This is a genomic window from Burkholderia sp. 10_S31 (assembly GCF_056930375.1).
Map to the genome: position 1 here is coordinate 3,052,099 of NZ_JBXOWK010000003.1, position 110,476 is coordinate 3,162,574.

At 67.4% G+C, this 110,476-nt stretch carries 108 protein-coding genes, 1 tRNA gene and 1 pseudogene (2 of these 110 running past the window's edge); 44 read left to right on the forward strand and 66 right to left on the reverse strand.

What is annotated here, in order from left to right; genetic code table 11:
* The 11 genes from kdsD to AC1Z3W_RS34415 all read left to right on the forward strand — a co-directional run.
* On the forward strand, positions 1-595 hold the 3' portion of the coding sequence (kdsD, locus tag AC1Z3W_RS34365) for an arabinose 5-phosphate isomerase KdsD (protein ID WP_057926532.1). 389 nt of this gene lie to the left of the window's left edge; the window shows 595 of its 984 coding nt (coding positions 390-984); its start codon lies beyond the left edge, outside the window; the stop codon is at positions 593-595.
* Positions 595-1,131 (forward strand): KdsC family phosphatase, encoded by a 537-nt coding sequence (locus tag AC1Z3W_RS34370; RefSeq protein WP_483509404.1) that lies wholly within the window; start codon positions 595-597, stop codon positions 1,129-1,131. Before kdsD ends, AC1Z3W_RS34370 begins: the two co-directional genes overlap by 1 nt.
* A 3-nt stretch (positions 1,132-1,134) precedes the next feature.
* The gene (gene lptC, locus AC1Z3W_RS34375; RefSeq protein ID WP_057926530.1) at positions 1,135-1,749 is read left to right on the forward strand and encodes an LPS export ABC transporter periplasmic protein LptC; all 615 of its coding nucleotides are present in this window, start codon (positions 1,135-1,137) and stop codon (positions 1,747-1,749) included.
* Positions 1,750-1,769: 20 nt separating this feature from the next.
* Positions 1,770-2,435: a lipopolysaccharide transport periplasmic protein LptA gene (lptA, locus tag AC1Z3W_RS34380; RefSeq protein WP_057926529.1), complete on the forward strand. Its 666-nt coding sequence runs from the start codon at positions 1,770-1,772 to the stop codon at positions 2,433-2,435.
* On the forward strand, positions 2,432-3,208 hold the full coding sequence (lptB, locus tag AC1Z3W_RS34385) for an LPS export ABC transporter ATP-binding protein (protein WP_039321689.1): 777 nt from the start codon (positions 2,432-2,434) through the stop codon (positions 3,206-3,208). Before lptA ends, lptB begins: the two co-directional genes overlap by 4 nt.
* A 171-nt stretch (positions 3,209-3,379) precedes the next feature.
* Positions 3,380-4,885, forward strand: coding sequence for an RNA polymerase factor sigma-54 (locus AC1Z3W_RS34390; RefSeq protein WP_483509405.1), 1,506 nt, complete (start codon positions 3,380-3,382; stop codon positions 4,883-4,885).
* Between the two features lie 159 nt (positions 4,886-5,044).
* A complete protein-coding gene (gene hpf, locus AC1Z3W_RS34395; RefSeq protein ID WP_006477786.1) occupies positions 5,045-5,404 on the forward strand; it encodes a ribosome hibernation-promoting factor, HPF/YfiA family in 360 nt (119 codons plus the stop codon).
* 169 nt (positions 5,405-5,573) lie between these two features.
* On the forward strand, positions 5,574-6,113 hold the full coding sequence (locus AC1Z3W_RS34400) for a PTS sugar transporter subunit IIA (RefSeq protein ID WP_082664695.1): 540 nt from the start codon (positions 5,574-5,576) through the stop codon (positions 6,111-6,113).
* A 129-nt stretch (positions 6,114-6,242) separates the two neighbouring features.
* Positions 6,243-7,211, forward strand: coding sequence for an HPr(Ser) kinase/phosphatase (gene hprK, locus AC1Z3W_RS34405; RefSeq protein WP_006483133.1), 969 nt, complete (start codon positions 6,243-6,245; stop codon positions 7,209-7,211).
* A gap of 75 nt (positions 7,212-7,286) precedes the next feature.
* Positions 7,287-8,195 carry an RNase adapter RapZ gene (gene rapZ / locus AC1Z3W_RS34410; RefSeq protein WP_057926527.1) on the forward strand — a complete coding sequence of 303 codons (909 nt, stop codon included), beginning with the start codon at positions 7,287-7,289 and terminating at the stop codon, positions 8,193-8,195.
* A 26-nt stretch (positions 8,196-8,221) separates the two neighbouring features.
* The gene (locus AC1Z3W_RS34415) at positions 8,222-8,857 is read left to right on the forward strand and encodes an LON peptidase substrate-binding domain-containing protein (protein WP_057926526.1); all 636 of its coding nucleotides are present in this window, start codon (positions 8,222-8,224) and stop codon (positions 8,855-8,857) included.
* A gap of 120 nt (positions 8,858-8,977) precedes the next feature.
* On the opposite strand, the gene mutY is transcribed toward AC1Z3W_RS34415, so the two are convergent.
* Both mutY and mutM read right to left on the reverse strand, forming a co-directional pair.
* Positions 8,978-10,084 carry an A/G-specific adenine glycosylase gene (gene mutY, locus AC1Z3W_RS34420; RefSeq protein WP_483509406.1) on the reverse strand — a complete coding sequence of 369 codons (1,107 nt, stop codon included), beginning with the start codon at positions 10,082-10,084 and terminating at the stop codon, positions 8,978-8,980.
* A 37-nt stretch (positions 10,085-10,121) separates the two neighbouring features.
* Positions 10,122-10,949, reverse strand: a complete 828-nt coding sequence (gene mutM, locus AC1Z3W_RS34425) for a bifunctional DNA-formamidopyrimidine glycosylase/DNA-(apurinic or apyrimidinic site) lyase (RefSeq protein WP_041491280.1) — start codon at positions 10,947-10,949, stop codon at positions 10,122-10,124.
* Between the two features lie 86 nt (positions 10,950-11,035).
* Here mutM and AC1Z3W_RS34430 point away from each other — a divergent pair, with 86 nt between their 5' ends.
* From AC1Z3W_RS34430 to hisC, 8 genes are all read left to right on the forward strand, one after another.
* Positions 11,036-12,859: a tetratricopeptide repeat protein gene (locus AC1Z3W_RS34430; protein ID WP_057926524.1), complete on the forward strand. Its 1,824-nt coding sequence runs from the start codon at positions 11,036-11,038 to the stop codon at positions 12,857-12,859.
* On the forward strand, positions 12,859-13,479 hold the full coding sequence (gene lolB, locus AC1Z3W_RS34435) for a lipoprotein insertase outer membrane protein LolB (RefSeq protein ID WP_057926523.1): 621 nt from the start codon (positions 12,859-12,861) through the stop codon (positions 13,477-13,479). The genes AC1Z3W_RS34430 and lolB overlap by 1 nt, the downstream gene beginning before the upstream one ends.
* 27 nt (positions 13,480-13,506) lie before the next feature.
* Positions 13,507-14,388 carry a 4-(cytidine 5'-diphospho)-2-C-methyl-D-erythritol kinase gene (gene ispE / locus AC1Z3W_RS34440; protein ID WP_483509407.1) on the forward strand — a complete coding sequence of 294 codons (882 nt, stop codon included), beginning with the start codon at positions 13,507-13,509 and terminating at the stop codon, positions 14,386-14,388.
* Positions 14,389-14,441: 53 nt separating this feature from the next.
* Positions 14,442-14,518: transfer RNA gene (locus AC1Z3W_RS34445), tRNA-Gln, on the forward strand.
* A gap of 44 nt (positions 14,519-14,562) precedes the next feature.
* On the forward strand, positions 14,563-15,525 hold the full coding sequence (locus AC1Z3W_RS34450; RefSeq protein ID WP_011886066.1) for a ribose-phosphate pyrophosphokinase: 963 nt from the start codon (positions 14,563-14,565) through the stop codon (positions 15,523-15,525).
* 163 nt (positions 15,526-15,688) lie between these two features.
* Positions 15,689-16,297, forward strand: a complete 609-nt coding sequence (locus AC1Z3W_RS34455) for a 50S ribosomal protein L25/general stress protein Ctc (protein WP_124834248.1) — start codon at positions 15,689-15,691, stop codon at positions 16,295-16,297.
* 119 nt (positions 16,298-16,416) lie between these two features.
* On the forward strand, positions 16,417-17,016 hold the full coding sequence (gene pth, locus AC1Z3W_RS34460; RefSeq protein WP_057926521.1) for an aminoacyl-tRNA hydrolase: 600 nt from the start codon (positions 16,417-16,419) through the stop codon (positions 17,014-17,016).
* Between the two features lie 124 nt (positions 17,017-17,140).
* Positions 17,141-18,208, forward strand: coding sequence for a histidinol-phosphate transaminase (gene hisC / locus AC1Z3W_RS34465; protein ID WP_124834249.1), 1,068 nt, complete (start codon positions 17,141-17,143; stop codon positions 18,206-18,208).
* An 86-nt stretch (positions 18,209-18,294) separates the two neighbouring features.
* Here the strand turns inward: hisC and AC1Z3W_RS34470 are convergent, their stop codons facing one another.
* From AC1Z3W_RS34470 to rsmD, 3 genes are all read right to left on the reverse strand, one after another.
* The gene (locus AC1Z3W_RS34470; RefSeq protein ID WP_057926519.1) at positions 18,295-18,561 is read right to left on the reverse strand and encodes a YfhL family 4Fe-4S dicluster ferredoxin; all 267 of its coding nucleotides are present in this window, start codon (positions 18,559-18,561) and stop codon (positions 18,295-18,297) included.
* Positions 18,562-18,620: 59 nt separating this feature from the next.
* The gene (coaD, locus tag AC1Z3W_RS34475) at positions 18,621-19,118 is read right to left on the reverse strand and encodes a pantetheine-phosphate adenylyltransferase (protein WP_006398238.1); all 498 of its coding nucleotides are present in this window, start codon (positions 19,116-19,118) and stop codon (positions 18,621-18,623) included.
* 111 nt (positions 19,119-19,229) lie between these two features.
* Positions 19,230-19,844 (reverse strand): 16S rRNA (guanine(966)-N(2))-methyltransferase RsmD, encoded by a 615-nt coding sequence (gene rsmD / locus AC1Z3W_RS34480; RefSeq protein WP_124834251.1) that lies wholly within the window; start codon positions 19,842-19,844, stop codon positions 19,230-19,232.
* 186 nt (positions 19,845-20,030) lie between these two features.
* Between rsmD and ftsY the strand changes: the two genes are divergently transcribed.
* Positions 20,031-21,185, forward strand: a complete 1,155-nt coding sequence (gene ftsY, locus AC1Z3W_RS34485) for a signal recognition particle-docking protein FtsY (protein ID WP_057926517.1) — start codon at positions 20,031-20,033, stop codon at positions 21,183-21,185.
* A 104-nt stretch (positions 21,186-21,289) separates the two neighbouring features.
* Here ftsY and maiA read toward each other — a convergent pair whose 3' ends face one another.
* Positions 21,290-21,934 carry a maleylacetoacetate isomerase gene (gene maiA, locus AC1Z3W_RS34490; protein ID WP_057926516.1) on the reverse strand — a complete coding sequence of 215 codons (645 nt, stop codon included), beginning with the start codon at positions 21,932-21,934 and terminating at the stop codon, positions 21,290-21,292.
* A 197-nt stretch (positions 21,935-22,131) separates the two neighbouring features.
* Between maiA and ybiB the strand changes: the two genes are divergently transcribed.
* Both ybiB and leuA read left to right on the forward strand, forming a co-directional pair.
* Positions 22,132-23,106, forward strand: coding sequence for a DNA-binding protein YbiB (gene ybiB / locus AC1Z3W_RS34495; protein ID WP_124834252.1), 975 nt, complete (start codon positions 22,132-22,134; stop codon positions 23,104-23,106).
* Positions 23,107-23,500: 394 nt separating this feature from the next.
* Positions 23,501-25,147, forward strand: coding sequence for a 2-isopropylmalate synthase (gene leuA / locus AC1Z3W_RS34500; protein WP_483509408.1), 1,647 nt, complete (start codon positions 23,501-23,503; stop codon positions 25,145-25,147).
* A gap of 143 nt (positions 25,148-25,290) precedes the next feature.
* On the opposite strand, the gene AC1Z3W_RS34505 is transcribed toward leuA, so the two are convergent.
* Both AC1Z3W_RS34505 and AC1Z3W_RS34510 read right to left on the reverse strand, forming a co-directional pair.
* Positions 25,291-25,674: a nuclear transport factor 2 family protein gene (locus AC1Z3W_RS34505; RefSeq protein ID WP_057926513.1), complete on the reverse strand. Its 384-nt coding sequence runs from the start codon at positions 25,672-25,674 to the stop codon at positions 25,291-25,293.
* A gap of 45 nt (positions 25,675-25,719) precedes the next feature.
* Positions 25,720-26,289: an acyloxyacyl hydrolase gene (locus tag AC1Z3W_RS34510; protein ID WP_057926512.1), complete on the reverse strand. Its 570-nt coding sequence runs from the start codon at positions 26,287-26,289 to the stop codon at positions 25,720-25,722.
* Between the two features lie 361 nt (positions 26,290-26,650).
* Between AC1Z3W_RS34510 and rpoH the strand changes: the two genes are divergently transcribed.
* The 5 genes from rpoH (at position 26,651) to cydX (ending at position 31,107) form a co-directional block, all read left to right on the forward strand.
* On the forward strand, positions 26,651-27,586 hold the full coding sequence (rpoH, locus tag AC1Z3W_RS34515; protein ID WP_044847484.1) for an RNA polymerase sigma factor RpoH: 936 nt from the start codon (positions 26,651-26,653) through the stop codon (positions 27,584-27,586).
* A gap of 327 nt (positions 27,587-27,913) precedes the next feature.
* Positions 27,914-28,192 carry a cytochrome oxidase putative small subunit CydP gene (cydP, locus tag AC1Z3W_RS34520; protein ID WP_057926511.1) on the forward strand — a complete coding sequence of 93 codons (279 nt, stop codon included), beginning with the start codon at positions 27,914-27,916 and terminating at the stop codon, positions 28,190-28,192.
* A complete protein-coding gene (locus AC1Z3W_RS34525) occupies positions 28,182-29,762 on the forward strand; it encodes a cytochrome ubiquinol oxidase subunit I (protein ID WP_057926510.1) in 1,581 nt (526 codons plus the stop codon). Before cydP ends, AC1Z3W_RS34525 begins: the two co-directional genes overlap by 11 nt.
* A 31-nt stretch (positions 29,763-29,793) precedes the next feature.
* A complete protein-coding gene (cydB, locus tag AC1Z3W_RS34530; RefSeq protein WP_057926509.1) occupies positions 29,794-30,930 on the forward strand; it encodes a cytochrome d ubiquinol oxidase subunit II in 1,137 nt (378 codons plus the stop codon).
* 54 nt (positions 30,931-30,984) lie between these two features.
* Entirely contained in the window at positions 30,985-31,107 is a 123-nt protein-coding gene (gene cydX / locus AC1Z3W_RS34535; protein WP_057926508.1) for a cytochrome bd-I oxidase subunit CydX, read from the forward strand.
* Between the two features lie 134 nt (positions 31,108-31,241).
* Here cydX and nagE read toward each other — a convergent pair whose 3' ends face one another.
* The 8 genes from nagE to imuA form a co-directional block, all read right to left on the reverse strand.
* Complete coding sequence (gene nagE / locus AC1Z3W_RS34540; RefSeq protein ID WP_057926507.1) at positions 31,242-33,005, reverse strand: N-acetylglucosamine-specific PTS transporter subunit IIBC; 1,764 nt, start codon at positions 33,003-33,005, stop codon at positions 31,242-31,244.
* 87 nt (positions 33,006-33,092) lie between these two features.
* Positions 33,093-35,675, reverse strand: coding sequence for a phosphoenolpyruvate--protein phosphotransferase (gene ptsP / locus AC1Z3W_RS34545; protein ID WP_124834256.1), 2,583 nt, complete (start codon positions 35,673-35,675; stop codon positions 33,093-33,095).
* Between the two features lie 15 nt (positions 35,676-35,690).
* Positions 35,691-36,698 (reverse strand): SIS domain-containing protein, encoded by a 1,008-nt coding sequence (locus AC1Z3W_RS34550; RefSeq protein ID WP_057926505.1) that lies wholly within the window; start codon positions 36,696-36,698, stop codon positions 35,691-35,693.
* Complete coding sequence (gene nagA / locus AC1Z3W_RS34555; RefSeq protein ID WP_057926504.1) at positions 36,691-37,794, reverse strand: N-acetylglucosamine-6-phosphate deacetylase; 1,104 nt, start codon at positions 37,792-37,794, stop codon at positions 36,691-36,693. The genes AC1Z3W_RS34550 and nagA overlap by 8 nt, the downstream gene beginning before the upstream one ends.
* A gap of 107 nt (positions 37,795-37,901) precedes the next feature.
* Positions 37,902-38,636, reverse strand: coding sequence for a GntR family transcriptional regulator (locus AC1Z3W_RS34560; RefSeq protein WP_124834257.1), 735 nt, complete (start codon positions 38,634-38,636; stop codon positions 37,902-37,904).
* Positions 38,637-38,956: 320 nt separating this feature from the next.
* The gene (locus tag AC1Z3W_RS34565; RefSeq protein ID WP_483509409.1) at positions 38,957-42,172 is read right to left on the reverse strand and encodes an error-prone DNA polymerase; all 3,216 of its coding nucleotides are present in this window, start codon (positions 42,170-42,172) and stop codon (positions 38,957-38,959) included.
* Positions 42,173-42,178: 6 nt separating this feature from the next.
* Positions 42,179-43,666 carry a Y-family DNA polymerase gene (locus AC1Z3W_RS34570; protein WP_483509410.1) on the reverse strand — a complete coding sequence of 496 codons (1,488 nt, stop codon included), beginning with the start codon at positions 43,664-43,666 and terminating at the stop codon, positions 42,179-42,181.
* Positions 43,599-44,306 (reverse strand): translesion DNA synthesis-associated protein ImuA, encoded by a 708-nt coding sequence (gene imuA / locus AC1Z3W_RS34575; protein ID WP_057926500.1) that lies wholly within the window; start codon positions 44,304-44,306, stop codon positions 43,599-43,601. The genes AC1Z3W_RS34570 and imuA overlap by 68 nt, the downstream gene beginning before the upstream one ends.
* A 250-nt stretch (positions 44,307-44,556) precedes the next feature.
* Here imuA and AC1Z3W_RS34580 point away from each other — a divergent pair, with 250 nt between their 5' ends.
* Positions 44,557-44,865: a VF_A0006 family four-cysteine protein gene (locus AC1Z3W_RS34580; protein WP_124834260.1), complete on the forward strand. Its 309-nt coding sequence runs from the start codon at positions 44,557-44,559 to the stop codon at positions 44,863-44,865.
* Positions 44,866-44,975: 110 nt separating this feature from the next.
* On the opposite strand, the gene AC1Z3W_RS34585 is transcribed toward AC1Z3W_RS34580, so the two are convergent.
* Complete coding sequence (locus AC1Z3W_RS34585) at positions 44,976-45,791, reverse strand: MetQ/NlpA family ABC transporter substrate-binding protein (RefSeq protein WP_057926498.1); 816 nt, start codon at positions 45,789-45,791, stop codon at positions 44,976-44,978.
* A gap of 246 nt (positions 45,792-46,037) precedes the next feature.
* Here AC1Z3W_RS34585 and AC1Z3W_RS34590 point away from each other — a divergent pair, with 246 nt between their 5' ends.
* Positions 46,038-46,328, forward strand: a complete 291-nt coding sequence (locus AC1Z3W_RS34590; RefSeq protein WP_057926670.1) for a YciI family protein — start codon at positions 46,038-46,040, stop codon at positions 46,326-46,328.
* Positions 46,329-46,481: 153 nt separating this feature from the next.
* Here the strand turns inward: AC1Z3W_RS34590 and AC1Z3W_RS34595 are convergent, their stop codons facing one another.
* The 5 genes from AC1Z3W_RS34595 to AC1Z3W_RS34615 are packed head-to-tail and all read right to left on the reverse strand — an operon-like array spanning position 46,482 to position 50,564.
* Positions 46,482-47,099: an SCO family protein gene (locus AC1Z3W_RS34595; RefSeq protein WP_057926497.1), complete on the reverse strand. Its 618-nt coding sequence runs from the start codon at positions 47,097-47,099 to the stop codon at positions 46,482-46,484.
* 18 nt (positions 47,100-47,117) lie between these two features.
* Complete coding sequence (gene cyoE, locus AC1Z3W_RS34600; protein WP_057926496.1) at positions 47,118-48,020, reverse strand: heme o synthase; 903 nt, start codon at positions 48,018-48,020, stop codon at positions 47,118-47,120.
* A gap of 8 nt (positions 48,021-48,028) precedes the next feature.
* Entirely contained in the window at positions 48,029-49,141 is a 1,113-nt protein-coding gene (locus AC1Z3W_RS34605; RefSeq protein ID WP_057926495.1) for a COX15/CtaA family protein, read from the reverse strand.
* Between the two features lie 25 nt (positions 49,142-49,166).
* Entirely contained in the window at positions 49,167-49,793 is a 627-nt protein-coding gene (locus AC1Z3W_RS34610) for an SCO family protein (RefSeq protein ID WP_057926494.1), read from the reverse strand.
* Positions 49,794-49,853: 60 nt separating this feature from the next.
* Positions 49,854-50,564, reverse strand: a complete 711-nt coding sequence (locus AC1Z3W_RS34615) for an SURF1 family protein (RefSeq protein WP_057926669.1) — start codon at positions 50,562-50,564, stop codon at positions 49,854-49,856.
* Positions 50,565-50,648: 84 nt separating this feature from the next.
* Here AC1Z3W_RS34615 and AC1Z3W_RS34620 point away from each other — a divergent pair, with 84 nt between their 5' ends.
* On the forward strand, positions 50,649-50,858 hold the full coding sequence (locus tag AC1Z3W_RS34620) for a twin transmembrane helix small protein (RefSeq protein WP_034179103.1): 210 nt from the start codon (positions 50,649-50,651) through the stop codon (positions 50,856-50,858).
* Positions 50,859-51,035: 177 nt separating this feature from the next.
* On the opposite strand, the gene AC1Z3W_RS34625 is transcribed toward AC1Z3W_RS34620, so the two are convergent.
* The 8 genes from AC1Z3W_RS34625 to AC1Z3W_RS34660 all read right to left on the reverse strand — a co-directional run bounded on the left by AC1Z3W_RS34625 (position 51,036) and on the right by AC1Z3W_RS34660 (position 58,102).
* Positions 51,036-51,893 (reverse strand): cytochrome c oxidase subunit 3, encoded by an 858-nt coding sequence (locus AC1Z3W_RS34625; protein ID WP_057926493.1) that lies wholly within the window; start codon positions 51,891-51,893, stop codon positions 51,036-51,038.
* Between the two features lie 138 nt (positions 51,894-52,031).
* Entirely contained in the window at positions 52,032-52,232 is a 201-nt protein-coding gene (locus AC1Z3W_RS34630) for a DUF2970 domain-containing protein (protein ID WP_057926492.1), read from the reverse strand.
* Positions 52,233-52,248: 16 nt separating this feature from the next.
* Positions 52,249-52,857: a cytochrome c oxidase assembly protein gene (locus tag AC1Z3W_RS34635; protein WP_057926491.1), complete on the reverse strand. Its 609-nt coding sequence runs from the start codon at positions 52,855-52,857 to the stop codon at positions 52,249-52,251.
* Positions 52,858-52,892: 35 nt separating this feature from the next.
* Positions 52,893-53,033, reverse strand: coding sequence for a cytochrome oxidase small assembly protein (locus AC1Z3W_RS34640; RefSeq protein WP_006760728.1), 141 nt, complete (start codon positions 53,031-53,033; stop codon positions 52,893-52,895).
* 80 nt (positions 53,034-53,113) lie between these two features.
* On the reverse strand, positions 53,114-54,721 hold the full coding sequence (gene ctaD / locus AC1Z3W_RS34645; protein WP_057926490.1) for a cytochrome c oxidase subunit I: 1,608 nt from the start codon (positions 54,719-54,721) through the stop codon (positions 53,114-53,116).
* 43 nt (positions 54,722-54,764) lie between these two features.
* Positions 54,765-56,360, reverse strand: coding sequence for a cytochrome c oxidase subunit II (gene coxB / locus AC1Z3W_RS34650; RefSeq protein WP_483509411.1), 1,596 nt, complete (start codon positions 56,358-56,360; stop codon positions 54,765-54,767).
* Positions 56,361-56,416: 56 nt separating this feature from the next.
* Positions 56,417-56,941, reverse strand: coding sequence for a DUF2244 domain-containing protein (locus AC1Z3W_RS34655; protein ID WP_057926488.1), 525 nt, complete (start codon positions 56,939-56,941; stop codon positions 56,417-56,419).
* A gap of 195 nt (positions 56,942-57,136) precedes the next feature.
* Positions 57,137-58,102: a methyltransferase domain-containing protein gene (locus AC1Z3W_RS34660; protein ID WP_057926487.1), complete on the reverse strand. Its 966-nt coding sequence runs from the start codon at positions 58,100-58,102 to the stop codon at positions 57,137-57,139.
* 83 nt (positions 58,103-58,185) lie between these two features.
* On the opposite strand from AC1Z3W_RS34660, the gene AC1Z3W_RS34665 reads away from it, so the two are divergent.
* Both AC1Z3W_RS34665 and trmL read left to right on the forward strand, forming a co-directional pair.
* Positions 58,186-58,998: a ComF family protein gene (locus tag AC1Z3W_RS34665; protein ID WP_057926486.1), complete on the forward strand. Its 813-nt coding sequence runs from the start codon at positions 58,186-58,188 to the stop codon at positions 58,996-58,998.
* 103 nt (positions 58,999-59,101) lie between these two features.
* Complete coding sequence (gene trmL, locus AC1Z3W_RS34670; RefSeq protein WP_057926485.1) at positions 59,102-59,572, forward strand: tRNA (uridine(34)/cytosine(34)/5-carboxymethylaminomethyluridine(34)-2'-O)-methyltransferase TrmL; 471 nt, start codon at positions 59,102-59,104, stop codon at positions 59,570-59,572.
* Positions 59,573-59,616: 44 nt separating this feature from the next.
* Here the strand turns inward: trmL and AC1Z3W_RS34675 are convergent, their stop codons facing one another.
* The 5 genes from AC1Z3W_RS34675 to AC1Z3W_RS34695 all read right to left on the reverse strand — a co-directional run bounded on the left by AC1Z3W_RS34675 (position 59,617) and on the right by AC1Z3W_RS34695 (position 62,551).
* Positions 59,617-60,141 carry an O-acetyl-ADP-ribose deacetylase gene (locus AC1Z3W_RS34675; RefSeq protein WP_057926484.1) on the reverse strand — a complete coding sequence of 175 codons (525 nt, stop codon included), beginning with the start codon at positions 60,139-60,141 and terminating at the stop codon, positions 59,617-59,619.
* 115 nt (positions 60,142-60,256) lie between these two features.
* Complete coding sequence (locus AC1Z3W_RS34680; protein ID WP_057926483.1) at positions 60,257-61,255, reverse strand: NAD(P)H-dependent glycerol-3-phosphate dehydrogenase; 999 nt, start codon at positions 61,253-61,255, stop codon at positions 60,257-60,259.
* Between the two features lie 26 nt (positions 61,256-61,281).
* Positions 61,282-61,764 (reverse strand): protein-export chaperone SecB, encoded by a 483-nt coding sequence (gene secB / locus AC1Z3W_RS34685; protein WP_014895954.1) that lies wholly within the window; start codon positions 61,762-61,764, stop codon positions 61,282-61,284.
* A 107-nt stretch (positions 61,765-61,871) separates the two neighbouring features.
* On the reverse strand, positions 61,872-62,132 hold the full coding sequence (grxC, locus tag AC1Z3W_RS34690) for a glutaredoxin 3 (protein WP_057926482.1): 261 nt from the start codon (positions 62,130-62,132) through the stop codon (positions 61,872-61,874).
* On the reverse strand, positions 62,129-62,551 hold the full coding sequence (locus AC1Z3W_RS34695; RefSeq protein WP_057926481.1) for a rhodanese-like domain-containing protein: 423 nt from the start codon (positions 62,549-62,551) through the stop codon (positions 62,129-62,131). Before AC1Z3W_RS34695 ends, grxC begins: the two co-directional genes overlap by 4 nt.
* Positions 62,552-62,685: 134 nt before the next feature.
* Here AC1Z3W_RS34695 and gpmA point away from each other — a divergent pair, with 134 nt between their 5' ends.
* The 3 genes from gpmA (at position 62,686) to AC1Z3W_RS34710 (ending at position 66,083) form a co-directional block, all read left to right on the forward strand.
* On the forward strand, positions 62,686-63,432 hold the full coding sequence (gene gpmA / locus AC1Z3W_RS34700; protein ID WP_057926480.1) for a 2,3-diphosphoglycerate-dependent phosphoglycerate mutase: 747 nt from the start codon (positions 62,686-62,688) through the stop codon (positions 63,430-63,432).
* 251 nt (positions 63,433-63,683) lie between these two features.
* Positions 63,684-65,225 (forward strand): S41 family peptidase, encoded by a 1,542-nt coding sequence (locus AC1Z3W_RS34705; RefSeq protein ID WP_057926479.1) that lies wholly within the window; start codon positions 63,684-63,686, stop codon positions 65,223-65,225.
* A gap of 105 nt (positions 65,226-65,330) precedes the next feature.
* Positions 65,331-66,083, forward strand: coding sequence for a HesA/MoeB/ThiF family protein (locus tag AC1Z3W_RS34710; RefSeq protein ID WP_057926478.1), 753 nt, complete (start codon positions 65,331-65,333; stop codon positions 66,081-66,083).
* Positions 66,084-66,185: 102 nt separating this feature from the next.
* On the opposite strand, the gene ptsP (AC1Z3W_RS34715) is transcribed toward AC1Z3W_RS34710, so the two are convergent.
* The 7 genes from ptsP (AC1Z3W_RS34715) to AC1Z3W_RS34745 all read right to left on the reverse strand — a co-directional run bounded on the left by ptsP (AC1Z3W_RS34715) (position 66,186) and on the right by AC1Z3W_RS34745 (position 73,613).
* Entirely contained in the window at positions 66,186-67,958 is a 1,773-nt protein-coding gene (gene ptsP, locus AC1Z3W_RS34715) for a phosphoenolpyruvate--protein phosphotransferase (RefSeq protein ID WP_057926668.1), read from the reverse strand.
* Between the two features lie 208 nt (positions 67,959-68,166).
* The gene (locus AC1Z3W_RS34720; RefSeq protein WP_057926477.1) at positions 68,167-68,436 is read right to left on the reverse strand and encodes an HPr family phosphocarrier protein; all 270 of its coding nucleotides are present in this window, start codon (positions 68,434-68,436) and stop codon (positions 68,167-68,169) included.
* Between the two features lie 74 nt (positions 68,437-68,510).
* Positions 68,511-68,981, reverse strand: coding sequence for a PTS sugar transporter subunit IIA (locus AC1Z3W_RS34725; RefSeq protein WP_057926476.1), 471 nt, complete (start codon positions 68,979-68,981; stop codon positions 68,511-68,513).
* Between the two features lie 231 nt (positions 68,982-69,212).
* Positions 69,213-70,169, reverse strand: coding sequence for a glutathione synthase (gshB, locus tag AC1Z3W_RS34730; RefSeq protein WP_483509412.1), 957 nt, complete (start codon positions 70,167-70,169; stop codon positions 69,213-69,215).
* A gap of 25 nt (positions 70,170-70,194) precedes the next feature.
* Positions 70,195-71,484: a glutamate--cysteine ligase gene (gene gshA / locus AC1Z3W_RS34735; protein ID WP_011353295.1), complete on the reverse strand. Its 1,290-nt coding sequence runs from the start codon at positions 71,482-71,484 to the stop codon at positions 70,195-70,197.
* Between the two features lie 242 nt (positions 71,485-71,726).
* The gene (locus tag AC1Z3W_RS34740; protein WP_057926474.1) at positions 71,727-73,241 is read right to left on the reverse strand and encodes an ammonium transporter; all 1,515 of its coding nucleotides are present in this window, start codon (positions 73,239-73,241) and stop codon (positions 71,727-71,729) included.
* Positions 73,242-73,274: 33 nt separating this feature from the next.
* Positions 73,275-73,613 (reverse strand): P-II family nitrogen regulator, encoded by a 339-nt coding sequence (locus AC1Z3W_RS34745; RefSeq protein ID WP_006398175.1) that lies wholly within the window; start codon positions 73,611-73,613, stop codon positions 73,275-73,277.
* Between the two features lie 356 nt (positions 73,614-73,969).
* Here AC1Z3W_RS34745 and AC1Z3W_RS34750 point away from each other — a divergent pair, with 356 nt between their 5' ends.
* Both AC1Z3W_RS34750 and AC1Z3W_RS34755 read left to right on the forward strand, forming a co-directional pair.
* The gene (locus AC1Z3W_RS34750; RefSeq protein ID WP_006489451.1) at positions 73,970-74,221 is read left to right on the forward strand and encodes an accessory factor UbiK family protein; all 252 of its coding nucleotides are present in this window, start codon (positions 73,970-73,972) and stop codon (positions 74,219-74,221) included.
* Positions 74,222-74,506: 285 nt separating this feature from the next.
* On the forward strand, positions 74,507-76,105 hold the full coding sequence (locus AC1Z3W_RS34755; RefSeq protein WP_175826153.1) for a YifB family Mg chelatase-like AAA ATPase: 1,599 nt from the start codon (positions 74,507-74,509) through the stop codon (positions 76,103-76,105).
* A gap of 333 nt (positions 76,106-76,438) precedes the next feature.
* On the opposite strand, the gene AC1Z3W_RS34760 is transcribed toward AC1Z3W_RS34755, so the two are convergent.
* Entirely contained in the window at positions 76,439-77,011 is a 573-nt protein-coding gene (locus tag AC1Z3W_RS34760) for a hypothetical protein (RefSeq protein WP_057926472.1), read from the reverse strand.
* A gap of 163 nt (positions 77,012-77,174) precedes the next feature.
* On the opposite strand from AC1Z3W_RS34760, the gene AC1Z3W_RS34765 reads away from it, so the two are divergent.
* Positions 77,175-77,711 (forward strand): TlpA disulfide reductase family protein, encoded by a 537-nt coding sequence (locus AC1Z3W_RS34765; RefSeq protein WP_057926471.1) that lies wholly within the window; start codon positions 77,175-77,177, stop codon positions 77,709-77,711.
* A 109-nt stretch (positions 77,712-77,820) separates the two neighbouring features.
* Here the strand turns inward: AC1Z3W_RS34765 and AC1Z3W_RS34770 are convergent, their stop codons facing one another.
* The 9 genes from AC1Z3W_RS34770 to AC1Z3W_RS34810 all read right to left on the reverse strand — a co-directional run bounded on the left by AC1Z3W_RS34770 (position 77,821) and on the right by AC1Z3W_RS34810 (position 90,868).
* The gene (locus tag AC1Z3W_RS34770) at positions 77,821-79,176 is read right to left on the reverse strand and encodes a sigma-54-dependent transcriptional regulator (RefSeq protein WP_124834290.1); all 1,356 of its coding nucleotides are present in this window, start codon (positions 79,174-79,176) and stop codon (positions 77,821-77,823) included.
* Between the two features lie 75 nt (positions 79,177-79,251).
* Positions 79,252-81,270 (reverse strand): sensor histidine kinase, encoded by a 2,019-nt coding sequence (locus AC1Z3W_RS34775; protein WP_483509413.1) that lies wholly within the window; start codon positions 81,268-81,270, stop codon positions 79,252-79,254.
* Positions 81,271-81,274: 4 nt separating this feature from the next.
* Positions 81,275-82,564 (reverse strand): dicarboxylate/amino acid:cation symporter, encoded by a 1,290-nt coding sequence (locus AC1Z3W_RS34780; RefSeq protein WP_057926468.1) that lies wholly within the window; start codon positions 82,562-82,564, stop codon positions 81,275-81,277.
* Positions 82,565-82,918: 354 nt separating this feature from the next.
* Positions 82,919-84,604 carry a cation acetate symporter gene (locus AC1Z3W_RS34785; RefSeq protein WP_483509414.1) on the reverse strand — a complete coding sequence of 562 codons (1,686 nt, stop codon included), beginning with the start codon at positions 84,602-84,604 and terminating at the stop codon, positions 82,919-82,921.
* An 11-nt stretch (positions 84,605-84,615) separates the two neighbouring features.
* Positions 84,616-84,921: a DUF485 domain-containing protein gene (locus AC1Z3W_RS34790; protein ID WP_057926467.1), complete on the reverse strand. Its 306-nt coding sequence runs from the start codon at positions 84,919-84,921 to the stop codon at positions 84,616-84,618.
* Positions 84,922-85,110: 189 nt separating this feature from the next.
* Entirely contained in the window at positions 85,111-86,316 is a 1,206-nt protein-coding gene (locus AC1Z3W_RS34795; protein ID WP_483509415.1) for a CaiB/BaiF CoA transferase family protein, read from the reverse strand.
* A gap of 30 nt (positions 86,317-86,346) precedes the next feature.
* Positions 86,347-87,483, reverse strand: a complete 1,137-nt coding sequence (locus AC1Z3W_RS34800; protein ID WP_483509416.1) for an acyl-CoA dehydrogenase family protein — start codon at positions 87,481-87,483, stop codon at positions 86,347-86,349.
* A 14-nt stretch (positions 87,484-87,497) separates the two neighbouring features.
* Positions 87,498-88,706, reverse strand: a complete 1,209-nt coding sequence (locus AC1Z3W_RS34805) for an acyl-CoA dehydrogenase family protein (RefSeq protein ID WP_057926465.1) — start codon at positions 88,704-88,706, stop codon at positions 87,498-87,500.
* A 29-nt stretch (positions 88,707-88,735) separates the two neighbouring features.
* Positions 88,736-90,868, reverse strand: coding sequence for a 3-hydroxyacyl-CoA dehydrogenase NAD-binding domain-containing protein (locus AC1Z3W_RS34810; RefSeq protein WP_483509417.1), 2,133 nt, complete (start codon positions 90,866-90,868; stop codon positions 88,736-88,738).
* Between the two features lie 261 nt (positions 90,869-91,129).
* On the opposite strand from AC1Z3W_RS34810, the gene AC1Z3W_RS34815 reads away from it, so the two are divergent.
* Together AC1Z3W_RS34815 and ggt are read left to right on the forward strand one after the other, a co-directional pair.
* The gene (locus AC1Z3W_RS34815; protein ID WP_057926463.1) at positions 91,130-92,092 is read left to right on the forward strand and encodes a LysR family transcriptional regulator; all 963 of its coding nucleotides are present in this window, start codon (positions 91,130-91,132) and stop codon (positions 92,090-92,092) included.
* A gap of 60 nt (positions 92,093-92,152) precedes the next feature.
* Positions 92,153-94,036 carry a gamma-glutamyltransferase gene (gene ggt, locus AC1Z3W_RS34820; protein WP_483509418.1) on the forward strand — a complete coding sequence of 628 codons (1,884 nt, stop codon included), beginning with the start codon at positions 92,153-92,155 and terminating at the stop codon, positions 94,034-94,036.
* Positions 94,037-94,079: 43 nt separating this feature from the next.
* On the opposite strand, the pseudogene AC1Z3W_RS34825 reads toward ggt, so the two are convergent.
* The 4 genes and pseudogenes from AC1Z3W_RS34825 to AC1Z3W_RS34840 form a co-directional block, all read right to left on the reverse strand.
* Positions 94,080-94,187, reverse strand: a pseudogene (locus AC1Z3W_RS34825) (ABC transporter permease subunit); the annotation flags it as partial.
* 153 nt (positions 94,188-94,340) lie between these two features.
* On the reverse strand, positions 94,341-95,333 hold the full coding sequence (gene lipA / locus AC1Z3W_RS34830; RefSeq protein ID WP_057928546.1) for a lipoyl synthase: 993 nt from the start codon (positions 95,331-95,333) through the stop codon (positions 94,341-94,343).
* On the reverse strand, positions 95,326-96,081 hold the full coding sequence (gene lipB / locus AC1Z3W_RS34835) for a lipoyl(octanoyl) transferase LipB (RefSeq protein WP_057928547.1): 756 nt from the start codon (positions 96,079-96,081) through the stop codon (positions 95,326-95,328). The genes lipA and lipB overlap by 8 nt, the downstream gene beginning before the upstream one ends.
* 84 nt (positions 96,082-96,165) lie before the next feature.
* Positions 96,166-96,492 carry a DUF2917 domain-containing protein gene (locus AC1Z3W_RS34840; RefSeq protein ID WP_105787201.1) on the reverse strand — a complete coding sequence of 109 codons (327 nt, stop codon included), beginning with the start codon at positions 96,490-96,492 and terminating at the stop codon, positions 96,166-96,168.
* A 102-nt stretch (positions 96,493-96,594) separates the two neighbouring features.
* On the opposite strand from AC1Z3W_RS34840, the gene AC1Z3W_RS34845 reads away from it, so the two are divergent.
* Complete coding sequence (locus AC1Z3W_RS34845; protein ID WP_057928548.1) at positions 96,595-97,587, forward strand: transcriptional regulator GcvA; 993 nt, start codon at positions 96,595-96,597, stop codon at positions 97,585-97,587.
* Here the strand turns inward: AC1Z3W_RS34845 and AC1Z3W_RS34850 are convergent.
* The 10 genes from AC1Z3W_RS34850 to AC1Z3W_RS34895 all read right to left on the reverse strand — a co-directional run bounded on the left by AC1Z3W_RS34850 (position 97,571) and on the right by AC1Z3W_RS34895 (position 106,907).
* Positions 97,571-97,879, reverse strand: a complete 309-nt coding sequence (locus tag AC1Z3W_RS34850; RefSeq protein WP_057928637.1) for an HP0495 family protein — start codon at positions 97,877-97,879, stop codon at positions 97,571-97,573. The two genes, AC1Z3W_RS34845 and AC1Z3W_RS34850, sit on opposite strands and share 17 nt — an antisense overlap.
* Entirely contained in the window at positions 97,879-98,805 is a 927-nt protein-coding gene (locus AC1Z3W_RS34855; protein WP_057928549.1) for a D-amino acid aminotransferase, read from the reverse strand. Before AC1Z3W_RS34855 ends, AC1Z3W_RS34850 begins: the two co-directional genes overlap by 1 nt.
* A gap of 48 nt (positions 98,806-98,853) precedes the next feature.
* Complete coding sequence (locus AC1Z3W_RS34860; protein ID WP_057928550.1) at positions 98,854-100,164, reverse strand: D-alanyl-D-alanine carboxypeptidase family protein; 1,311 nt, start codon at positions 100,162-100,164, stop codon at positions 98,854-98,856.
* A gap of 498 nt (positions 100,165-100,662) precedes the next feature.
* Complete coding sequence (locus AC1Z3W_RS34865; RefSeq protein WP_483509419.1) at positions 100,663-101,307, reverse strand: alpha/beta hydrolase; 645 nt, start codon at positions 101,305-101,307, stop codon at positions 100,663-100,665.
* Between the two features lie 13 nt (positions 101,308-101,320).
* A complete protein-coding gene (locus AC1Z3W_RS34870; RefSeq protein ID WP_057928552.1) occupies positions 101,321-101,638 on the reverse strand; it encodes a (2Fe-2S) ferredoxin domain-containing protein in 318 nt (105 codons plus the stop codon).
* A 146-nt stretch (positions 101,639-101,784) separates the two neighbouring features.
* Positions 101,785-102,936, reverse strand: a complete 1,152-nt coding sequence (locus AC1Z3W_RS34875; RefSeq protein ID WP_057928553.1) for a VanZ family protein — start codon at positions 102,934-102,936, stop codon at positions 101,785-101,787.
* A 19-nt stretch (positions 102,937-102,955) separates the two neighbouring features.
* Positions 102,956-103,582 carry an ABC-type transport auxiliary lipoprotein family protein gene (locus tag AC1Z3W_RS34880; RefSeq protein ID WP_124834275.1) on the reverse strand — a complete coding sequence of 209 codons (627 nt, stop codon included), beginning with the start codon at positions 103,580-103,582 and terminating at the stop codon, positions 102,956-102,958.
* A gap of 90 nt (positions 103,583-103,672) precedes the next feature.
* Positions 103,673-104,608, reverse strand: coding sequence for an MlaD family protein (locus AC1Z3W_RS34885; protein WP_057928554.1), 936 nt, complete (start codon positions 104,606-104,608; stop codon positions 103,673-103,675).
* Between the two features lie 248 nt (positions 104,609-104,856).
* Positions 104,857-105,786: an ABC transporter ATP-binding protein gene (locus AC1Z3W_RS34890; RefSeq protein ID WP_057928555.1), complete on the reverse strand. Its 930-nt coding sequence runs from the start codon at positions 105,784-105,786 to the stop codon at positions 104,857-104,859.
* Positions 105,783-106,907, reverse strand: coding sequence for an MlaE family ABC transporter permease (locus tag AC1Z3W_RS34895; RefSeq protein ID WP_057928556.1), 1,125 nt, complete (start codon positions 106,905-106,907; stop codon positions 105,783-105,785). The genes AC1Z3W_RS34890 and AC1Z3W_RS34895 overlap by 4 nt, the downstream gene beginning before the upstream one ends.
* 309 nt (positions 106,908-107,216) lie before the next feature.
* On the opposite strand from AC1Z3W_RS34895, the gene AC1Z3W_RS34900 reads away from it, so the two are divergent.
* The 3 genes from AC1Z3W_RS34900 to AC1Z3W_RS34910 all read left to right on the forward strand — a co-directional run.
* Positions 107,217-109,283, forward strand: coding sequence for a bifunctional 2',3'-cyclic-nucleotide 2'-phosphodiesterase/3'-nucleotidase (locus AC1Z3W_RS34900; protein WP_175826158.1), 2,067 nt, complete (start codon positions 107,217-107,219; stop codon positions 109,281-109,283).
* 14 nt (positions 109,284-109,297) lie between these two features.
* Positions 109,298-110,137: a tetratricopeptide repeat protein gene (locus AC1Z3W_RS34905; protein WP_483509420.1), complete on the forward strand. Its 840-nt coding sequence runs from the start codon at positions 109,298-109,300 to the stop codon at positions 110,135-110,137.
* A 226-nt stretch (positions 110,138-110,363) separates the two neighbouring features.
* On the forward strand, positions 110,364-110,476 hold the start of the coding sequence (locus AC1Z3W_RS34910) for a biotin--[acetyl-CoA-carboxylase] ligase (RefSeq protein WP_057928559.1). 808 nt of this gene lie beyond the right edge of the window; 113 of the gene's 921 nt are visible here — the first part of the coding sequence; its start codon is at positions 110,364-110,366; the stop codon falls past the right edge of the window.

A 110,476-nucleotide genomic window follows, 5' to 3' on the forward strand; every position in this document is an offset into this window, starting at 1 on the left:
TGCCGAATCGAGCCTCGGCACGCTCGCCGACGTGAACCTGAACGCCGCGGTGTCGAAGGAAGCGTGCCCCCTGAACCTCGCGCCCACCGCGAGCACGACCGCCGCGCTCGCGCTCGGCGACGCGCTTGCGATCGCCGTGCTCGACGCTCGCGGCTTCGGTTCGGAAGATTTCGCGCGCTCGCACCCGGGCGGTGCACTCGGCCGACGCCTGCTCACCTACGTGCGCGACGTGATGCGCTCGGGCGACGACGTCCCGTCCGTCGGGCTCGACGCAACGCTGTCTGACGCGCTGTTTCAGATCACCGCGAAGCGCCTCGGCATGACCGCCGTGGTCGACGCCGACGGCAAGGTCGTCGGCATCTTCACGGACGGCGACCTGCGCCGCGTGCTCGCACGCGACGGCGACTTCCGCACCTTGTCGATCACCGAAGTGATGACGCGCGACCCACGCACAATCGCACCGGATCACCTGGCGGTCGAGGCCGTGGAACTGATGGAGCGCCACCGGATCAACCAGATGCTGGTCGTCGATGCCGACGGCGCGCTGATCGGCGCGCTGAACATGCACGACCTGTTTTCGAAGAAGGTGATCTGATGAGTGCAGCGCTGACTGCGGCCGAACGCGCAAGCCGCGTGAAGCTGATGATTTTCGACGTCGACGGCGTACTGACCGACGGCGGCCTGCTGTTTACCGCGGCCGGCGACGCGATGAAGTCGTTCAATTCGCTCGACGGCCATGGCGTGAAGCTGCTCGGCGAAGCCGGCATCGCGACCGCGATCATCACCGGCCGCCGCTCGGAGATCGTCGCGGCGCGCGCGAAGGAAATGAAGATCGCGCACCTGTTCCAGGGCGTCGAGAACAAGCTCACGGTGTTCGCCGACCTGATCGCGTCGCTCGGCATCGGCGCCGACGCCTGCGGCTACATGGGTGACGACTGGCCCGACCTGCCGGTGATGCTGTGCTGCGGCTTCGCGACTGCGCCGGCCAACGCGCACCCCGAAGTGATCGCCCGCGCGCACTGGGTGGCCGAGGCCCGCGGCGGCCAGGGCGCCGTGCGCGAAGTCTGCGACGCGATCCTGCGCGCGCAGCGCCGCTACGATACGCTGCTCGCGGCTGCCTGCGGAGCCTGACGGATGAACACGCATTTCCGCTGGACCCAGCTGCTGCCGCTCATCGCGGTCGCCGCGCTCGCGGGCATCACGTGGTGGCTGCTGCAGGCGACGCTGCCGCCGCCCGGCGAAGGCACCGTGCAGCCGAAACGCCATACGCCCGACTATTTCGCGGACAACTTCTCGGTCACCGAGCTCGACCAGTCGGGCACGACCCAGTACCGGCTGACGGCCGCGAAACTGGTCCACTACGAAGACACGGAAAACAGCGACCTGACCGATCCGGCCATGCGCGCATTCCAGCCCGGCAAACCGGTCGTCACGACCACCGCGAAGCGCGGCACCGTCAACGGCGACGTGTCGATCGTCGATTTGTACGACGACGCGCGCATCCTGCGCGTGGCCGGCGGCGGCGATCCGCAGATGCAGGCCGATTCCCAGCATTTCCGGATCTTCGTCAATGACGATGTGATCCAGACCGAAAAGCCGGTTAAACTTCAGCGCGGCCTGTCGCTCGTCAACGCGACCGACGGCATGAAGTACAACAACGTCACCCGGGTCATCGAGCTTTACGGCAACGTGCGCGGCACGATCGCCGCGGCGGACACGTCCGGCGGCTCGAAAGGTCAATCCAGGTGACGCATCCCTCACGTGACTGCATGAACGAACCGTTCCCTCGACAGAATTCCGGCGGCGCTGCGCGCGCCGTCCGCGCCGCGCTCGCCGCGACGCTCGTGGCGCTCCCGCTCGTCGGGCTGGCGCCGCTCGCCCATGCCGAGAAGGCCGACCAGAACAAGCCGATCAACGTCGAGGCGGACAACCTGACCTATGACGACCTGAAGCAGGTGACGGTCGCGACCGGCAACGTCGTGATCACGAAGGGCACGATCATCATCAAGGGCGATCGCGTCGAAGTGCGCCAGGATCCGGAAGGCTACCAGTACGCAACGTCGTTCGGCAGCGGCAAGAAGCACGCGACGTTCCGCCAGAAGCGCGAAGGTCTCGACGAATACATCGACGGCGACGCCGAGCGCATCGACTACGACGGCAAGCAGGACCTGACGACGCTGACCACCGCCGCGACCGTGCGCCGCCTGCAGGGCACGTCGACCGTCGCCGACACCGTGCACGGCAGCGTGATCACGTACGACGGCCAGCGCGACTTCTACACCGCGAAGGGCGGCAAGGACGTCGCGGCGCCGGGCAACCCGAACGGCCGCGTGCGCGCGATGCTCTCGCCGAAGAACGGCGGCCCCGGGCAGTTGAACGGCGCGCCGGCGAAGCTGTCGCCGTCGACCACGATCCAGGGAGCGCCGGGCCAATGAACGCGCTACCGAACCGCCAGCCGGCCGGCACGACGAGCTCGCTCGTCGTCCGCAACCTGAAGAAACGCTATGGCTCGCGCACGGTCGTCAAGGACGTGTCGCTCGACGTGAAGAGCGGCGAAGTCGTCGGCCTGCTCGGCCCGAACGGCGCCGGCAAGACGACGTCGTTCTACATGATCGTCGGCCTCGTGCCGCTCGACGCGGGCGAGATCTCGCTGAACGGCAGCTCGATCAGCCTGCTGCCGATCCACAAGCGTGCATCGCTCGGCCTGTCGTACCTGCCGCAGGAAGCGTCAGTGTTCCGCAAGCTGACCGTCGAGGAAAACATCCGCGCGGTGCTCGAACTGCAGCACGGCGAAGACGGCAAGCGGCTGTCGAAGGACGCGATCGCGTCGCGCACCGAGGCGTTGCTCGACGAGCTGCAGATCGGCCATCTGCGCGAGAACCCGGCGCTGTCGCTGTCGGGCGGCGAACGCCGTCGCGTCGAGATCGCGCGTGCGCTCGCGACCAACCCGAACTTCATCCTGCTCGATGAACCGTTCGCCGGCGTCGACCCGATCGCAGTGCTCGAGATCCAGAAGATCGTCAAGTTCCTGAAGCAGCGCAACATCGGCGTGTTGATAACCGATCACAACGTCCGCGAAACGCTCGGCATCTGCGACCACGCATACATCATCAGCGACGGCTCGGTGCTTGCCGCCGGCGCGCCGAGCGACATCATCGAAAACGAAAGCGTGCGCCGCGTGTACCTCGGCGAACACTTCCGCATGTAACGTCCCCCTGTGGCTGGCTGCACCCCGCCCGGCATCGCCGCGCGGGGTCGCGCCCGCGTGCTCCGCCGCACGGCGGCTCCTGTCCGCGGCCAAGCGCCGCGCCGCGCGTAATCGCGGATGGCTCAATACGCCTGGGTCGTGGCAAACTGCCGGTATGACTCCCTCCTCGCCATGAAAGCCAGCCTTCAACTCCGCCTGTCGCAGCACCTGGCGCTGACACCGCAACTGCAGCAGTCGATCCGGCTCCTGCAGCTGTCGACGCTCGAACTGCAGCAGGAAGTCGCGATGGCCGTCGCGCAGAATCCGCTGCTCGAGAACGATGACGAATGGATCGCGAGCCCGCTGCGTGTCGCGGCGGACGGATCGCTGATCGCGCAGACGCCTCCCGGCCAAAACACCGAACCGGGCGCCGTCAACGGCGGCAGCCAGTCGAGCGATCGCGCCGAGCGCGACGAGCCGGCCGGCGCCGACGAATACGACGGCTACGCGTCGGGTGACGCCGGCGACGGCCCGCAGTGGAATCTCGACGAGTTCGGCCGCTCGAGCGGTGCCTCGGATGACGACGACCTCCCGCCGCTGCAGGTACAGGAAGCCGCGACGTCGCTGCGCGACCACCTGTCCGCGCAATTGCGCGTCACGCAGGCCAGCCCGCGCGATCGCGCGCTCGTGATGTTCCTGATCGAATCGCTCGACGACGACGGCTACCTGACCGCCTCGCTCGACGAAGTGCTCGCCGACCTGCCGCCGGAACTGGAAATCGACTGCGACGAACTGAATGCGGCGCTCGCGCTGCTGCACAGTTTCGACCCGGCCGGGGTCGGGGCCCGTTCGGCCTCCGAATGCCTGAAGCTGCAGTTGCTGCGCCTCGATCCGTCCCCCACCCGCACGCTCGCGCTCGAGATCGTGTCGCAGCACCTCGAGCTGCTCGCCGCGCGCGACTTCACGCGGCTGCGCAAGCAGCTGAAGGCGACGGACGACGCACTGCGCGACGCGCACGCGCTGATCCGCTCGCTGGAGCCGTTCCCCGGCGCCGCCTACGGCAAGGCCGAGGCCGACTACGTCGTGCCCGACATCATCGTGAAGAAGGCCGGCCAGGGCTGGCTCACGGAACTCAATCCGGAAGTGATGCCGCGTCTGCGGATCAACAATCTGTACGCGAACATTCTGCGCAACAGCCGCGGCGATCCGTCGGCCGGATCGCTGAAACAACAGCTCCAGGAAGCGCGCTGGCTGATCAAGAACATCCAGCAGCGATTCGACACGATCCTGCGTGTCGCGCAGGCTATTGTCGAACGTCAGAAGAATTTCTTTGCGCACGGTGAAATTGCCATGCGCCCCTTGGTTTTGCGGGAAATAGCTGATACGCTGGGCCTACACGAGTCGACTGTCAGCCGTGTGACAACAGGCAAGTACATGCTGACCCCGTTCGGGACGCTTGAATTTAAGTACTTCTTCGGATCACACGTTTCGACCGACACCGGAGGCGCCGCATCGTCGACCGCCATCCGAGCCCTGATCAAGCAACTGATAGGAGCTGAAGACCCAAAATCGCCACTTTCGGACAGCCGCATTGCCGAGCTGCTGGCAGAACAGGGATTCGTGGTTGCGCGCCGCACGGTTGCCAAGTATCGCGAAGCCCTCAAAATCCCGGCAGTGAATCTGCGCAAGTCTCTTTAAGCCTGCTGCCTGCCCGGCGGCAGGCGTGTTCCGGCCACCGCGCATACGGGGAACAGGCCGGGCGACCTGTCCGCGAATTTGCCGCCATGTGCGGCAGGGGCAAGTCGACCGGAGCGCCGCCTCGATGCGGCCGCGTGGTCACTCGCTTGGAGAAGCACTATGAACCTGAAGATCAGTGGACATCATCTCGAAGTCACGCCTGCAATTCGCGAATACGTGATCACCAAGCTGGACCGGGTGCTACGGCATAGCGATCAGGTGATCGATGGCACTGTGATCCTCTCGGTCGACAATCACAAGGAAAAGGACAAGCAGCAGCGCGCGGAAATCAACCTGCACCTGAAGGGCAAGGACATCTTCGTCGAAAGCGCAAACGGTAACCTGTACGCTGCGATCGATCTGCTGATCGACAAGCTGGATCGCCAGGTCGTCAAGCACATGGAGCGTCTGCAGACCCATGCGCATGACCCGATCAAGCTGCAGCCGTCGATCGACCAGATCGAACTGCCGCCGCAATAACGTTCACCGCAACATACACGCCGCCCGGTTCGCCGGGCGTTTTTTTTGTGTCCGAGCGGCAGTGGTGCGACCGGTCCGTCCATGCTGCGCCACGCACGCGGCTGTGCTCTATAATGTTCCGGTTATCGCCGGGGGGCGTTGGGTGCGGTAGCTGCCTTGCAGGTTGCCGATGCCGAACGCCTTGATATCGCCGAACATGGAAAATCAGTCTGCCGCCGCAAGGAGACCCCAGGCCGCCCAATCGCCTGCCAACATGAATCGCCTAGCCAAAATCCTGCCCATCGAGAACGTCGTCATCGACCTCTCCGTTACCAGCAAGAAACGCGTCTTCGAACAAGCCGGGCTGATCTTCGAGAATCAGAACGGCATCGCCCGCAGCACCGTCACGGACAACCTGTTCGCGCGCGAGCGCCTCGGCTCGACCGGGCTCGGCGAAGGCGTCGCGATTCCGCACGGGCGCATCAAGGGGCTCAAGCACCCGCTCGCCGCGTTCGTGCGGCTCGCCGACGCGATCCCATTCGAAGCCCCCGACGGCCAGCCGGTCGGTCTCCTGATTTTCCTGCTCGTCCCCGAGCAAGCCACCCAGCAGCACCTCGAGATCCTGTCGGAAATCGCGCAACTGCTGTCCGATCGCGACGCGCGCGAGCGTCTGCACAACGAAACAGATCTCGCCGAGTTGCATCGCCTGCTCACTCAGTGGCAACCTTGAGTTGATCCGGACGGAATATTTTCCCGAACGAGGCGGCACGCGCCGCCGTCCAGGGCCGCCCGGCGCCGGTCCGGCATGGCGACGCCCGTCGCCAAGCGCATGCACCGGCTCATTGGAGTGACGAGAGTCATGGATACGTCCAGCATCAACGCCCAGAGCATCTTCGACGACAACGCGGCCACGCTGAAACTGAGCTGGCTGACGGGGCATGAAGGCTGGGAGCGCGGTTTTTCGGCCGACACCGTCGGCAACGCGACGTCGAGCGCCGACCTCGTCGGCCACCTGAACCTGATCCACCCGAACCGGATCCAGGTGCTCGGCGAAGCCGAAATCGACTACTACCAGCGGCAGACCGACGAAGACCGTTCGCGCCACATGGCCGAGCTGATCGCGCTCGAACCGCCGTTCCTCGTCGTCGCCGGCGGCGCCGCCGCGCCACCCGAACTCGTGCTGCGCTGCACGCGCTCGTCCACGCCGCTGTTCACGACGCCGATGTCGGCCGCCGCGGTGATCGACAGCCTGCGGCTCTACATGTCACGCATCCTCGCGCCGCGCGCGACGCTGCACGGCGTGTTCCTCGACATCCTCGGGATGGGCGTGCTGCTCACCGGCGACTCCGGGCTCGGCAAGAGCGAGCTCGGCCTCGAACTCATCAGCCGCGGCCACGGCCTCGTCGCCGACGACGCCGTCGACTTCGTCCGACTTGGCCCCGATTTCGTCGAAGGCCGCTGCCCGCCGCTGCTGCAGAACCTGCTCGAAGTGCGCGGCCTCGGCCTGCTCGACATCAAGACGATCTTCGGTGAAACCGCCGTGCGCCGGAAAATGAAGCTGAAGCTGATCGTCCAGCTCGTGCGCCGCCCGGACGGCGAATTCCAGCGGCTGCCGCTGGAAAGCCAGACGGTCGACGTGCTCGGCCTGCCGATCAGCAAGGTCACGATCCAGGTTGCGGCCGGCCGCAACCTCGCGGTGCTGGTCGAGGCGGCCGTGCGGAACACGATCCTGCAGTTGCGCGGCATCGATACGTTGCGCGATTTCATGGATCGGCAACGACTCGCGATGCAAGATCCCGACAGTCAGTTCCCCGGCAAGCTCGTGTAACTTCTCCGCGCCGGCCTCGCAGCGCCGACACGTCGAGCCGGTGCTATGATGAAACGTCAGGATTCTCTGCTTCCCATGCGCATCGTCCTCATCACCGGCATCTCCGGCTCAGGCAAGTCTGTCGCGCTGAACGCGCTAGAAGACGCAGGCTATTACTGCGTCGACAACCTGCCGCCGCACGTGCTCCCCGAACTCGCCCGCTACCTTGCCGATGGCGGTCAGCACCGGCTCGCGGTCGCGATCGATGCGCGTTCGAGCGCGTCGCTGGACGAATTGCCCGGCCTGATCCGCGCGCTGTCGCTCGAGCACGATGTCCGCGTGCTGTTCCTCAATGCGAGCACGCAGGCGCTGATCCAGCGCTTCTCCGAAACACGCCGGCGCCACCCGCTGTCCGGCTCGCCGTCGCACGACGCGAACGTCGGGCTGCTGTCGTCGCTCGAGGAAGCGATCGAGCGCGAGCGCGACCTGGTCGCGCCGCTCGCCGAATTCGGTCACCAGATCGATACCAGTACGCTGCGCGCGAACGTGCTGCGCACGTGGGTCAAGCGATTCATCGAGCAGAAGAGCAACGACCTGATGGTGATGTTCGAGTCATTCGGCTTCAAGCGCGGCGTGCCGCTCGATGCCGACCTGATGTTCGACGTGCGCGCACTGCCGAATCCGTACTACGACCATGAGCTGCGCCCGCTCACTGGGCTGGACCAGCCGGTCATCGCCTTTCTCGACGCACTGCCGATCGTCCACCAGATGATCGACGACATCCATGCGTTCCTGATGAAATGGCTGCCGCACTTTCGCGAAGACAACCGCAGCTACCTGACCGTCGCCATCGGCTGCACGGGCGGTCAGCATCGCTCGGTGTTCATCGCGGAAACGCTCGCCGCGCGCCTCGCGCACGATGCGAACGTGATCGTGCGGCATCGTGACGCGCCCGTGGATGTCGACGCGTCGTCGCGGCTCGTCACCGAGGTCGCCCGACCTTAGCGACACCGCCCTCTCGCCGGCGCACCATGTCCACCCTATCGACCACCCTGATCGACCTGCCGCTGTTTCCGTTGCACACGGTGCTGTTCCCCGGTGGCTGGCTGCCGCTCAAGGTGTTCGAGGCACGCTATCTCGACATGTGCCGCGCCTGCCTGCGCGACGACGCGCCATTCGGCGTATGCCTGTTGAAGAGCGGCCCCGAAGTCGCGCAGGACGGGGCCGTGTCCGTGCCCGAGACCATCGGCTGCATGGCGCGCATCACCGAGTGCGACACCGGCGAATTCGGGATGCTGTACCTGCAGGCAATCGGCACGCAGCGTTTCGAGCTGCTGTCGCATCGCGTCGAAGGCAACGGGCTGCTGGTCGGCATCGCGGAGCCGCTGCCCGACGACATCCCGCTCGAAGGCGAGCAGGCGCTCGCGCAATTCGGCTCGTGCGCCGAGGTGCTCGAGCGAATCATCGAAGCGCTGAAGAAATCCGAACCCGGCAAGCTGCCGTTCGGCGAACCGTTCCGCCTCGACGACCCGAGCTGGGTGTCGAACCGCCTCGCGGAACTGCTGCCGCTCGACCTGCGCGCGCGACAGAAGCTGATGGAGTTTCCGGATGTCGGTGCGCGGATCGATGCCGTGCACCATGTGCTCGACCGGCACGGATGGCTGTAGGCGCCGACCGACCTGTCGCGTCGCACCGGCATCGCCGCGCGCATCATCGTGACGGACGAAACACTCGCGGCGGCCCGGCGCTTCCGTAAGCGCGGCCCGCGCGGTGCCTTCCCCCTTTCGTTACAGCAGCGGTCCGCTCAGCGCATCGAGCAGCTTGCGCACTGGCGCCGGCACGCCGTACGCATCGAGCCCGGCGAGCGGCACCCACGCCGTCTCGGCATCCTGCGCGTGCGCAGCCGGCAGCCCGCCGTTCGTCATGTCGCTCAGCCGCGGTTCGATCTCGAGCCGGAAATGCGTGAACGTGTGCGTAAACGGCGCGAGCGGCACCGGGCCGCTGCCGCCGAAGCCGCGTGCGAGTTCCGCGAGTGCGGCGTCGCCGTCCGCCTGCGGCAGGCACCACAGGCCGCCCCAGATGCCGGCCGGCGGACGCCGCTCGAGCAGCACGGCGTCGCCGTCGCGCAGCACGAGCATCCAGGTCTTGCGCGTCGGCACGGCCTTCTTCGGCCGCGCGGCCGGCAGTTCGCGCTGCCGGCCCGTCGACTGCGCAACGCAGTCGCCCGCGAACGGACAGCGCGCGCAATCCGGCTTGCCGCGCACGCACAGCGTCGCGCCGAGATCCATCAGCCCCTGCGTATAGGCGCTCACGTCGGCCGCGTTCGCGGCATCCGGCAGCAGCGATTCGGCCAGCGCCCACATGTCGTTCTCGACCCGCTTCTCGCCCGGAAAACCTTCGACGCCAAACACCCGCGCCAGCACGCGCTTCACGTTGCCGTCGAGGATCGTCGCACGCGCACCGTACGCGAACGACGCGATCGCCGCGGCCGTCGAGCGGCCAATGCCCGGCAGTTCGGCGAGCGCGTCGGGCGTCGACGGGAATGCACCGCCATGCTCGGCGACGACGACCTGCGCACAGCGGTGCAGGTTGCGTGCGCGCGAGTAGTAGCCGAGGCCGGCCCACAGCGCCATCACGTCGTCTGCCGGCGCGGCCGCGAGCGCGGCGACGTCGGGAAAGCGCTCGAGAAAGCGCATGTAATACGGGACGACCGTCGAGACCTGCGTCTGCTGCAGCATGATTTCCGACAGCCAGATCCGGTACGGATCGCGGGTGTTCTGCCACGGCAGGTCGTGGCGGCCGTGCACGCGCTGCCATGCGATCAGGCGCGTGGCGAACGTACGGTGCAGCGGCGTGACGGGGAACGGAGCGGGAGCGATGCGGGGCGGCTTCAAGTGTTCGAATCTTTGGAAAAGGGTTTTAACGCGGGGCTCAACGCTGGCAGGTCGGGCAGAAATAGGTCGAGCGCTGACCCTGCACGATCTGGCGGATCGGCGTGCCGCATACGCGGCAAGGCAGCCCCGCACGGTCGTAGACGAAGCAGTCGAGCTGGAAATAGCCGCTTTCGCCGTTGCTGCCGACAAAATCGCGCAGCGTGCTGCCGCCGCGCTCGATCGCGTCGGCGAGCGTCGCGCGCACCGCGTCGGCCAGTCGCTCGTAGCGTGGCAGCGAGACCTTGCCGGCGGCGGTCGTCGGCCGGATGCCGGCGCGAAACAGGCTCTCCGACGCATAGATGTTGCCGACGCCGACGACCATGTCGCCCGCGAGCAGCGCCTGCTTGACCGACACCGTTCGGCCGCGCGTGCGCGCGTGCAGCAGCGCGCCGGTGAACGCCGGCGAGAACGGCTCGACGCCGAGGCTCGCGAGCAACGGATGCGCATGCACGTCGCCCGCTTCGCGCGGGTGCCACAACACGGCGCCGAAGCGGCGCGGATCGCGGAACCGCAGCACGAATTCGTCGAAGATCCAGTCGATGTGGTCGTGTTTCGCGGCGACCGGCACGCCGGCCGCGGGCAGCACGCGCAGCGTGCCCGTCATCCCGAGATGAACGATGAACCAGCCCGCGTCGACCTCGAACAGCAGGTACTTGCCGCGACGCTCGACGGCGAGCACTTCGCGCGCGCGCAATTGCTCCGCGAGCCCGGCCGGCACGGGCCAGCGCAGCATCGCGGTACGGACGTCGACACGCTCGACGCGACGGCCCGCGACAAAGGGCTCGATGCCCCGGCGCGTGACTTCGACTTCTGGCAACTCTGGCATGTTTTGCGGGTCTGAGACGGGATTCACGATCGTGCGTGTATTGTAGCGAGCGCGTTACAATCGGTTGAAACATCGAACGGATTTCCATGACCCTGCCCTCGAAGCTGCTTCTGAAGCGCCCCGCCGCCGAGCGCGGCGCGCGCGCCTTCCCGGTCCGCCGTGCGCTCGGCGCCGCGCTGTTCGCCGCCTGGACCCTCACCGCCTTCCCGGCTCACGCGCAGGCTCCGGCATCGGATGACGCGGAGCCGCAGGGCGCGTTCGAGCACGTGATGCCGGACGAGAAAAAGGATCTCCCGGGCGTCCCGCTGACGAGTCAGATCGTCTACCAGGTGCTGGCCGCCGAAGTCGCGCTCCAGCGCAACCAGCCGGCGCCGGCCTACCAGACCTACCTCGCCCTCGCCCGCGACACGCGCGATCCGCGTATGGCGCAGCGTGCGACCGAGATCGCACTCGGCGCACAAAGCCCGGCCGACGCGCTGTCCGCGGCCAATCTGTGGCGCCAGTACGCGCCCGATTCGAACCGCGCGTCACAAGTCGACGCCGCACTGCTCGTGCTCGCCGGCAAGCCGGCCGACGCGCAGCCGATGCTCGCGCGCGAGCTGGCCCGCGCGACCGGCGAAACGCGCGGCCCCGCGATCCTCGCGCTGCAGGCGCTGCTCGTGCGCGGCTCCGACCGCGTCGGCGGCCTCGCGGTGCTGAAGGACATGCTGAAGAACGACATGAACCGCCCGGAGGCGCAGCTCGCGATCGCGCGGCAGCAACTCGCGGTTGACGACAAGGAAGGCGCCGCGCAGTCGCTGAAGCACGCGCTGCAGATCCGCCCCGACTACCTGCCGGCAGCGCTGATGCTGTCGCAGATGGGGCCCGCTGAGCGGGCGGCCGGCATCGCGTCGTTCGAGAAATATGTTCAGCAGAATCCGAAGTCGCGCGATGCGCGGCTCGCGCTGTCGCAGCTCTATCTCGCCGACGACCGCCTCGACGACGCGCAGAAGCAGTTCGAGACGATGCGCAAGCTCGACTCGAAGGACCCGACGCCGCTGATGGCGCTCGCGCTGATCAAGATCCAGCAGAAGAAGCTCGACGACGCGAGCGCGTACCTGAAACAGTACGTGCAGCTCGGCGACAAGCAGCCGAACCTCGACGTCGGCCAGGGCTACATCTATCTCGCGCAGATCGCGATCGAGCAGGGCAACGACGCGCAGGCGTCGCAATGGCTCGACAAGGTCGACCAGACGAGCCAGCACTACCTGCCCGCGCAGATCACGCGCGCGCAGCTGCTGCAGAAACAGGGCAAGACCGACGAGGCGCGCAAGGTGCTCGACGACCTGCCGATCAGCGATCCGCGCGATGCGGCCGTGGTCGCACGCACCGATGCGTCGATCCTGTTCACTGCGAAGCGCTATCCGGAAGCCGAGGCGCGACTCGCGCAGGCGGTCCAGGACTTCCCGGACGATCCCGACCTGCGCTACGACTATGCGATGGCGGCCGAGAAAACCGGCCACTACGCGGCGATGGAGAAGGAGCTGCGCGAGTTGATCCGCACGCAGCCCGACAACCCGCAGGCGTACAACGCGCTCGGCTATTCGCTGGCCGATCGAAACCAGCGCCTGCCCGAAGCCAGCAAGCTGATCGACAAGGCAACGTCGCTCGCACCGAACGACGCATACATCATGGACAGCCTCGGCTGGGTGAAGTATCGGATGGGCGACACGACCGGCGCGGCAAAGGTGCTGCGGCGCGCATACGAGCTGCAGCCGAACGCCGAGATCGGCGCGCACCTCGGCGAAGTGCTGTGGAAGAGCGGCGCGCAGGACGACGCGCGTACCGCGTGGCGTGCCGCGCAGAAGCTCGAGCCCGACAACGACACGCTCGTGCAGACGCTGAAGCGCCTCCAGATCAACGGCCTCTGATGCGGATGTTCCCGATGCTTTCCTTGTCTTCCCGCGCGCTGCGCACGCTGGCCGCAGCCGGCGCGGCGCTCGCGCTCGCCGGCTGCGCGAGCACGCCACCGTCGGCGAATGCGCCGGCCGGCGCCGTGCTGCAAACGACCGCGACGCATGCGTACCACGGCCGCTTCGCGGTGCAATACAACGACCGCCTCGGCCGACAGCAGAACGTGTACGGCAACTTTGACTGGCAGGAGCACGGCGACGACGTGTCGCTGGAACTGCGCAGCCCGCTCGGCCAGACGCTCGCGGTCGTGAAATCGACGCCGCAGGCCGCGTCGCTCGAACTGCCGAACCGCCAGCCGCAGTACGCGACCGATGTCGGCGAACTGATGCAGAACACGCTCGGCTTCTCGCTGCCGCTGGCTGGCCTGCGTTACTGGCTGCTGCCGACACCGGCGCCCGCGACGCCCGCCCAGACGGTGCGCGACCCGGCCGACACGACGCACGTCAAGCAGATCCGCCAGGACGGCTGGACGATCGACTATCTTGCCTACGCGGACGCACCGGCCACCGGCGTCAAACGCGTCAACCTCGTGCGCGCAACACCGCCGCTCGACATCAAGCTCGTGCTCGACCAGTAAGCACGTGAACCTAGCCCCGACATACGCATGACCGATTCGACCCGCTCGCTGCGCAACTGCCTTGCGCCCGCGAAACTCAACCTGTTCCTGCACATCACCGGCCGTCGCCCGAACGGCTATCACGATCTGCAGAGCGTGTTCCAGTTGTTGAACTGGGGCGACACGCTGCACTTCACGCTGCGCGACGACGGTCGCGTCGCACGCGTCACCGACGTGCCGGGCGTGCCCGAGCAAAGCGATCTCGTCGTGCGCGCGGCCAACCTGCTGAAGGCGCACACGGGCACCGCGGCCGGCGTCGACATCGAGATCGACAAGTGTCTGCCGATGGGCGCGGGCCTTGGTGGCGGCAGCTCCGACGCGGCGACGACGCTGCTTGCGCTGAATCGACTGTGGCAGCTCGACCTGCCGCGCGCGGAACTGCAGTCGCTCGCGGTAAAACTCGGCGCCGACGTCCCATTTTTCGTTTTTGGAAAAAATGCGTTCGCAGAGGGTATCGGAGAAGAATTAGCTGAGGTAGAATTGCCGACTCGCTGGTTCTTGGTTGTGACGCCGCGAGTTCATGTCCCCACCGCTGAAATTTTTTCAGATGAGTTGTTGACAAGAGATACGAAGCCAGTCACAATTACGGACTTTCTTGCACAGCAAAACAGCGATGCGGGATGGCCAGACAGCTTCGGCCGGAACGACATGCAGAAAGTTGTGGCAAGTAAGTACGCGGAAGTTGCGCAGGTGGTCAAATGGTTGTATAATGTGACCCCCGCGAGGATGACCGGCTCCGGAGCAAGCGTGTTTGCAGCGTTTCATAGCAGGCACGAGGCAGAAGCGGCAAAAGCCAAGCTGCCCACCAGTTGGAACGGTGCAGTTGCCGAGAGCTTGAACGAGCATCCGCTCTTCGCTTTCGCGTCATGAAGTTTTGCTTTGCCGGATGGCCTACAAGTCCGGTGAAGTTATCAGTTGAGTGTAGGGGAGTCGCCAAGTTGGTCAAGGCACCGGATTTTGATTCCGGCATGCGAGGGTTCGAGTCCTTCCTCCCCTGCCAAAAATTTTCCCGCATTTCCCGCCTAAGCCTGAAGCAGGTGCACGATGAGCAGCCACAGCCATGATGGCTTGATGGTCTTTACTGGCAACGCGAATCCCGCGCTCGCCCAGGAAGTCGTCAATATCCTTGGAATCCCCCTCGGCAAAGCAATGGTCAGCCGTTTCTCCGACGGCGAGATCCAGGTCGAGATCCAGGAAAACGTGCGCGGCAAGGACGTCTTCGTCCTGCAATCCACGTGCGCGCCGGCGAACGACAATCTGATGGAACTGATGATCATGGTCGACGCGCTCAAGCGTGCGTCCGCCGGCCGGATCACTGCCGCCATCCCCTACTTCGGCTATGCCCGCCAAGACCGTCGCCCGCGTTCGGCGCGCGTCGCGATCTCGGCGAAGATCGTCGCGAACATGCTGGAAATCGCCGGCGTCGAGCGGATCATCACGATGGATCTGCACGCCGACCAGATTCAGGGCTTCTTCGACATCCCGGTCGACAACATCTACGCAACGCCGATCCTGCTGGGCGACCTGCGCAAGCAGAACTACTCGGATCTGCTGGTCGTGTCGCCGGACGTCGGCGGTGTGGTGCGTGCCCGGGCACTCGCGAAGCAGCTCAACTGCGATCTCGCGATCATCGACAAGCGTCGTCCGAAGGCGAACGTCGCCGAAGTGATGAACATCATCGGTGAAGTCGAAGGCCGCACCTGCGTGATCATGGACGACATGGTCGATACGGCCGGCACGCTCTGCAAGGCCGCGCAAGTGCTGAAGGATCGCGGTGCGAAGCAGGTGTTCGCGTACGCGACGCACCCGGTTCTGTCGGGTGGCGCCGCCGAGCGTATCGCCGCATCGGCACTCGACGAGCTGGTCGTCACCGATACGATTCCGCTGTCGGCCGAATCGCTGGCCTGCTCGAAGATCCGCTCGCTGACGAGCGCGAGCCTGCTGGCCGAAACGTTCTCGCGGATTCGCCGCGGCGACTCGGTGATGTCGCTGTTCGCGGAATCCTGATCGCGGAACGACACGACAAAGCATGCGCAGAAAGCGAAGCGGCAACGCTTCGCTTTTTGCACAATCGGGCGGGATAGACGAAACCCCGCCCGTTTTCATCGGGGGCCGCCATTTCACCGGCCCCGTTTTACTGCCTGGTCGCGGGCAGCTAATGGAGAATCACATGAAAGTCGTCGCTTTCGAGCGCCAACAGCAAGGTACGGGTGCGAGCCGCCGCCTGCGCAACGCCGGTAAGACCACGGGTATCGTCTACGGTGGCGAAGCAGCCCCGCAAAAGATCGAACTCGATCACAACGCGCTGTGGCACGCACTGAAGAAGGAAGCCTTCCACTCGTCGATCCTCGACCTCGAAGTGGCTGGCCAGTCGCAACAGGTTCTGCTGCGCGACGTGCAATACCACCCGTTCAAGCAACTCGTGCTGCACGTGGACTTCCAGCGCGTCGACGCGAAGAAGAAGCTGCACACGAAGGTGCCGCTGCACTTCCTGAACGCTGAAATCAGCCCGGCAGTGAAGCTGTCGAGCGCAATCGTCTCGCACGTCGCGACGGAAATCGAAGTCGAGTGCCTGCCGTCGGCTCTGCCGGAATTCCTCGAAGTCGACCTGTCGAAGATCGAAGCAGGTCAGTCGCTGCACGCGAAGGACATCGCACTGCCGAACGGCGTGACGCTGGTCGCGCACGTCGACGCGGAAAACCCGGTTGTCGCATCGGCGACGGTCCCGGCTGGTGCCGTGTCGGACGCAGCAGGCGAAGGCGAAACGCCGGCTGCCTAAGGGCTGCCCACGCGCCCGTTCGACCCGTTTCACGAAACGGTCGACACAACCCGCCGCGGCTTGCCCGGCGGGTTTTTCTTTTTCTGCGCCCAGGCGGGCGCTGCCGCCTACGAAACGTCATGATCAAACTGATCGTCGGCCTCGGCAATCCCGGGGCGGAATACACTGCGACGCGCCACAACGCCGGCTTCTGGCTGATCGACCAGCTCGCCCGCGACGCCGGCACGACGCTGCGCGACGAGCGCCGCTTCCACGGCTTCTACGCGAAAGCGCGTCTGCACGGCGAGGAAGTCCACCTGCTCGAGCCGCAAACCTATATGAACCGCTCTGGCCAGTCGGTCGTCGCGCTCGCGAGTTTCTTCAAGATCCTGCCCGACCAGATCCTCGTCGCGCACGACGAGCTCGATCTGCCGCCCGGCACCGTCAAGCTGAAGCTCGGCGGCGGCAGCGGCGGCCACAACGGCCTGAAGGACATCTCCGCACACCTGTCGTCGCAACAGTACTGGCGCCTGCGCATCGGCATCGGCCATCCGCGCGACCTGATCCCGGAAGGCGCGCGCGCCGGGGCGAAACCCGACGTCGCGAACTTCGTGCTGAAGCCGCCGCGCCGCGAAGAGCAGGACGTGATCGACGCATCGATCGAGCGCGCGCTCGCCGTGATGCCGATGGTCGTCAAGGGCGAACTCGATCGCGCAACGATGCAGCTGCATCGCAACTGACCCGCACCGGCAGGGTGCGACGTGCCGTCCGGCAGCGCCAGGCGGCATCTCCGTCTCGCGCAATTGCGCACCGCGGCGCCCACATGCGGTAATCTGGTCGTTTTTGCCTGTCAGGAGCCAAGCGGTGAGCCGTTACTGGAGCGACGTCGTTCAGCAACTCGTGCCTTACGTGCCGGGCGAACAGCCCGCGCTCGCACACCCCGTCAAGCTGAACACCAACGAGAATCCCTATCCGCCTTCGCCGCGCGTCGTCGCGGCGATCGCACGCGAACTGGGCGACACCGGCGACACGCTGCGCCGCTACCCCGACCCGCTCGCGCGCGCACTGCGCGAGACGGTCGCGGCTCATCACCGCATCAAGCCCGAGCAGGTCTTCGTCGGCAACGGCTCCGACGAGGTCCTCGCGCACGCATTCCAGGCATTGCTCAAGCATGACCGGCCGCTGCGCTTTCCGGACATCTCGTACAGCTTCTACCCCACCTACGCACGCCTGTACGGCGTCGAGACCACGATCGTGCCGCTTGCGGACGACTTCTCGATCCGCGTCGAAGACTATCTCGACGATGCCGGCGGCGTGCTGTTCCCGAATCCGAATGCGCCGACCGGGCGCGCGCTGCCGCTCGCGGACGTCGAACGGATCGCGGCCGCGAACCCGTCGTCGGTCGTGCTGATCGACGAAGCGTATGTCGATTTCGGCGCGCAATCCGCGATCACGCTGATCGATCGCCATCCGAACCTGCTCGTCGTGCACACGACGTCGAAGGCTCGCTCGCTCGCGGGCATGCGCGTCGGCTTCGCGTTCGGCGATGCGGCGCTGATCGACGCGCTGAATCGCGTGAAGGACAGCTTCAATTCCTATCCGCTCGACCGGCTCGCGCAGGTCGCCGCGCAGGCGGCATACGAAGACACCGACTATTTCGACGCGACCTGCCGGCGCGTGATCGACAGCCGTGCGCGGCTCACGCACGCGCTCGAGGCGCTCGACTTCGACGTCGTGCCGTCGGCCGCGAATTTCGTGTTCGCGCGCCATCCCGCGCACGATGCGGGCACGATCGCGGCAAAGCTGAAGGATCGGGAAATTTTCGTGCGGCACTTCCGCGCGCCGCGCATCGACCAGCACCTACGCATCACCGTCGGCACCGATGCCGAATGTGATGCGCTCGTCGCGGCGTTGCGCGACCTGATCGGCTGAACCGCAAGCGGGAAGCGAAACCGGCGCCGAACGGCGCCGGCCGAGGAAATCGTGACGCGTGGTGACGCACGCGCGTCACCGCAAGGTCACTGCGCGTCGTCGCCCTTCGCGGCGGTCAACGCGTGATACTTCTCCATCAACTGCACGTGCGATTCTTCATGCTGCGGATCGCGCGGAATGCACTCGACCGGACATACCTGCTGGCACTGCGGCTCGTCGAAATGGCCGACGCACTCGGTGCACTTGTTCGGGTCGATCACGTAGATATCCGGGCCCATCGAAATCGCGCCGTTCGGGCACTCGGGCTCGCACACGTCGCAATTGATGCACTCGTCGGTAATCATCAAAGACATACTGATCTCACTTCTTCAGGCCGGCGGCCGGCTTCGCAACGAAACCGGCCGGCGCCGCGTCACGCGGCCGGGCCTCCCATCGCAGCGACTTTCTCGGTCAGCCACTTCTCGACGGACGGGAACACGAACTTGCTGACATCGCCGCCCAACTGTGCGATTTCGCGCACGATCGTCCCCGAGATGAACTGGTACTGATCGGACGGCGTCATGAACATCGTCTCGACGTCGGGCAGCAGATAGCGGTTCATCCCCGCCATCTGGAACTCATATTCGAAATCGGACACGGCACGCAGGCCGCGCACGATCACGCGTGCATTGTTGGTGCGGACAAAGTCCTTCAACAGGCCCTTGAACCCCATCACCTTCACGTTCGGATAATGGCCGAGCACCTCGTTCGCAATCTTCAGACGTTCTTCCAGCGAGAAGAACGGCTTCTTCGCGCGGCTGTCGGCCACACCGACCACCAGCGTATCAAAAATGCTCGACGCACGCCGCACGAGGTCTTCGTGCCCGCGCGTCAGCGGATCGAACGTACCGGGATACACGGCGACTACCATGTCGCTCCTCCTGTCATTACGCAAACGGGGTAGCAGCCGTGCAACGCGCACGCCACTGCCGAGATGGGCATGCGTCGCCTTTGCAGCGCGCCGCCTCGTATGGAACGCGCATTATTCATCATTTTCGCGCCGCAGCAAATGATAGTGAACCGCACCGGCCTTGCCGTGCTTCACCACCTGCCAGCCGGCGAGCGCTTCGTGCGCGTCGGGGTCGAGCTCCGCCCCCGTCTCGACGTACAGCGCGCCATCGGGCGCGACGAGCGGCGCGGCCAGCGCGATCGCGCGATCGAGCACGGCCGGCTCGCCGAACGGCGGATCGAGGAACACGACGTCGAACGCGCCCGGGGTCAGCCCGGCCGCCAGCCGCAGCGCATCGGCTTCCGCGACCTCGACCGAGCGCGCGCCGAGCTTGTCCTTGATCGCACGCAGTTGTTGCGCCGCGCGCGGGTGGCGCTCGACCATCACGACACTCGCCGCGCCGCGCGACGCGGCCTCGAACCCGAGCGCGCCGGTGCCCGCGAACAGGTCGAGGCAGCGCCGGCCTTCGAGATCCTGGCCGAGCCAGTTGAACAGCGTCTCGCGCACGCGATCGGGCGTCGGCCGCAGGCCGTCGAGATCGAGCACGGCGAGCGGCGTGCGTTTCCAGTCACCGCCGATGATGCGGATCGTGTGCGGCTTGCCGCGGGCGGAGGGGGCCGCGGGGCGGCCGGAAGCGGAACGGGACATACGGAATATCGACAACGGAGGGACCGGGTGCGCACGAGGGCGCACCGCCAAACAGGCGCACGTTACCACAGCGGCGGCACCGGCTGACGCGAGTGCCTCGCCGCACTGATAAAATGCACGGTTTCGGCCGCCGTGCGCACGCCCGACGGCCCCTGCGGCGCTCCGCCCTCTTCCCGACGTCAGACCATGTTCAGCTTCTTCAAACGATTCAAGAAAACGCAGGAGCCCGACTCCGCGGAATCGCAATCGGCCGACGTGCCGCAACCGGACGAGCCGTCCGACGCGCCCGCCCCAGATGCCCGCCAGGCGGTCGAAGCACCGCGAGCACCCACCCCATCCGCCGCGCCGGCCGTCGTGGTGACGGTCACGCCGACCAACGACGGCAGCAACGAAGTCGTCGAAGCGGTCGAGATCGTGCCGCCGCCGACGCAGGATGCCTCCGCGAAGAAGTCGTGGCTCGCGCGCCTGAAGTCGGGGCTCGCGAAGACGGGTTCGAGCATCACCGGCGTATTCGTCAACACGAAGATCGACGAGGATCTGTACGAGGAACTCGAAACCGCGCTGCTGATGTCGGACGCCGGCGTCGACGCGACCGAATACCTGCTCGGCGCGCTGCGCGAGAAGGTGCGCGCGGGCCGGCTGACCGATCCGCAGCAGGTGAAGGGCGCGCTGCACGATCTGCTCGTCGAGCTGCTGCAGCCGCTCGAAAAATCGCTGATGCTCGGCCGCGCGCAGCCGCTCGTGATGATGATCACGGGCGTGAACGGCGCAGGCAAGACCACCAGCATCGGCAAGCTCGCGAAGCATTTGCAGAGCTTCGACCAGTCGGTGCTCCTGGCCGCGGGCGACACGTTCCGCGCGGCCGCGCGCGAACAGCTTGCGGTCTGGGGCGAGCGCAACAACGTGACGGTCGTCCAGCAGGAAAGCGGCGACCCGGCCGCGGTGATCTTCGATGCGGTCAGTGCCGCGCGCGCGCGCAAGATCGACGTGATGATGGCCGACACGGCCGGCCGCCTGCCGACGCAACTGCACCTGATGGAAGAGCTGAAGAAGGTGAAGCGCGTGATCTCGAAGGCGCACGACGGCGCACCGCACGAGGTGCTGCTCGTGATCGACGCGAACACGGGCCAGAACGCGCTCACGCAAGTGAAGGCCTTCGACGATGCGCTCGGCCTCACAGGCCTGATCGTCACGAAGCTCGATGGCACTGCCAAGGGCGGGATTCTCGCCGCAATCGCGCGGCAGCGTCCGGTGCCCGTCTACTTCATCGGCGTCGGCGAGAAGGTCGAGGACCTGCAGCCGTTCAGCGCCGTGGAATTCGCGGACGCGCTGCTCGGCTGAACACCGCCGGGCCGCATCGCACAGGGCGCCTTCGGGCGCCCTTTTTCATGCGCGGCCGCAAGCCACCAGCCGGCGGCCGCGGCGGCGCTCGGCATCACTCGACATCACTCGGCGTCGGGCTGCACGCCGGGCTCCGCGGCCTTGAACGCATCGAGCGTCGACGCATGATCGGCGATCCGCTGGATCGTCGGGAAGCGCGTCGTGTCGACCGAGAAGCGGTTCGCGTTGAACACCTGCGGCACGATGCAGATGTCGGCGAGCGTCGGCGTGTCGCCGAAGCACAGCTTGCCGGTGCGCGGATCGTTCGCGAGGCGCGTCTCGAGCGACGCGAAACCCGCCTCGATCCAGTGCCGGTACCACTCGTTCTTCGCATCCTCGGGCACCTTCAGCGTGTGCTTCAGGTACTTCAGCACGCGCAGGTTGTTCAGCGGATGGATCTCGCACGCGACCTGCAGCGCAATCGCCCGCACATACGCGCGGTCGACCGGCTGCTTCGGCAGCAACGCGGGTTCGGGATGCGTTTCCTCGAGATATTCGATGATCGCGAGCGATTGCTGCAACGTGGCATCGCCGTCGATCAGCGTCGGCACGACCGCATCGGGGTTCACCGCGCGGTACGCGTCCTTCAGTTGCTCGCCGCCGTCGCGCAGCATATGCACGGGGACCGTGTCGTACGGCAGCTGCTTCAGGTTCAGGGCGATCCGCACGCGGTACGACGCGGAACTGCGGAAATAGCTGTAGAGCTTCATGGGATGTCTCTCTTGATCGTATTCGGCCGGCGGCGGCGTCCGCAGCGCACATGCGGCACCGCCGGGAACCCGAGTTTAGCGCGCCGCGCCGCGTCGGCGCGCGCGACCGTGCTTGGGCGAGCCGCGCCCGTGCGATACTCGGGGCATTCCTTACCGCTCACCGCGCGGCCCGATGCCGGCCGACGCCCCACGCCCCGATGACCGCTCCTCACGACTCCGCCGCCTCGCCGTTCCCTTGCGCCCGCTTCATCAAGGAAATCGGCCGCGGCCCGCACGGCGCACGCGCGCTGTCCGCCGAAGACACGTTCGAGCTCTATCGCGCGATGCTCGATGCGCGCGTGTCGGACGTCGAACTCGGCGCGATCCTGATCGCCTATCGCCTGAAGGGTGAAAGCGCCGACGAACTGGCGGCGATGCTCGCCGCCGCGCAGGCATCGTTCGAACCCGTGCACGTGCAGGATGCCGCGTTCCGCCCGGTGTCGATCCCGAGCTACAACGGCGCGCGCAAGCAGCCGAATCTCGTGCCGCTGCTCGCGCTGCTGCTCGCGCGCGAAGGGGTGCCAGTGCTCGTGCACGGCGTCGAGCGCGATCCGGGCCGCGTGACGAGCGCGGAGATCTTCACGGCGCTGTCGATCGCGCCGTCGACCTCACACGATGCGATCGAGGACACGCTCGCCGAGCGCCGCGTCGCGTTTGCGCCGATCGATGCGCTGGCGCCGCGCATCGCGCACCTGCTGTCGCTGCGCGGCGTGCTCGGCGTGCGCAACTCCACGCACACGCTCGTGAAGATCCTGCAGCCGTTCGCGCCGGCCGGGCTGCGGCTCGTCAACTACACGCATCCGCCGTACCGCGACAGCCTCGCACAACTGTTCCGCGATCATCCGAATGCCGCGCTCGGCGGCGCGCTGCTCGCGCGCGGCACCGAAGGCGAAGCGGTGGCCGACACGCGGCGCCAGGTGCAGGTCGACTGGCTGCACGACGGCGTGTGCGACACGCTGATCGATGCCGAGCGCTCGTCGAGCGACGCGCCGCCCGTCGCGCTGCCCGAATCGCGCGACGCGGCGACGACGGCCGCGTGGACGGACGCCGTGCTGCGCGGCGAAATGCCGGTGCCCGACACGCTTGCACGGCAAGTCGCGACGATCGTGCAGATCGCCCGGATTGCACCGTGACCGATATCCCGGGTCGGCCCCCTTTCGGGCCGACCTTTGAACCGACCATTTGACACGCACACGCATCCTGGCATAGAGTTGTCGCCATGCGTTCCTTTCCGAACACCCTCCGAATTACCTCCGGCCGCCTAGCGCGGTCGCTATCGCTACGACTAGCCTAAGGCTGTCTTAGCGCCGTGTGCTGTCCGCACGGTCCCTCCCTGCAGTTCCTCGCAGCACCCTTCTCGCAGTTTTTACAACCCGAAGTCGTCAGCATTCGTCCGTCTATCCGTCGGTCGATTCGCGAAGATCATCCGCATCCGCGGCGCGTTTCCAGCGCCACGGCGCGAGGCAGCGCCAACCGTCGCCCATGCCGCCCGTCTTCGCTCGCGACTTGAGACCCGAGGTCCCGAAGATGAAGCGCAACCCGCAAGACAAGTACCGTCCGTTCGAACCCGTCCGCCTCAATGGCCGCCGCTGGCCGACCCGCACCATCGAGCGTGCGCCGGTCTGGATGAGTACCGACCTGCGCGACGGCAACCAGTCGCTGATCGAGCCGATGAGCATCGAACAGAAACTGGAATTCTTCGACATGCTGGTCGCGATCGGTTTCAAGGAGATCGAAGTCGGTTTTCCGTCGGCGTCGCAAACCGACTTCGATTTCGTCCGCAAGCTGATCGACGAGAAGCGCATTCCCGACGGCGTGACGATCGAAGTGCTCGTGCAGTCGCGCGAAGACCTGATCGCGCGCACCTTCGACGCGCTCGAAGGCGTGCCGCGCGCGATCGTGCACCTGTACAACGCGATCTGCCCGTCGTTCCGGCGCATCGTGTTCGGGATGTCGAAGGACGACGTGAAGGCGCTCGCGGTCGAGGGCACGCGCATGATCAAGGAACACGCGGCGGCCCGCCCGGACACGCACTGGACCTACCAGTACTCGCCGGAAACCTTCAGCATGACCGAGCTGACGTTCGCGCGCGAAGTGTGCGACGCGGTCGCGCAAGCCTGGCGGCCGACCCGCGATCACAAGATGATCGTCAACCTCCCGGCGACCGTCGAAGCCGCGGGCCCGAACGTGTTCGCCGACCAGATCGAGTGGATGGACCGCAATCTCGCGTATCGCGACAGCATCGTGCTGTCCGTGCATCCGCACAACGATCGCGGCACCGCTGTGGCAGCCGCCGAACTCGCGCTGCTCGCAGGCGCCGACCGCATCGAAGGCTGCCTGTTCGGCAACGGCGAGCGCACCGGCAACGTCGATCTCGTCACGCTGGCGCTGAACCTCTACACGCAGGGCATCGACCCGGGCCTCGACTTCTCCGACATCGACGCGGTGCGCCGCGTGGTCGAGCGCTGCAACCAGATTCCGGTGCATCCGCGCCATCCGTACGCGGGCGACCTCGTATTCACCGCGTTCTCCGGCTCGCACCAGGATGCGATCCGCAAGGGCTTCGCGCAACAGCGTCCCGACGCGGTGTGGGAAGTGCCGTACCTGCCGATCGACCCGGCCGACCTCGGCCGCAGCTATGACGCGGTGATCCGCGTGAACAGCCAGTCCGGCAAGGGCGGCGCGACGTTCCTGCTCGAACGCGGGATGGGTTTCACGCCGACGCGCCGCGTGCAGATCGAATTCAGCCACGCGGTGCAGACGCTCGCCGACGCATCCGGCGAGGAAGTGACCGGCGACGCGATCTGCGCGCTGTTCGCCCGCGAATTCTTCGAGACCGACGGCCCGGCCGCGCGCCACGGCGACAGCGCGCACTGGCAGAACCGCGATATCGCGGGTGTGCCGCCAGCCGGCGCAACGCCCGAAGACGTCGTGCAACGCGTGGCCACGGCCTTCGCGACGGCGGCCGGCACGACGATCGACGTCGCCTCGTGCGAACACGCGCGCACGGCGGACGGCCGGATCGCGGTATCGGTCGGCTGCCGGGTCGGCGATGCGCCGCCGCGGCACGGTGTCGGCGTGCATGTCGATGCGGCGAGCGCCGCGCTCGATGCGGTCGTGAGCGCGGTCAACCGCTCGGCCTGGCATTGCGCCGACCGCCGTGCGGCGGCCTGACCGGCAGGTTTCGCTTCAGGGTTTGAACGTCAGCGAGCGGTGCGTGACCGCCCGTGCGCCGCGCGATCCGCGCCGCACGGGCCAATGAAAAGCGGCCCAGAAGGCCGCTTCGGTCGGGACATGAAAACGAGCGCCACGCGCGCTCATGTCTCGGTCGCGCACCGCGTCGCCTGCCACGCCAGCAGGCGCCAATGGCCCTGCTCGTGGGTATGGACGGCGGTATAGGCGATCGGAAACACCAGCCCGCCGTTGTTGGTCTCCATCTCGATCAGCGCGCGCCCGGTGACGACGCAGGTTGCGTCGCCGACGGGCAGCAGGTCCTGCGACTGGATTTCGATCTGACGATAGCGGCGGCGGCCGGCAACGATCGCGTCAATGAACTGCTGCTTGGTTTCGCGTTTGCCGTTGGTGTGCACGAAGAACACCTTGTCCGACAATTGCGCATCGAGCGCCTCGCCGTCCCCGTCGACCATCGCCCGGAACCGATCGCGCTCGAGTGCGCGAATCGCATCGACCACCTTCGCCATCGCCTGACTCCTCGGCAACGCGCCCGCCGTGCGCGGGCGTGCGGATCAGAAGTTGTATTGCACGTAGAACTGGTGGAAATTTATACCAGGATTCGGCTCTTTGATACCCGCGTTAGACACATGTTCAAAACGGTAGCCGACCTGATACTGTTGCCGTTGGCCGAACTGCACGCCGACACCCGCAGTCGGCGCGAACTGGAATGCGGTCGACAGCGAGAAATTGTCCGAGATCGTCGGGTGCGTCAGAAGCCGGACGCCGCCGCCGGCCTCAATGAACGGGCGAACCTGCCCCGCGCTCTTGATGAAGCGGAACATTGGCGTCACCCCGAATTCGCCGATACTGCTATGGACGTTGCCGCCCGTGTGCCAGTAGCCGACGTGCCCCTCCACCACGAACGCGAAGTGCCAGCCGCCGATTTCCCACCAGTTCCAGCCCGGATCCCACACCACGCCGAGATCACCCTTGTCGATCCCGTGGCGGTCGGAAAACCCGCCGCCCGCCTGGATCCCCCACCGGTCCGCGAACGCGGCCCCCGATCCGCCCAGCAGCGACGCCGCGAGCAACGCATGCAGCGCAAGCCGGCTACGGGTCCGGCGATTCTTCTTATTGTTCATCTGACACTCCAACTTTGTGGGTTGAATGGAGCCCAGCCGCAACGGCTGGGCCCGAGCGAACTGAATGGTATGGTAAAGGACTTTTCGGATCGGCATCACGAAGCGAAATTGTTTGCTTCCAAAACTACAAAAATCGAAATCGTCTACTGATTACCATCAGAAACAACGGCTTACGGAACTTCCTCCGACCAACCCGGTCGCAAATTAGACTATCGACTCGAGTAGTTCGATAGAAAACCGGGAACTTGGATGCCCACGTGCCCTCTAAGGAATTAGCACTCGGATTGTGGGAGTGCTAAGATGACCCCCGGAATCTCATCCGAGACCAAGGGTTTGTCCCTGATTCCAAAGGAGTTTTTTAGTGAGCCACGCCCTGACCCTTCCGAACACCCTGAGCCCGACGCCGGCCAAGGCCGAATCGGCAGGCTCGCTGGCGCTCGCAACTCAATCGATGTTGCCGGGCCAGCTTGGCAACATCGATGCGTACATCCAGGCCGTCAACCGGATCCCGCTGTTGAGCGCCGAAGAGGAACGCCAGTACGCGACCGAATTCCGCGAAGACAACAACCTCGACTCGGCACGCCGCCTCGTGCTGTCGCACCTGCGGCTCGTCGTGTCGATCGCGCGCAACTATCTCGGCTACGGCCTGCCGCACGGCGACCTGATCCAGGAAGGCAACATCGGCCTGATGAAGGCGGTGAAGCGTTTCGACCCGGCGCAGAACGTGCGCCTGGTGTCGTACGCGATCCACTGGATCAAGGCCGAGATCCACGAGTACATCCTGCGCAACTGGCGGATGGTGAAGGTCGCGACGACGAAGGCGCAGCGCAAGCTGTTCTTCAACCTGCGCAGCCACAAGAAGAGCATGCAGGCGATGACGCCCGAGGAAATCGACGGCCTCGCGCAGGAGCTCAACGTCAAGCGCGAAGACGTGACCGAAATGGAAACGCGCCTGTCGGGCGGCGACATCGCGCTCGAAGGGCAAGTGGAAGACGGCGAGGAGTCGTACGCACCGATCGCCTACCTGGCCGACTCGCACAACGAACCGACCGCCGTGCTCGCCGCGCGTCAGCGCGACATGCTGCAGACGGACGGCATCGCGCAGGCGCTCGAGGCGCTCGACGCGCGCAGCCGCCGGATCATCGAGGCGCGCTGGCTGAACGTCGACGACGACGGCTCGGGCGGCTCGACGCTGCACGATCTCGCGGCCGAATTCGGCGTGTCGGCGGAACGCATCCGCCAGATCGAAGCGAGCGCCATGAAGAAGATGCGCACTGCGCTGGCCGAATACGCATAAATCCCGGCAATTCAGAGCGCTTCATCCAAAACCGCTGCCTACTGGCAGCGGTTTTTTTTCGCCCATCCTTTCTCCCGTTTTTTTCGTATTAATCGACCTTATTGATCGGATATCGGGCGGTTTCGGGCCCCTTCCGCATAACCTTGATCTACCTCAAGTTTCAACCCTCGGTTCGCGACGGTCTGCCGCAGCGCAGCACTCGGCATCGGAATGCCGGCATTTTAAAATTGGCATGTCGGCTTAAAAGGATTAAAACAGCTTAAGTGCCGTCATAAATCCGACGTAAAGTCGCCCCAAAACCATGTAAATCGATTCAGGATAATCGCCTTGATCTCGATCAATAAAGAGCCTGCGCCGCCTCCCCCGCAGGCCGCCGGCACGCCCGGCTGGCGCGCGCGCATCGGCACGTGGGCACGCGGGCCAACCCTCGCCCGCGACATCACGCTGGTACTGATCGTCAAGCTGGTTCTCTTGATGTCGCTCAAATACGCATTCTTCAATCATCCGCAGGCTGAGCACATGTCGCTGCCGCCTGCCGCCGTCGCCGAGAAGCTGCTCTCGGTGCCGGTGCCTGCATCTACCGAGGGAGACCACCATGATAAGTAGCGAAGTCGTCGATCTGTCGCGTCTGCAGTTCGGCATCACGGCGCTCTACCACTTCCTGTTCGTGCCGCTGACGCTCGGCCTGTCCTGGCTGCTCGTCATCATGGAAGCCGTCTACGTGATGACCGGCAAGCAGGTCTACAAGGACATGACCCAGTTCTGGGGCAAGCTGTTCGGGATCAACTTCGCGATGGGCGTGACGACCGGCATCACGCTCGAATTCCAGTTCGGTACGAACTGGTCGTACTACTCGCACTACGTCGGCGACATCTTCGGCGTGCCGCTCGCGGTCGAAGGCCTGATGGCGTTCTTCCTCGAATCGACGTTCGTCGGCCTGTTCTTCTTCGGCTGGAACCGCCTGTCGAAGGTCAAGCACCTGATGGTCACGTTCCTCGTCGCGCTCGGCTCGAACCTGTCCGCGCTGTGGATCCTCGTCGCGAACGGCTGGATGAACAACCCGGTCGGCGCCGAGTTCAATTACCAGACGATGCGCATGGAGATGACGAGCCTGTTCGACGTGCTGTTCAACCCGGTCGCGCAGGTGAAGTTCGTGCACACCGTGTCGGCCGGCTACGTGTCGGCGGCGATGTTCGTGCTCGGCGTGTCGTCGTGGTACCTGCTGAAGAAGCGCGACGTCGACTTCGCGCTGCGCTCGTTCGCGGTCGCAGCCGGATTCGGCCTCGCGGCGACGCTCTGCGTGATCGTGCTCGGCGACGAATCGGGCTATACGACGGGCGAAGTGCAGAAGATGAAGCTCGCCGCGATCGAGTCGGAATGGGAAACGCAACCGGCGCCCGCATCGTTCACGCTGATCGGCATCCCGAACCAGGAAGCGCAGCGCACCGACTACGCGATCAGGATCCCGTACGCGCTCGGCCTGATCGCGACGCGCTCGATCGACGAACCAGTGATCGGCCTGCGCGAGCTCGCGAAGCACAGCGAGGAGCACATCCAGAGCGGGATGGTCGCGTACGGCGCGCTGCAGAAGATCAAGCAGGGCGACACGAGCGAGGCAACCCGCGCGTTGTTCGACCAGCACAAGCAGTATCTCGGCTACGGGCTGATGCTCAAGCAGTTCACGCCGAACGTGGTCGATGCGACGCCCGAGCAGATCAAGGCCGCCGCGAAGAAGACGATCCCGCCTGTTGCGCCCGTGTTCTTCTCGTTCCGGATCATGGTGGCCCTCGGCTTCCTGTTCGTCGCGACGTTCGTCGCCGCGTTCTGGTTCTGCGCGCGCCGCGAGCTGCTGCATGACAACCGCCGCTGGTTCCTCCGCTACGCGGTGTGGGCGATCCCGCTGCCGTGGATCGCGATCGAATTCGGCTGGATCGTCGCCGAGCTCGGCCGCCAGCCGTGGACGATCGCGGGCGTGCTGCCGACGCACCTGTCCGCGTCGAGCCTGCAGCCGAGCGACCTGTACCTGAGTCTCGCCGGCTTCATCCTGTTCTACACCGCGCTGTTCGTCATCGAGATCAAGCTGATGTTCAAGTACGCGCGCCTCGGCCCGTCGTCGCTGCATACCGGCCGCTATCACCACGAACTCGCCGCAGCCGGCGAGCGTGCCGCGGTTTGAGCACGCCCCCGCAACGGAACAAGGAATCGCTATGGACTATGCAACTCTCAAGCTGATCTGGTGGCTGCTGGTCGGCGTGCTGCTGATCGGCTTCGCCGTCACCGACGGCTTCGACATGGGCGCGACCGCGCTGCTGCCGTTCCTCGGCAAGACCGACGACGAGCGCCGCATCATCGTCAACACGGTCGGCGCGACGTGGGAAGGCAACCAGGTGTGGCTGATCACGGCCGGCGGCGCGATGTTCGCCGCGTGGCCGCTCGTGTACGCCGCGTCGTTCTCCGGCTTCTACTTCGCGATGCTGCTCGTGCTGTTCGCGCTGTTCTTCCGGCCGGTCGGCTTCGACTATCGCAGCAAGCGGCCCGACCCGCGCTGGCGCGCGGGCTGGGACTGGGGCCTGTTCGTCGGCGGCTTCGTGCCGGCGCTGGTGTTCGGCGTCGCGTTCGGCAATCTGCTGCAGGGCGTGCCGTTCAAGTTCGACAGCGACCTGCGGGTGACCTACTACGGCGGCTTCTGGGCACTGCTGAACCCGTTCGCGCTGCTCTGCGGGCTCGTCAGCCTCACGATGCTCGTCGCGCACGGCGCCGCGTTCATCAAGATGAAGACCGACGGCGCGATCGCGCGCCGCGCGTCGATCGCGCTGCGCGTGTCGGCGCTCCTCGCGGTCGTGCTGTTCGTGCTGGCCGGCGTGCTGGTCGCGTCGACGATCGGCGGCTTTCACATCACGCACGCCGCACCGAACGACACGGTCGCGAACCCACTGCTGAAGGACGTCGCCGCCGGCTCGGGCCTGTGGCTCGCGAACTACGGCGAATATCCGTGGATGATCGCGGCACCGGTGGTCGGGATCGCCGGCGGCCTGCTCGCGCTGCTGCTCGCCGGCTCGAAGCAGGAAAAGACGGCGTTCTTCTGCACCGGCCTGATGATCGCCGGCGTGATCCTGACCGCGGGCTTCTCGATGTTCCCGTTCATCATGCCGTCGTCGCTCGACCCGCGCAGCAGCCTCACCGTGTGGGATTCGACGTCGAGCCATATGACGCTGCAGGTGATGCTGTTCGCGGTGATCGTGTTCTTGCCGATCATCCTGCTCTACACGAGCTGGGTCTATCGCGTGATGCGCGGCAAGGTCACGCATCAATCGCTCGAAGAGAACAAGCACTCGATGTATTGAACCCGGCCGGGGCGCACATGCGCCCTCGCCCACCGTTTCGCAAGGAGTCGGACCATGTGGTATTTCAGCTGGATTCTCGGTATCGGCGTCGCGCTGTCGTTCGGCATCGTCAACGCGATGTGGCTCGAAGCACGGCAGAAGTCGCCGGAAACGCCGGTGCGCGCACGCCGCGACTGACGCGTGACACGGCGGATCGCACCGCCGCCCCAAGGAAAAACGGCTTGCGACGCATCGCAAGCCGTTTTCGTTTTACTGCCCTGCGGCCCGGACCCGCTACGCGGACCGGCCCCGCCTCATCGCGTCATGCCGGATCAGGCCGGTTGCGCGGCCGCACCGCCGCCCGTCGGCGGCAGGCGTGCGCCGAGCTGTTCCGCATAGCGTGGCGCCGCGTTGCCGCAGACGATGTGTAACGTGTCCGGCGACACCCATGCGACGTCGAGCGCACCGAGTCGATCGCGATCGACCGCCGATGCGTCGCGCACGACGACACGCAGGCGCGTGGTCGCGATCGCGTCGAGCGATGCGACGTTGGTCGCACCGCCGAACACCGCGAGCCAGCGCAGCGGATCGGGATCGAGCGGGCCGGCCGCCGCGCCCGTGACTGGCTGCGCAGCCGCGGTCGTTGCCGTCGCCGCGGCACCCGTCGCGCCGCTGCCGATCGCCGAACGCATCTCGTCGGCAATGATGTCGGCCTCGGGCCCGATGATCACCTGCACGCTGTTGCCGCCGCGCTTGAGCACGCCGCGCGCGCCGATCGACTTCAGTTCAGGCTCCGACACCTTCTCCGGATCGACGACGGTCAGGCGCAGGCGCGTCGTGCATGCGTCGACGACCGTCAGGTTGCCCGCACCGCCGAGCGCGGCGATGTAGCGCTGCGCACGCGGCGCGGCCGCCGCGGCACCGCCAGCCGGTGCGACGAAACCGCCCGATGCGTACGACTCGGTCGCCGCATCGGCCGAGGCCGGCTCGCGGCCCGGCGTCGCCATGTTGAACTTGCGGATGAAGAAGCGGAACAGCCCGTAATACGCGGCGCCGTACGCGATGCCGAGCGGAATCGCGATCCAGCCCTTCGTCGACAGCCCGTAGTTCAGCACGTAGTCGATCGCGCCGGCCGAGAACGTGAAGCCGAGCTTCACGCCGAGGATCTGGCAGATCGCGAGCGACAGCCCCGTGAGCACCGCATGAATCACGTACAGCACCGGCGCGAGGAACATGAAGCTGAATTCGATCGGCTCGGTCACACCGGTCAGGAACGACGTGAGCGCCATCGAGAACAGCAGGCCGCCGACCATCGCGCGGCGCTCCTTCGGCGCTTCGTGCAGCATCGCGAGACACGCGGCCGGCAGGCCGAACATCATGATCGGGAAGAAGCCGGCCATGAAGGTGCCCGCGGTCGGATCGCCCGCGAAGAAGCGGTGCAGGTCGCCGTGCACGATCTCGCCGCCGGCCGGCGGCGTGAAGTTGCCGAACACGAACCACGCGAGCGAGTTGATGATGTGGTGCAGGCCCGTGACGAGCAGCAGGCGGTTCAGGAAGCCGAACACGAACGCACCGATCGCGCCCGCCGTCGTCAGCCACTGGCCGGCCGCGTCGATCGCATGCTGGATCGGCTGCCATACGTATCCGAATACGATGCCGAGTATCACGCACACGAGCCCCGTGATGATCGGCACGAACCGCTTGCCGCCGAAGAACGCGAGGTAGTCCGGCAGCTTGATGTCCTTGTAGCGGTTGTACAGCAGGCCCGCGACCACGCCGGCGATGATCCCGGACAGCACGCCCATGTTCAGCTTGGGATCGATGTCCTTCATGATCGCGGTTTCGATCAGGTAGCCGATCGCGCCCGCGAGTGCCGCCACGCCGTTGTTGTCCTTCGCGAAACCGACCGCCACGCCGATCGCGAACAGGAGCGGCAAGTTGTCGAAGATCGCGCCGCCAGCGTCGGCGATCATCTTGATGTTGAACACGTCCGGCTGTCCGAGCCGCAGCAGGATGCCGGCGACCGGCAACACCGCGATCGGCAGCATCAGCGCCCGGCCCAGCCCCTGTATCTTCAGAAACGGATTCCCGTCCATTCAGTCCTCCAATCCATGTCTCGTCATTAATCGTCGTTGACCTAATTGCTTTCGTAGTGAAACGGGTCGCGCGCCCGCCGCCGACGTTCAGTCGAGCGGCCAGACCTCGCGGCTTGCTGCCCTTACCGCCTGTGCCGAGTCGAGTGCGAGCAGGTCCTGCGCACGCTGGCGACACAGCTGGTAATCGAGACGGCGCACGCGCGCCTTGATGCCCGGCACCGATACGGGGTCGACCGACAGCTCGGTCACACCGAGGCCCACCAGGATCGGCACCGCGAGCGGATCGCCGCCCAGCGCGCCGCACACGCCGACCCACTTGCCGTGCTTCGCGGCACCGCGCACCGCGATATCGATCAGGCGCAGCACGGCCGGATGCAGGCCATCGGACTGCGCGGCCAGATCGGCCTGGCAGCGGTCCATCGCGAGCGTGTATTGCGTCAGGTCGTTGGTGCCGATCGACAGGAAATCCGCGTGCTGCGCGAGCTGGTCGGCGAGCAGCGCCGCCGACGGCACCTCGATCATCACGCCGACCTCGATCGGCTCGGTGCGGCCCTGTGCACGCGCGAATTCGTCGATGCGCTTGCGCAGCCGCACGATCTCGCCCGCATCCGTCACCATCGGCAGCAGGATGCGCACCGCGCCGAACGGCTTCACCGCGAGCAGGCCCTGCAACTGATCGTCGAGCAGATCGGGGCGCACCTGCGCGAGGCGGATGCCGCGCAGGCCGAGCGCCGGGTTCGGTTCGGGCGGCAGCGTCAGGTAGTCGACTTCCTTGTCGGCGCCGACGTCGAGCGTGCGGATGATCGCGGTGCGGCCCTGCAGCGCATCGACGATCGACTGGTAGCTCTGCTGGTGTTCGACGACGCTCGGCGCGGCCTGGCGATGGATGAACATCAGCTCGGTGCGCAACAGGCCGACCGCGTCCGCGCCGTTGTCGACCGCGGTGTTCGCGTCGTCGAGCGTCGCGATGTTCGCGGCAACCTCGATCGCGCGGCCGTCGACGGTCGCGGCGCCGGTGCCGGCCATCTGCCGGTTCGCTTCGCGCACGCCGTCCAGGCGCTGGCGTTCGTGGCGCGCGCGCTCGACGTCGAGCGCGGTCGGCGCGTGTTCAAGACGGCCCGCGCTCGCATCGACGACAACCTGCGTGCCGTCCGGAATCGCGTAGAGCGCGTCGCCGACCGCGACAAGCGCCGGAATGCCAAGCTGGCGCGCGATGATCGCCGCATGCGACGTCGCGCCGCCGCGCGCCATCACGAGCGCGGTCACGCGCTGGCGATCGAGCGACGACAGGTCCGACGGCGTGAATTCCTCGGCCGCGAGCACGGCCTCGTCGGGCAGCGTGCGCGTCGCGCCGCTCGTATGACCGAGCGCGCGCAACACGCGCTTCTCGATGTCACGCAGGTCGGCCGCGCGCTCGGCGAGCAGCGCGTCGTCGAGCTTCGACAGCGTGTCGATCTGCGCGCGGATCGTCGCGCGCCACGCGAAGCCCGCGCTCTTGCCGAGGCTGATCTGGTCGCGCGCCGCGTCGACCAGCGTCGGATCCTCGAGCAGCACGCGATGCACCGCGAAAATCCCCGCCTCACCGACCGCGCCGCGCGCCGATGCGTTGCGCACCGTTTCGTCGAGTTCGGCGTCGACCGCCTTCAGCGCCTGATCGAGCTGTCGGCTTTCCGACGCGGGCGTGCCGGTCGCCTGCTCGGGCGGCACGATGTCCGCATCGTCGAGACGCACGAGCGTGCCGACCGCGATGCCGGGTGCCGCGCACACACCCGCGAGCGTGTTCGGATCGAGCGACGCGCCGGTATGGTGCACGACCATCTGCGGCGCGGGCGACTTGAGCCTAGCCGGCGTTTCCTCGACTTCGCCATGCGCTTCACGCAGCAGTTCGTGCTCGACCGCTTCGACGGCTTGCTGCGCGTGCGCGCCGCGGCCGACCAGTTCGATCGTCGCACCTTCGCCGGCGCCGAGGCCGAGCAGGCCGACCACGCTTGCGATCGGCGCCTTGCGGCCGTCGAAATGCACGTCGACATGTGCGTCGAGCCCGCGCGCGGCTTCGCGCGCCCGCGCGGCCGGCCGTGCATGCAGGCCGCCCGGCTGCGTCAGCACGATCTCGCGGCGCACTTCGTTCATCGCCGCGGCGCCGGCCTGCGCCGCCTGCGCGGCGGCTTCGCCCTTGCCGCGCAGCGTCAGGAGCGGCGTCTCGCCGGCCGTCGCGAAACCGCTCGCGCGCTCGACGACGTCGAATGCATCGGAGTTCGCGATCGCGATCACCGAGACCAGCGAATGCGCACTGCGTGCGACCGCGTCCTGGTCGAATTCGATCAGCAAGTCGCCCGCTTCGACACGCGCGCCGGCCTCGACGCGCGCGGTGAAGCCCTGCCCGTTCAGCTCCACGGTGTCGATGCCGATGTGCAGCAGCACTTCCGCGCCTTGCGGCGTCGTGATGGTCACCGCATGGCCGGTGCGCGCGAGATGCGACACGATGCCGGCGCACGGCGCGACGAGCTTGCCCGCGAGCGGGTCGATGCCGATGCCGTCGCCGAACATCCCGCCGGAGAACACCGGATCGGGCACATCGGCCAGTGCGACGATCGGCCCGGTCAAGGGGCTCAGCAGAACGATCGGATCATGGGTGGAACTCTTCAACTGGGACTCCTCGGCGCGTCTCATCGGCTGTCTCGGCTATCAGTGCGTTTCGGTGACTTTGTTCAGGTGGCGCGGCGTGTCGGGATTGCGGCCGCGCGCGACGGCGAGATCCGCCGCCATCACGTAGAACGAAAGAATGGCGGCGATCGGGTCGAGCGCCGAATGAGCGGACTGCGCAAGCGGCAGCGTCGCGCCGGGCGTGCCGGCGGGCGCCGCGAGCAGCACCGCGGCGCCGCGTGCGCGCATGTCCTGCGCGAGCTGCAGCAGGCCGGCCTGCTCTGGCCCCGGCGGTGCGAACACGAGCAGCGGATAGTCGCGGTCGATCAGCTCCATCGGGCCGTGACGGACTTCGGCGCTCGAGAACGCCTCGGCCTGGATGCCGGAGGTTTCCTTCAGCTTCAGCGCGGCTTCCTGCGCGATCGCGAGGCCCAGGCCACGGCCGATCACGATCATCCGCTCGACGCCCGCGAGCGCGGCGACGGCCGACGACCAGTCGAGCCGGCCGGCTTGCGCGAGCACGTCGGGCAGGCCGCGCAATGCGGTCATCAGCGCGGCGTCGCGCTGCCAGTACGCGACGATCTGCGCCGACAGCGACAGCATCGCGATATAGCTCTTGGTCGCGGCGACCGACAGTTCGGGGCCGGCCAGCAGCGGCAGCTGGTGCTCGCACGCGTCGGCGAGCGGCGACGGCAGCACGTTGACGGCGGCGACGGTGCGCGCGCCGGCTTCGCGCAGCGCGGCCATCGTATTGACGAGATCGGGGCTCTTGCCCGACTGGGAGAAGGCGATCGCAAGTTGGTCCTGCACCAACAGCTTCGCCTGCTGCAGCGTCGCGACCGACATCGGCAGCGACGCGACCGGCACGCCGAGGCGGCTCATCGTCAGGCTCGCGAAATAACTCGCGGCGTGATCCGAGCTGCCGCGCGCGACCGTCAGCGAGACGGCCGGCGGATGATCGAGCAGTTGGCCGGCGAGCGCTTCGACGCGCGTCGTATCGGCGAGCTGCGCGGCGACGACCTGGGCGGACTCGCGCGCTTCCTTAAGCATATTCGACAATCGATTCTCCTTCGACGTAGGTCGCGGTGAGGTTCAGGTCGCGATCGAACACCACGAGGTCGGCCCATGCGCCGCGCTCGAGGCGGCCGCGATCGGCAACGCCGAGATAGTCGGCCGCATAGCGCGACATCCGGTTCGACACGTCGGCGATCGGCAGGCCGAGCGACACGAGGTTGCGCAGCGCCTGGTCCATCGTCAGCGTGCTGCCGGCGAGCGTGCCGTCGGCGAGCCGCACGCCGCCGAGGCACTTCGTCACGTGCTGGCTGCCGAGACGGTATTCGCCGTCGGGCATGCCGGTGGCGGACGTGCTGTCGGTCACGACGTACAGGCGCGGAATCGCGCGCAGCGCCGCACGAATCGCGCCCGGGTGCACGTGCAGCAGGTCGGGAATGATTTCCGCGTATTCGGCATGCGCGAGCGCGGCGCCCACCAGGCCCGGGTTGCGGTGATGCAGCGGCGACATCGCGTTGAACAGGTGCGTGAAGCCGCACGCGCCGTGCTTGAGCGCGGCCACCGCGTCGTCGTAGGTCGCGAGCGAGTGACCGAGCTGCACACGCACGCCGCGCGCGGCCATCTCGCCGATGATCTCGATGTGGCCGGCGATTTCCGGTGCGAGCGTGACGACCCGGATCGGCGCGATCGACAGGTACTTCAGCACTTCGTCGAGCACGGCCGACACGGCCGCGTCCGGCTGCGCGCCGAGCTTGCCGGGGTTGATGTACGGCCCTTCGAGGTGCACGCCGAGCACGCGCGCGCCGCCCGGCGAGCGGGTGCGCGCGACGGTGCCGAGGTTCGCGACGACCTGCATCAGTTCGTCGCGCGGCGCGGTCATCGTCGTCGCGAGCAGGCTCGTCGTGCCGAATTGCGCGTGCGTGCGCGCAATCGTCTCGATCACGTCGCCGCCTTCCATCACGTCGGCGCCGCCGCCGCCGTGCACATGCAGGTCGATGAAGCCGGGCAGGATGTACGGCGCGTCGTTCTTCGCGGGATCGGCGGGCGTGCCGTCGAGCGTGGTGATGCGGCCGTTCTCGCTGTCGAGCGAACCGTGAATCCAGCCGTCGGGGGTAAGGATGTTTCCAGTCAGCATGACGTTTCTCTAGATGATCTGGTGACGCGGACATCCGCGTCGCGATTTGCAAATCCGTTGTGCTTCGTTGCGTTCCGTTGCGCGTGGCGCGCGGGCAGTCTCGCGCGTCAGCGTTTCAGTTCGGCGACGAAGTCGTAATAGTCGTCGCGGCAATACGTTTCGGTCACTTCGATCGCACGCTGGTCGACGCCGTAGCCGATGCGCGTGATCACGAGCAGCGCCGAGCCCGGCTTCACCGCCATCCACTTCGCGATCTCGTGCGTCGCGTTTGCCGCGCGAAAGTGCTGCAGCGCGCGCACGACGGTCATCCCGCGCGCGTCGAGGTATTCGTACAGCGACGTGCCGAGCGCCTGCGGATCCGGCACCACCGCGGCCGGCAGCGTCGAATGCTCGACGGCCATCACGATGCCGTCCGCGCGGCGCAGACGTTCGAGCCGCGCGACCGTCGCGCCCGGCGCGAGACCGAGCCGCGTGATCTCGTCGCGGCTCGCGGCGCGCAGCGTGCGCGACAGCCACACCGAATCGGGCGTGAAGCCGCGCTGCTGCATCTTCGCGGTGAAGCCGACGAGACGCGACAGCGGATCGGCGACACGCGGCGTGATGAAGCTGCCCGCACCGCGCGCCCGCTTGATCAGCCCCTGCTCGACCAGCAGCGCGAGCGCACGGCGGGCCGTGATCCGCGACACGCCGACCGCCCCCGACAGCAGCCGCTCCGACGGCAGCGCCTCTCCGGCCCGCCACGCGCCGGCGTGAATCGCGCTCGCCAGGTTGCGGGCGAGCTGCAGATACAGCGGTGTGTCGTCGAGGGAATCGGGCGCCAGTTCGGACCAGCCGGTTTCCATGTGCCTCCGGGTGTCGGGCGACGATCTCGGACCGTCGAAAGTGAACGCATTATATAACCACAATAATACCAGTCAACGAACTGGTATTAGCGTCGCGAAAATCGCCGGAAGCCTTGCCACACAAGCGTTTTAGTAGCGGGAAAGCCTTTGTTTACAATGCGATGCAGGATAGGGATTTACCCGAAGTGGTATGCAAGGGGACCGTTCCGGTGCCGGATTCGGCGGGCTTCGTGTGGCGAAAACGATACCTGAATAGAACCAATTTGATCGACTGGTATGCATCCGGCGGCAGCGCGCGAGCGGCGTGCCGGCGCGCTGCGTCAATGGAACTCGCGGCTCGACGTGCGCAGGCCGCCGAGCAGCGGCGTCAGATCCTCGAAATACTGCGCGACGAGGTGCCTCACGCCGCTGACGACCTGCCATACGCCCGACGCCGCGAGCAGCCGCGAATCGAGCGTTTCGCGGCGCTGCCGCGCGAGCAGCTCGGGCCGCACGATCACGTTCACGCAGCCCGTTTCGTCCTCGAGCGTCATGAACATCACGCCCTTCGCGGTGCCCGGCATCTGCCGCGCGATCACGAGCCCGCACGCTCGCGCGAGCCGGCCGTCGGGACGGTCGCGCAACTCGGCCGAGGACGACAGCCGATGCGCGCGCAACGCGGGCCGCAGCAGCGCGACCGGGTGGCGGTTCAGCGTGAGGCCGGTGGTGTGATAGTCGGCGAGGATGTCGTCGGCTTCCGACGGCGCGCCGAGCACGGGTCGCTCCGTTTCGTCGATCGACGCGGCGGCGAGCAGGTCGCGCTCGGGCGCCGCTGCGACGGCCTGCCACAGCGCATCGCGCCGATGACCGGCGAGCGTCGCGAGCGCATTCGCGGCGGCGAGCGCTTCGAGATCGCGCCGTTCGAGCTGTGCGCGGCGCGCGAGCGCGTCGACGCTCTCGAACGGGCCGGCCGCGCGCGCGGCCTCGATGCGCCGCGCCGCGGCCTCGCCGAGCCCGCGCACGAGCGACAGGCCGAGCCGCACCGCCGGCTGGCCGTATGGCGGCGGCTGACCGGGCAGCGCTTCGAGCGACGCTTCCCAGCCACTACGCGTGACGTCGGCCGGAAAGACCTTCACGCCATGACGCTTCGCGTCCTGCACGAGCTGCGACGGTGGATAGAAACCCATCGGCTGGCTGTTCAGCAGCGACGCGACGAAAATCGCCGGTTCGTGGCATTTGAGCCAGCTGCTCGCATAGGCGAGTTTCGCGAAGCTGGCCGCGTGGCTCTCGGGGAAACCGTATTCGCCGAAGCCCTTGATCTGCTCGAAGATCTGTTCGGCGAATTCGCGCGTGTAGTTGCGTTCGAGCATCCCGTCGACGATCTTGTCGTGATACTTCTCGAGGTTGCCCTTGCGCTTCCACGCGGCCATCGCGCGGCGCAGCTCGTCGGCCTCCCCTGGCGTGAAGCCCGCCGCGACGATCGCGATCTGCATCACCTGTTCCTGGAAGATCGGCACGCCGAGCGTGCGTTCGAGCACTTCCTTGAGCGCGTCGCTCGGATACGTGACCTCGCCGTCCTCTTCGCCTGCCACGATCCTGCGCCGCTTCAGGTACGGATGCACGGCGCCGCCCTGGATCGGCCCGGGCCGCACGATCGACACCTGAACGACGAGGTCGTAGTAGTTGCGCGGCCGCAAGCGCGGCAGCATCGACATCTGCGCACGCGATTCGATCTGGAACACGCCGACCGTATCGGCGCCGCAGATCATGTCGTAGGTTTCTTCGTCATCCTGCGGAATGTGCTTCAGCGTGAACGGCTCGCCGTCCTCCTGCGGCCCGCGCCACGCTGTGCGCATGTCGAACGCGCGATGCAGCGCCGACAGCATGCCGAGCGCAAGCACGTCGACCTTCATCAACTCGAGCGCCTCGAGATCGTCCTTGTCCCACTGGATCACGCGCCGCCCGTCCATCGCCGCGTTCTCGACCGGCACGAGCCGCGTGAGCTTGCCGCGGCTGATCACGAAGCCGCCCGAGTGCTGCGACAGGTGACGCGGAAAGTTCAGCAAGCGCCCGGCCAGTTCGGCCCATGCGCGAATGATCGGTGTCGCCGGGTCGAGGCCGGTCGATGCGAATTGCTGCAGCAGGTTGCGGCTGCCGTCGAACCAGCGATGCCCCTTCGCAACGCGGTCGACCAGCATCGGATCGACACCGAGCGCCTTGCCGGTTTCTCGCAGCACGCCGCGCGGGCGGTACGTCGAGACGGCCGCCGCGAGTGCGGCGCGATCCTTGCCGTATTTTTCGTAGATATGCTGAATGACCTCTTCCCGGCGCTGATGCTCGAAGTCGACGTCGATGTCGGGCGGCTCGCCGCGCTTCTCGCTGATGAAGCGCTCGAACAGCATCGTGCTCTGATCGGGATTGACCTCGGTGATGCCGAGGCAATAGCAGACGACCGAGTTCGCGGCCGAGCCGCGACCCTGACACAGGATGTTCCGGCTGCGTGCGTATTTGACGATGTCGTAGACGGTCAGGAAGAACGGCTCATAGCTCAGCTTCGCAATCAGGTCGAGTTCATGCTTGATCAGCCCCGCGACCTTTTCCGGAATACCCTGCGGATAACGCGCGGCCGCGCCTGCCCGGGTTTCCTGTTCCAGGTAGCTCGTCGGCGTGTGCCCCGCTGGCACGATTTCGTCCGGATACTCGTAGCGAAGCGTGTCGAGTTCGAAATCGCACGCGTCGAGAATCGCGCACGTCTGCGCGATCTCCTCCGCCGAAAACAGCTGCGCGATCCGGTTGCGCGCGCGCAGATGCTGTTCCGCATTCGGCGCGAGCGCATATCCGCACTCCGAAACAGGCATCCCGACGCGGATCGCCGTCATCACGTCCTGCAGCGGCTTGCAGGAACGCCGGTGCATCGTCACGTCGCCGAGCGCGACGATACGCACGCCGCGCCGCTCGCCGGCCGCGCGAATCTCGTCGCGCTGCGCGCCGTCGAGCGCGCGCTGCAATTGCACAAGCCCGAGCCGCGCGCGCTCGCCGAAGGTTGCACGAAACCATGCGACCTGCGCGTCGAGCACGTCCGCACGCACCGGATACGCGGGCACGAGAATCGCGAAGCAGTCGGGCATGCCGCGCAGGTGCGCGAACTCCGCAGGCGGCGCCGACAGCATCCGCGACGTCAACGTGTAAGTGCCCTTCGGCGCGGCCATCCGCCGCCACGAAATCAGCTCGGAAAGATTGCCGTAACCCTCCCGGTTCTGCACAAGCAGCACGAGCCCGAACGCGCCGGGGCCCGGATCGTGGCCCGGTGCGGCTTCATCCGGTGTAACTTCGAAATACGACCCGATGACGAGCGGCAGCCCTTGCGCCTTTGCCGCGACATGCATGCGCGGCGCGCCGGCCAGCGAGCATTCGTCGGTGATCGCGATCCCGCGATAGCCGAGCTTGGCCGCCCGCTCGACCAGTTCGTCCGCATGCGACGCGCCATGCAGGAACGAAAAGTTCGACCGGCAGAACAACTCCGCGTAATCGGGCAACCAACCGAGTTCCGCAACCATTGCCGTTCACCCGAACAAGCCGTGCAGGAACCAGTGCGGCTCGGCCTGGCTTCCCGAACGCTCCAGGAACACCCAGTAGCACGCACCGGCCTCGTCCTGGGCGACGTGGTAATCGCGTGCGGCCAGTTGCCCGTCGAACCACCCGGCTTCGATCCGCTCGGCCGACGACATCATCCTGAGCGGCGTATGGAACACCGGCCGGTTCTCGCGCATCAAGAGCGGCTGCGGCTCGGCCAGCAGCCACGCGGGACGCGGCGGCGCGGCCGGCAACCCGCAGGCCGGCTTGCCCGCCTGCGCATCGAGCGGCAGCCAGCGGTTCGCGGCTTCGGGCCGGTAATCGGCAACGGGCGCCGCGCGCAACACGTTCTCCGCGCCGAGCCGCGCAACCAGCAGTTCGAACAGCCGCGCGCGCGTCTCTTTCGTGCCGCCCGGCTCGGGAAAGAGATCGTCGGCCGGCGGCGCGACCGATTCGACGCGCGTGGCCTTCAGCCGCACCGCGATCACCGCGGCCGGCAACTCGACGCGCGCGAGCCGCTCGCCGAGCAGTCGCATGAAGTGCGCGTCGTCGCGCACGGGCGCGGCGAACGCGAGTTCGAGCGGCGTCGGCGGCACGGCCTGGCGGCCGCGCTCGTGCTCGAGATCGAACGTCATCGCGGCCAGCGACAGCTGCCGCGCGGCCAGCCACCCGCACAGCTGCACGACGAGCCGTCGCGCGGCGAACAGCACGGCTTCCGCGTATTCGACGCGCTCCGGCAATTCGAGCCGCACGTCGAACACGGGCGGCACCGCCATCCACGCGAGCGGCTCGACCGCATCGCCGTACGCGCGATCGAGCGCGGCGAGCAGCGCCGGACCGCAGCGGCGCTGCAGCCCCGCGCGCGGCAGGCCGCGCAGATCGGCGAGCGTGCGGCAGCCGAGGCCGTCGAACCAGCCCGCATACGGGCGTGCGTCGGGCAGCAGCACGCACGGCAGACGATCGAGCGCACGGACGAGCGAAGCCGGCCCGGCCACGCGGCGCCGGATGCGCGCACGCGCCGACGTGCGCGCGAGCAACCACGCGCCGCGCCCGGTCGGCGCGGCGGACAGGCGCGCCGCATAGCCGAGCGCCGCGAGCGTCGCGCGCACCTGGCGGCACAGCGACGGCAGGCCGCCGAACAGGCGCAGGCTCGGACCGACGTCGACGATCAGCGTCGCTTCGTCGTCGAGCGCGACGCACGGCGAGAAGCGCAGCAACGCGAGCGCGACCGCGCGCAGCGCATCGGCCTCGCGGGCGGGATCGCGTTCGACGAGCCGCATGTCGGGTGCGAGCGTCAGCACGCCGCCGCGCTTCATGCCCGCGCGCACGCCCTGCCGGCGCGCGGGCGCGTCGGCGATCAGCACGACACCCTGCTCGAGCACCGCGCAACCCGCGTCGCCGGCCTCGCCGTCAGACGGAGGCGCGACGCACACGTCGAGCGGCAGGCGCGGCAGATGGATGCCGAGCAAGACGCGCATAGCGGCTCTCCACGATGGGCGACGGCAAATCGAGCACGAGCGGCTCGCTGTGCGCGGGCCCGCGACGCTTGACGATGTCGAGCGACACGCCGCCCGGCACCGGATGCAGCGCGACGCGCAGCACGGCCGGCGACGGCTGCCGCGCTGCCGACAGCGGGCGCAGCATCACGAACAGCGTGTCGCCGGTGCGCGCGGCCGCGAGATGCAGGCGCCGCAGCGCATCGGGCCGTGCGTCCTGCCAGAGCAGCAGCGCACCGCAGCAGCCCGTCCGGAGCACCTGCTCGGCGGCCCACAATGCATCGGTGCGGCTGCCGGCACGCAGCCACAGCAGCGCGTCGGACGGCACGCCGAGACCGGCCAGCGCGGTCGCATGCGGCGACTGCGGCGGCGCGACGAGCGCGAGCGGACGCCGCACGCTGACGGTGCGCGCGAGCGCGGGCGCGAGCAGCCGCATCTCGCCGCAGCCCGGCTGAGCGGCCAGCAGTTCGACGAGCCCGCCGACCGGCCAGCCGCCGCCCGGCAGTTCGGCGGACAGCGGCGCGAAACCCGTGTCGATCGTGCGCGGACCGCCGCGCGCAAGCTGCGAGCCGCGCCAGAGCGACGGATGAAGGGATTCGGGAGAAATGGAGGATGCGAGCATGACGCCACCCACAACTGTATGGATGTACAGTATATGGCAATGCGCTCGCGTCGCACAGTGCTGGTACGAAGCCGGTATTTTCGTCAGGGGAAAACGAGGAGGAAGCCGGCGCGCCCGGCCGCCGCACCGCCGCGAAACGCGTGCGCTGCCCGGCCGGCTGCGGTCCGCGCCGGTATCGGCGCAACGCGTCAGCCGCACTTGCCGCTTTACGTTATGCTGTCCGCCGACCCAGTCCCCCCTCGGAGGGCACATGAAACGGGGAATCCGTGCGATCGCGTGCGCGGCCGTCGCACTGGTGCTGCCGGGCGCGGCATTCGCGCTGACCGACGGCTATGCGCAGTATGACGACTGCATGCTCAACGCACTGCGCGAGAGCCGTAACGGCGCAGCGGCCCAACTGATTCAGCGCTCTTGCGACGCGCTGTACCGCAACAACGCGATGCTGCTGCCGCGCGAGCGGCGCTTTCACGAGTGCGTCGTGCAGTCGCTGCCGGGCGTGCGCGACAACTACGCGATCCAGCAGATCATGTCGATCTGCTCGCGGCGCGGCGAGATGTGAGGCGGCGCTGAACACCAGGCACCGCGCAGTTGCCTGCGGGCCGCGCCAATGAAAAAGGGCCCGCGCGATGCAGGCCCTTTCGTTTCAGCGGTCCGACCGGTGTGCGGCGTTCAGAACGACGCGACCATCGAGCCCTTGAACTGCTTCTTGATGAATTCCCTCACTTCCGTCGACTGGTACGCCTTGAGCAGCTTCTTCACCCACGGCTGATCCTTGTCCTTCGCGCGCACGGCGATCAGGTTCGCATACGGGCTCGTCAGCGATTCGAGCGCGATCGCGTCCTTGGTCGGCTGCAGGTTCGCGGCGAGCGCGTAGTTCGTGTTGATCACGGCTGCGTCGACGTCCGACAGCACGCGCGGCAGTTGCGCGGCGTCAAGCTCGGAGATCTTCAGCTTCTTCGGGTTCTCGGCGATGTCGAGCACCGTCGCGTTGTTGCCGCCCGTGCCGGCACCGGCCTTCAGCTTGATCACGCCTTGCGTCTGCAGCAGCAGCAGCGCGCGGTTCTCGTTCGACGGATCGTTCGGCACCGCGAGCTTCGCGCCTTGCGGCAGGTCCTTCAGCGCCTTGAACTTCTTCGAGTACACGCCCATCGGCGAGATGTAGGTCAGACCCGCGCTGACGATCTTGTAGCCGCGCTGCTTCACCTGGCTGTCGAGGTAGGGTTGATGCTGGAAGCTGTTCGCGTCGAGGTCGCCCGAATCGAGCGCGGCGTTCGGCTGCACGTAGTCGTTGAACTCGATGACCTTCACGTTCAGGCCTTCCTTCTCCTTCGCGACCTTCTGCACGACCTGCCACACTTCCGAATCCGGACCGGCGACCGTGCCGACCTTGATCACCTTGTCTTCAGCGTGCGCGCCCGCCGACAGCGTCAGCGCGGCACCGGTGGCCAGCACGGAAAATACCTTCAGGAGACTGCGACGCTTCATCTGTTTCTCGCTTTCTTGCTAACTGAAAATGGGGCGCGATACGGGTATGCCCGAACTCGCAGGAAGGGGCAAATGGTGTCACAGGATCGGCCGGAAGTGAAATACATCCCGCTCATATGGGTATGCACCGCGGCGGTGCTCGCGGAGCATGGGCGACTCGATGGCCGGCACGACACGCAACGGCAGCTGTGCTACAAAGACCGGCTGGCCGGCGTGCGACGCGCCGGCGACATTCCGGGGCCATCCATGTACGTCATCGACATCCACTACAACGCATCGCTCGAGCGCATCGACGATGCACTCGAACGCCACCGCGCGTATCTGCAGCCGCTGTTCGAGCGCGGCATCTTCATCGCGGCGGGGCCCAAGGTGCCGCGCGAAGGCGGCGTGATCCTCGCGGCCCGCATCGACCGCGGCGAACTGGACGCGATCCTCGAGACCGATCCGTTCGTGACCGAAGGGCTCGCGACGTATCGGGTGACCGAATTCAAGATCACGCGTGCCGCGCAGGGTTTCAACGTGCCGGCGCTGCCGTAACGCGCTCGCGCACGAATGCGCGTGCGCAAGCACGCCGCCGCGCGAGGCGGCGAATGCCAATCGAGAGAAAGCAGGAAACATGCGTGACGGCGCGTCGCGGCCGTCACGCGTTTCGCCGGGCGAGCGCCCGGGCGATCATGCGGCGCGTGCCGCTCAGTCGACCAGCAGCTTTAGGTCATGGACCCACGGGCCGGGGCCCTGGCCGTCGCGCACGAACAGGCGCAGCTTGCCGTCGCGATCGAATACGTAGCTCGCGGCGGTGTGATCCATCGTGTAGCTGCCGGGCGCCTTGCCTTGCACCTTCGCGTAGTACACGCGGAAATCCTTCGTGACTTTCTTGAGCTGCGCTTCGTCGGCCGGCCGCAGGCCGATGAACGACGGATCGAATGCGGGCACGTACTGGCCGAGCAGCGCGGGCGTATCGCGCTCCGGATCGACGGTGACGAACAGCACCTGCACGCGCTTCGCGGCATCGGGGCCGAGCTGCTTGAGCGCCTCGGACAGTTCGGCCATCGTCGTCGGACACACGTCCGGACAGTGCGTATAGCCGAAGAACATCACGACAGCCTTGCCCTTGAAGTCGGCGAGCGTGCGCACCTTGCCGGTCGTATCGGGCAGCGAGAAATCGGTGCCGAACTGCGTGTTGCCGGTGATGTCGAGATTCTGGAATTTCGGCGCGTTGTCGCAGCCCGCGAGCAGCGCGGCTGCCGCGAATGCGCACGCGAGCATCCAGCCTTGGCGCGCGCGGCGCCCGAACCATGAATGGAGCATTGCGTTCAAACCGTGCGGTTACACGCCGAGCAGCGGGCGTGCATAGTGATCGACGAGCAGCGCGGCGAACAGCAGCGACAGGTAGACGATCGAGTAGCGGAAAGCCTTGCGGGCGAGGTCGTCCGAATATTCGCGGTAGATCTTCCACGCATACGCGAGGAACACCGCGCCGAGCAGCACCGCGCTCGTCAGGTAGACGGCGCCGCTCATCCCGGAGATGAACGGCATCAGCGTGACCGCGAACAGGATCACCGTGTACAGCAGGATGTGCAGCCGTGTGAATTTCTCGCCGTGCGTGACGGGCAGCATCGGCAGGCCCGCGTTTTCGTAGTCCTTGCGGCGATAGAGCGCGAGCACCCAGAAATGCGGCGGCGTCCACACGAAGATGATCAGCACGAGGATCCACGCGTCGCCAGGCACCGCGCCGGTGACCGCGGCCCAGCCGAGCGCCGGCGGCATCGCGCCCGACGCGCCGCCGATCACGATGTTCTGCGGCGTCATCGGCTTGAGCAGCAGCGTGTAGATCACCGCATAGCCGACGAACGTCGCGATCGTGAGCCACATCGTCAGCGGGTTCGTGAACGTATAGAGCGTCCACGCGCCGACGCTGCCGAGCACGGCCGAGAACAGCAGGATCTGCGGGGGCGTGATCTCGCCGCGCGCGGACGGACGCCATGCGGTACGGCGCATCATCGCGTCGATCTTCTGCTCGACGAGGCAGTTGATCGCGAACGCGGCGCCGGCCAGCAGCCAGATGCCGACCGTGCCGCCGATCAGCACATGCCACGGCACCATGCCCGGCGTCGCGAGAAACATGCCGATCACCGCGCAAAACACCGCGAGCTGCGTGACACGCGGCTTCGTCAGCGCCATGTACTGCGAAAACCGGCTACCGGGCGATTGGGAAAGGGTGCTTTGCATGGGGACGGTCACGCCGGGGCGGCGTCGCGCGCGGGCTGCACGACACGGCCGGGGCGGCTTGAAAGGATGCGAAAGTTTAACATGACGACGAGCAGCAGCAGGATCGCGGCGCCGCCGTTGTGCGCGACGGCGACCGGCAGCGGCCACTGCAGCACGATGTTGGTCAGGCCCGTCAGGAACTGCAGCAGGACCACCAGCAACACGCCGTTCGCGGGCCGCCGCAGCGACGCGAAGCGACGCATCTTCAGCGCGAACGCGGCCAGGTACGCGACGACGACGAACGCGAACGTGCGGTGGGTCCAGTGGATCGCGACCAGCGCATCCTGCGTGATCGCCTCGCCGTCCTTCGTCATCCCGAGCGCGCGCCACAGATGGAAGCCCTGGCTGAAGTTCATCGGCGGAATCCACTGACCGTTGCAGGTCGGGAAATCGGTACACGCGAGCACCGCGTAGTTGGTGCTCACCCAGCCGCCGAGCGCGATCTGCACGACCAGCAGCACCAGCGCGGCAAGCGCGGCCGCTCGGTAGCGGCCGGCCTCCGGGTCATGCGACGGCAGCGGCGTCTGCCGCGCCGCGAGCCAGCCGAGTGTGCCGAGCAGCATGAGGCCGAGCAACAGGTGGGTCGTGACGATCACCGGCTGCAGCTTCATCGTGACCGTCCACGCGCCGAACACGCCCTGCACGACGATCAGCAGCAAGAGGCTCGTCGGCCACCACGGCGACACGTGCAGCGGGCGGCGGCGCAGCCGCGCGGACCAGGCGATCACGACCTGCGCGATGATCAGCACGCCGATCGCCATCGCGAAATAGCGGTGGATCATCTCGATCCATGCCTTCGTCATGCTGACGGGGCCGGTTGGCATCGCCTGGTGCGCGGCCGTGATCGCGGCGTGCGCGATGAACGGCGACGACGTGCCGTAGCAGCCGGGCCAGTCCGGGCAGCCGAGGCCCGAATCGGTCAGCCGCGTGAAACCGCCGAACATCACCAGGTCGAGCGTCAGGAACGTAGTGATCCACACCAGCTTGCGGAACTTGTTGTCGTCGGCCTTCACCCACACGTACGACAGCGGCAGCAGCGCGATGCACGAGCCGATCAGGCCGAGTTGCAGTAGATACGACATCGAATGTGTGCCTCGTCGTCTCGCCTTAACCGATGCTCGACCACTTCAGCAGCTTCGTCACATCCGACTTGATCTTGCTGGGGTTCGGGTTCTTCGGGAAACGCATCATCAGGTTGCCGTTCGGATCGACCATGTAGAGGTGGTCGCTGTCCTTCGTGCCGGCGTCGGCCGGCAGCCATGCGGCCACCGCGGCCGGGTCGGCGACCAGCCGGCGCGTGTCCGGGTAGGCTTCCAGCACCTTCTGCGGCATCGCGCCCGCATCGCTGCGCAGCCACACCATCGTGATCCGGTGCCGCTCGCCCGCCTGCGTGACGCGGATCTGCCGCATGAAATAGAGCTTTTGCGCGCAAGCGTCGTCGCACGCGCTGCGGTCGGTCATCACGAACAGCCACACGCCGCGCAGCGACGACAGCGGCACCATCTTGCCGGTTTCGTCGGTGACCTGCAGGTCGGCCGGAATCGGCCGCTGCGGCTCGATCAGCGTGCCGTAGTTGGTCGAGCCGCCCTTCGGCTTGATCACGTAATAGGTGAAGTACGACGCGATGATCGGCGCCGCGCACACGAGCCCGAGCAGCACGAGCATCCAGCGGCCGCGCTTGCGGGCCGCCGGCGAAACCGGCGTCGCGGCCGGACCCTGACGGGAAGATTGCATGGACAAATCAGACCTCTCGAAACGAACCCGCGGCGCTTGCGCCGCGTCCGGGCATCGCGCTCACGCGCTGGCCGACTTCTTCGCTGCACGCCGCGCGGCGTACAGGCCGAAACCGAGCGCGGCCGCCGCCATGCCCCACCACTGAAACATGTAACCGTAATTGCGCTCGACGCCGGTCGTCGCCGCCGGCCAGTCGCGCACGAGCTTGTCGCCGTCGTCGCTCGTCTGCTGGATCACGAACGGCTGCAGCGGCAGCCCCGTTTCCTTTGCATACGTGGCGACGTCCAGGTTCTGCCGGATCTTCTGGTGCGCGGCCGAGCCGCCTTCGCCGAGCTCGAACGCGCGCGATGCGTCCGCGCGCGCGATGCCTTCGATCTCGATGTCGCCGTCGGGCGTCGGGAACGGCTCGATCGCCGTGCGATCGGCGATGTTGCGCGGCAGCCAGCCGCGGTTCACCAGCACGACGCCGCCGCCCGAGAGTTTAAACGGCATCACGACATAAAAACCCGGCTGGTCGTTATACGGCCGATTGTCGAGGAACACCGCCTGCTCCGGCATGAAGCGGCCCCTGGCCCGCACGCGGTGGAACTCGATCGACGCAAGCGGAATCGGCTGCGCACCGACGTCGACGGGCGCCGCGTGCTCGTAACGCACGATGTTCGCCTGCAGCGCTTCCTTCTGGTGCGCGCGATCGCGCTGCCAGAACCCGAGGCGGATCGTGACCGCGACGACGACGAGAATCAGCAGCGCAGGCAGCCAGCGGATCTTCATCGGGCCACCCGCCAGGCGCATTCGCGAAAGCGAAGTGCGATAATTATCCTCGTCCTTTCGAATTGCCGTCGTCCGGTCCGTGTCATGCACATCCTCGTTCCCATCGCCTTCGTCCTGATCATCGCCAGCATGGGCTCGGCGCTCTACTTCATGATGCACGACCGCGGCCATACGAAACGCATGGTCTGGTCGCTTGCCACCCGCGTCGGGCTGTCGGTCTCGCTGTTCCTGTTCATCCTGCTCGCGAACTGGATGGGCTGGATCCATTCGACCGGCCTGCCGATCGGGCGTTGATGCATTCGCCCCGGCAGCGGCTGTGACATATCGCCGCACATCGGCGCCGCCAAGCAAAAGCGCCGCCTGACTGAGTCGCGGCGGCGCCGGGCTGGCGTTGAGCACAAGCAGCCAGCCGCTGCCCCGTCCCCGCCAACGAAAACGGCCCGCGCATCGCTGCGCGGGCCGTTGTTCCATTTACAGCCAGTAGACGACGACGTACAGGCCGAGCCAGACGACGTCGACGAAGTGCCAGTACCACGCGGCGCCTTCGAATGCGAAGTGGTGATCCGGCGTGAAGTGGCCGCGAATCATCCGCACCAGCACCACGGCGAGCATCGTGCCGCCGAGGAACACGTGGAAGCCGTGGAAGCCCGTCAGCAGGAAGAACGTCGAACCGTACACGCCCGAGTTCAGCGTCAGGTTCAGTTCGTTGTACGCGTGGTAGTACTCGAAGCCCTGCATGAACAGGAAGCAGATCCCGAGCACGAGCGTCGCGGCCAGCCAGGCGATCGCCTTGTTGCGGTGAGCGTCACGCAGCGCGTGGTGCGACACCGTCAGCGTCGCGCCCGATGCCAGCAGGAACGCCGTGTTCAGCGTCGGGACCGGCCACGGGCCCATCGTCTTGAAGTGACCGGCGAGCGCGGCGGGGCCCTCGTTCGGCCACACGGCGGAGAAGTCCGGCCAGATCAGCTTGTAGTCGAGGCTGCCGAGCTGGTGCAGCGCGATTTCACGCGCATAGAACAGCGCGCCGAAGAATGCGCCGAAGAACATCACTTCGGAGAAGATGAACCAGCTCATGCTCCAGCGGTACGACTTGTCGACGTTCTTGCCGTAATGACCGCCTTCCGACTCGGCGATCGCGTCGCCGAACCAGTGATACAGCGTGAAGAGCAACCACAGCAGGCCGAGCAGCGCCGTAAACGGCGCCCAGTCGTGACCGTTGATCCACAGCGCCACCGACCCGAGCATGACCAGCAGGCCGATGGCCGCGCTGATCGGATGCTGCGACGGATGCGGCACGAAATAGTACGGGGTCTGGTTTTGACCGCTCATGCTTGATTCTCCACTTCAGTCCAATTTGTGTACCGGAAACCGCTCCGGCTTTATTTCTTGCGCGGCGCGACCGCCGCCGCTCTTTCCCGCACGCAGCGCCCGGGCGCTACGCACTGCATTCTTTCGTGGCCGCGGGCCTCAGCCCACGACCGCACGCACGATCAGGATCAGCACGCCGATGAACACGCCGGCCGCGATCAACGCGACGAGCAGCACGTGCAGCGGATTCAGCTGCGTCGCATCGGCCTCCAGGTCGCGCCGCTTGCGCACCCCGAAGAACGACCACAACACCGCTCGCAACGCCTGGCCGAACGTCCCGCTCCGCTTGTTCTCCGTCATCGCCCCGTCTCCGTCGTCATGCGTCCGGCTTCGCCGCACCCTGCGCCGCCGTCTTGCGCGGCGCCGGCGCCGGCTCGGCCGGCGTATTCAGTTCGAAGAACGTGTACGACAACGTGATCGTCTTCACATCCTTCGGCAGCTTCGGATCGATCACGAACACCACCGGCATCTTGCGCGACTCGTTCGCGGCCAGCGTCTGCTGCGTGAAGCAAAAACACTCGATCTTCTTGAAGAACTCCGTCGCCTGCTTCGGCGCGTAGCTCGGAATCGCCTGCGCCACCACCGGCCGGCCCTGCCCGTTGGTCACGTCGTACACGATCGTCGTCAGTTCGCCCGGATGCACGTCGAGGCTGTTGTGCTCCGGCTTGAAACCGAGCGGGCCGCGCGCATTCGCATCAAACTCGACCGACACCGTGCGGCTGTAGTCGACCTGCGAGTTCTTCGCCTCGCGTTCGCTGACATCGCGCTGCACCAGGTTGTTGATGCCGGTGACCTGGCAAATCGCGCGATACATCGGAATCAGCGCGAAGCCGAAGCCGAACATGAGTCCGGCCACGACGAAGAGCTTCACCAGCATCGAACGATTGAACGCGCGATCGACGGCGCCCTCTTCCGGCTTCGACATACGACAACTTCCTCGCTACTGCGTCAGTTACTGCATCAGTGGGTAGACAGCCACCACTGCTTGATCACGACACCCACAAAAAAAACGGCGGCGATGACGAGCAGGATGAGGCCGAGCCGCTTGTTGCCCGCGCGAATCTGCTCGGGCGTTCGTCTTTCTTGTGGATTCCGGTTCATCTGAAACTTCGCTGAAACTTCGATTCGGCGCCCGCCGCGCCTGCCTGTGCGGCAGGCAGCGGCGGAACGCTGGATGAAACTTATTCGACGTGCGGCGGTTGCTCGAACGTGTGGAAGGGAGCCGGGCTCGGCACCGTCCACTCGAGGCCCGTCGCGCCATCCCACGGCTTGTCCGACGCCTTTTCCAGCTCGCCGCCGCCACGGTAGGCCGGCAGCGCGACCGCGAACAGGAAGTACACCTGCGCGAGGCCGAAGCCGAATGCGCCGATCGTCGCGACCTGGTTGAAGTCCGTGAACTGCGCCGGGTAGTCCGCATAGCGACGCGGCATGCCTGCGAGACCGACGAAGTGCATCGGGAAGAACGTCAGGTTGAAGAAGATCATCGACGCCCAGAAGTGGATCTTGCCGCGCGTCTCGTTGTACATCCAGCCCGTCCACTTCGGTGCCCAGTAGTACCAGCCCGCGAACAGCGCGAACAGGGACCCGGCCACCAGCACGTAGTGGAAGTGCGCCACCACGAAGTAGGTGCCGTGGTACTGGATGTCGAGCGGTGCCATTGCCAGCATCAGGCCCGTCAGGCCGCCGAACGTGAACACGAACAGGAAGCCGATCGCGAACAGCATCGGGGTTTCGAACGTCATCGAGCCGCGCCACATCGTCGCGAGCCAGTTGAACACCTTCACGCCCGTCGGCACCGCGATCAGCATCGTCGCGTACATGAAGAACAGCTGACCGGTGACCGGCATGCCCGTAGCGAACATGTGGTGCGCCCAGACCATGAACGACAGGATCGCGATCGAAGCCGTCGCGTACACCATCGAGCTGTAGCCGAACAGCGTCTTGCGCGAGAACGCCGGGATCACCTGCGACACGATCCCGAACGCCGGCAGAATCATGATGTACACCTCGGGGTGGCCGAAGAACCAGAAGATGTGCTGGTACATCACCGGGTCGCCGCCGCCTGCCGCGTTGAAGAACGACGTGCCGAAGTGGCGATCGAACAGCACCATCGTGATCGCGCCTGCCAGAACCGGCATCACGGCGATCAGCAGGTACGCGGTGATCAGCCAGGTCCACGCGAACATCGGCATCTTCATCAGCGTCATGCCCGGTGCGCGCATATTCAGGATCGTCACGACGATGTTGATCCCGCCCATGATCGACGATGCGCCCATGATGTGGACCGCGAAGATCGCGAAGTCCATGCCCGGGCCCATCTGCGTCGACAGCGGTGCGTACAGCGTCCAGCCGGCGGCCGTCGCGCCGCCCGGCGCGAAGAACGAACCGACGAGCAGCACGGCCGCGACCGGCAGCAGCCAGAAGCTGAAGTTGTTCATCCGCGCGAATGCCATATCGGACGCGCCGATCTGCAGCGGAATCATCCAGTTCGCGAAGCCGACGAATGCCGGCATGATCGCGCCGAACACCATGATCAGGCCGTGCATCGTCGTGAGTTCGTTGAAGAACTCCGGACGCATGATCTGCAGGCCCGGCTCGAACAGCTCGGCACGGATGCCGAGTGCCATCACGCCGCCCGACAGGAACATGATGAACGAGAACAGCAGGTACAGCGTACCGATGTCCTTGTGGTTGGTGGCGAACAGCCAGCGCCGCCAGCCATGCGGTGTTTCGTGCGCGTGGTCGTCGTGCGCGTGGTCCGCGACTACGTCGTGCCCGATGCTAGACATGAGAATCTCCTAATGCGAATACGTCGACTAACTCAGCGACACGTCAAGCCGCCGGCCCGATCTCGACCCGCCGGGCTTCCTTCGCGTCAGCCCCGCCCGTGATCGTTTCCGGCTTTTTGAGAATAATGTGGTCTTCCGCCACGCCTGCTGCCTTCAGTGCGTCGCGCACGGCTTGTGCACGATGCTTGGCGAGTTCTGCGTTCGCGTCGGCCGAGCCCGTCTTGTCGGTGAAACCCGACAGCGCGAGCTTCGCGTCCGGATGTGCCTTCGCATAGTCGGCTGCCGCTGCGATCGCCGCTTTCGCGTCCTCCGGCAGCACGCTCTTGCCCGTTTCGAAATAGATCGTCGACAGCGCTGCCGCTGCCGACGCTGCCGCCGGCTGCTCGGCTGCGCCCGACGCGGCTTGCGCCGGTGCCGAGGCCGCTTCAGCCGGCGCCGCTGCGCCTGCCGCGTCTTCCGGCATCTTGCCGTTGCGTGCGTCAGCCACTTGCTTCGGCTGCAGCAGATCGTTCTTGTGGTTGCCCCACGAGTTGCGCTCGTACGTGATGACCGATGCGATGTCGAGGTCCGACAGCGACGCCCACGACGGCATGGCACCCTTGCCGTGCAGCACGCGCTCGACGTGGCCGGCGATCGGGCCGTTCACGATCTGGCTGCCGTCCATCGCCGGGAATGCGCCGAGGCCCTTGCCGTTCACCTGGTGGCAGGCCGCGCAATTCGCCTTGTAGACTTCCTCGCCGTGCGCGACGAGTTCGGCCATCGTGTAAACCTTGTTCGGATCGACCGATGCGCTGGCCAGCTTGGCCTTCTGCGCGGTCACCCACTTCGCGTAGTCGTCCTCCGACAGCACGACGACCACGACCGGCATGAACGCGTGTTCCTTGCCGCACAGTTCAGTACAGAAGCCGCGGAACGTACCGACCTTGTCGGCCTTGAACCACGTATCGCGCACGAAGCCGGGGATCGCATCCTGCTTCACGCCGAACGCGGGCACGTACCACGAGTGAACGACGTCGTTCGCGGTCGTGATGATGCGGATCTTCTTGTTGACCGGCACGACGAGCGGGTTGTCGACTTCCTGCAGGTACGTCTCGGTGATCGGCTTCTTGCCCATCACTTCGTCACGCGGGGTGCTGAGCGTCGACAGGAAGCTGATGCCCTCGCCCGGGCCCTTCACGTAGTCGTAGCCCCACTTCCACTGGTAGCCGGTGACCTTGATCGTGAGATCGGCGTTGGTCGTGTCCTTCATTGCGACGACGGCCTTCGTGGCCGGCAGCGCCATCAGCACGACGATGATGAACGGCACGATCGTCCAAATGATTTCGACGGTCGTGCTTTCATGGAAATTGGCGGCCTTGTGGCCTTTGGATTTACGGTGCGCGAAGATCGAATAGAACATCACGCCGAACACGCCGACGAAGATCACCGTACACAGGATCAGCATCATCGTGTGGAGATCGTAGAGCTCCTCGGCGATCTTCGTGACCGGCGGCTGAAAGTTGATCTCGTTGACGCGGGGGCCGCCCGGGCTATCACCGACCGCCAGAGCAGCGCCGGCAAAGAGCAATCCGCTGCATGCCAGCACGCCCGTGAGGGCTCGCTTGATTGTTTTCATAGCATCCTTACCCAAAATTTCCATTCAAACCCTCCCCCGTCGCAAGCCGCCGGCCTGTTCCGGCCGGTGCCCGCGCCTCGTCAGCCGCAGCGCCTGAGCGACACGCGCAGTTCGTCGGCGAACTGCGCACGCTTGTACTGCGCGAGATGCTGCCCGATTACGACGGTCTGCCCGCGCGATACCAGTCGAATCGGATCGCGTGGCGTCGCACCCGGCTCGACCCGCACCCAGCGCGGGTTGAATTCGATCTGCGTGAACCGCTCCGCATCCATTCGCTCGATCACAAGCCGGTGCGGAAACAGCCTGATGCGCTCGTAATCGACCGCATGGCGCGCATAGATCGCGAACGCGACACCTACCGCCAGCAATTCGATTCCGGTGAAGGGCATGACGAGCCAAGCCCCCCGCCACATCAGCAATGCCGCGATCACCAGCGAGAAGCTCGCGAGCGACGCGTAAAACAGCATGAACTGGCGCGGCGACACCGAACAGTTGCGCTTCATGAGCCAGTCTGCGAGAACCGGTTCGCTGTTCGTCGCCTCCGCCGAAACCCTCGCTGCTTCCATCGCCGCCTCACGCGAATGGCATGCGATGCATGCCTGCATCGGACTCGTCGCCCCGTATTGCGGGGACCCCGGGACGACAAGCTGACGCATTATAGGCGGGTTCAATGGCATCCACAAGCAAGCGGCTATCGGCCCGCAAGCCAAGCGCCACAAGCTTCCCCGCCGTTTTCGGCGTCAATTCGACCCTGCTTCGCGCCGCTAATTTCAGACATAACAAAACCCCTCTTTACCGCTTTACCGATTCTTCGGACGCCCCTTTCCGATATCTTCGATACGCACGATCCCATGCCCCTCGGCGGTCGTGCGCGGCACGGCCTTCCACGCGTGGCCGTAAATCACCTCGAACGTCAGCGCAATCGTGCCGTCCGCGCGCCGGCGCGCTTCCAGCGCGTCGTCAAGCGCCGCGCGAAAGCGCCGCGTCGCGCGCTGCGGCGCCGCGCGGTCGAACGGATAGGCGCCCCAGCGGCGCACGTCGGCCAGCAGGGAATCGGGGGTCTTGTACGTGACGGTGAGCACTTCCTGGTCCATCACCGGAATCTCGAAGCCGCTCTCGACCAGCATGTCGCCGAGGTCGTGCATGTCGACGAAATCGATCACGCGCGCCGCGGACGGCGCAATGCCGAGCGCCGCTTCGGCGTCCGCGCAGGCCGCGCGCAGCTCGCGCAGCGTGTCGGGACCCAGCGTGCTGAACATCAGCAGGCCGTTCACGCGCAGCACGCGCTGCCATTCGGGGAAGACCGCATCGGGACGCGAGTGCCAGTGCAGCGCGAGATTCGACCAGATCAGGTCGAAGGCGCCGGCCGCGAACGGCAGCACCGAGAAGTCGGCCTGCGCGACACGCGGGCCGCGCTGGCCCAGCGCCCGGCCGAGCGACGCGGGCAGCCAGCGGCGCCAGTTCGTCTGCTCGACCTCGCGCTGCCCCGCCCGCGCGAGCATCGCGCCGGACAGGTCGACGCCGAACACCGGAGCTTCGGGAAAGCGCGCGCGCAGCGCCGGCAGGTCGTCGCCCGCGCCGCAGCCCGCATCGAGCACGGCCGCGGGGCTCACCTTGATGTACTCGAGGCGCTCGTTCATCCGCTGCGCGATCTCGCGCGGCAGGAACGCGACCGCGTCGAACGCGGCGGCACGGCGATCGAAGATCCGCCGCAAACGCCGGGCGTCATTGGCCGGACGGCCGGTTTGAGTCGAAGCTGGGGACATGTCGGGCACACTGGCGAAGAGCCCGAAGTATACTCGCTCGCCTCGCAGCCTTCAGCGAGACGGAGCCGCCAGGAGTGTTCGCGATGGATCGCCGTTTCGCCCCGCGCCCGATGCGCGTCGTTTTGTCGCAGGTTCGCGCGCTGGCCGTGCGCGTCGTCGCGCTCGCGTTGCCGAATCGGTGCGCACTGTGCGGCAATTTGTCACACACGGTGATTTGCAGCGCCTGCGATGCCGCGTACTGGAATGAAGCACGGCTGCGCTGCGATGTCTGCGCGGTGCCGCTGGGCGTCGGGCGGCCGCATTCGCGCGGAGCCCGCCGCCGGCATGGTGGCGCAGGCACCGCGTCCGCTTACCGGTGTGATGCATGCCGCGCAACGCCGCCGCCGTTCGACGCGACGCTCGCGCTCGCCGATTACCGCGCGCCGCTCGACGCGCTCGCGCGCGGCCTGAAGTTTCATGCGCGACTCGCGCTCGGCGCGGAATTCGCGGCCCGGCTCGCGCAGCGGATCGACGACACGGACGCGCTGCGCGAGCCGGGCTGCTTCGACGTGATCGCGCCGGTGCCGCTGTCGCACGGGCGGCTCGTCGCGCGCGGCTACAACCAGGCGTGGGCGATCGCGCGTCCGCTCGCGCGCCGGCTCGGCGTGCGCGCCGATGCGGCACTGCTCACGCGCGTGGCCGAAACCGCACCGCAGTCGCGGCTCGACCGGCGCGCGCGGCGCGACAACGTGATCGCGGCATTCGCGGTGGCGAGTGGCGTCGCCGGCCGCCACGTGGCGCTCGTCGACGACGTGATGACGTCCGGTGCGACGCTCGCGGCCGCCGCGCAGGCATTGAAGGCGGCGGGCGCCGCACGCGTGACGAATCTGGTTGCGCTGCGCACCGCCAGGGATTAATTAGATAGAGAGGCCGGCCGCCCGCATGCGGCGGCCGTCACGAACCGGCCGGCCGGGAACGAGTGCACGTTGCTCCACCCGGCCACCCCAGCCAGACCCAATCATGTTCAACGTCGTTCTCGTCGCTCCCGAAATTCCGCCGAACACCGGCAACGTGATCCGCCTGTGCGCCAATACCGGTGCGCGCCTGCACCTGATCGAGCCGCTCGGTTTTCCGCTCGACGACGCGAAGATGCGCCGCGCGGGCCTCGACTATCACGAGTACGCGCAAATGCGCGTGCACCGCGACTGGGACGCGTTCGTCGCGGCCGAAGCGCCCGATCCCGCGCGAATGTTCGCGTTCACCACTCGCGGCTCGGGCCGTTTCCACGACCACGCGTTCGTGCCGGGCGACTGGTTCGTGTTCGGCTCGGAAACGCGCGGCCTGCCGGCCGAACTGCTCGAGCGCTTCCCGAACGAACAGCGCGTGCGCCTGCCGATGCGGCCGGGCAACCGCAGCCTGAACCTGTCGAATACGGTGGCCGTGGTCGTGTTCGAGGCGTGGCGCCAGGCCGGCTTCGAAGGCGGTGCCTGACGCGCACGCCCGGTTCGCGCCGCGCGGCCGGGGCACTAGACGCGCTAGACGCGCGCGAGCCGCGCGCGATACAGGTCGTATATATCGGATGAAAAGCACGCGAACACCACGCGTGCGAGGTTCGGCGCCTGCGGCAGCATTTCGGCAACCGTGCCAACCGCGATGTCGACGGCCTCGCCGGCCGGATAGCGGTACACGCCGCAACTGATCGCCGGAAATGCGATCGATGTCGCCGCAACCTCTTCGGCCAGCTCGATCGCGCGCCGATAGCATGCCGCCAGCAGATCGGCCTCGCCGCGCCCGCCGCCGTACCACACCGGGCCGACCGCATGGATTACGTACCGCGCCGGCAGCCCGTGGCCGCGCGTGAGCTTCGCGTCGCCGGTCTCGCAGCCGCCGAGCGTGCGGCACTCGGCCAGCAGGCCCGGGCCGGCCGCGCGATGGATCGCGCCGTCGACACCGCCGCCGCCGAGCAGCGAACCGTTCGCGGCGTTAACGATCGCGTCGACGTCGAGCGTCGTGATGTCGACGAGTTGCGCGTCGAACGTGGTGGAACCGATCTGCAGCATGGCACCCTCCCGAAACGCCGGAGACTGTTCAAGCGTAGTGCGCTTTGGCGCCGCCCGCTTTGCGCGAGCGCGCCTGGCCGCAAAAATCGGCGTGATTCGCCGGTGTCATTCGAGGTTATTCGGCGCGTGCGTCGCGCCGCAACAGGCCGCTGACCGCATCGCGCGGTGCGACGCTGTCGAACAGCACGCCGCATACGGCTTCGGTGATCGGCATTTCGATCGATTGCGCGCGCGCGAGCGCGAGCACGGCCTGCGCGCAGCGCACGCCTTCGGCCACATGGCCGAGCGCACCGAGGATGTCGTTCAGCGAGCGGCCGGCCGCCAGTTGCAGACCGACCGTGCGGTTGCGCGACAGGTCGCCCGTCGCGGTGAGAATCAGGTCGCCGAGGCCCGTGAGGCCCGTGAAGGTTTCGGCGCGGCCGCCGAGCGCGACGCCGAGACGCGACATTTCGGCAAGGCCGCGCGTGACCAGCGCGGCGCGCGCGTTCAGCCCGAGTCCGAGGCCGTCGGCGATGCCGGTCGCGATCGCCAGCACGTTCTTCACCGCGCCGCCAACCTCGACGCCGACCACGTCGTCGCCCGTATAGATCCGCATCGCGCCGTGATGGAACGCGGCGAGCGTGCGCTCGCGGCATTCGGCGGACGTGCTCGCGACCGTCAGCGCGACGGGCAGGCCGAGCCCGACCTCGCGGGCGAAGCTCGGCCCCGACAGCACGCCGTTGCTGTGCTGCCCCGGCAACTCGGCCGCGATGACCTGGTGCGGCAGCAGATGCGTGTCGGCCTCGAAGCCCTTGCAGACCCACACGACATGCGCGGGCACGCAGCCCGCGTCGCGCATCGCGCCGAACAGCGTGCGCAGGCCGGCCACGGGCGCGGCGATCACGCACAGCGCGTCGTCCGCGGCGCCGTGCGCGAGCGCGGCGCCGAGATCGGCGTCGTAGCGCAGCGCATCGGGCAGCGCGATGCCGTCCAGATAGCGGGAATTTTCGTGCCGGGCCTGCAGCCCGGCGATCAGCGCGGCGTCGCGCGCCCAGAGAAGCGTATCGTGCCGCGCGGCCAGATGGCCCGCGAGCGCGGTGCCCCAGGCACCGGCGCCGAGAACGGCTACTTTCATACCCAGCACCGGTCCGGAGTGAAACGTCAGTTCAGCGTCGTGCCGTTCGGCGCGCCTGCTGCACCGGCCTGCTGCTGCTGAAGCTGCGCGAGACGTTGCTCGTACAGCGCCTGGAAGTTGATTTCCGCCAGGTGGATCGGCGGGAAGCCCGCGCGCGTGATCGCGTCGGCGATGTTCGAGCGCAGGTACGGGAACAGGATCGTCGGGCAAGCGATGCCGACGAGCGGGTCGAGCTGTTCGTCGGGAATGTTGCGAATGTCGAAAATGCCGGCCTGCTTCGCTTCGATCAGGAACGCGACCTTGTCCTTCACCTTCGCGGTGACGGTACCCGACACGACGACTTCGAACACGCTTTCCGCCAGGCGCTCGGCCTTCACGTCGACTTCGACTTCAACCGACGGCATGTCCTGCTCGAGGAAGATCGCCGGCGAATTCGGCTGCTCGAGCGACATATCCTTCAGGTAGACGCGCTGGATGTTGAAGAACGGTTGGTTTTCGACGTCGGACATGGTGTTTCCCTAATAGTGGTGACGGGGCGGCCCGGCTTCACGCCGGCCGCCGCGGTTGAATCCTGCGCGCCCAAGCCGCGGCGCGGCCGGCGGCCATTCTGCCCTAATCAGGCCGCTTGCAGAAGCGGCAAGAGCCCGCCTTCACGGTCGAGCTTCGACAGATCGTCGTAACCGCCGACATGCGTGTCGCCGATATAGATCTGCGGCACCGTGCGACGGCCCGTGCGCGACATCATTTCCTCGCGGCGCGTCGGATCGCGATCGATCAGCACCTTTTCGATCTGCTCGACGCCGCGCAGCTTCAGCAGGCGCTCGGCCTGGATGCAATACGGACACACCTGCGTGCTGTACATCAAAACCTTGCTCACTTCGCCACTCCTTGTTTGACGACCGGCATCCCGGCCTGCTGCCAGGCGGCGACGCCGCCCTCCAGCACGTGTACCTCGGCATAGCCCGCGGCCTCGACCTCGCGCGCCGCCTTCTGCGACTGCTGGCCGTTCTGGCAGACGAGCAGCACGGGGGTGCTCTTGTTTTTCGCGACCTGCGCAATTTTCGCGCCGATCTCGCCGGCGGCGACCTGGCGTGCCGACGGCAGGTGGCCGGCAGCGAAGTCGGACGCGGCACGCACGTCGATCACGACCGCGTTGCGGCGATTGATGAGCTGCGTCGCCTCTGCGGCCGACAGGCCGCCACGGCCGCGGCGCAGGGCCGGCCATGCGAGCAGGCCGCCGGAAACCAGCAGGATCGCGATAAGGGCCAGATTCGTGTAATTGGTAAAGAACGTCACGGAATGTCGCCGGAAAAAGAGAAATCGGAAAAGGACAATCTTGCCATTATAAAATAACCGTCTTGCGCGATGGCGGACCCGGACCGGGTACCGCGCGACGCGCCCCGCTTCCTTCACTACCGACCGCAAGATCCATGTACAAACTCGTTCTCATCCGCCACGGCGAATCGACGTGGAACAAGGAAAACCGCTTCACCGGCTGGGTCGACGTCGACCTGACCGAACAGGGTCGCAACGAAGCCTACCAGGCCGGCGAATTGCTCAAGGAGGCCGGCTACACGTTCGACATCGCGTATACGTCGGTGCTCAAGCGCGCGATCCGCACGCTGTGGCACGTGCAGGACAAGATGGACCTGATGTACCTGCCGGTCGTCCACTCGTGGCGCCTGAACGAGCGCCACTACGGCGCACTGTCGGGCCTGAACAAGGCGGAAACGGCCGCGAAGTTCGGCGACGACCAGGTGCTCGTGTGGCGCCGCAGCTACGACACGCCGCCGCCCGCGCTCGAACCGACCGACGAACGCGCGCCGTTCAACGATCCGCGCTACGCGAAGGTGCCGCACGAGCAACTGCCGCTCACCGAGTGCCTGAAGGACACGGTCGCGCGCGTGCTGCCGCTGTGGAACGAATCGATCGCGCCGGCCGTCCGTGCGGGCAAGCAGGTGCTGATCGCCGCGCACGGCAACTCGCTGCGCGCGCTGATCAAGTACCTCGACGGCATCTCGGACAGCGACATCGTCGGCCTGAACATCCCGAACGGCGTGCCGCTCGTGTATGAACTCGACGAGAACCTGAAGCCGATCACGCACTACTACCTGGGCGACCAGGACGCGATCGCGAAGGCGCAGGCCGCCGTCGCGAAGCAGGGCAAGGCGGGCTGACACCCCGCCACGCCGGGCAGGCCGCGCCGTGTGCGGCCTGCCCGGCCCGCCATGGCGCGCGGCGCGAACCTTCGCGGCCCCGGTGCTGTCGAACCCGCTTTCGAATCCGCAGCGCGTCCGGCGGCACCCCGCCTGGGCCCGGGACCTCGGCGCCGTTTCGCACCGTTCCACTGGGTAATCGGACGAACAGTTATACTTGTCCGCTACATCCCCGCTACCGCCACGCGCTTCCCGACCGCACCAGACTCTCTATGCGAATGAAATTGAAGAACATCGGCCTGATTGCCGCGGGCCTCGCCACGGGCGTATTCGCCACGCTGCAGATTTCGGCGTCGGCCGAGCAGACCGCCACGGCGCCGCTTCCCCTCGACCAGCTCCGCCTGTTCGCGGAAGTGTTCGGCCAGATCAAGCGCGAGTATGTCGAGCCGGTCGACGACAAGAAGCTGCTGACGGCGGCGATCAAGGGCATGGTGTCGAGCCTCGACCCGCATTCGTCGTTCCTGGACAAGACCGATTATGACGAGCTGCAGGAGCAGACCAAGGGTCGCTTCGCGGGCCTCGGCATCGAGATTTCGCAGGAAGACGGCCTCGTCAAGGTGATCTCGCCGATCGAAGATACCCCCGCGTTCCGCGCCGGCATCCGTCCGGGCGACCTGATCACGCGCATCAACGACAAGCCGGTGCGCGGCATGACGCTCGACAAGGCCGTCAAGCAGATGCGCGGCGAGCCGGGCACCAAGGTCACGCTGACGATCTTCCGCAAGAGCGACGACCGCACGTTCCCGGTCACGGTTACGCGCGCGATCATCAAGGTCCAGAGCGTGAAGATGAAGATGCTCGACCCGGGTTACGCGTACATCCGGATCACGAGCTTCCAGGAGCGCACGACACCCGATCTCGCCGCGAAGCTGCAGGACATCGCACGTCAGCAGCCGAACCTGAAGGGCCTGATCGTCGACCTGCGCAACAACGGTGGCGGCCTGCTGCAGAGCGCGGTCGGCGTTGCCGGCGCGTTCCTGCCGCCCGACTCCGTCGTCGTGTCGACCAACGGCCAGATCCCGGATTCGAAGCAGGTCTACCGCGACACCTACGACAACTACCGTCTGCCGTCCTTCGACGGCGATCCGCTGAAGAACCTGCCGCCGGTCTTCAAGACCGTGCCGATGATCGTGCTGACGAACGCATACTCGGCGTCCGCGTCGGAAATCGTCGCCGGCGCCCTGCAGGATTCGAAGCGCGCGCTGATCATGGGCAAGACGACGTTCGGCAAGGGCTCGGTGCAGACGGTTCGTCCGATGACGGCCGACACCGCGCTGCGCCTGACGACCGCCTACTACTACACGCCGAGCGGCCGTTCGATCCAGAACAAGGGCATCACGCCAGACGTGCCGGTCGACCAGTACGCGGACGGCGATCCGGACGACGTGCTCGTGACGCGAGAGGTCGACTACACGAATCACCTCGCGAACACGCAGGATCCGAACGAGAAGAAGGAACAGGAAGAGCGCGAGCAGCGCCGCATGGACCAGCTGCGCGTTCTCGAAGAGCAGAACGACAAGAAGACGCCGGAGCAACGCCAGAAGGACCGCGATCGCAAGCCGATCGAGTTCGGCAGCGCCGACGACTTCATGATGCAGCAGGCGCTCAACAAGCTCGAAGGCAAGCCGGTGCAGCAATCGAAGTCGCTGCTCGCCGAGAGCACGGCGAAGAGCCCTGCCGGCAAGGCCGCGTCCGCCGTGAAGGCGTCGGGCGCGAAGGCGGCCGCACCGAAGCCCGCGTCGGCACCGCAATAAGCGCCGGCCGGCATCCGACGGGCCATCGCGGGAAGACCGCGATGGCCCGTTTTTCATGCGCGCCTAAAATAACGCTACGTCCGCCGCCTCGCCCACGACTTCCCCATGAACGACGATCAACTCCTTCGCTACTCCCGCCACATCCTCGTCGATGAAATCGGCATCGAGGCGCAGCAGCGCTTCCTCGACGCGCACGCGATCGTCGTCGGCGCCGGCGGCCTCGGCTCGCCGGCCGCGATGTATCTCGCGGCGTCCGGCGTCGGCACGATCACGCTGGTCGATGCCGATACGGTCGACCTCACGAACCTGCAGCGGCAGATCCTGCATGTGACGGCCTCGGTCGGCCGCAACAAGGTCGAATCGGGGCGCGATACGCTCGCGCAACTGAACCCGGAAGTGACCGTGCATGCGATCGCGGCGCGCGTCGACGATGCGTGGCTCGACGAGCACGTGCCGCAGGCGAGCGTCGTGCTCGACTGCACCGACAACTTCGCGACGCGCCACGCGATCAACCGCGCATGCGTCGCGCACGGCGTGCCGCTCGTGTCGGGTGCCGCGCTGCGCTTCGACGGCCAGATCAGCACGTTCGACTTCCGCGACCCGGCCGCGCCCTGCTACGCATGCGTGTTCCCGGAAGACCAGCCGTTCGAGGAAGTCGCGTGCGCGACGATGGGCGTATTCGCGCCGACGGTCGGCATCATCGGCGCGATGCAGGCCGCCGAAGCGCTGCGCGTGATCGGTGCGATCGGCACGACGCTCAACGGCCGGCTGATGATGCTCGACTCGCTGCGGATGGAATGGACGACGATGAAGATCGCGCGCCAGGCCGACTGCCCGGTGTGCCAGGGCCGGCACTGACGCGCGCTGGATGCATGCGCCGAACGGCGCATGCATGACGTTTCGCTATGTTTTTCTACGTTTTCGGCGCTCGCGACGATTCCGCGGCGCAACCCGCGCCGCCTAGGCGGCCGCGTCCGCGCGCGGTTCGGCGACCGACAGGCGCTTGAGCGCCGCCTGCACTTCCTCCGGCTCGAACGCGGCCAGCACGTCGGCCGTCGGCTTCTCGAGCGCCTTCAGGTGCGCACGCAGGATCTCCTGCTTCACGACCAGCAACTGGCTCGGGTGCATCGAGAACTCGGTGAGCCCCATCCCGAGCAACAGCCGCGTGAGCGCCGGATCGCCCGCCATCTCCCCGCACACCGATACCGACACGCCCGCACGCTTCGCTTCGCGCAGCGTATAGGCGATCAGATGCAGCACCGCCGGATGCAGCGGGTCGTACAGGTGCGCGACCGCGTTGTCGGCGCGGTCGATCGCGAGCGTGTACTGGATCAGGTCGTTCGTGCCGATCGACAGGAAGTCGAAGCGCTTCAGGAACAGCGGCAGCGCGATCGCCGCGGCCGGGATCTCGATCATCGCACCGATGCGTACGTTCGGATCGTACGCGAGCCCCGCATCGTCGAGCTGGCGCTTCGCCTCGCGAATCAGGTCGAGCGTCTGGTCGATCTCCTGCGCGTGCGCGAGCATCGGGATCAGGATCTTCACCTGCCCGAACGCGGATGCGCGCAGGATCGCGCGCAGCTGCGTCAGGAACATCTGCGGTTCGGACAGGCTCCAGCGGATCGCGCGCAGGCCGAGCGCCGGGTTCGGCGCCGTTTCATAGCCTTCGTCGAGCGCCTCGAGCGGCTTGTCCGCGCCGACGTCGATCGTGCGAATCGTCACCGGCATGCCCTTCATCCACTCGACCGCGCGCTTGTACGCGGCGAACTGCTCCTCCTCTTCCGGCATCTCCTTCTGATGCATGAACAGGAACTCGGAGCGGAACAGCCCGACGCCGACCGCGCCGGCCTCGACCGCCGCTTTCGCGTCGTCGGGCAGCTCGATGTTCGCGTACAGCTCGATCTTGGTGCCGCACAGGGTTTGCGTCGGCGAAAATTTCAGGCGCTGCAGCTTGCGCTGTTCGAGCAGCTTCTCGGACTGGCGGTACGAATATTCCTCGAGCACGATCGGCGCCGGATCGACGATCACGATCCCCTGGTCGCCGTCGACGATGATCAGGTCGTTCTGGCGGATCAGCGCGCTCGCATGCTGGACGCCGACCGCGGCCGGAATGCCGAGGCTGCGCGCGACGATCGCCGTGTGCGACGTGCGGCCGCCGAGATCGGTGACGAACGCCTGGAACGACTGCGACTTGAACTGCATCATGTCGGCCGGCGCGATGTCGTGCGCGACGACGATCATCTCGTTCGTGCCGTTCGCGGCCGCGCGATCGAGCGCCTGCGAGGCGGACGGCGCACCGGCAAGCGCCTTCAGCACGCGCTCGACCACCTGTTCGATGTCGGCCTTGCGCTCGCGCAGGTATTCGTCCTCGATGTCGTCGAAGTGGCGCGTGAGCAGCTCGAGCTGCTCGGTCAGCGCCCATTCGACGTTGTAGCGGCGCGTGCGGATCAGGTCGATGGTTTCCTGCACGAGCATCTCGTCGTTCAGGATCATCGCGTGGACGTCGATGAATGCACCGACCTCGCTCGGGGTATCGGCGGTCAGGTCGGCGCGCAGCGCCTCGAGTTCGCGACCCACGACCTCGCGCGCCGTGCTGAAACGCTCGACCTCGGCATCGATCTGGTTTGCCTCGACCAGGTAATGGGCGACGTCGAGCGCCGCCGGCGCGATCAGATACGCTCGCCCGATCGCGATACCACGTGAGACGGGAATACCATGCAGCGTGAAGGACACGCGCACCTCCTCTGTACATGTAAAGCCGCGGCACACTGCTGCGATGCGCTTATGACCCCGGTTAGTGATTATAAATTCCGCACCTCCGTGCTGACTGCGTGCAGCGCAGCATTGCACGTTCTGCATCAATGCTGCAGGCGAAAAAAATGCCGCGGAATCCGCGGCATTCTGACTGGAAACGGCAATGATCCTGTGCGCAGTGCGCGGATCACTGACCTTCGCCGAACTTGTCAGCGATCAGCTTGAGCAACGCGTCCATCGCTTCGCGCTCGTCGGGACCTTCGGTCTCGATCGTCACCGTGCTGCCAATGCCCGCCGCGAGCATCATCACACCCATGATGCTTTTCGCGTTGATCTTGCGCCCGTTGCGCGTCATCCACACTTCCGACTGGAAGTTGCCCGCCAGCTGCGTAAGCTTGGCCGATGCGCGTGCATGGAGCCCCAATTTGTTGACGATAGTGGTTTCTTGTAGAAGCATGATTCTCGGTCGGGTCGGTCGCGGCTGTCGACGACGGGCGTCGGCGGGTCGGTCTAAAACGGAAAACGGGACGGTCAGTGCGATTCGGTGCGCGGTTGCGGCTCGGGCGGAATCGGCGCGCATTGGCCGCAGCCGACTTCGGTAGGCGGCGGCGGCGTACCGGCCGCCACTTCGTGGACGCCCTTCGCGCCGCCGGACAGCGCCTTGTCGACGAGCTTGTCGAGCGGCACGGTACGGTAGCAGACGGCCCGCACCAGCATCGGCAGGTTCACGCCCGCCAGCACGCGCACGTTGTCGAGCTTCGCGAGCTGGCCCGCGATGTTCGCGGGCGTCGCGCCGTACATGTCGGTCAGCACGACGACGCCGTTCTCTTCCCTGAGCCGTGCGAGTTCCGCATGCGCGAACGCCATCACCTGGGTCGGATCGCTGTCCGCCATCACGTCGATACAGCCGATGCGCGCGGGCACGCCGCCATAGATGTGCGCGATGCAGTCCCGCAGCGCGGTGGCGAGCGGGGCGTGCGCGATGATCAGGATCCCGGCCATGTCAGATCGCTCCCGGCCGCCCTTGGCGGGCCGACACCCCGCGGCGGGGCAATGAGCGTAGCGAGTGTGGGAAACGTTCCATGTTCAGCCTTGCAACAGTTTCGGCCCGACCGCCGGGCCTTCGGCGCGCTGGTCGCGGCACCGGGCAAGCGGGCATTGTAGCAGGCCGGTCGAACCGCTCCGGCGACGGGGGACCTGCGCGGCCGCCGCCGGGATTGCGCGCGAAGCGGGCTACGCGGCCGCCCGCTCCAGCGCGTCGATGAACATTGCGGCGACGTCGAAACCCGTCTGCTCCATGATTTCGCGGAAGCATGTCGGGCTCGTCACGTTCACCTCGGTCAGCCAGTCGCCGATCGCGTCGAGCCCGACCAGCAGCAGCCCGCGCGCGGCGAGCACCGGCCCGAGCGTCTCGGCGATCTCGCGATCGCGCGGCGTCAGCGGCTGCGCGACGCCGAGCCCGCCCGCCGCGAGATTGCCGCGCACTTCGCTGCCCTGCGGAATCCGCGCGAGCGAATACGGCACCGGCTCGCCCGCGATCAGCAGAATGCGCTTGTCGCCCGCCTTGATCTCGGGAATGAACTTCTGGATCATCAGCGAGCGCGTGCCGTCATGGCCCAGCATCTCGATGATCGCGCCGAGGTTCATTCCGTCGGCCTTCACGCGGAACACGCCCATCCCGCCCATGCCGTCGAGCGGCTTCACGATCACGTCGCCATGCTCGGCATGGAACGCCCGCAAGCGCGCGGCGTCGCGCGTGACAAGCGTCGGTGCGACGAACTGCGGAAACTCGCCGATCGCCAGCTTCTCCGAGTGATCGCGGATCGACTGCGGCTTGTTGAACACGCGTGCGCCCGCACGCTCGGCAAGCTCGAGCATCCAGGTGGCCGTCACGTACTCCATGTCGAACGGCGGATCCTTGCGCATCAGCACCGCGCCGAACGACGTCAGCCGACGGGATTCGTGCGCGGCCGTCTCGTACCACGGATGACGATGCAGGTCGGCCGTGTCGCCGACGATCGTCACGCGCTGCACGTCCGCCTCGACGCCCGAGCCCGTCCACGCGAGCTGGTGCGGCTGGCACGCGTACACCGCATGCCCGCGCCGCGAGGCCTCCGCCATCATCGCGTAGGTCGAATCCTTGTAGATCTTGAAGCGCTCGAGCGGATCGGCGATAAAGAGAATGTCCATGCGGGTCCTGTACGTAGCGAAGCCGTTACACCTGGATGGCTTCGGGATCGGTCTTTTCCAGTTCGATCGACGACGCGATCAGCGACAGGCGCGCGACGACGCCGTACATGTAGAAACGGTTCGGCGGCGCGGCACCCGGCTTGGCGCCGGCATCCGGCAGCGCGGTGTGCTCGAAGCCGAGCGGCACGTAATGCATGCCGGGCGCGTTCAGGTTCTGGTCGCGCTCGCGGCCGGCGTGCGTGCGGTAGAAGCCGCCAACCACGTAGCGGTCGATCATGTACACGACGGGTTCCGCGACTTCGTCGCCGACGCGCTCGAACGTATAGACGCCTTCCTGCACGATCACGTCGCGCACCGCGAGCCCGGCCTTCGACTCGGCCATCTGCGCGCGCTCGGCCTTCGACATGCGGCCGATCTCGGCCGCGTCGTGCACGGTCATCACGCCGCGCCCGGCGGTGCCCGCATCGGCCTTCACGACGACGTACGGCTTTTCGCTGATCCCGTATTCGCGATACTTGCGCGCGATCTTCTTCAGCACGCCGTCGATCGCGTCGGCGAGCGCCTGCTCGCCTTCATGCGCCTGCCAGTCGACGCCTTCGACGTGCGCGAAATACGGATTCACCATCCACGGATCGACGCCGACCATCTTCGCGAACTTCTTCGCGACGTCGTCGTAGCACGAGAAGTGCGTCGACTTGCGGCGCACGGCCCAGCCCGCATGCAGCGGCGGCAGCAGGTATTGTTCGTGCAGGTTTTCCAGCACGGCGGGAATCCCGGCCGACAGGTCGTTGTTCAGCAGGATCGAGCACGGATCGAAATTCTTCAGGCCAAGGCGGCGCTGCGAACGCTCGAGCGGCTCGAGCACGATCTTCTGGCCGTCGGCCAGCGTGATCGGCGTCATGTCGGTGATGCTCGGATCGAGCGAGCCGAAGCGCACGTTCAGGCCGGCCTGGCGCATAATCGTCGCGAGCCGCGCGACGTTTTCCAGGTAGAACGCGTTGCGGGTCGGCAGCTCGGGAATCACGAGCAGGTTCTTCGCGTCCGGGCAGATCTTCTCGATCGCGGCCATCGCGGCCTGGACGGCGAGCGGCAGCACTTCGGACGGCAGATTATTGAATGCGCCGGGGAACAGGTTCGCGTCGACGGGCGCCAGCTTGAAGCCGGCGTTGCGCAGGTCCACCGAACAATAGAACGGCGGGGTGTGTTCCTGCCATTCGAGCCTGAACCAGCGTTCGATCGCAGGCGTCGCGTCGAGGATCTTCTGCTCGAGCTCGAGCAGCGGACCGTTCAACGCGGTAACGAGGTGGGGAACCATGAATCACTCGCGAGCGGGAGAATGAAGATTGTAGAGCAATTGCCCTGCCCATTTGGGGATTGTTCCCGGCTTCGCAAGGGTTTGGAGGAAGTTTTCGGCTATTGACCCGATAGGTGGAAGGGTTATGCGCTACGGCAGCAGCAGGCAGGAGAAAAAAAGCCCGCCGGGTGGGCGGGCCGAAGTCGCTGCGCTCATTCGTCGCGGGCGCCGTCTGCGCGGCGGCCCGCCGTCATCCGTCAGACTTATTCGACGTGCTCGCCGTGCAGCACCACGTCGAGGCCTTCGCGCTCTTCCTCTTCGGTCACGCGCAGGCCGATCGTCAGGTCGATCAGCTTCAGCAGCACGAAGCTCAACACGCCGCTGTACACCAGCGTGATCAGCACGCCCTTCGCCTGCAGCAGCAGGCTGCCGTCGGCGCCGCCGATGTCCTTGACCGCGAACACGCCGGTCAGCAGTGCGCCGAGAATCCCGCCCACGCCGTGCACGCCGAACGCGTCGAGCGAATCGTCGTAGCCGAGCTTCGACTTGAGCCACGTCGCCGACCAGAAGCACACGACGCCGGCTGCGATGCCGATCACGAGTGCGCCCGTCACGCCGACGAAGCCGGCCGCCGGCGTGATCGCGACGAGACCCGCGACCGCACCCGACACGATGCCGAGCACCGACGGCTTGCCGTGCGAGACCCACTCGGCAAACATCCAGCCGAGCGCCGCGCAGGCGGTTGCGACTTGCGTCGTCAGCATCGCGAAGCCGGCACGGCCGTCGGCCGCGACCGCGGAACCCGCGTTGAAGCCGAACCAGCCAACCCACAGCATCGAGCCGCCGATCATCGTCAGCACGAGGTTGTGCGGCGCCATCGATTCACGGCCGAAACCGACGCGCTTGCCGAGCATCAGGCACGACACGAGGCCCGCGATACCGGCGTTGATGTGCACCACCGTGCCGCCCGCGAAGTCGAGCACGCCGTCCGACGACAGCCAGCCGGTCGGCTCCCACACCATGTGCGCGATCGGCACATAGACGATCAGCGACCAGAGCGTCATGAACACGAGCATCGCCGAGAACTTCATCCGGTCGGCAAATGCGCCGCAGATCAGTGCCGGCGTGATGATCGCGAACGTCATCTGGTAGACGAAGTAGACCGACTCCGGAATCGTCGTCGCCAGGTGGCTGACGGTCAGCGTGGTCGCCTTGTCGCCCTTCACGTAGGTCATCCCGTGCAGGAACGCGCGCGACAGGCCGCCGATGAAGCCGTTGCCCGGCGTGAACGCGAGGCTGTAGCCGACCACCGTCCACAGCACCGTGATCACTGCGGTGATCGCGAAGCTCTGCATCACGGTCGCGAGCACGTTCTTCTTGCGGACCATGCCCGCGTAGAACAGCGCGAGGCCGGGGATCGTCATGAACAGCACGAGCGCGGTGGACGTCAGCATCCACGCGGTGTCGCCTGCACTGATCTTCGACGAATCGACGGAGAACGGCTCGGTCGGCGCGGCGGGTGCGGCCGGCGCGGACGCGGCGGCGGCGGCCGATGCGTCGGCGGCACCCGACGCGGGTGCGGCGGCAGCGGCAGGTGCCGATGCATCCGTGGCGGCGGGTGCCGAAGCGGCCGGAGCGGCGGCTGCCGCTGCATCGGACGCCGTGGCGGCGGGCGCGGACGCAGCCGCGGCGGAAGCCGCGTCGTCGGCGAGCGCGGGGCCGACGCCGGCCGCGATCAGCGAGCCGGCCATCAGCAGGGACATCAGAAGTTTGCGCATCTCGGGTTTCCTCTTGTCGCTTGTCTTTGTCTGTTACAGCGCGTCTGCGCCGGTCTCCCCGGTCCGGATCCGGATCACCTGCTCGATCGGCGTGACGAAGATCTTCCCGTCGCCGATCTTGCCGGTGCGGGCGGCCCGCTCGATCGCCTCGACCGCCTGGTCGACGAGATCGTCGGACACGGCTGCCTCGATCTTCATCTTCGGCAGGAAATCGACCACGTATTCGGCGCCCCGGTACAGCTCGGTGTGCCCCTTCTGGCGCCCGAACCCTTTCACCTCCGTCACCGTGATGCCGGAGACGCCGAGCGCGGAGAGCGCTTCGCGCGTCTCATCGAGCTTGAACGGCTTGATGATTGCGGTAATCAGTTTCATGAAGTCCTCTCGCTGGGTTGTCCCGTCGAATTGGTTGGAATGGTGTGACGGCCTCTTCTCAGCAACTCGCATGCCATGTTCGTGCGAGCGCCGTCTCGAACGGCTCGGAAGCGGGGTCGCGTCCCCTGCTGAAAGGTGCGGAAACCCGGCCGAATGGCCAACGTGGGCGAGGTTTGCTGGCGCGCCGAAAGGATCGTTGCTAGAGTGCACGCACGTCCCGGCTCGCCGGGCCATTCACCCATGCGGGCGCCATGCCCGGAATTCGCGCCGCGGGCGCACCATTTCCGGTCATGCGTGCATCATGGGCACGTATGCAACTGAAGATGCACATTTTTTGTGCAAGGAAGGGAAATCTCATGAAGCAACCCAGCGATGTTTTCAACGACCTGCAGTCGCGCGTCAGCGACCTGCTGAAAAACTCGCCGGCCAAGGATGTCGAGCGCAACGTGAAAGCCATGCTGTCGCAAGGCTTCTCGAAACTCGATCTCGTCACGCGCGAGGAGTTCGACACGCAGGCACAGGTGCTCGCCCGCACCCGCGTGCGTCTCGAGGAACTCGAGAAGCGCGTCGCGGAACTCGAGCAGAAGCTCGCAGCGCCCCAGGCCTGACGCCTCACCCGACCAACGGGTCCGGGCGCGGGCCGCCTCGTGCGGCCCGCGCCCGCCGCCCGGAAGTCCGCTCGTCAACCCGTCGTTCCTCGCAGTCCCCCGCTCTTCGCTGTTCCCCCGCTCTTCGCTGTTCCCTCGCTCTTCGCAGTCCCCCGCTATTTGCAGTTCGTCGTTCCTCGTTCTTTCCCGCGCCACGCCGGCAAGCGCGCACCGATTCCTCCGATTCCCGCGACATGCGGCCCCGAACGGCCGTTGTCCGTCCGATTCATTTACAGGAGCCTCGCCATGTCGCTCGCCGTGGTGCGTAGTCGCGCGCCGGCGGCCGGCCGCGCGCCGGACGTCACCGTCGAAGTCCACCTTGCCAACGGGTTGCCGTCGTTCTCGATCGTCGGCCTGCCCGATCTCGAAGTCCGCGAAAGCCGCGAGCGCGTGCGCGCCGCGCTACAGAACTGCGGATTCGAATTCCCCGTCAGGCGCATCACCGTCAATCTCGCGCCGGCCGACCTGCCGAAGGAGTCGGGCCGCTTCGACCTGCCGATCGCGCTCGGCATCCTCGCCGCGAACGGGCAGATCCCGGCCGACGCGCTGGCCGGCCGCGAATTCGCGGGCGAGCTGTCGCTGACCGGCGCGCTGCGGCCGATGCGCGGCGCGTTCGCGATGGCGTGCGGTGCGGCGCGCGACCGGCGCGCGAGTGAAACCGGGTCGCGCGTCGATTCCGGCGCGCAGCCCGTCGCGATGTCCGGGCCGGCGGCCGCGTCGCGCCCGCCCGAGTTGTACCTGCCGCTCGACAGCGCTGCCGAGGCCGCGCTCGTGCCGGGCGTCGTCGTGTTCGGCGCGCCCGACCTGCCCGCACTGTGTGCGCACCTCGCCGGTGCGCCGGACGCGCGGCTCGCGCCGGTCGCCGCGCCCTGCCTCGATGGCGTACCGGCGCCGGCCGCCCCCGATCTCGCGGACGTCGTCGGCCAGCGCGGCGCCCGGCGTGCGCTCGAAGTGGCCGCCGCGGGCGGGCACCACATGCTGATGATCGGGCCGCCCGGCGCCGGCAAGTCGATGCTGGCCGCGCGGCTGCCGGGCCTCCTGCCGTCGCTGACCGACGACGAGGCGCTGACGTCGGCCGCGCTTCTTTCCGCGAGCCGCATCGGCTTCTCGCCCGCGCAGTGGCGGCGGCGGCCGTTCCGCGCGCCGCACCACTCGTCGAGCGCCGCCGCGCTGGTCGGCGGCCGCAACCCGCCGCAACCGGGGGAGATCACGCTCGCGCACCTCGGCGTGCTGTTTCTCGACGAGCTGCCCGAATTCGACCGGCACGTGCTGGAAATGCTGCGCGAGCCGCTGGAAGTCGGCCGCATCACGATCTCGCGCGCGGCCCAGCAGGCCGACTTTCCTGCCGCGTGCCAGTTGATCGCCGCGATGAACCCATGTCCGTGCGGCTGGCACGGCGATCCGTCCGGGCGCTGCCGCTGCTCGCCGGACGTCGCGACGCGTTACCTGCGCAAGCTGTCCGGGCCGCTGCTCGACCGGATCGACATCCAGGTCGATCTGCCCGCGCTATCGCCGGCCGAACTCGCGTCGCGCGCGACGGCGCCCGGCGAGCCGAGCGCGGCGGTCGCCGCACGGGTCGCGCAGGCGCGTGCGCTGCAGCTCGGCCGGCAGGGCAAAACGAATCACATGCTGAGCGGCCGCGAGACCGACGACCTGTGCCGCCCGACCAACGACGGCGAGCGGCTGCTGCGCGAGGCCGGCGAGCGCTTCGGCTGGTCGGCGCGTGCGTACTTCCGCGTGTTGAAGGTCGCGCGGACGATCGCCGACCTGGCCGGCGACCCGTTGCCGACGGCCGCGCAGATCGCCGAGGCGATCCGCTACCGGCGCGCGCTCACGGCGCTGTGAGCGCCTCTTGAGGACAAAACGGCGCTGTCAAGACTTGACTTATGCACAATTTCGCGAATCCGGCCCCGGATCGCCGCTCGCGACCGCCCTTTCATCGCAAAACTCGTATCTCGTTGTTTTTATTTATCTTTCTCATTGGGCTGGCGATCTATCAAATGCGCCGGAAGGCCGTCCGGCGCGGCTTTGCGGGGGATTCAGTCAACTTTTCAACAAAGTTATCCACATGCGCTGTGGATAGTCGAAAAATCCCCGCAAAATCCGGCGATTAGCGTCGAAAGTTGCGAATGAACTTTCAGTTGTCACAGCGTGTCCGAGCGCCCTCGCCGGCCGGCGTCAATCGAGTTTGAACGAGCCGAAAAACTGGTCGAGCTGTTCCTGCGCGAGCGGCCCGTCGGCGATCACGACGGCCTGATATGCATGCCGGCCGCGCGCCACGAGCCGCGCGACGATCGTCTTGTGCGCGTGGTCGCCGCCGCTGGCCGCGCCCGCGACACGCAGTTCGAGCCCGTTCACCGCGCCGCCGGCCGCGAGCGGCACCGGCACCGAGGCCGTCTGCGGCGCGCCTTCGAGATTGCGCGACAGCCCGGTACGCAGGAACTCGAGCGCGGCGCGGCGCGTGTCGTCGCGGTCGTCGGGCAGTGTCAGCGTGCCGACCGCGAACACCGCGCCGTCGACGTGTGCGGCCTGCATCCGCATCGGCATCGATGCGCCGCCAACCGCCACCGGCTGGTCCTCGACGGTCGGCTTCGCCGGCAGGTCGATCGTGTAGCCGGCGTCGTTGTGCAGCGTACGCCAGTCATATGACGGCGAGCAGGCGGCCAGCGCGGCGCTCACGCACGCGAGCGCGGCGAAGTGTCGCAGTGGGCGAAAAAGGGGGCGCAACGAATCGATGACTTCCTTCGGCATGGCAGTGATGGGGACAGGCAAAGCGCCCATTATCCGCCGAAGCTGACACCCGGGATGTGTGGCGGCCATCGGTGCGTGCCGCGCATTCGCGCTAAAATAAGCGCCGAATTTCGACGTCCTTTGCATCGATCCGCGTCATCGACCGACTCCGAGAGCACCGCAGATGAACACCACGCCTCCCGCCCAGCGCCGCACCGGCCCCGCCCGCTATATCGCGGCGGCCGTCATCGTCGCGGCCATCGCCGTTGCCGGCTTCTTCGCGTTCAACGGCAAGTCCACCGTGCCGGACGCCACGTTCACGCTGCTGTCGGGCCAGAAGGTGTCGACGGCCGGCGACCTGAAGGGCAAGGTCTACCTCGTCAATTTCTGGGCGACGAGCTGCGCGACCTGCATGCAGGAAATGCCGCAGATGGTCGATACCTACAATCGCTTCAAGGGGCAGGGGCTGGAATTCGTCGCGGTCGCGATGAACTACGATCCGCCGATGTACGTCGCGAACTATGCGCAGACGCGCCAGCTGCCGTTCAAGGTCGCGCTCGACGACGGCAGCGTCGCGAAGCAGTTCGGCAACGTGCAGCTCACGCCGACGACCTTCGTCGTCGACAAGGACGGCAAGATCCTGAAGCGCTACGTCGGCGCACCGCAGTTCGCGGAACTCGACGCACTGCTCAAGAAGGCGCTCGACAGCAACGCGGCCTGAGCGCCGCCGACCGCGCCGCACGACAGGACTCGCAGGGCCGCACGCCGCGCCCTGCTCCGCACGACGGACCGCACGACCGGCCAGCCCGGTTCTGCGGTCCGTCTCGTTTTCAGCGCTCGGTTTCGCCTTTCGCCGACAGCCCGTAGCGCTTCATCTTCTCGTACAGCGTCGCCTTGCCGACATGCAGCCGGTCGGCCGTCGCCGCGACCGCGCCGCCCGTCTGGTTCAGCGCCTGGGCGATCACCGCGCGCTCGAACTGCTCGATGCGCTCCTTCAGCGTCTGGTCGCTCTCGGCATCGTCGCCGTTCGCGCCGGCCTCCTGCGGCATGTCGGCAACACCGAGCACGAAGCGGTCGGCCGCGTTGCGCAGCTCGCGCACGTTGCCGGGCCAGTCGCGCTGCATCAGGCTCGCGCGCTGCCGGTCGGTCAGCACGGGGGCCGGCCGCTCGTAGCGCACGGCCGCGTCGAGCATGAAGTGTTCGAACAGCGGCACGATGTCCTCGCGGCGCTCGGCGAGCGGCGGCAGCGCGATCGTCACGACGTTGAGCCGGTACAGCAGGTCGCGCCGGAACGTGCCGGCCGCGACGAGCTCGCTCATGTCGCCCTTCGCGGCCGCGACGACGCGGCAGTTCACGCGGATCGGCTGGTTCGAGCCGAGCCGCTCGAGCACGCCGTCCTGCAGCACCCGCAGCAGCTTCACCTGCAGCGCGAGCGGCATGCTTTCGATTTCGTCGAGGAACAGCGTGCCGCCGGACGCATATTCGAGCTTGCCGACGCGGCGCTTCGCGGCGCCGGTGAACGCGCCGGACTCATAGCCGAACATCTCCGACTCGAACATCGGCTCGGGCAGCGCACCGCAGTTCACCGCGATGAACGGCTTGTCGCGACGCGGCGACAGCTCGTGCAGGCTGCGCGCGATCAGCTCCTTGCCGGCACCCGTGTCGCCGTTGATCAGCACCGACGCGTCGGTGGGCGCGACGTTCGCGATCAGTTTGCGCACCTGCTCGATCGCCGGACTGCGGCCGATGATGCGCGGCGCGACGATGCTCTGCCCGGCCAGCTCGCGCCGCAGCGCGTGATTCTCGAGCACGAGTTCACGCCGCTCGAGCGCGCGGCGCACCGTCTCGATCAGCCGTTCGGCCGCGAACGGCTTTTCGATGAAGTCGTACGCGCCATCGCGCATCGCCTGCACGGCCATCGAGATGTCGCCGTGGCCGGTGACGAGGATCACCGGCACGTCGGGCACGCGCTCGCGGCACTGCGCGAGCAGGTCGAGCCCGCTCGCGCCGGGCAGCCGGATGTCGCTGACGATCACGCCGGCGGTTTCCGCGACGATCGCCTTGTCGGCCGCCTCGGCCGATTCGAACCCGACGACGTCGAACCCCGCGAGCTGGAGGCTCTGCACGCTCGCCCGGCGAACGAGCGCATCGTCTTCGATATAGATCACTTGCAGCCGGTTGGCCATCGTAGTCACTTGCTCCTGACAGGCCGCGCGGCGGCGTGCGCGCGCGGCTCTCGTTGATGCCTGTCGTGCGGCGAACTAGCGCGAGCCCGCCTGCTCGGACACGGAGTCCGGATGATGCGTGTGCGCGCGCCGCAGCGTCAAGACGAACAGCGCGCCGCCGGACGGCGCATTGCGCGCGGTCAGCGCGCCGCCCGCGTCGCTCGCGATCGACGACGAGATCGCAAGGCCGAGCCCGAGCCCGCGCCCCATTTCCTTCGTCGTGAAGAACGGTTCGAACAAACGCGGCAGCAGGTCGGGCGCGATGCCGGGCCCGTTGTCGCGCACCTCGACCGCGAGGGTCGCGACCGACACCGCAATCGTCACGTCGATCGCCGGTGCCGCAACGCTCGCGACCGCATCGAGCGCGTTGCCGAGCAGGTTGATCAGCACCTGTTCGAGGCGCAGATCCTCGCAGCGGGCGACGAGCTCCGGATAATCGCGCGCGAGGTCGAGCGGCGCGTCCTGCGCGGGCGACACGGTCGAATCCTGCAGCGTCAGCGTGAGCGCGACGCCGCGCAGCCGGTCGCCGAGCAGCGACAGCACGCTGCGCAGCGCGCGCACGACGAGCGCCTGTTCGTTGCGCGGCTTCGCGCGGCCGACGAACAGCTTCAGCTGGTTGGTGATCTTGCCCATCCGCTCGGTCAGCGCGGCGATCGCCTCCAGGTTCTCGCGCGCGGCTGCCTGCTCGCCGCGATCGAGCAGCACGCGCGTGTTGTCCGAGAAGCTGCGCAACGCCGCGAGCGGCTGGTTCAGTTCATGCGTGATGCCGGCCGCCATCTGGCCGAGCGCGGCGAGCTTGCTCGCCTGGATCAGTTCGTCGTGCGCGGCGCGCAATTCCTGTTCCGCGCGAATCCGCTCGCCGACTTCCTTCTGCAACTGTTCGTTCGCTTCCGACAGGTCGGCCGTGCGTTCCTCGACGCGCCGGTTCAGCTCCGCGTACGCCTGCTGCAGCAGCGCGCGACCGCGGATCATCTCGCGCACGCGTGCGCGGCGCATGCGCCAGTAGAACGCGAGCAGCGCGACCGACACGAAGCCGAAGCCCGTGACGATCGTCGCGTTGCGCGCGTCGGTGTCGATGGGGGCGATCGGCGCGAGCGTGACGAGGAGCCAGTCGGGCTCGCCGATCCGCCGCTTGCTGGCGAGAAAGCGCGGCGCGCGACGGCCGGGGCCCAGGCGGACGATCTCCGCGTCCGCGCCGAGCACCTGCTCGACGCGCAGCGGCAGCGGCGTGACGGGCTGCTGCGCGTACTGGCGCGTCTCGTAGATCGACGCGGCGACGGGCCCCGTCAACGGATGCAGCGTGTGGTATTTCCATGCGGGCACGGACGACAGGAACACGACGCCGTGATCGTCCGCGACGACGAGCGGTTCGGACGCGTCGGCGCCCTGGAACCATTCGAGATTGAGCTTCACGACGACGACGCCCGCGATCTTGCCATCGCGCCACACCGGCTGCGAGATGTAGTAGCCGGGATCGCGCGAGATCGTGCCGATCCCGAAGAAGCGGCCGACCCGGCCGTTCATCGCGTCGATGAAATACGGGCGGAAGCGGTATTCGATCCCGACGAAGCTGTCGGGCGCGCGCCAGTTGCTGGCGGCGACGCACAGGCCGTCCGCGCCGACCACGTAGGTGACGGTCGCGTGCGCGTGTTCGTTGAGGTCTTCGAGATAGCGGTTCGCACGCCCGGTGAAATCGGCGCGCTTCGGCTCGGCGAGCAGGTCCTGCACGTACGGATGGCTGCCGAGCAGATAAGGCAGCGATTCGTAGCGGTCGAGCGTGCTCTTGAGCGCGTTGGTGGTGCGATCGACGCGCACCGCGGCGTTGCGCTGCAGCTCGGCGACGCCGCGCCGCCACGTGACGGTCCACGTCAGCGCGCATGCCGCCGCAAGCGCGGCGGCAAGCATGACGAGGATGAGCAGGCGGCGCTTCACGGACGTGACTTCCTGACGATGCGGATCGCCTATTGTGTCATAGGGCTCCACATCGTCACCCTGGCCGCGTCGGCCATCGCGCGGCGCGCCGCCTGCGGGCGGTGCCGCCGCCTGCTCGTTCATGGCGTCAGACGCCGGCCGTCTCGGTCGCCTTGACCTCGCCGCCACCCGTCAGCGCCTGGCGCAGCTTGTTGCGGTCGAGCTCCTTCTCCCAGGCCGACACGACCACGGTCGCGACACCGTTACCGACGATGTTGGTCAGCGCACGGCATTCGCTCATGAAGCGGTCGATGCCGAGGATCAGCACCATGCCCGACAGCGGGATCGTCGGCACGACCGCGAGCGTCGCGGCGAGCGTGATGAAGCCCGCGCCCGTGACGCCGCTCGCGCCCTTCGACGTCAGCATCGCGACGGCCAGCAGCGTGAGCTGCTGCATCCACGTCAGTTCGATGTTGGTCGCCTGCGCGATGAACAGCACGGCCATCGTCATGTAGATGTTGGTGCCGTCGAGGTTGAACGAGTATCCGGTCGGCACGACGAGGCCGACGACCGAACGCGAGCAGCCGGCCTTCTCGAGCTTCTCCATCAGCTGCGGCAGCGCGGCTTCCGACGAGCTCGTGCCGAGCACGATCAGCAGTTCTTCCTTGATGTACGACACGAAGCGGATGATCGAGAAGCCCGTGGCGCGCGCGATCGTGCCGAGCACGACCAGCACGAACACGACCGACGTCAGGTAGAACGTGCCGATCAGCTTGAGCAGCGGCACCAGCGAGCCGACGCCGTACTTGCCGATCGTGAACGCCATCGCGCCGAACGCGCCGATCGGTGCCAGCTTCGTGACGATGTGCACGATGCCGAACAGCACGCGCGTGAGGCCGTCGATGAAGTCGGTGACGACCTTGCCGCGCTCGCCGAGGTGCGCGAGCACGCTGCCGAACAGCAGCGCGATCAGCAGGATCTGCAGGATTTCACCCTGCGCGAACGCATCGACCATCGTGTTCGGGATGATGTGCATCAGGAAGTCGACCGTCGACTGCCCGTGCGCCTTCGCCGCGTACGATGCGACGGCCTTGCCGTCGAGCGTCGCCGGATCGATGTTGAAGCCGACACCCGGACGCAGGATGTGCGTGGCCGCGAGGCCGAGCAGCAGCGCGAAGGTCGACACGATCTCGAAGTACAGCAGCGCCTTGCCGCCGACGCGGCCGACCTTCTTCATGTCCTCCATGCCGGCGATGCCGGTGACGACCGTACAGAAGATGATCGGGCCGATCACCATCTTGATCAGCTTGATGAAGCCGTCGCCGAGCGGCTTCATGTCGGTGGCGAGCGCCGGATAGAAGTGGCCGAGGATCACGCCGACGATGATGGCGAAGATCACTTGCACATAGAGCACTTTGTAGAAGGGTTTCTTCTTCACGATGGTTCCTGCTGAAGTAGATGAGCCGATGGAAACGGCGTCACGCGCGCGGACGAATGTCACAGGGGAAGATTCACTCGCCCGCGCGGCTGCCGTGCCGCAACAAGCGATGCCTCAGGACGTCCGGAGGGGATGGAAGGCAGTGGTCATCGATTGTCTCCTTGATTTAATAGTCGGGCCGGGGGATGGCCGTGCCTTTTATATCGCAAGGTCGATGCCAGGTTTCCGGAACCCCTCAAGCCGTTGTTTTCATTGTATTTCTCATCATGCGGCAGGCAAGAAAATCCGGGATTCCGGATTTCCGGAAAATATCCGTCCGGCGATCCGGACGGATGCGCTCATTCATCGGATGAATCAGCGCTGCACGGCGCGACTGGCCAGCACGCCCGTCTGCGCGTAGAACTCCTGCTGCGCGAACGCGTCGCGCTCGCGCCGCGCGCGCTCGCCGCGGTCCGCTAGCGAGCCGACGACGATCCCGACGAACGCGAGCGGCACCGACACGAGCGCCGGGTTGTCGAGGAACACCGGCGCGTGCGCGTGGTGCAGCACGTCGACCCACACCGACTTCGACAGCACCGTGAGCACCACCGCCGACATGAGGCCGAGACCGCCGCCGAGCACCGCGCCGCGCGTCGTCATCCCGCCCCAGAAGATCGACATCGCGAGCACCGGGAAATTGGCGCTCGCGGCCACCGCCGCGACGAGCCCGACCATGAACGCGACGTTCACGTGCTCGAACAGGATCGACAGCGCAATCGCGATTCCCGACAACCCGATCGTCGCCGCGCGCGAGATGCGCATTTCCAGCCGCTCGTCGGGCTTGCCGCGCGCCCACATCTGCGCATACAGGTCGTGCGAGATCGTGGTCGCGCCGGCGAGCGTCAGCCCGGCGACGACCGCGAGGATCGTCGCGAACGTGACGGCCGCGATGAAGCCGTAGAACCAGTTGCCGCCGACCGCCTGCGCGAGCTTCACCGCGACCATGTTCGAGCCGCCGAGCAGGTCGTGCGTCAGGTTGAAGGTGCCGTTCGCGCCGAGCCGGAAGAATTCCGGATGCTGCGCGAGCAGCACGATCGCCGAGAAGCCGATCACGAAGGTCAGCAAATAGAAGTAGCCGATGAAGCCGGTCGCGTACAGCACCGACTTGCGCGCCTCCTTCGCGTTCGGCACCGTGAAGAAACGCATCAGGATGTGCGGGAAGCCGGCCGTGCCGAACATCAGCGCGATGCCGAGCGACAGCGCGTTGGCCGGATCGCGGATCAGCTTGCCGGGCCCCATGATCGACAGCGCGCCCGGATGCACGGCCACCGCGCGCCGGAACATTGCGTCGACGCTGAAGCCGAATTCGCCGAGCGCGAGCAACGCGAGCAGCGTCGCGCCGCACAGCAGCAGCACGGCCTTGATCACCTGCACCCAGGTCGTCGCGGTCATCCCGCCGAAGAACACGTAGACGACCATCAGCACGCCGACGATCAGCTCGGCCGTGCCGTACGACAGCCCGAACAGCAGCTGGATCAGCTTGCCCGCGCCGACCATCTGCACGACCAGGTACAGCACGACGATGGTCAGCGCGTTCGCCGACGTCAGCAGCCGGATCGGCCGCTGCGCGAAGCGGTACGCCACCACATCGACGAACGTGAACTTGCCGAGGTTGCGCAGCGGCTCGGCGATCAGGAACATCACGAACGGCCAGCCGACCAGGAAGCCGATCGAGTAGATCAGCCCGTCGAAGCCGAACATGAACACCATCCCCGACAGCCCGAGGAACGATGCGGCCGACATGTAGTCGCCCGCGATCGCGAGCCCGTTCTGCAGCCCGGTGATGCCGCCGCCGGCCGTGTAGAAGTCGCGCGTCGAGCGCGTGCGGCGCGCGGCCCAGCGCGTGAGCGCAAGCGTCGCGAACACGAACGCGAAGAACATCGCTATCGCCACCGGGTTCAGCTCGACCTTGTCGGGCATCGGGCCGGCCACGGCGCTCGCGCGCGCGGCGGAAGAAACGAGAACGGCCAGCGCGCCGAGCACGCTCGAAGTGCGTCGCATGTCGGCCTCCGTCACGAACGTTGCAGGATCGCGTCGACGCGGCGGTCGAACGCACGGTTCGCGCGCAGCACGTAGCACGCGGTCAGGCCGATCGCGACCAGGATGATCGCGACGCCCGCGACGATCCCGACCGTGGTCGTCGCGCCGCGGTACAGCGGCGCGGCCAGTACGTGCGGCGCGAGCGCGACGAGCAGGATGAAGCTGTAGTAGGTGGCGATCATCAGCGCCGTCAGCGTGAAGCTGAAGCGGCGCCGCGCACGCACGAGCTGCTGGTAGTCACGGCGCGCCGTGACCGATTCGATGACGGAAAGCTCCATGGTGTCTCCTGTCGACCAGAGTTAGCGCTTTAGCGCTTACTCTGGTCCCATGCTTCGCGGTCGACCGGAGTTGGCGCTTTAGCGCTTACTCCAGTCCCCGCAGGGCGACCAACTCGTCATTGCGAGAGGGTTTTGTGGAATGGTCGGCGCGCGTCGACTCCCCGCCCGCGCCGCGGCGGCAAAAGCGATCTACACGATTCGGTCCGCACGCAGCCGCGCCATTTCCTGCGCCGACAACCCGAGCCAGCCGCCGAGTACGTCGTCCGTATCGGCGCCGAGCACCGGCGGCGCACCGCGCACCGGCAAGCGTGCGCCGTCGAAGCGGTACGGTGGCGCGAGCACGTCGACGCCGCCCGCGACCGGGTGCGGCTGCCGCGTGACGAGCCCCGCGCTCGTCGCACGTTCCGACTTCAGCGCTTCGTGCAGCCCGAGCACTTCGCCGCACGGAATGCCCGCATCGGCGAGCGCCGCGAGCAGCGTCGCGCGCGGCCGGCGGCCGAGTTCGCGGCGGATCTCCGGCAGCAGCTCCGCGCGATTCTCCGAGCGGCCGAGGTTGGTCTTGTAGCGTGCGTCCGCGGCGAGGTCGGGCCGCTCGATCGCGTCGCAAAAGCGCGCGAACTGCGCGTTGTTGCCGACCGTGATCACGAGCGGGCCGTCGGCCGCATCGAACACGCCGTACGGCACGATCGACGGATGCGCGTTGCCGTAGCGCGGCGGATCCTCGCCCATCAGCAGCGCGTCGAGCCCGTAGTACGCGGTGATCATCAGCCCGCAGTCGAACAGCGCCATCTCGATGCGGCGACCGCGCCCCGTCGCATGGCGCTCGTACAACGCGGCGAGGATCGCCTGCGCCGAATACATGCCGGTGAACAGGTCGACCGCCGCGACGCCGAACTTCAGCGGCGGCTGGCCGGCTTCGCCGTTCAGCGCCATCAACCCGGCCTCGCCCTGCACGACGAGGTCGTAGCCGGGCCGCGCGGCCTCCGGGCCCGACCGGTCGTAGCCGGAGATCGCGCAATGCACGAGCCGCGGATTCAGCTCGGCCAGCGCGTCGTAGCCGAGCCCGAGCTTTTCCGCGCCGCCGGACTTGAAGTTGTGGATCAGCACGTCGGCCTGCGCGGCCAGCTCGCGCGCGATGCGCTGCCCGGCTTCCGTCTGCAGGTCGACGCAGATCGACCGCTTGCTGCGGTTCACGCTGTTGAAGTAGGTCGTCTCGGTCTCGCCGATCCGCAGCCCCCAGTCGCGCGTGTCGTCGCCGCGCGCCGGATGCTCGACCTTGATCACGTCCGCGCCGAAATCGGCGAGCACCATCGCGCTCCACGGACCCGCGAGCACGCGCGAGAAATCGAGCACCTTCACGCCGGCCAGCGGCAGCGCGCGCGCTTCGTTCGTCATCCTTGTCTCCTCCATTCGCGTGGTCCGCCTTTACTGTTTCGACAGCGCGATATAGCGCGCGAGATGGTGATCCTCGTCGCCGAGCTGGTGGTCGATCATCACGAGCCGCTTCGCGTAGTGCGACAGCGGCAGCTCCCACGTCATCCCGATCCCGCCGTGCAGCTGGATGCTTTCCTCGGCGACGAGCGTGCCGATCCGGCCGATCGTGTACTTCGCCGCCGCGAGCGCGCGCTCGCGCACCGCGCGCGGCGCGTCGAGCTGCGCGGCCGCGTTGATCACCGCCGAGCGCGCCTGCTCGACTTCGAGCAGCACATCTGCCATCCGGTGCTGCAGCGCCTGGAAGCTGCCGATCGGCACGCCGAACTGCTTGCGCGTGCGCAGATACTCGAGCGTCGCTTCCTTCGCGACATCCATCGCCCCGAGCGCCTCCGCCGACAGCGCGAGCAGCCCGTAGCCAAGCACGCGTTCGAGCAGCGCCGCACCGGCTTCGCCGTCGTGCGCGCCGAGCGCGGCATCGGCCGGCAGCACGACGCGCTCGAAGCGCACTTCGGCCGCGCGGCCGCCGTCGATCTTCCTGTAGTCGCGCAGCGACACGCCCGGCGCGTCGGCCGGCACGACGAACAGGCCGATGCCGGCTGCGTCGTCGTCATCACCGGACACACGCGCGCTGACGACGAAGAACGCCGCCTGCGCGGCCTGGTCGACCACCCCCTTCGCGCCCGTCAGCACCCAGCCGTCGCCGGAGCGCTCGGCACGCGTGCGCACGGTCGTCAGTTCGTAGTGCGAGCCAGGTTCGTCGTGCGCGAATGCGGCGCTCGCGCTGCCGTCGATCAGTGCGGTCAGCCGCTCGCGATGCGCGTCGCCACCGGCGAGCGACAGCGCGCGTCCGGCGAGCAGCGTGCCGAGGAACGGCTCGACGACGAGCCCGCGCCCGAGGCATTCGAACACCACGGCGATGTCGAAGCCCGCGCCGCCGAAGCCGCCGTCGGCTTCGGCAAACAGCGCGCCGACTGCACCAAGCGCCGCGAAGCGCTGCCACATCGCGCGATCGAATCCTTCGGCCGACTGCGCGATGCGCTCGCGCACCGGGAACGCGTACCGTTCGGCGATGAAGCGGTTCAACGTGTCCGCCAGCATCCGGCGGTCTTCTGTGTGCTGGAAATCCATCGTCGCGTCCCTCGTTACAGCCCGAGCATCATCTTCGCGATGATGTTCTTCTGGATCTCGTTCGAGCCGCCGAAGATCGACAGCTTGCGGTTGTTGAAGTACTGCTGCGCGGCGCTCGCGGCTTCGTCCGGGCCGACCGGCTCGCTGTCGTGGTCGGCGTCGAGCGCATCGTCGATGAACGGCTGCGCATACGGCCCCATCGCGCGGCGCATCAGCGCGGCGATCTCCTGGCGGATCTGCGTGCCGCGGATCTTCAGCATCGAGCTTTCCGCGCCCGGCACGCCGCCGCCCGCGACCGCGGCCAGCACGCGCAGGTTGGTCGTGCGCATGTTCTCGAGTTCGATCTCGACGCGCGCGACGCGTGCCGCGAAGAACGGATCGTCCGCGAGCGGCCGGCCGTTCTTCTTGACCTTCGCGGCGACCGCGCGCAGCCGCTCGAGCGCGGCCGTCGAGAAGCCGATCCCGGCGATGTTGGTGCGCTCGTACGTGAGCAGGTATTTCGCGCAGGTCCAGCCGCGGTTCTCTTCGCCGACCAGGTTCTCAACGGGCACGCGCACGTCGGTGAAGAACACTTCGTTGACCTCATGCTCGCCGTCGAGCGTGATGATCGGGCGCACTTCGACACCCGGCGTGTTCATGTCGATCAGCAGGAAGCTGATGCCCTCCTGCTTGCGTACGTCGGTCGCGGTGCGCACGAGGCAGAAGATCATGTTCGCGTAGTGGCCGAGCGTGGTCCACGTCTTCTGGCCGTTCACGACATAGTGCTCGCCCTGCGCGTCCACGCGCCGCACCGCGCTCGTCTTCACCGAAGCGAGGTCGGAACCGGCGCCCGGTTCCGAATAACCCTGGCACCACCAGTCGCTGCCGTCGAGGATGCGCGGCAGCCAGCGGCGCTTCTGCGCTTCGCTGCCGTACTTGATCAGCACGGGGCCGAGCATGTTCACGCCGAACGGCACGATGCGCGGCGCGCCCGCGAGCGCGCATTCGTTGTCGAACAGGAACTTCTGCGCGACGCTCCAGCCGGGGCCGCCGTATTCGCGCGGCCAGTGGCTCGCGAGCCAGCCGCGCGCATTCAGGATCGCGTGCCATTCGCGCATGTCGTCGCGCGTCAGATGCAGGCCGCCCTTCACCTTGCGCGCGATGCGCTCGGGCAGTTCGGCTTGCAGGAAGCGCTGCACTTCCGTGCGGAAGGCTTCCTCTTCGGGAGTGAAATCGAGGTCCATCTTCGGTCCGTGGCGAATGCGGTTGACGTTCAGTCGATGTGGTTCAGGCTCGCGAAATCCGCGCCGCGCTCGACGAGGTCGACGATCAGCGGCGAAGGCTTCCAGAACAGCGGATCCTCCTTCGCGAACGCGCGGATGTCGGCCAGCACGTTCGCGAGGCCGACCGTGTCCGCGTAGTGCATCGGGCCGCCGCGATAGCGCGGGAAGCCGTAGCCGTACAGGAACACCGCGTCGACATCGAGCGGGCGCAGCGCGATCTTCTCGTGCACGACGTTCGCGCCTTCGTTGATCATCGCGGCGAGGTAGCGGCGCAGGATCTCGTCGTCGGTGAACGTGCGCGGCGTGATGCCCTTCTTCGCGCGCTCGTCGGCGACGATCGCCTCGACTTCCGGGTCCGGCGTGCCGGCGCGCGCGCCGTCCGGATACAGGTAGTAGCCACGCGCCGTCTTCTGCCCGAACCAGCCGCGCTCGCACAGCCGGTCGGAAATCTCCACGTAGCGCGCATGCGGGTCGCGCGTCGCCGCGCGGCGCTTGCGGGTCGCCCAGCCGATGTCGCCGCCCGCGAGGTCGACGACCTGGAACGGCCCCATCGGGAAGCCGAATTCGCGCACCACGCGATCGATCTGGTACGGCGACGCGCCGTCTTCCATCAGGTAGTCGGCCGCAGTGCGGTAGACCGCGAGGATCCGGTTGCCGATGAAGCCGTCGCACACGCCCGCGCGCACCGGCGTCTTCTTCAGCTGCTTCGCGAGCGCGAACACAGTCGCGACGACCTCCGCACTCACGCGCGCCGGCACGACGATCTCGAGCAGCTTCATCACGTTGGCCGGCGAGAAGAAATGCAGGCCGATCACGTCGGCCGGCCGGTCGATGCTGGCAGCCAGCTCGTCGATGTCGAGATACGACGTGTTGGTCGCGAGCACCGCGCCCGGCTTGCACGCGCGCGCGAGTTCGGCGAACACGGCTTTCTTCACGGCCATGTCCTCGAACACGGCCTCGATCACGACGTCGGCCTGCGCGAGCGCGTCGTACGACGTGCTGCCCTTGAAGCGCGCAAGGCGCGCCGCGTGCGCGGCCGGCGTCATCCGCCCCTTCGCGACGAGACCGTCGTACACCTTCTCGACGTGCGCACGGCCGCGCGCGAGCGACGCTTCGTCGCGTTCGATCATCGTCACCGGCAGCCCGGCATCGAGCGCCGCGACCGCGATGCCCGCACCCATCGTGCCGCCGCCGACCACGCCGATCCGTTCGACCGGACGCGCGCTCGCGCGGCGCGCCTCGGGGGCCTTCGCGGCCTCGCGTTCCGCGAAGAACGCGTGCACGAGGCCCGCGCGCTGCGGGCTGTCGATACATTGCAGGAACAGGCTGCGCTCGAGCTTCATCCCCGCGTCGAACGACTGCGTGAGCGCGGCCTCGACCGCGTCGACGATCTTCGCGGGCGAGAACAGGCCACGCGATTTCTTCGGCAGCTCCGCACGCGCCGCATCGATCGCGGCCTGCGCGGCCGCGCGGTCGGCCAGCCCCTTCGCATCGCGCGTGCGGCGCACCGGTGCGCCGAGCGACACGAGTTCCTGCGCGTACGCGAGGCCTTCGGCGAGCGTGTCGTCGCTGTGCGCAACGCGGTCGACGAGGCCGAGCGCGAGCGCTTCGTCGGCGCTTGCATGACGGCCCGTCAGCATCAGGTCGAGCGCGGCCTTCGCACCGATCAGGCGCGGCGCGCGCTGCGTGCCGCCCGCACCGGGCAGCAGGCCGAGCGTGACTTCGGGCAGCCCGAGCTTGGCGCCGGGCACAGCGAGCCGGTAATGCGCGGCGAGCGCGACTTCGAGGCCGCCGCCGAGCGTCGCGCCGTGCAGCGCGACCACGACCGGTTTCGCGCCCGATTCGATGCGCTCGCACACGTCGGGCAGCGACGGCGGCACGATCGGCTTGCCGAATTCGCGGATGTCGGCGCCCGCGATGAAGTTGCGGCCCGCGCCGACGATCAGCACCGCGCGGATCGCGTCGTCGGCTTGCGCGGCGTCGATCGCGTCGGCCAGGCCGCGCCGCACGTCGGCGGACAGCGCGTTGACGGGCGGACGGTCGATCGTGACCACGAGCACCTTGTCGCGCCGTTCGCGCGTGACAGTGCCGGCCGGGTGATCGGGGGAAGCAGGTGAGTTCATCGTGTCTCCTTGACGCGGCGGCGGGCGCGCCGGCACCGGGTGCGTGCGTCGCGGCAGCGCGGGCGGCGCCGGGGCGTCCGCCCCGGTCCCGCACGGAGCGGGACAAGATCCGGCGGTACGCCGGGCATGACTCGATTCTCGATTGATCGAGATTCATTGACAATTCCCGCACGCCTTTACAAGCTGTCAAGTCTGACTTGACATTGAACGCTTTCGAACCGCTTCGCGCTGTTAAGCGGGACGGATCAGGAGACACCAGGCATGGACCTGAACGCGCTGACGCTGCTCGTCGAGATCCTCGACGCGGGCAATCTGAGCAAGGCCGCGCAGCGGCTCAAGATGAGCCGCGCGAACGTCAGCTACCGGCTGAACCAGCTCGAACGCTCGATCGGCCAGCAGCTCGTGCGCCGCACGACGCGCCGCATCGAGCCGACCGAGATCGGGCTGAAGCTGTACGAGCACGGCCGGCGCATCCGCAACGAGCTGCTCGCCGCGCAGGAATCGGTGACGACGCTCGGCCAGGACCTGCAGGGCCGCGTGCGGCTGTCGGTGCCGAGCGGCTACGGGCAGATGGTGATGTCCGACTGGCTGCTCGCGTTCAAGCGGCTGCATCCGGGCATCGTGCTCGACGTGGTGTTCGAGAATCGCGTGGAAGACCTGATGCGCGACGAGATCGACATCGCGGTGCGCGTGATGCCGGAGCCGCCGCAGAACCTCGTCGCACGCGACATGGGCGCGGTGCGCTACGTCGCGTGCGCGTCGGCTGCGTTCGCGGCCGCGCACGGGATGCCGGCGAGCCTCGGCGCGCTGGCCGCCGCGCCGGTCGTCACCGCGACGGTGATGGGGCGGCAGCTCAGAATCGCCGCGTATCTCGGCGACGAGCGCCACGAGGTGCTGCTCGAGCCCACGCTGATTTCGGAGAACTTCCTGTTCCTGCGCCAGGCGATCCTCGGCGGGATCGGCGTCGGCATCGTGCCCGACTACGTGATGCAGGACGACATCCGGTGCGGCACGGTCGTCACGTCCCTCGACGCGTACCGGCTCAGCATCTTCGGCACGCACATGTACATGCTCTACATGCCGAACCGGCACCACACGCGCGCGACTTCGACGTTCATAGAGTTCATCCTCGAACAGGCCGGAAAGACCGGCCGGGGCGGGCTCGGCGGGCTGCGTCAGGGTTTCTTGTCTGATGACAATCCGCCGGCCGCGCGGCGACAATAGCGCGCCGCGTGCCGCGCAAGCGCCGCCGCCCCCTTCGATTTCACAGCTGCCGAGGGTTCAATGTTCGACCGGATTCGTCCGCATTCGCGTCCCTGGACGCCTGTCGCCGTGCTCGCGCTCGTCGCACTCGTCACCTTCAGCGCCGGCTGCACGTCCCCGTCCGCGCCCTCGGGCGCCGTCGTCCCGGTCGCCGCCGCATCGGGCGCCGCGGTGCCGCTGCCCGGCGTTCACGCGCCCGAACAGTCGTCCGGCTGGACCGACAAGCCGGGCTGGACCTCGCAGCATTTCATGATCGCGGCCGCGAACCCGCTCGCGACGCAGGCCGGCTACGACATGCTGAAGGCCGGCGGCACCGCGATCGACGCGGCGATCGCGACACAGATGGTGCTCGCGCTCGTCGAGCCGCAATCGTCGGGACTCGGCGGCGGTGCGTTCATGCTGTACTTCGACGGCCGTGCAACGCAGGCGTACGACGGCCGCGAGACCGCGCCGGCCGCCGCGACCGATCGCCTGTTCTACGGCCCGACCGGCCAGCCGATGAGCTTCTACGAAGGTGTCGTCGGCGGGCGCTCGGTCGGCACGCCGGGCGTGCTGCGCATGCTCGACGCCGCGCACCGCGCGCACGGCAAGCTGCCGTGGCGGCGGTTGTTCCAGCCGGCGATCCGGCTCGCCGAGCACGGCTTTACGATCAGCCCGCGGCTCGCGACGCTGATCGCGAACGACAAGTACCTGAAGAACGACCCGGCTGCGCGCGCGTACTTCTACAACGCGGACGGCACGCCGAAGGCGGCCGGCACCGTGCTGAAGAATCCCGCGCTCGCGACCGTACTGCGCCAGGTCGCCGAGCGCGGCGCGAACGCGTTCTACACCGGCGCGATCGCGCGCGACATCGTCGCGAAGGTGCGCAAGCACCCGACCAATCCGGGCCTGCTGTCGCTGCAGGATCTCGCGCACTACAAGGCGAAGGTGCGTGCGCCGCTGTGTGCCGACTACCGGCGCTCGGTGGTGTGCGGAATGCCGCCGCCGTCGTCGGGCGGCCTCGCGATCGCGCAGATGCTCGGGATCCTCGAAGCGATGCCGGACTGGCAGCAGATCGGCGCGCAGAAGCCGGTGCGCAACGAGGTCGGCTACGAGCCGACGCCGTTCGCCGCGCACCTGTTCAGCGAAGCCGGGCGCCTCGCGTATGCGGACCGCGCGCGCTACGTCGCCGATCCCGATTTCGCGCCGCTGCCGGGCGGCAGCTGGGCGAGCCTCACCGACAAGACCTATCTCGCGCAGCGCGCGCACCTGATCGGCGACAGCAGCATGGGCGTCGCGCAGGCCGGCACGCCGCAGGGCGCGACGCTCGCGCTGGCCGACGACCGCAGCCCCGAATTGCCGTCGACGTCCGACATCGCGATCGTCGATCGCTACGGGCAGGCGCTGTCGATGACGACCAGCGTCGAGGACGCGTTCGGTTCGCGGCTGATGGTGCGCGGCTTCATGCTGAACAACCAGCTCACCGATTTCTCGTTCGTGTCGAGCGAGAACGGCCACCCCGTCGCGAACCGCGTGCAGCCGGGCAAGCGGCCGCGCTCGGCGATGTCGCCGGAGCTCGTGTTCGACCAGAAGACGAAGCAGGTGACGATGATCGTCGGCTCGGCAGGCGGCCCCGCGATCATCAACCACGTCGCGAAGGCGCTGGTCGGCGTGCTCGACTGGGGGATGACGATGCAGCAGGCGATCGCGCTGCCGAACTTCGGGTCGATGAACGGGCCGACGCAACTCGAGCGCGGCCGCGTGTCGGATGCGCTCGTCGACGGGCTGAAGGGACGCGGGCACGACGTGCGGGTCGTCGAGATGAACTCGGGACTGCAGGGGATCCAGCGGCTGAACGTGCAGGGGCAGACGGTGTGGTTCGGCGGGGCGGATCCGCGGCGGGAAGGAATCGCGATGGGCGATTGAGCCTGGCCGGCAGCGGCGGCGCGCATGCGCCGCCTGCTTCGCCTCACCCGCGCCCCTTCCACGGCACCACTCGCCGCTCGACCCCGCGCATCGCGAGATCGAACAGCCACGCGATCGCGCCGATGATCAGGATGCCCATCACGACGATTTCAGCTTTGCTTTTCGCGTTGGAATGGATCGCGCATCCGGTCGGGTGACGATTGCCGCGCGCCAGCGTGCGCAGCAGCCGCGCCAACGAAAAAGCCCGCATCGCTGCGGGCTGTTCTTCGACTGCGTGACTGCTGCTCAGAGGCGAATGCGGCGCTCAGACCACCCCGGCCCCATGCGCCTGCAGATCGGCGTGATAGCTCGACCGCACCATCGCGCCGACCGCCGCGTGCGTGAAGCCCATCTTGTACGCCTCTTCCTCGTACATCTTGAACGTATCCGGATGCACGTACGCACGCACCGGCAGGTGGTGCTCCGACGGCTGCAGGTATTGGCCGATCGTCAGCATGTCGACGTCGTGCGCGCGCAGGTCGCGCATCACCTGCAGGATCTCCTCTTCGGTCTCGCCGAGGCCGACCATCAGGCCCGACTTCGTCGCGACGTCCGGATGCTGCGCCTTGAAGTCCTTCAAGAGCTTCAGCGAGTGCGCGTAGTCCGAACCCGGGCGCGCTTCCTTGTACAGGCGCGGCACCGTTTCGAGGTTGTGGTTCATCACGTCCGGCGGTGCCGCGTTCAGGATCGAGATCGCGCGATCGAGACGGCCGCGGAAGTCCGGCGTCAGGATCTCGATGCGCGTTTCCGGCGACTGCTCGCGCACTTCGCGAATGCACTCGACGAAGTGGGCCGCACCGCCGTCGCGCAGGTCGTCGCGGTCCACGCTCGTGATCACCACGTACTTGAGCTTGAGCGCGGCGATCGTGCGCGCGAGGTTCTTCGGTTCGTCCGCGTCGAGCGGATCGGGACGGCCGTGGCCGACGTCGCAGAACGGGCAGCGGCGCGTGCACTTGTCGCCCATGATCATGAACGTCGCGGTGCCCTTGCCGAAGCATTCGCCGATGTTCGGGCAGCTCGCTTCCTCGCACACGGTGTGCAGATTGTGCTCGCGCAGGATCGTCTTGATCTCGTTGAAGCGCGAGCTGCCGGTGGCCGCCTTCACGCGGATCCACTCCGGCTTCTTCAGCTTCTCGATCGGAATGACCTTGATCGGGATGCGCGCCGTCTTCGCCTGCGCCTTCTGCTTGGCGGTCGGATCGTAGGCAGGGGTTGCGGCCGAATCGGCCGGTGCGGGGGAAGCGGTAACGTCAGTCATTCGAATGTTCCAGTGCCTGCGGCTTGTCGGCGGCCGCGGATTCGCCATCGAGGTTGGCAATCAGACGACCCACCAGCGTGTGGGCGACGTCGTTCCAGTCGGCGGCAACCTCGAGGCTCGCCATGTCGACGGTTTCCAGTCCGGCATAGCCGCACGGGTTGATCGCAAGAAACGGGCGCAGATCCATCTTCACGTTCAGGCTCAGCCCGTGATAGCTGCAGCCGTTGCGGATCTTCAGGCCGAGGGCAGCGATCTTCGCGCCTTCGTGCACGCCGGATGCCACATAGATTCCCGGCGCACCCGCCTTGCGGACCGAAGCGAGATTATACGCCGCGAGGGTTTCGATCACGGCCTCCTCGATCTTCGTCACGAGCGTGCGCACCATCAGCTTGCGCCGGCGCAGGTCCAGCAGCAGGTAGACGACGATCTGGCCGGGGCCGTGGTAGGTAATTTGTCCGCCGCGGTCGACCTTCACGAGCGGCACGCCGCTGTCGGCCACCAGCAGGTGAGCCGGGTCGCCGGCCTGGCCGAGCGTGTAGACGGGCGGATGCTCGACGACCCAGATTTCGTCGCCGGTGTCGGCCGTGCGCGTGTCGGTGAACGCGCGCATCGCGTCGAAGCTCGTCTCGTAGGCCTCGCTGCCCCGCCAGCGCACGGTGACCGGCGCGACAGGCTGAACCGGAGACCCGGCGGGCGATTCGGAAACAGCGACAGGCGTGGACACGATGGCAACCGGCGAGACGGACATGGGCGGTAGTTTACCGAAAACCCATGGGTCTCGCCGGCCTTGGAAAGGGGACGGATCACAGGTATCCGTCGGAGGAAAGGCCCGTCAAACGGTGCGCCAGCCGTCGTGGAGCAGCGCATTCACGCGGTTGCGCAGCCGCGCGAGCACGCCGCGTGCGACTTCCCCGGCCGGCCGCGACACCGAGAACGCGACGTGCGCGCCCTGCCCGCTTTCCGCGCTGAGCCACAACCGCTCGCCGCGGCGCAGCCGGAGCGTCTCGCCGTCGACCAGGAAGTAGTCCTCGACGTCGTTGCTGCGCGTCGCCCAGACCGGCCCGCATTGCACCGTCAGACGCGTGCTGCGTTGCACCTTCATCGGCACGGTCTCGCCCGCGGGGATTTCGAACGTGATGCTTGAAGAAATTTCTTGCATGATCGACTCCGCCAATAAATGCTTCGATGGCTACAATCGTAGTCACTTCAAGGCACCCGACCAAACGACCAATTTTCACGTCGATGTGAGGAAAATTAGCAAATGGACCTCCGCCAGCTGCCTGCGCTGAACGCGATTCGCGCGTTCGAAGCCGCCGCCCGTCACGAGAATTTCTCCCGCGCCGCCGACGAGCTGTACGTCACGCACGGCGCGGTCAGCCACCAGGTTCGCGCGCTCGAGGAGGAGCTCGGCGTGCAGCTGTTCACGCGCAACGGCAAGCGGCTGTGCCTGACCGACGCCGGCATGCGCTACGCGCAGCAGGTCCGCACCGCGCTGATGGTGATCGCCGATGCGACGCGCGAGGTGCGCGCCAGCGACCGCGGACGGCGGCTGGTGGTGTCGATGCTGTCGTCGTTCGCCGCGCGTTTCATCACGCCGCGCATCGGCACGTTCATCGAACGGCATCCGGAAATCGACGTCGAGCTGCAGTCGACCAACGCGCTCACCGATTTCGCGCGCGACGACGTCGATCTCGCGATCCGCTTCGGCTCCGGCAGCTATCCGGGGCTGCATGTCGAGCCATTGTTCGAAGAGGTGTTCTTTCCGGCATGCTCGCCGACGCTGAACGGCGGCAAGCTGCCGCAGACGCCCGCCGATCTCGTGCACTACAACCTGCTGCGCTCGGACGACGAGCTGTGGCGGCCGTGGTTCGACGCGGCCGGGCTCGATACGCTGACCGAGCCGAAACGGGGGATTCTGTACCAGGATTCGTCGAACCTGCTGCTGGCCGCGATCGACGGCCAGGGCATCGCGCTGGTGCGCCGCTCGCTCGCGGTGCACGACCTGCTGGACGGGCGCCTCGTGCGCCTGTTCGACATCGACGGGCAGAGCCCGTGGCACTATTTTTTCGTGTGTCCGCCGCCGCTCCTGAACACGCCGCGCGTGCAGGCGTTCAGGACCTGGCTGCTTCAGGAAGTCGCCGAGTACCAGTTGCTGTGCGACGAGCTGGACGCGCGGCGCGCGGCGGGGAAAACCCCCGCCGAGTGCGCGCAGGAAGGAGGATGGAAGGCGGCGGCGCTCAGAGTACGACCTTGACCATCGGATGGCCGGTCAGCGCGCGGTAGATGTCGTCGAGCTGTTGCTGGCTCGTCGCGCGCACGGTAATCGTGAGGCCGGTGTAGTTACCGCCGCTCGATGCACGCTCCTCGATCTTCTCGACGTCGATCTCGTTGTCGTGGACGGCCACGACCTTGAAGATCGTGTCCTTGAATTCCGGGTGCGCCTTGCCCATGATCTTGATCGGGAAATCGCACGGAAACTCCAGCAGCGACTCCTTCCGGGTATCGATCGCGCCGGTCACCTCGATGGTTTTGGTCGGTTCGCTCATCATTTTCTCCGGGTTAGGTCAAACTGTTCAAACTCGCGCGCTTTCGCACGCTGGTACGCGTCGTACAACGCCGCGAACACGGGGCCCGGCTTGCCGCCCTGCACGGGCAGATCGTCGAGCGACGTGACGGGCAGGATTTCCTTCGTGGCGGACGTGATCATGATCTCGTCCGCCGAACGCAGCTCGACCTCGCTGATCTCGCGCGCGATGAACCGAATTCCGCATTCGTCGGCCAGCTCCTCGACCAGCGCGTAGCGGATCCCTTCGAGGATCTTGTTGCTGCGCGGCGGCGCCATCAGCTCGCCGTTCTTCACGATCCACACGTTCGACGACGAGCCTTCGGTCACGTTGTCGTCGCGCAGCTGGATCGTCTCGAACGCATCGCGTTCGGCCGCATGCTGCGCCATCAGCACGTTGCCCAGTAGCGAAATCGACTTGATATCGCAATGCAACCAGCGGCGATCCTCGGCCGTCACGCAACGCACGCCCTGCGCGCGCTCCTCGGCCGACGGCAGGCGCAGCGGGCTCGTCATCGCGAACACCGTCGGCACCGCATTCGCCGGGAACGCGTGGCCGCGCTTCGCGACGCCGCGCGTCACCTGCAGATAGACGAGCGCGTTGGCGTCAGCGAGGCCTTCCGCGTTCGCGGCGACCACGCGCTCGATCAGCGCGCGCCAGCCGGCCGCGTCGTGCGGGTTGTCGATGCCGATCTTCTTCAGGCTGCGCGCGAGCCGGTCCAGATGCTGTTCGATCCGGAACGGCACGTGCGCGCCGTCGTGCGCATAAACGGGGACGACTTCATACACGCCATCGCCGAAGATGAACCCGCGGTCGAGCACCGGGACACGGGCTTGCGACAGCGGCACCAGCTCCTCCTGCGATGACACGCTGAGGTAGACGATCGGTTCGAATTCGGCTTGGCTCATGGCTATATCAGATGGGGATGAAGTCGTAAAAACAAAGGCCCGTCGCGCTTACTTCTTCTTGCTGAACATCAGCAGGATCGAGTCCCAGATACGTCCGAAGATACCCGCTTCCGGCACGGCCTGCAGCGCGACGACCGGGAACTCCGACAGCGTCTTGCCGTCGGCGACGATCTTCACGGTGCCGACCTGCTGGCCATCCGCGAGCGGCGCGATCAGCGGCGCGTTGACGTCGACTTCCGTCTTGACCTTGTCGCCCAGGCCGCGCGGCACGGTCACCCACTGGTCGCCCTTCACGCCGACCTGCACGGTGTTCTCCTTGCCCTTGTAGATACGCGGCGTCGACATCGCCTGGCCGCCCTTGAACAGGCGCACCGCGTCGAACGCGCTATAGCCGTAGTTCAGCATCTTCATGCTGTCCTGCGTGCGCTCGCCTTCCTTCTGCTCGCCCATCATCACCGACACGAGACGGCGCTGGCCGTCGACACCCGGGATCGCGCGCTTGGCCGATGCGATCAGGCAGTAGCCGGCCGCCTGCGTATGGCCCGTCTTCAGGCCGTCGACCGTCGGATCCAGCCACAGCAGCCGGTTGCGGTTGCCCTGGCGGATGTTGTTGTACTTGAATTCCTTCTCCGAGAAGATGCTGTAGTACTGCGGAAAATCTCGGATCAGGTGCGCGGACAGCTTCGCGAGGTCGCCGGCCGTCGTGTAGTGGTTCGGGTCCGGCATGCCGTTCACGTCGGCGAAGTGCGTGCCCTTCATGCCGAGGCGCTGCGCCTCGTCGTTCATCAGCGTGACGAACTGCCCTTCGCTGCCGCCGACCAGTTCGGCCAGCGCGATCGCGGCATCGTTGCCCGACTGGATGATCATCCCGTACACGAGGTCGTGCACCGACACCGGCTTGTCCGCCTCGATGAACATGCGCGACTCGTCGGTGCCGACGCGGCGCACGGCGGCGCTCGGCGTGACGATCTGCTCCATCGAGATCTTCTTCTTGTCGAGCGCCTCGAACACCAGGTAGGCCGTCATCAGCTTCGTCAGCGACGCGGGCTCGACGCGTTCGTCCGCATTGCCCGATGCGAGCACCGTGTTGCTCGTCGCGTCGACGAGCACCCACGAGCGCGCGTTCACGCCCGGCGGCGGGACGGCGCCCGGCATGAACGTCGCGGGCGCGCCGGTGAACTGCTCGGCGGCCGGCGCCGCATGCGCGGCCTTGGCCTTGGCGGCCGGCTTCGCCTCGGCGACGACGATCGTCGACGCGAGCGCGACGGGCAGCATCACGCCCAGCGCGACGTTGCGCGCGGCGGTGCCGAAGGCGATGGAAGAAGCGAGGGACTTGAGGCCTTGGGGAGACAGACGCATGATCGATTCAGGCTGGTGGCAGAAAGTGCGGCGCGAAACGCGCAGGGTTGAACGGCAAGGCGGCGGGCGCTCCGGCATTCGTCCGACTGCGTCGGACGGCGCGAAACGCGCCGGTTGGACTCGTGCGGACGCGCTCGGTTCGCGGCCGTCGCGAGCGGGCGGACAGGCGGCGAAACGAGCGCCGCATGGGCCCAGCCGGGCCGCGGGCGACGCGAAATGCGGCCATTATACGTGGCCGCGAACGGCGTTTTCGCGAACCGTGCCCGGGTGGCCGCACACCGGCTTCGAGAGAATAGCGCGGCTTCGCTGCGGAGAATCGCACTCGAAGCCGCGCGAAAGGCGCGCGCAGGCGCAGTGCAAGTCGGGTTGCGCCGCGCGGCGGCGAGCAGGTGCGACCGTGTTCGGCACGGTGCGGCGCGATGCCGCGCGAGCGGCGACATCGCGGTGGCGCGGCAGCGACGATGCGCGCCGCGCTCGACGCCTCAACGCCTCAACGCCTCAACGCCACGCGTCGACGATGATGCGCTTCAGCACGTGCAGCTTGCGATGGAAGAAATGCTCGGCGCCGGGGATCACGACGACCGGCAGTTCCTGCGGCCGCGCCCAGTCGTAGACCGAGCCGATCGGCACCGTGTCGTCGGTTTCGCCGTGGATCACGAGCGTGTTTTCGGGTACGTCGGCCACCTGCCAGCGGCTCGCCGCCGTGCCGACGAACACCATCCGCTCGATCGTCCCGCCCGCGTCGCGCAGCCGCTTCGCGACATGCGACAGCACGAAGGTGCCGAACGAGAAGCCCGCGAGCACGAGCGGCAGGTCCTCATACGCGGGCTGCGCGCGCATGTGCGCGAGCACCGCGAGCAGGTCGTCGGCCTCGCCGATGCCGTTGTCGTGCACGCCCTCGGTCGCACCGACGCCGCGGAAGTTGGACCGGTACACCACGTAGTTGAGCTGGACGAGCGTGCGCGCGAGCGTTTGCGCGACCTTGTTGTCCATGGTGCCGCCGAACAGCGGATGCGGGTGGGCGACAAGCGCGATCCCGCGCGGCGCGGCGCTGCCTTCGCGCACGGTATCCGGCAGGTCGACCGCGACTTCGATCTGCCCGACCGGGCCGGCGATCAGCGACTTCTGCGTATGAACGTTCATTCGGCCTGCCCGCTCAGATCTTCAGGCGGTCGACGACCTTGCCGTCGCGCAGGTGCGATTCGACGATCTCGTCGATGTCGGCCTGGTCGACGTAGGTGTACCACGTGCCTTCCGGATACACGACCATCACGGGCCCTTCCTCGCAGCGGTCGAGGCAGCCGGCCTTGTTGATGCGGACCTTGCCGGGCCCAGCGAGGCCGAGTTCCTTCACGCGCTTTTTCGCGTATTCCTGCATGGCCTGCGCATCGCATTGCGCGCAGCTCGGACGCTCGGCGCCCGGGTCGCGCTGGTTCAGGCAGAAGAAGACGTGGTGCTGGTAGTAGGAATCCATGATGGTGACGAGCGGCCCGGCGCGGTGCCGAGCGGAAAGAGGGGCGATCGCCGTTGCGTGCGGCAACGGATGTGCGGACGATTATAACGACCGGCGCGCGCGGCTGCCCGCGATCGACGGCCGGCCACCCTGCCCCGCGTGCCGCGTCAGCGCCGCAGCGCGGCCGGCAGCCACGCATGCTCGACCCGCTGGCCGAGCCAGATCAGCGCCGCGTAGGGCCAGATCCACGCGAGCCAGCGCGCGATGCTGTTGAAGTGCACGTAGCGGCCCTGCCGCCAGCCTGACAGCGTGAAGTCGAAGAACGGGTTGACGGGCAGCAGGTTGACGAGCGCCACGCCGGCCAGCAGCGCGACCGCCGCGAGCAGCGCGCGCCACGTGGCCGGCACGCGCAATGCGAGCAGTGCCGCCGCGAAGCCGAGCTCGATGCCGAGCCGCGCGCCGGGTGTCGCCCACACGACGACGAGGCCGGTGCTCGACTGCATGAAGGTCGCGGCCGCCTTCAGCGCGAGCGTCGCCGCGACGAATGCGATCAGGAGTCGCACGCGCGGCGCGCGCTCGCGCATCGCGAGCGACGCGATCGCCAGCGCGGCGAACAGCATCAGCCCGCCGAGCGCGGCTTCCCACGCGGAATCGGACAGCCAGCCGTCGACACGCTCGGGCCACTCGCTCACGCGCCACACGGCCGGCAGCCACGCGAGCAACGCGTCCTGCATCGAGCCGTCGGCGCGCTCCCACAGCGCGGCCGGCCAGTCGCCGATGCCGAACAGGAACGGCGACGGAAACAGGATCGCGAACGGCCACAGTCCGGCGAGCAGCAGCGGCGTTGCGCCGTCGGTCTCGAACCACGCGAAGCGCAGCCGGCGCAGCGCGCCGCGGTCGAGCAGTGCGCCGGTGGCCGGTGCAGCGAGCGCCGCGCCGAGCAGCGCGCCGAGCGCGTTGGCCGCGAGGTCGAGATTCGACGCGACGCGCATCGGCAGATAGGTCTGCAGCGCCTCCATCGATCCCGACAGCAGCACGCCGAGGCCGCCCATGACCAGCGTCGCGGCCACGCCGCGCCAGCGCGGGTGCAGCGCGAGCACGCCGAGTGTGCCGAACGGCAAGTAGCCGAGCACGTTGGTGACCACGTCGAACGCGGTCACATAGCGCTGCATCGGCGCGAACAGGAAGTCGAACGGCCCGATGCCGAGCGACACCCAGCCATCGAACGGATACAGCGATGCATAGACGATGAGCGCCGCGTACGCGGCGAACGCCTGCCGCGCGAGCGCCGACGCGCGCGGCGTGCCCGGCGCGTTCATCGCGGCTGCGCGCTGCGCGTCACGGGTTGCCCGCGTACGCTTGCACGCCGCCGACCCACGCGGCGATCTGCGACACGAGCTCGTCGCTCGCGGCCGCGAGCGCACGCGCGCCGCCGGCCGCATCGGGCGTGCTCGACGGCGCGCGCGCGACGAACGTGCGCTGACCGAGCACCTTGCCGTCCTGCATCAGCGTCGCGCGCGCGGTGACCGCGCCGTAGCTCTGCGACTGCCCGTCGAACACCTGCTCGAATTCGTTCAGGTCGACCTTCAGCGTCGGTGCGCGCACGCCGTCGGAGCCTTCGAGCACCGCGCCGCGCGACGACAGCGCGCCGCGCAGCCGCTGCGTGAGCAGTTGCGCGGGCGGCGCGCTCCAGCGGCTGTCGCGATAGACGGCCATGCGCTGCACATCCGCATACGCGAGGCGGTAGACGAACTTGTCCGTGTCGAGCGCGTCGGGCACCGCGATGTCGAGCACCTTCAACGCGGGGCCCGTGCCGGCCGTCACGACCGACGCGGCGGGCCCGAGATCGTAGCGGACGTTCGACAGTGCAGCGCTGTTGCCGGCGCAGCCGGCGGCGAGCACGAGCGTCAGCATCGCGAGCGCGGTCGCGGCCGGACGCAGCGCGCGATCAAGGATTCGTGGCATGGCATGTTCCTGCATGATGTTTTTCGGTTGCGATGGCGTCATTGCCCGGTCTCGTTCCGGGCCGGACGATCGATGCGCTGGCGCTGCGCTTCATTTCCCGGCCGCCGCACCGCCCCCCGGCCAGACGAAGCCGGCTTCGCCGGGGCCGGGCGCGGAGCCGGGCGAACCGAACAACAGACTGCTCGGGTTGCGGCCGAGTTCACCGGCGACGTCCTTCAATTGCCGCGACGCATCGCCGACGCTGCCGGCCAGCGCGTTGAAACGCGGCAGCGTGTCGTACTGGACCCGCGCGTTCAGGTCGTTCAGCGCGACGCCGACCTGCTCGGCGGCCGAGCCGGCCTTGTCCAGGTTCGACACGAGCGGCCCGTTCGGCTGCAGCAGCGTGTTCGCCGACGCCATCGCGCGATCGACCTGGTGCATCGTCTCCGGCAGCGCGGCCACCGCCGGCGCGAGCTGCTTCGACAGCGTCGCCGCCCCGTCCGCCGCGTGCTGCAGGCTTTCGGCCGTCGCGCGCAACTGCTCGCGCATCTCCGGCGACATCAGCGCGTTCGCGCTTTTCGCCGCCAGCTCGAGCTGGCGCAGCAGCACGTCGCCGCGCTCCTGGATCTGGTCGAACAGGCTCGGTCGCATCGGGATCTGCGCGATCGCCTTCGGCGACGACGGCAGCGGCGCCAGGTCGCGGCCCGTGTCCTCGAGCTGCACGAACGCGATACCCGTCACGCCCTGGAAGCCGAGGCTGCCGTAGGTCGACTGCGTGATCGGCGCGTCGTGGTCGACGAGAATCCGGATCCGGATCTGGCCCGGATGCGTGCGGTCGAAGCCGATCGACTGCACCTTGCCGACGTCGAGGCCGCGAAAGCGCACGGCCGCATCGGGGAACAGGCCCGTCACGTTGGTACGCGCGAGAAGGTCGTACGGCACGCGCACGGTACGGTCGACGTTGAACCAGAACACGGTGCCCGCGATCGCCAGCGTCAGCGCGATCGTGAACAGGCCGGCCCAGAACGCATGTGATTTGTTTTCCATTCGCGGGTTCCTTGCTTCTTGCCTTGCCCTAGGGTCTGTTACATATGGAACGCACATGCGTTGCCACGAGAACGGCCGCTCGCGAGGCGCGCGACGACCAACGGAAGTCCCCGTGGGACGCCGCGAATACTGACGTATTCGCAAGGAGCGCCACGCGGCGAGCGGCCGTTCTCGTGGCAACCCCAAATTAAAAAATTCATGTCACGGGAATGCCCGAAATCGCATGTGCGTTCCATATGTAACAGACCCTAGAGCTCGACGCTGGAAAGCGCCGGTTCGAGGGCCGCCTTCGGCAGCTTCGCGCGCCGCTCGGGCGGCAGCGCCTGCAGTGCGCGGCGCCCGCGCAGCCCCAGGAAATATTCGTGGATGAACGGATGGTCGACGTTCGCGGCCTCCTCGACCGGTGCCGCGACCAGCACCTTTCGGTCGGCCAGCACCGCGACGCGCGTCGACAGCGCGACCATCGTGTCGAGGTCGTGCGTCACCATCACGACCGTCAGCCCGAGCGTGCGGTGCAGCGTCGCGATCAGCTCGACGAATTCGTCGGACGCCTGCGGGTCGAGGCCGGCAGTCGGCTCGTCGAGGAACAGCAACTCGGGCTCGAGCGCGATCGCGCGCGCGATGCCGACCCGCTTCACCATCCCGCCCGACAGCGCGGCCGGCATCTTCGACGCATGCTTGCACGGCAGCCCGACCATCTCGAGCTTCAGCATCACGATGTCGTGCAGCAGATCGGGCGGCACGCGGCCGAGCTCGCGCAACGGCTGCGCGACGTTGTCGAACACCGTCATCGACGAGAACAGCGCGCCCTGCTGGAACAGCATCCCGGAGCGCGTGCGCATCATCCGCGCGCTCGCGTCGTCGATCTTCGAGGTATCTTCGCCGAACACCTTGATCGTGCCCGAGGTCGGCCGCTCGAGGCCGAGGATCTGCCGCACGAGCGTCGTCTTGCCCGAGCCGGAGCCGCCAACGATCGACACGATCTCGCCGCGCCGCACGTCGAAATCGAGCTTCTGGTGAACGATGTTGCGCCCGTAGCGCTTCGTCAGGTTGCGCACCTCGATCACGAGGTCGTCGCCGTGCGGTGCGGCAGCCGGCGGCATGCCGACCGAGCCCGCGCCGACTGCCGCGGCATGTGCGCTGGCGGCACCGGCCGCCGATTCGTTTGACGCGTTCACCCGAGCCCCACGTTCTGGAACAGGATCGCAAACACCGCATCGGCGAGGATCACCACCGTGATCGACGAGACGACCGACGTCGTCGTGCCTTCGCCGAGGCTCTGCGAGTTCGCCTTGATCCGGAAACCGAAATGACATGCGACCAGCGCGATCAGCATGCCGAACACGACGCCCTTGCCGATGCCGATGTACAGGTTCGCGATCGGCACGACGCCCGGCAGCGAGCGCACGAAATAGTTGACGTCGATCCCGAGCACGAGCTTCGCGGCGAGCGCGCCGCCCGTCAGTGCGATGATGTTGGTCCACATCACGAGCAGCGGCATCGCGACGCCGAGCGCGAGCACGCGCGGCAGGATCAGCCGCAGCCCGTGCGGGATGCCCATCACGCGCATCGCGTCGAGCTCCTCGGTCACGCGCATCACGCCGATCTGCGCGGTGATCGCCGAGCCCGAGCGGCCCGCGACGAGGATCGCCGACAGCACGGGCCCGAGCTCGCGGATCACCGACAGCCCGAGGATGTTCACGATGTAGCGGTTCGCACCGAACATCTGCAGCTGCTGCGCGGACAGGTAACTGAGCACGATGCCGATCAGGAACGCGACCAGCGCGGTGATCGGCAGCGCCTGCGCGCCGGCGCTATAGATGTTCGCCGAGGTTTCCTTCCACGGCATCGTCTGCGGACGGCGCAGCACCGACAGCGCATCAAGGATCACGAGGCCGAACATCGCGATGCCGCCCTGCAGGTGTTCGCCGAACGAGAAGATCGCCTGGCCGAGGCGCGTCACGGGATCGAACCGCACGACGCGCTCGGGCGCCTCGCGCTGGCTGTCGAGGCGTTCGATCCGCTCGAAGATCGTGCGCTGCGTGGCGCTCAGTGCGACGCCGGCCGGCAGCTTGCGGCCCCACACGCGCCACAGCGCCTGGCCGCCGACGTGGTCGAGCCGTTCGATGCCGGACAGATCCCATTCGCTCACGCGCCCGGACGCGATGCCCGCGACGCGGCGCGCGACCGCGCCACGATTGCGCGCGAGCGCGAGCGCGGTCCATTGGCCGTACAGACGCACCGTCTGACCCTGGCCGCCGGCGTCGACCGACAGGCCGGGAGGAGTCTCGAAGTCCAAGGGCGGGGTTGTTTGCAAAAGGATGACAGCGGCCATTGTAGCGAACCGCCCGGCGCGGCGACGTGAGGATTTCCGTGGGGGCGCCGAGCTGGGGGCGCCGAGCCAGGGCGGCTGGCGGGGGCGCCTGGCCGAGGCGCCAGCCTGCAGGTGCGTGGCCCGGACCGGCTTGCCGCGCGTGCGACCTTTCATTCCTCCGTCACGTTTCCTTTCGATACTCTCACGCGCCGCACGTCAGGCCGTCGGCACCCGCGCCGCCATCTCGTTGCGCACCTCTCGATTCATAGAACAGAACACCGAACAGGACAATCGATGCGTCTCCCCCCGCTTTCCCGCCGCCGCGTGACCGGCGCCGCCGCGCTTGCCGCCCTCGCCTTCGCTCTCGCCGGCTGCGGCGGCGACGACGTCACCGCTCCGCCGTCGCAGACGCAAGCCCAGGCGCCCGCCGGCACGACCGCCACGCTCGCGCTGCTCGAAACGACCGACCTGCACACCAACGTGCTGTCGTACGACTATTTCAAGCTCGCCGCCGACAACTCGCTCGGCTTCGAGCGCGTGTCGACGCTGATCGCGCAGGCGCGCGCGCAGTACCCGAACACGCTGCTGCTCGACAACGGCGACACGATCCAGGGCACCGCGCTGGCCGACTACCAGGCGCTCGTGAAGCCGATCGGCTGCGACCAGACGCTCGCGATCTACAAGGCGATGAACGCCGCGAAGTTCGACGGCGGCGGGATCGGCAACCACGAGTTCAACTACGGGCTGCCGTACCTGTCGCAGGTGACCGGCAACACGTTCGACGTCGACGGGCTGCCGGCTCCCGCGCAGCAGAAGAAGTGCGCGGGCCCGAACTTCCCGCAGGTGCTCGCGAACGTGATCAGCGCGAAGACCAACGCGCCGCTGTTCACGCCGTACACGATCCTGACGCGCACGGTGACGGCGGTCACGCCCGACGGCAAGACGGTCAGCACGCCGGTGAAGATCGGCATCATCGGCTTCACGCCGCCCGCGATCATGAACTGGGACAAGCGCTGGCTCGACGGCAAGGTTTACACGACCGGCCTGATGGAAGCGGCCGAGAAGTACATTCCGGAGATGCGCGCGAAGGGCGCCGATCTCGTCGTCGCGATCTCGCACGGCGGCCTCGACAATTCCGCGTATTCGCCGACGATGGAGAACGGCAGCTGGTGGCTGTCCAGGGTGCCAGGCATCGACGCGATGCTGATCGGCCATTCGCACCAGGTGTTCCCGGACGCGAACAGCACCGTGCCGCAGTTCAACCTGCCGGGCGTCGACAAGGCGAAGGGCACCGTCAACGGCGTGCCGACCGTGATGGCCAACTACTGGGGCAAGCATCTCGGCGTGATCAAGCTCGGCCTGAAGTTCGACGGCAATGCATGGCACGTCGACAAGTCGCTGACGACCGTCGAGGCGCGGCCGATCCAGAACGCGGACAAGCGCTACGTCGCCGCCGACCCGTCGGTGTCCGCCGCGATCGCCGCCGAGCACCAGGCGACCATCGACTACGTGAAGACGCCGATCGGCTCGACCGACTACCGGATGAACTCGTACTTCGCGGACGTCGGCGATCCGGGCGCGATCCAGATCGTCAACGAGGCGCAGGCCGACTACGTGCGGACCTACGTGCAGGCGAACCTGCCGCAATACGCGTCGCTGCCGGTGCTGTCGGTCAGCGCGCCGTTCAAGAGCGGCTTCGGCGGCGGCAGCGACTACACCGATGTTGCGCCGGGCGCGCTCGCGATCAACAACGCGGCCGACCTGTACCTGTATCCGAACACCGTGTACGCGGTGAAGGTGAGCGGCAGCGACGTGAAGAACTGGCTCGAGACGGCCGCAAAGCGCTTCAACACGATCGACCCGACCAAGGCGACCGTGCAGCCGCTCGTCAGCAGCTTCCCAGGCTACAACTTCGACATGTTCACGTCCGCCGATCTCGCGTACGAGATCGACGTCACGCAGCCGGTCGGCAGCCGGATCAGGAACCTGACGTACAAGGGCGCGCCGATCGACCCGAACGCGCAGTTCATCGTCGCGACCAACAACTACCGCGCAAGCGGCGGCGGCAACTTCCCGGGCCTCGACGGCAGCAAGACGATCTTCGCGTCGCCCGACGCGAACCGCGACGTGCTGATCTCGTTCATCAAGAAGCGCGGCGCGATCACGCGCGCGGCGGACGGCGCGCAGCGCAGCTGGCGCTTCACCAAGCTCGCGAGTTCGTTCGCGCACGTGCAGTTCACGTCAGCGCCGAATCGCCTCGGCGACGCGGCGGCAGCCGGCCTGAACGGCCTCACGCAGGTCGCGGCCGACGACGGCTCGGGCAAGAACCTTGCCGTCTACGAGATCGACCTCACGCAATGACCATGAGACCCGCGATGCAACCGATCCGGACGATGCGGCCGGCCGAGGCCGGCGTCACCGCCGCCGCGCGGCGCCTGCTGCGCGCGAAACTCCCGCCAGCCGCGTTGCTCGCGGCCGCGGCCGTGACCGTCGCGGCCGTCGTCGCGGCGACCAGCTGGCGCGCCGCCGGCCCCGCGCCGAGCGCCGCGCAGCTCGACGAGTGGCAGGCGATGGTCGCGCAGGCCGCCGAGCCGCACGCGCTCGCGCAGTTGCGCACCCTCGCGCGCCGCGGCTCGGGCGACGCGCAGGCGGCGCTCGGCATCGCGCTCCTCGATGCGCGCGAGCCGGGGCTGCGCGACGAGGGGCGCGGCTGGCTGGAAACCGCCGTGGACGGCAAGGCCGACGGGCCGGCCGCGCGGCGCGCACAGCTCGCGCTCGGCAAGGCCCTGCTGCTCGGCAGCGGCGACATCCCGAAGGACTACGCTCGCGCCCGCGCGCTGCTCGGCGAAGCGGCCAGCCAGGGCGATCCGGCCGCGGCGTACTACCTCGGGCTGATCTATCGCAGCGGCTACGGCACCGCAGCCGACCCCGTGCAGGCCGCGCACTGGTTCGAGTTCGCATCGCACGCCGACATCCCGGGCGCGGACTTCATGCTCGCGAACGCGTACCGCGACGGCAGCGGCGTGCCGCGCAACGAAGCACGCGCGCTCGCGCTGTACCGGCGTGCGGCGGAACACGAACTGCCGGAAGCCGTGCAGACGCTCGCGATGGCGTATCGCAACGGCGAGCTGGGGCTCAAGCCTGATGCGGACGCCTTCCACACGCAGTGGATCGAGACCGCGCATGCGTTGAAGCATCCGGTGGTCGCGCCGTAACGGTGCGGTGGCGGGTGACGCCGCGACAGGCGACAGGCGGCGGGACACAGGCGGCCAAACCGCGGCGGCCTGACGCGTATGGCATCCCGCGACCGCTCGCGGGATGCCGCACCCGGCACGCGATGACAGACCGATCCGCGCCGACGAGCGACGCGGCGCCGCCAGGCGCGGCGGCCGAAGCGCCGCTCGACACGCACCTGCGCCCCCTGTCGCTACAATAGGCGCCATGAACGCCCCCACCTCCTCCGACACGCCCGATTCCGGCGACGCGCACATCGCGCGCAACCGGCTCGAGGCGCACCTGGATGCCGCGCCGCGCGCGTGGCCGCTCGACATCGT

What these genes read in the sequence shown, in the direction of transcription:
- AC1Z3W_RS34370 (WP_483509404.1), top strand. Translation starts at nt 595, where the DNA reads ATGAGTGCAGCGCTGACTGCGGCCGAACGCGCAAGCCGCGTGAAGCTG.
- lptC (WP_057926530.1), top strand. Translation starts at nt 1,135, where the DNA reads ATGAACACGCATTTCCGCTGGACCCAGCTGCTGCCGCTCATCGCGGTC.
- lptA (WP_057926529.1), top strand. Translation starts at nt 1,770, where the DNA reads ATGAACGAACCGTTCCCTCGACAGAATTCCGGCGGCGCTGCGCGCGCC.
- lptB (WP_039321689.1), top strand. Translation starts at nt 2,432, where the DNA reads ATGAACGCGCTACCGAACCGCCAGCCGGCCGGCACGACGAGCTCGCTC.
- AC1Z3W_RS34390 (WP_483509405.1), top strand. Translation starts at nt 3,380, where the DNA reads ATGAAAGCCAGCCTTCAACTCCGCCTGTCGCAGCACCTGGCGCTGACA.
- hpf (WP_006477786.1), top strand. Translation starts at nt 5,045, where the DNA reads ATGAACCTGAAGATCAGTGGACATCATCTCGAAGTCACGCCTGCAATT.
- AC1Z3W_RS34400 (WP_082664695.1), top strand. Translation starts at nt 5,574, where the DNA reads ATGCCGAACGCCTTGATATCGCCGAACATGGAAAATCAGTCTGCCGCC.
- hprK (WP_006483133.1), top strand. Translation starts at nt 6,243, where the DNA reads ATGGATACGTCCAGCATCAACGCCCAGAGCATCTTCGACGACAACGCG.
- rapZ (WP_057926527.1), top strand. Translation starts at nt 7,287, where the DNA reads ATGCGCATCGTCCTCATCACCGGCATCTCCGGCTCAGGCAAGTCTGTC.
- AC1Z3W_RS34415 (WP_057926526.1), top strand. Translation starts at nt 8,222, where the DNA reads ATGTCCACCCTATCGACCACCCTGATCGACCTGCCGCTGTTTCCGTTG.
- mutM (WP_041491280.1), bottom strand. Translation starts at nt 10,949, where the DNA reads ATGCCAGAGTTGCCAGAAGTCGAAGTCACGCGCCGGGGCATCGAGCCC.
- AC1Z3W_RS34430 (WP_057926524.1), top strand. Translation starts at nt 11,036, where the DNA reads ATGACCCTGCCCTCGAAGCTGCTTCTGAAGCGCCCCGCCGCCGAGCGC.
- lolB (WP_057926523.1), top strand. Translation starts at nt 12,859, where the DNA reads ATGCGGATGTTCCCGATGCTTTCCTTGTCTTCCCGCGCGCTGCGCACG.
- ispE (WP_483509407.1), top strand. Translation starts at nt 13,507, where the DNA reads ATGACCGATTCGACCCGCTCGCTGCGCAACTGCCTTGCGCCCGCGAAA.
- AC1Z3W_RS34450 (WP_011886066.1), top strand. Translation starts at nt 14,563, where the DNA reads ATGAGCAGCCACAGCCATGATGGCTTGATGGTCTTTACTGGCAACGCG.
- AC1Z3W_RS34455 (WP_124834248.1), top strand. Translation starts at nt 15,689, where the DNA reads ATGAAAGTCGTCGCTTTCGAGCGCCAACAGCAAGGTACGGGTGCGAGC.
- pth (WP_057926521.1), top strand. Translation starts at nt 16,417, where the DNA reads ATGATCAAACTGATCGTCGGCCTCGGCAATCCCGGGGCGGAATACACT.
- AC1Z3W_RS34470 (WP_057926519.1), bottom strand. Translation starts at nt 18,561, where the DNA reads ATGTCTTTGATGATTACCGACGAGTGCATCAATTGCGACGTGTGCGAG.
- coaD (WP_006398238.1), bottom strand. Translation starts at nt 19,118, where the DNA reads ATGGTAGTCGCCGTGTATCCCGGTACGTTCGATCCGCTGACGCGCGGG.
- rsmD (WP_124834251.1), bottom strand. Translation starts at nt 19,844, where the DNA reads ATGTCCCGTTCCGCTTCCGGCCGCCCCGCGGCCCCCTCCGCCCGCGGC.
- ftsY (WP_057926517.1), top strand. Translation starts at nt 20,031, where the DNA reads ATGTTCAGCTTCTTCAAACGATTCAAGAAAACGCAGGAGCCCGACTCC.
- maiA (WP_057926516.1), bottom strand. Translation starts at nt 21,934, where the DNA reads ATGAAGCTCTACAGCTATTTCCGCAGTTCCGCGTCGTACCGCGTGCGG.
- ybiB (WP_124834252.1), top strand. Translation starts at nt 22,132, where the DNA reads ATGACCGCTCCTCACGACTCCGCCGCCTCGCCGTTCCCTTGCGCCCGC.
- leuA (WP_483509408.1), top strand. Translation starts at nt 23,501, where the DNA reads ATGAAGCGCAACCCGCAAGACAAGTACCGTCCGTTCGAACCCGTCCGC.
- AC1Z3W_RS34505 (WP_057926513.1), bottom strand. Translation starts at nt 25,674, where the DNA reads ATGGCGAAGGTGGTCGATGCGATTCGCGCACTCGAGCGCGATCGGTTC.
- AC1Z3W_RS34510 (WP_057926512.1), bottom strand. Translation starts at nt 26,289, where the DNA reads ATGAACAATAAGAAGAATCGCCGGACCCGTAGCCGGCTTGCGCTGCAT.
- AC1Z3W_RS34525 (WP_057926510.1), top strand. Translation starts at nt 28,182, where the DNA reads ATGATAAGTAGCGAAGTCGTCGATCTGTCGCGTCTGCAGTTCGGCATC.
- cydB (WP_057926509.1), top strand. Translation starts at nt 29,794, where the DNA reads ATGGACTATGCAACTCTCAAGCTGATCTGGTGGCTGCTGGTCGGCGTG.
- cydX (WP_057926508.1), top strand. Translation starts at nt 30,985, where the DNA reads ATGTGGTATTTCAGCTGGATTCTCGGTATCGGCGTCGCGCTGTCGTTC.
- nagE (WP_057926507.1), bottom strand. Translation starts at nt 33,005, where the DNA reads ATGGACGGGAATCCGTTTCTGAAGATACAGGGGCTGGGCCGGGCGCTG.
- ptsP (WP_124834256.1), bottom strand. Translation starts at nt 35,675, where the DNA reads ATGAGACGCGCCGAGGAGTCCCAGTTGAAGAGTTCCACCCATGATCCG.
- AC1Z3W_RS34550 (WP_057926505.1), bottom strand. Translation starts at nt 36,698, where the DNA reads ATGCTTAAGGAAGCGCGCGAGTCCGCCCAGGTCGTCGCCGCGCAGCTC.
- nagA (WP_057926504.1), bottom strand. Translation starts at nt 37,794, where the DNA reads ATGCTGACTGGAAACATCCTTACCCCCGACGGCTGGATTCACGGTTCG.
- AC1Z3W_RS34560 (WP_124834257.1), bottom strand. Translation starts at nt 38,636, where the DNA reads ATGGAAACCGGCTGGTCCGAACTGGCGCCCGATTCCCTCGACGACACA.
- AC1Z3W_RS34565 (WP_483509409.1), bottom strand. Translation starts at nt 42,172, where the DNA reads ATGGTTGCGGAACTCGGTTGGTTGCCCGATTACGCGGAGTTGTTCTGC.
- AC1Z3W_RS34570 (WP_483509410.1), bottom strand. Translation starts at nt 43,666, where the DNA reads ATGCGCGTCTTGCTCGGCATCCATCTGCCGCGCCTGCCGCTCGACGTG.
- imuA (WP_057926500.1), bottom strand. Translation starts at nt 44,306, where the DNA reads ATGCTCGCATCCTCCATTTCTCCCGAATCCCTTCATCCGTCGCTCTGG.
- AC1Z3W_RS34580 (WP_124834260.1), top strand. Translation starts at nt 44,557, where the DNA reads ATGAAACGGGGAATCCGTGCGATCGCGTGCGCGGCCGTCGCACTGGTG.
- AC1Z3W_RS34585 (WP_057926498.1), bottom strand. Translation starts at nt 45,791, where the DNA reads ATGAAGCGTCGCAGTCTCCTGAAGGTATTTTCCGTGCTGGCCACCGGT.
- AC1Z3W_RS34590 (WP_057926670.1), top strand. Translation starts at nt 46,038, where the DNA reads ATGTACGTCATCGACATCCACTACAACGCATCGCTCGAGCGCATCGAC.
- AC1Z3W_RS34595 (WP_057926497.1), bottom strand. Translation starts at nt 47,099, where the DNA reads ATGCTCCATTCATGGTTCGGGCGCCGCGCGCGCCAAGGCTGGATGCTC.
- cyoE (WP_057926496.1), bottom strand. Translation starts at nt 48,020, where the DNA reads ATGCAAAGCACCCTTTCCCAATCGCCCGGTAGCCGGTTTTCGCAGTAC.
- AC1Z3W_RS34605 (WP_057926495.1), bottom strand. Translation starts at nt 49,141, where the DNA reads ATGTCGTATCTACTGCAACTCGGCCTGATCGGCTCGTGCATCGCGCTG.
- AC1Z3W_RS34610 (WP_057926494.1), bottom strand. Translation starts at nt 49,793, where the DNA reads ATGCAATCTTCCCGTCAGGGTCCGGCCGCGACGCCGGTTTCGCCGGCG.
- AC1Z3W_RS34615 (WP_057926669.1), bottom strand. Translation starts at nt 50,564, where the DNA reads ATGAAGATCCGCTGGCTGCCTGCGCTGCTGATTCTCGTCGTCGTCGCG.
- AC1Z3W_RS34620 (WP_034179103.1), top strand. Translation starts at nt 50,649, where the DNA reads ATGCACATCCTCGTTCCCATCGCCTTCGTCCTGATCATCGCCAGCATG.
- AC1Z3W_RS34625 (WP_057926493.1), bottom strand. Translation starts at nt 51,893, where the DNA reads ATGAGCGGTCAAAACCAGACCCCGTACTATTTCGTGCCGCATCCGTCG.
- AC1Z3W_RS34630 (WP_057926492.1), bottom strand. Translation starts at nt 52,232, where the DNA reads ATGACGGAGAACAAGCGGAGCGGGACGTTCGGCCAGGCGTTGCGAGCG.
- AC1Z3W_RS34635 (WP_057926491.1), bottom strand. Translation starts at nt 52,857, where the DNA reads ATGTCGAAGCCGGAAGAGGGCGCCGTCGATCGCGCGTTCAATCGTTCG.
- AC1Z3W_RS34640 (WP_006760728.1), bottom strand. Translation starts at nt 53,033, where the DNA reads ATGAACCGGAATCCACAAGAAAGACGAACGCCCGAGCAGATTCGCGCG.
- ctaD (WP_057926490.1), bottom strand. Translation starts at nt 54,721, where the DNA reads ATGTCTAGCATCGGGCACGACGTAGTCGCGGACCACGCGCACGACGAC.
- coxB (WP_483509411.1), bottom strand. Translation starts at nt 56,360, where the DNA reads ATGGAAATTTTGGGTAAGGATGCTATGAAAACAATCAAGCGAGCCCTC.
- AC1Z3W_RS34655 (WP_057926488.1), bottom strand. Translation starts at nt 56,941, where the DNA reads ATGCAGGCATGCATCGCATGCCATTCGCGTGAGGCGGCGATGGAAGCA.
- AC1Z3W_RS34660 (WP_057926487.1), bottom strand. Translation starts at nt 58,102, where the DNA reads ATGTCCCCAGCTTCGACTCAAACCGGCCGTCCGGCCAATGACGCCCGG.
- AC1Z3W_RS34665 (WP_057926486.1), top strand. Translation starts at nt 58,186, where the DNA reads ATGGATCGCCGTTTCGCCCCGCGCCCGATGCGCGTCGTTTTGTCGCAG.
- trmL (WP_057926485.1), top strand. Translation starts at nt 59,102, where the DNA reads ATGTTCAACGTCGTTCTCGTCGCTCCCGAAATTCCGCCGAACACCGGC.
- AC1Z3W_RS34675 (WP_057926484.1), bottom strand. Translation starts at nt 60,141, where the DNA reads ATGCTGCAGATCGGTTCCACCACGTTCGACGCGCAACTCGTCGACATC.
- AC1Z3W_RS34680 (WP_057926483.1), bottom strand. Translation starts at nt 61,255, where the DNA reads ATGAAAGTAGCCGTTCTCGGCGCCGGTGCCTGGGGCACCGCGCTCGCG.
- secB (WP_014895954.1), bottom strand. Translation starts at nt 61,764, where the DNA reads ATGTCCGACGTCGAAAACCAACCGTTCTTCAACATCCAGCGCGTCTAC.
- gpmA (WP_057926480.1), top strand. Translation starts at nt 62,686, where the DNA reads ATGTACAAACTCGTTCTCATCCGCCACGGCGAATCGACGTGGAACAAG.
- AC1Z3W_RS34705 (WP_057926479.1), top strand. Translation starts at nt 63,684, where the DNA reads ATGCGAATGAAATTGAAGAACATCGGCCTGATTGCCGCGGGCCTCGCC.
- AC1Z3W_RS34710 (WP_057926478.1), top strand. Translation starts at nt 65,331, where the DNA reads ATGAACGACGATCAACTCCTTCGCTACTCCCGCCACATCCTCGTCGAT.
- AC1Z3W_RS34720 (WP_057926477.1), bottom strand. Translation starts at nt 68,436, where the DNA reads ATGCTTCTACAAGAAACCACTATCGTCAACAAATTGGGGCTCCATGCA.
- AC1Z3W_RS34725 (WP_057926476.1), bottom strand. Translation starts at nt 68,981, where the DNA reads ATGGCCGGGATCCTGATCATCGCGCACGCCCCGCTCGCCACCGCGCTG.
- gshB (WP_483509412.1), bottom strand. Translation starts at nt 70,169, where the DNA reads ATGGACATTCTCTTTATCGCCGATCCGCTCGAGCGCTTCAAGATCTAC.
- gshA (WP_011353295.1), bottom strand. Translation starts at nt 71,484, where the DNA reads ATGGTTCCCCACCTCGTTACCGCGTTGAACGGTCCGCTGCTCGAGCTC.
- AC1Z3W_RS34740 (WP_057926474.1), bottom strand. Translation starts at nt 73,241, where the DNA reads ATGCGCAAACTTCTGATGTCCCTGCTGATGGCCGGCTCGCTGATCGCG.
- AC1Z3W_RS34745 (WP_006398175.1), bottom strand. Translation starts at nt 73,613, where the DNA reads ATGAAACTGATTACCGCAATCATCAAGCCGTTCAAGCTCGATGAGACG.
- AC1Z3W_RS34750 (WP_006489451.1), top strand. Translation starts at nt 73,970, where the DNA reads ATGAAGCAACCCAGCGATGTTTTCAACGACCTGCAGTCGCGCGTCAGC.
- AC1Z3W_RS34755 (WP_175826153.1), top strand. Translation starts at nt 74,507, where the DNA reads ATGTCGCTCGCCGTGGTGCGTAGTCGCGCGCCGGCGGCCGGCCGCGCG.
- AC1Z3W_RS34760 (WP_057926472.1), bottom strand. Translation starts at nt 77,011, where the DNA reads ATGCCGAAGGAAGTCATCGATTCGTTGCGCCCCCTTTTTCGCCCACTG.
- AC1Z3W_RS34765 (WP_057926471.1), top strand. Translation starts at nt 77,175, where the DNA reads ATGAACACCACGCCTCCCGCCCAGCGCCGCACCGGCCCCGCCCGCTAT.
- AC1Z3W_RS34770 (WP_124834290.1), bottom strand. Translation starts at nt 79,176, where the DNA reads ATGGCCAACCGGCTGCAAGTGATCTATATCGAAGACGATGCGCTCGTT.
- AC1Z3W_RS34775 (WP_483509413.1), bottom strand. Translation starts at nt 81,270, where the DNA reads ATGAACGAGCAGGCGGCGGCACCGCCCGCAGGCGGCGCGCCGCGCGAT.
- AC1Z3W_RS34785 (WP_483509414.1), bottom strand. Translation starts at nt 84,604, where the DNA reads ATGCGACGCACTTCGAGCGTGCTCGGCGCGCTGGCCGTTCTCGTTTCT.
- AC1Z3W_RS34790 (WP_057926467.1), bottom strand. Translation starts at nt 84,921, where the DNA reads ATGGAGCTTTCCGTCATCGAATCGGTCACGGCGCGCCGTGACTACCAG.
- AC1Z3W_RS34795 (WP_483509415.1), bottom strand. Translation starts at nt 86,316, where the DNA reads ATGACGAACGAAGCGCGCGCGCTGCCGCTGGCCGGCGTGAAGGTGCTC.
- AC1Z3W_RS34800 (WP_483509416.1), bottom strand. Translation starts at nt 87,483, where the DNA reads ATGGATTTCCAGCACACAGAAGACCGCCGGATGCTGGCGGACACGTTG.
- AC1Z3W_RS34805 (WP_057926465.1), bottom strand. Translation starts at nt 88,706, where the DNA reads ATGGACCTCGATTTCACTCCCGAAGAGGAAGCCTTCCGCACGGAAGTG.
- AC1Z3W_RS34810 (WP_483509417.1), bottom strand. Translation starts at nt 90,868, where the DNA reads ATGAACTCACCTGCTTCCCCCGATCACCCGGCCGGCACTGTCACGCGC.
- AC1Z3W_RS34815 (WP_057926463.1), top strand. Translation starts at nt 91,130, where the DNA reads ATGGACCTGAACGCGCTGACGCTGCTCGTCGAGATCCTCGACGCGGGC.
- ggt (WP_483509418.1), top strand. Translation starts at nt 92,153, where the DNA reads ATGTTCGACCGGATTCGTCCGCATTCGCGTCCCTGGACGCCTGTCGCC.
- lipA (WP_057928546.1), bottom strand. Translation starts at nt 95,333, where the DNA reads ATGACTGACGTTACCGCTTCCCCCGCACCGGCCGATTCGGCCGCAACC.
- lipB (WP_057928547.1), bottom strand. Translation starts at nt 96,081, where the DNA reads ATGTCCGTCTCGCCGGTTGCCATCGTGTCCACGCCTGTCGCTGTTTCC.
- AC1Z3W_RS34840 (WP_105787201.1), bottom strand. Translation starts at nt 96,492, where the DNA reads ATGCAAGAAATTTCTTCAAGCATCACGTTCGAAATCCCCGCGGGCGAG.
- AC1Z3W_RS34845 (WP_057928548.1), top strand. Translation starts at nt 96,595, where the DNA reads ATGGACCTCCGCCAGCTGCCTGCGCTGAACGCGATTCGCGCGTTCGAA.
- AC1Z3W_RS34850 (WP_057928637.1), bottom strand. Translation starts at nt 97,879, where the DNA reads ATGAGCGAACCGACCAAAACCATCGAGGTGACCGGCGCGATCGATACC.
- AC1Z3W_RS34855 (WP_057928549.1), bottom strand. Translation starts at nt 98,805, where the DNA reads ATGAGCCAAGCCGAATTCGAACCGATCGTCTACCTCAGCGTGTCATCG.
- AC1Z3W_RS34860 (WP_057928550.1), bottom strand. Translation starts at nt 100,164, where the DNA reads ATGCGTCTGTCTCCCCAAGGCCTCAAGTCCCTCGCTTCTTCCATCGCC.
- AC1Z3W_RS34865 (WP_483509419.1), bottom strand. Translation starts at nt 101,307, where the DNA reads ATGAACGTTCATACGCAGAAGTCGCTGATCGCCGGCCCGGTCGGGCAG.
- AC1Z3W_RS34870 (WP_057928552.1), bottom strand. Translation starts at nt 101,638, where the DNA reads ATGGATTCCTACTACCAGCACCACGTCTTCTTCTGCCTGAACCAGCGC.
- AC1Z3W_RS34875 (WP_057928553.1), bottom strand. Translation starts at nt 102,936, where the DNA reads ATGAACGCGCCGGGCACGCCGCGCGCGTCGGCGCTCGCGCGGCAGGCG.
- AC1Z3W_RS34880 (WP_124834275.1), bottom strand. Translation starts at nt 103,582, where the DNA reads ATGCCACGAATCCTTGATCGCGCGCTGCGTCCGGCCGCGACCGCGCTC.
- AC1Z3W_RS34885 (WP_057928554.1), bottom strand. Translation starts at nt 104,608, where the DNA reads ATGGAAAACAAATCACATGCGTTCTGGGCCGGCCTGTTCACGATCGCG.
- AC1Z3W_RS34900 (WP_175826158.1), top strand. Translation starts at nt 107,217, where the DNA reads ATGCGTCTCCCCCCGCTTTCCCGCCGCCGCGTGACCGGCGCCGCCGCG.
- AC1Z3W_RS34905 (WP_483509420.1), top strand. Translation starts at nt 109,298, where the DNA reads ATGCAACCGATCCGGACGATGCGGCCGGCCGAGGCCGGCGTCACCGCC.